This is a genomic window from Micromonospora sp. WMMD980 (assembly GCF_029626035.1).
Lineage (GTDB): Bacteria > Actinomycetota > Actinomycetes > Mycobacteriales > Micromonosporaceae > Micromonospora.
The window spans coordinates 1,487,577-1,601,898 of record NZ_JARUBE010000003.1; the positions used below are offsets into that span (position 1 = coordinate 1,487,577).

100 protein-coding genes, 4 pseudogenes and 1 riboswitch (2 of these 105 only partly in view) are annotated in these 114,322 nt (G+C 74.2%); of the genes and pseudogenes, 62 read left to right on the plus strand and 42 right to left on the minus strand.

Features of this window, described 5'->3' with window-relative positions; genetic code table 11:
• Nucleotides 1–11, minus strand: the beginning of a protein-coding gene (locus O7618_RS07220) for a response regulator transcription factor (protein WP_278105199.1). 625 nt of this gene lie to the left of the window's left edge; 11 of the gene's 636 nt are visible here — the first part of the coding sequence; the start codon lies at nt 9–11; its stop codon lies beyond the left edge, outside the window.
• Nucleotides 8–1,213 (minus strand): sensor histidine kinase, encoded by a 1,206-nt coding sequence (locus O7618_RS07225; protein WP_278105200.1) that lies wholly within the window; start codon nt 1,211–1,213, stop codon nt 8–10. The genes O7618_RS07220 and O7618_RS07225 overlap by 4 nt, the downstream gene beginning before the upstream one ends.
• A 222-nt stretch (nt 1,214–1,435) precedes the next feature.
• On the opposite strand from O7618_RS07225, the gene O7618_RS07230 reads away from it, so the two are divergent.
• Together O7618_RS07230 and O7618_RS07235 are read left to right on the plus strand one after the other, a co-directional pair.
• Nucleotides 1,436–2,443, plus strand: coding sequence for an ABC transporter permease (locus O7618_RS07230; RefSeq protein WP_278105201.1), 1,008 nt, complete (start codon nt 1,436–1,438; stop codon nt 2,441–2,443).
• Nucleotides 2,440–3,114, plus strand: a pseudogene (locus tag O7618_RS07235) (ABC transporter ATP-binding protein). The gene O7618_RS07230 and the pseudogene O7618_RS07235 overlap by 4 nt, the downstream one beginning before the upstream one ends.
• 288 nt (nt 3,115–3,402) lie before the next feature.
• Here O7618_RS07235 and O7618_RS07240 read toward each other — a convergent pair.
• Nucleotides 3,403–3,783 carry a hypothetical protein gene (locus O7618_RS07240; protein ID WP_278105202.1) on the minus strand — a complete coding sequence of 127 codons (381 nt, stop codon included), beginning with the start codon at nt 3,781–3,783 and terminating at the stop codon, nt 3,403–3,405.
• A gap of 400 nt (nt 3,784–4,183) precedes the next feature.
• Between O7618_RS07240 and O7618_RS07245 the strand changes: the two genes are divergently transcribed.
• From O7618_RS07245 to O7618_RS07275, 7 genes and pseudogenes are all read left to right on the plus strand, one after another.
• Nucleotides 4,184–5,791 (plus strand): cellulose binding domain-containing protein, encoded by a 1,608-nt coding sequence (locus O7618_RS07245; RefSeq protein WP_278105203.1) that lies wholly within the window; start codon nt 4,184–4,186, stop codon nt 5,789–5,791.
• 187 nt (nt 5,792–5,978) lie between these two features.
• Nucleotides 5,979–6,125: pseudogene (locus O7618_RS07250) on the plus strand (GntR family transcriptional regulator); the annotation flags it as partial.
• Nucleotides 6,126–6,429: 304 nt separating this feature from the next.
• Entirely contained in the window at nt 6,430–6,585 is a 156-nt protein-coding gene (locus O7618_RS07255) for a hypothetical protein (protein ID WP_278105204.1), read from the plus strand.
• Nucleotides 6,586–6,764: 179 nt separating this feature from the next.
• Nucleotides 6,765–7,565, plus strand: a complete 801-nt coding sequence (locus tag O7618_RS07260; RefSeq protein WP_278109940.1) for an ABC transporter ATP-binding protein — start codon at nt 6,765–6,767, stop codon at nt 7,563–7,565.
• 17 nt (nt 7,566–7,582) lie between these two features.
• A complete protein-coding gene (locus O7618_RS07265; RefSeq protein ID WP_278105205.1) occupies nt 7,583–8,563 on the plus strand; it encodes an iron-siderophore ABC transporter substrate-binding protein in 981 nt (326 codons plus the stop codon).
• 6 nt (nt 8,564–8,569) lie between these two features.
• Nucleotides 8,570–10,666, plus strand: coding sequence for an iron ABC transporter permease (locus O7618_RS07270; protein WP_278105206.1), 2,097 nt, complete (start codon nt 8,570–8,572; stop codon nt 10,664–10,666).
• A 19-nt stretch (nt 10,667–10,685) separates the two neighbouring features.
• On the plus strand, nt 10,686–11,591 hold the full coding sequence (locus O7618_RS07275) for a siderophore-interacting protein (protein WP_278105207.1): 906 nt from the start codon (nt 10,686–10,688) through the stop codon (nt 11,589–11,591).
• Between the two features lie 4 nt (nt 11,592–11,595).
• On the opposite strand, the gene O7618_RS07280 is transcribed toward O7618_RS07275, so the two are convergent.
• Together O7618_RS07280 and O7618_RS07285 are read right to left on the minus strand one after the other, a co-directional pair.
• Nucleotides 11,596–12,033: a helix-turn-helix domain-containing protein gene (locus O7618_RS07280; RefSeq protein ID WP_278105208.1), complete on the minus strand. Its 438-nt coding sequence runs from the start codon at nt 12,031–12,033 to the stop codon at nt 11,596–11,598.
• 119 nt (nt 12,034–12,152) lie between these two features.
• On the minus strand, nt 12,153–13,043 hold the full coding sequence (locus O7618_RS07285; RefSeq protein ID WP_278105209.1) for an SGNH/GDSL hydrolase family protein: 891 nt from the start codon (nt 13,041–13,043) through the stop codon (nt 12,153–12,155).
• Between the two features lie 101 nt (nt 13,044–13,144).
• Here O7618_RS07285 and O7618_RS07290 point away from each other — a divergent pair, with 101 nt between their 5' ends.
• The 4 genes from O7618_RS07290 to O7618_RS07305 all read left to right on the plus strand — a co-directional run bounded on the left by O7618_RS07290 (nt 13,145) and on the right by O7618_RS07305 (nt 17,318).
• Nucleotides 13,145–14,377 carry a YciI family protein gene (locus tag O7618_RS07290; protein WP_278105210.1) on the plus strand — a complete coding sequence of 411 codons (1,233 nt, stop codon included), beginning with the start codon at nt 13,145–13,147 and terminating at the stop codon, nt 14,375–14,377.
• A gap of 40 nt (nt 14,378–14,417) precedes the next feature.
• Nucleotides 14,418–15,035, plus strand: a complete 618-nt coding sequence (locus O7618_RS07295) for a hypothetical protein (RefSeq protein ID WP_278105211.1) — start codon at nt 14,418–14,420, stop codon at nt 15,033–15,035.
• A gap of 115 nt (nt 15,036–15,150) precedes the next feature.
• Nucleotides 15,151–16,071, plus strand: coding sequence for an ROK family protein (locus O7618_RS07300; RefSeq protein ID WP_278105213.1), 921 nt, complete (start codon nt 15,151–15,153; stop codon nt 16,069–16,071).
• Nucleotides 16,072–16,319: 248 nt separating this feature from the next.
• Nucleotides 16,320–17,318, plus strand: a complete 999-nt coding sequence (locus O7618_RS07305; protein WP_278105214.1) for a hypothetical protein — start codon at nt 16,320–16,322, stop codon at nt 17,316–17,318.
• Between the two features lie 55 nt (nt 17,319–17,373).
• Here the strand turns inward: O7618_RS07305 and O7618_RS07310 are convergent, their stop codons facing one another.
• The 13 genes from O7618_RS07310 to O7618_RS07370 form a co-directional block, all read right to left on the minus strand.
• The gene (locus O7618_RS07310; RefSeq protein ID WP_278105215.1) at nt 17,374–19,167 is read right to left on the minus strand and encodes an AfsR/SARP family transcriptional regulator; all 1,794 of its coding nucleotides are present in this window, start codon (nt 19,165–19,167) and stop codon (nt 17,374–17,376) included.
• A 99-nt stretch (nt 19,168–19,266) separates the two neighbouring features.
• Nucleotides 19,267–20,223 carry a Gfo/Idh/MocA family oxidoreductase gene (locus O7618_RS07315; RefSeq protein WP_278105216.1) on the minus strand — a complete coding sequence of 319 codons (957 nt, stop codon included), beginning with the start codon at nt 20,221–20,223 and terminating at the stop codon, nt 19,267–19,269.
• A complete protein-coding gene (locus O7618_RS07320; protein ID WP_278105217.1) occupies nt 20,207–21,034 on the minus strand; it encodes an inositol monophosphatase family protein in 828 nt (275 codons plus the stop codon). The genes O7618_RS07315 and O7618_RS07320 overlap by 17 nt, the downstream gene beginning before the upstream one ends.
• Nucleotides 21,031–21,564 carry a flavin reductase family protein gene (locus O7618_RS07325; RefSeq protein WP_278105218.1) on the minus strand — a complete coding sequence of 178 codons (534 nt, stop codon included), beginning with the start codon at nt 21,562–21,564 and terminating at the stop codon, nt 21,031–21,033. Before O7618_RS07325 ends, O7618_RS07320 begins: the two co-directional genes overlap by 4 nt.
• On the minus strand, nt 21,564–23,060 hold the full coding sequence (locus O7618_RS07330) for an amino acid adenylation domain-containing protein (RefSeq protein WP_278105220.1): 1,497 nt from the start codon (nt 23,058–23,060) through the stop codon (nt 21,564–21,566). The genes O7618_RS07325 and O7618_RS07330 overlap by 1 nt, the downstream gene beginning before the upstream one ends.
• A gap of 29 nt (nt 23,061–23,089) precedes the next feature.
• Complete coding sequence (locus O7618_RS07335) at nt 23,090–24,259, minus strand: acyl-CoA dehydrogenase family protein (protein WP_278105221.1); 1,170 nt, start codon at nt 24,257–24,259, stop codon at nt 23,090–23,092.
• Complete coding sequence (locus O7618_RS07340; RefSeq protein WP_278105222.1) at nt 24,252–25,412, minus strand: acyl-CoA dehydrogenase family protein; 1,161 nt, start codon at nt 25,410–25,412, stop codon at nt 24,252–24,254. Before O7618_RS07340 ends, O7618_RS07335 begins: the two co-directional genes overlap by 8 nt.
• Nucleotides 25,409–25,663, minus strand: a complete 255-nt coding sequence (locus O7618_RS07345) for a phosphopantetheine-binding protein (protein ID WP_278105223.1) — start codon at nt 25,661–25,663, stop codon at nt 25,409–25,411. The genes O7618_RS07340 and O7618_RS07345 overlap by 4 nt, the downstream gene beginning before the upstream one ends.
• A gap of 4 nt (nt 25,664–25,667) precedes the next feature.
• Nucleotides 25,668–26,915: an alanine racemase gene (locus O7618_RS07350; protein ID WP_278105224.1), complete on the minus strand. Its 1,248-nt coding sequence runs from the start codon at nt 26,913–26,915 to the stop codon at nt 25,668–25,670.
• Nucleotides 26,908–28,407 (minus strand): AMP-binding protein, encoded by a 1,500-nt coding sequence (locus O7618_RS07355; protein WP_278105225.1) that lies wholly within the window; start codon nt 28,405–28,407, stop codon nt 26,908–26,910. Before O7618_RS07355 ends, O7618_RS07350 begins: the two co-directional genes overlap by 8 nt.
• Nucleotides 28,404–29,615, minus strand: a complete 1,212-nt coding sequence (locus tag O7618_RS07360; RefSeq protein WP_278105226.1) for an acyl carrier protein — start codon at nt 29,613–29,615, stop codon at nt 28,404–28,406. Before O7618_RS07360 ends, O7618_RS07355 begins: the two co-directional genes overlap by 4 nt.
• 77 nt (nt 29,616–29,692) lie before the next feature.
• Nucleotides 29,693–30,907, minus strand: a complete 1,215-nt coding sequence (locus O7618_RS07365; RefSeq protein WP_278105227.1) for an inositol-3-phosphate synthase — start codon at nt 30,905–30,907, stop codon at nt 29,693–29,695.
• A 41-nt stretch (nt 30,908–30,948) separates the two neighbouring features.
• Complete coding sequence (locus O7618_RS07370) at nt 30,949–32,223, minus strand: DegT/DnrJ/EryC1/StrS family aminotransferase (protein ID WP_278105228.1); 1,275 nt, start codon at nt 32,221–32,223, stop codon at nt 30,949–30,951.
• A gap of 105 nt (nt 32,224–32,328) precedes the next feature.
• Here O7618_RS07370 and O7618_RS07375 point away from each other — a divergent pair, with 105 nt between their 5' ends.
• The 3 genes from O7618_RS07375 to O7618_RS07385 are packed head-to-tail and all read left to right on the plus strand — an operon-like array spanning nt 32,329 to nt 36,160.
• Nucleotides 32,329–33,444, plus strand: a complete 1,116-nt coding sequence (locus tag O7618_RS07375) for a glycosyltransferase (RefSeq protein WP_278105229.1) — start codon at nt 32,329–32,331, stop codon at nt 33,442–33,444.
• Between the two features lie 10 nt (nt 33,445–33,454).
• Nucleotides 33,455–34,894: a condensation domain-containing protein gene (locus O7618_RS07380; RefSeq protein ID WP_278105230.1), complete on the plus strand. Its 1,440-nt coding sequence runs from the start codon at nt 33,455–33,457 to the stop codon at nt 34,892–34,894.
• Nucleotides 34,895–34,933: 39 nt separating this feature from the next.
• Nucleotides 34,934–36,160: an MFS transporter gene (locus O7618_RS07385; RefSeq protein WP_278105231.1), complete on the plus strand. Its 1,227-nt coding sequence runs from the start codon at nt 34,934–34,936 to the stop codon at nt 36,158–36,160.
• A 58-nt stretch (nt 36,161–36,218) separates the two neighbouring features.
• On the opposite strand, the gene O7618_RS07390 is transcribed toward O7618_RS07385, so the two are convergent.
• On the minus strand, nt 36,219–37,214 hold the full coding sequence (locus tag O7618_RS07390; RefSeq protein ID WP_278109941.1) for a ribonucleotide-diphosphate reductase subunit beta: 996 nt from the start codon (nt 37,212–37,214) through the stop codon (nt 36,219–36,221).
• Nucleotides 37,215–37,237: 23 nt separating this feature from the next.
• A complete protein-coding gene (locus tag O7618_RS07395) occupies nt 37,238–39,592 on the minus strand; it encodes a ribonucleoside-diphosphate reductase subunit alpha (RefSeq protein WP_278105232.1) in 2,355 nt (784 codons plus the stop codon).
• Between the two features lie 122 nt (nt 39,593–39,714).
• Nucleotides 39,715–39,923, minus strand: a riboswitch (cobalamin riboswitch).
• A 106-nt stretch (nt 39,924–40,029) separates the two neighbouring features.
• On the opposite strand from O7618_RS07395, the pseudogene O7618_RS07400 reads away from it, so the two are divergent.
• Nucleotides 40,030–40,626, plus strand: a pseudogene (locus O7618_RS07400) (PrsW family glutamic-type intramembrane protease); the annotation flags it as partial.
• Nucleotides 40,627–40,715: 89 nt separating this feature from the next.
• Here O7618_RS07400 and O7618_RS07405 read toward each other — a convergent pair.
• The 9 genes from O7618_RS07405 to O7618_RS07445 all read right to left on the minus strand — a co-directional run bounded on the left by O7618_RS07405 (nt 40,716) and on the right by O7618_RS07445 (nt 54,789).
• Nucleotides 40,716–41,939, minus strand: coding sequence for a cytochrome P450 (locus O7618_RS07405; protein WP_278105233.1), 1,224 nt, complete (start codon nt 41,937–41,939; stop codon nt 40,716–40,718).
• 64 nt (nt 41,940–42,003) lie between these two features.
• On the minus strand, nt 42,004–43,467 hold the full coding sequence (locus O7618_RS07410; RefSeq protein ID WP_278105234.1) for a PepSY-associated TM helix domain-containing protein: 1,464 nt from the start codon (nt 43,465–43,467) through the stop codon (nt 42,004–42,006).
• Between the two features lie 138 nt (nt 43,468–43,605).
• Nucleotides 43,606–45,549, minus strand: coding sequence for a bifunctional copper resistance protein CopD/cytochrome c oxidase assembly protein (locus O7618_RS07415; protein WP_278105235.1), 1,944 nt, complete (start codon nt 45,547–45,549; stop codon nt 43,606–43,608).
• A gap of 281 nt (nt 45,550–45,830) precedes the next feature.
• Nucleotides 45,831–46,370, minus strand: coding sequence for a copper resistance CopC family protein (locus tag O7618_RS07420; protein WP_278109942.1), 540 nt, complete (start codon nt 46,368–46,370; stop codon nt 45,831–45,833).
• A gap of 26 nt (nt 46,371–46,396) precedes the next feature.
• A complete protein-coding gene (locus O7618_RS07425; protein WP_278105236.1) occupies nt 46,397–47,626 on the minus strand; it encodes a Dyp-type peroxidase in 1,230 nt (409 codons plus the stop codon).
• A complete protein-coding gene (locus O7618_RS07430; protein WP_278105237.1) occupies nt 47,623–48,207 on the minus strand; it encodes a copper chaperone PCu(A)C in 585 nt (194 codons plus the stop codon). The genes O7618_RS07425 and O7618_RS07430 overlap by 4 nt, the downstream gene beginning before the upstream one ends.
• Before the next feature lie 131 nt (nt 48,208–48,338).
• A complete protein-coding gene (locus O7618_RS07435; RefSeq protein ID WP_278105238.1) occupies nt 48,339–48,731 on the minus strand; it encodes an SCO5389 family protein in 393 nt (130 codons plus the stop codon).
• A gap of 145 nt (nt 48,732–48,876) precedes the next feature.
• The gene (locus tag O7618_RS07440; RefSeq protein ID WP_278105239.1) at nt 48,877–54,339 is read right to left on the minus strand and encodes a carboxyl transferase domain-containing protein; all 5,463 of its coding nucleotides are present in this window, start codon (nt 54,337–54,339) and stop codon (nt 48,877–48,879) included.
• A 219-nt stretch (nt 54,340–54,558) separates the two neighbouring features.
• Entirely contained in the window at nt 54,559–54,789 is a 231-nt protein-coding gene (locus tag O7618_RS07445; RefSeq protein WP_278105240.1) for a DUF2188 domain-containing protein, read from the minus strand.
• A gap of 291 nt (nt 54,790–55,080) precedes the next feature.
• Here O7618_RS07445 and O7618_RS07450 point away from each other — a divergent pair, with 291 nt between their 5' ends.
• Entirely contained in the window at nt 55,081–55,740 is a 660-nt protein-coding gene (locus tag O7618_RS07450) for a class I SAM-dependent methyltransferase (protein ID WP_278105241.1), read from the plus strand.
• 29 nt (nt 55,741–55,769) lie between these two features.
• On the opposite strand, the gene O7618_RS07455 is transcribed toward O7618_RS07450, so the two are convergent.
• Nucleotides 55,770–56,969 carry a sugar efflux transporter gene (locus O7618_RS07455; RefSeq protein WP_278105242.1) on the minus strand — a complete coding sequence of 400 codons (1,200 nt, stop codon included), beginning with the start codon at nt 56,967–56,969 and terminating at the stop codon, nt 55,770–55,772.
• A 121-nt stretch (nt 56,970–57,090) separates the two neighbouring features.
• The gene (locus O7618_RS07460) at nt 57,091–58,665 is read right to left on the minus strand and encodes an FMN-binding glutamate synthase family protein (protein WP_278105243.1); all 1,575 of its coding nucleotides are present in this window, start codon (nt 58,663–58,665) and stop codon (nt 57,091–57,093) included.
• Nucleotides 58,666–58,732: 67 nt separating this feature from the next.
• Here O7618_RS07460 and O7618_RS07465 point away from each other — a divergent pair, with 67 nt between their 5' ends.
• From O7618_RS07465 to O7618_RS07480, 4 genes are all read left to right on the plus strand, one after another.
• Nucleotides 58,733–59,320 carry a sigma-70 family RNA polymerase sigma factor gene (locus tag O7618_RS07465; protein ID WP_278105244.1) on the plus strand — a complete coding sequence of 196 codons (588 nt, stop codon included), beginning with the start codon at nt 58,733–58,735 and terminating at the stop codon, nt 59,318–59,320.
• Nucleotides 59,313–60,026 (plus strand): hypothetical protein, encoded by a 714-nt coding sequence (locus O7618_RS07470; protein WP_278105245.1) that lies wholly within the window; start codon nt 59,313–59,315, stop codon nt 60,024–60,026. Before O7618_RS07465 ends, O7618_RS07470 begins: the two co-directional genes overlap by 8 nt.
• A 69-nt stretch (nt 60,027–60,095) precedes the next feature.
• On the plus strand, nt 60,096–60,629 hold the full coding sequence (locus O7618_RS07475; protein ID WP_278105246.1) for a hypothetical protein: 534 nt from the start codon (nt 60,096–60,098) through the stop codon (nt 60,627–60,629).
• Nucleotides 60,630–60,668: 39 nt separating this feature from the next.
• Nucleotides 60,669–61,226 carry a DUF5872 domain-containing protein gene (locus O7618_RS07480; RefSeq protein ID WP_278105247.1) on the plus strand — a complete coding sequence of 186 codons (558 nt, stop codon included), beginning with the start codon at nt 60,669–60,671 and terminating at the stop codon, nt 61,224–61,226.
• Between the two features lie 7 nt (nt 61,227–61,233).
• Here the strand turns inward: O7618_RS07480 and O7618_RS07485 are convergent, their stop codons facing one another.
• Nucleotides 61,234–62,427, minus strand: coding sequence for an endo-1,4-beta-xylanase (locus tag O7618_RS07485; RefSeq protein ID WP_278105248.1), 1,194 nt, complete (start codon nt 62,425–62,427; stop codon nt 61,234–61,236).
• Nucleotides 62,428–62,601: 174 nt separating this feature from the next.
• On the opposite strand from O7618_RS07485, the gene O7618_RS07490 reads away from it, so the two are divergent.
• Nucleotides 62,602–64,086 carry an RICIN domain-containing protein gene (locus tag O7618_RS07490; RefSeq protein WP_278105249.1) on the plus strand — a complete coding sequence of 495 codons (1,485 nt, stop codon included), beginning with the start codon at nt 62,602–62,604 and terminating at the stop codon, nt 64,084–64,086.
• A 7-nt stretch (nt 64,087–64,093) separates the two neighbouring features.
• On the opposite strand, the gene O7618_RS07495 is transcribed toward O7618_RS07490, so the two are convergent.
• Nucleotides 64,094–65,098 carry a LacI family DNA-binding transcriptional regulator gene (locus tag O7618_RS07495; protein ID WP_278105250.1) on the minus strand — a complete coding sequence of 335 codons (1,005 nt, stop codon included), beginning with the start codon at nt 65,096–65,098 and terminating at the stop codon, nt 64,094–64,096.
• A gap of 134 nt (nt 65,099–65,232) precedes the next feature.
• On the opposite strand from O7618_RS07495, the gene O7618_RS07500 reads away from it, so the two are divergent.
• The 27 genes from O7618_RS07500 (at nt 65,233) to O7618_RS07630 (ending at nt 93,624) form a co-directional block, all read left to right on the plus strand.
• On the plus strand, nt 65,233–66,546 hold the full coding sequence (locus tag O7618_RS07500) for an extracellular solute-binding protein (RefSeq protein ID WP_278105251.1): 1,314 nt from the start codon (nt 65,233–65,235) through the stop codon (nt 66,544–66,546).
• On the plus strand, nt 66,543–67,541 hold the full coding sequence (locus O7618_RS07505) for a sugar ABC transporter permease (RefSeq protein WP_278105253.1): 999 nt from the start codon (nt 66,543–66,545) through the stop codon (nt 67,539–67,541). Before O7618_RS07500 ends, O7618_RS07505 begins: the two co-directional genes overlap by 4 nt.
• Nucleotides 67,542–67,543: 2 nt before the next feature.
• Nucleotides 67,544–68,404 (plus strand): carbohydrate ABC transporter permease, encoded by an 861-nt coding sequence (locus O7618_RS07510; protein ID WP_278105254.1) that lies wholly within the window; start codon nt 67,544–67,546, stop codon nt 68,402–68,404.
• A 39-nt stretch (nt 68,405–68,443) separates the two neighbouring features.
• Nucleotides 68,444–70,768: a glycoside hydrolase family 3 N-terminal domain-containing protein gene (locus O7618_RS07515; protein ID WP_278105255.1), complete on the plus strand. Its 2,325-nt coding sequence runs from the start codon at nt 68,444–68,446 to the stop codon at nt 70,766–70,768.
• Between the two features lie 210 nt (nt 70,769–70,978).
• On the plus strand, nt 70,979–72,127 hold the full coding sequence (locus tag O7618_RS07520; protein WP_278105256.1) for a glycosyltransferase family 39 protein: 1,149 nt from the start codon (nt 70,979–70,981) through the stop codon (nt 72,125–72,127).
• A gap of 57 nt (nt 72,128–72,184) precedes the next feature.
• Nucleotides 72,185–74,044 carry a glycosyltransferase family 2 protein gene (locus tag O7618_RS07525; protein WP_278105257.1) on the plus strand — a complete coding sequence of 620 codons (1,860 nt, stop codon included), beginning with the start codon at nt 72,185–72,187 and terminating at the stop codon, nt 74,042–74,044.
• Nucleotides 74,038–75,174, plus strand: a complete 1,137-nt coding sequence (locus O7618_RS07530) for a glycosyl hydrolase (protein WP_278105258.1) — start codon at nt 74,038–74,040, stop codon at nt 75,172–75,174. The genes O7618_RS07525 and O7618_RS07530 overlap by 7 nt, the downstream gene beginning before the upstream one ends.
• 165 nt (nt 75,175–75,339) lie before the next feature.
• A complete protein-coding gene (locus O7618_RS07535; protein ID WP_278105259.1) occupies nt 75,340–77,619 on the plus strand; it encodes an FAD-dependent oxidoreductase in 2,280 nt (759 codons plus the stop codon).
• A 23-nt stretch (nt 77,620–77,642) separates the two neighbouring features.
• The gene (locus O7618_RS07540) at nt 77,643–77,936 is read left to right on the plus strand and encodes an antibiotic biosynthesis monooxygenase family protein (RefSeq protein WP_278105260.1); all 294 of its coding nucleotides are present in this window, start codon (nt 77,643–77,645) and stop codon (nt 77,934–77,936) included.
• Nucleotides 77,933–79,159: a cytochrome P450 gene (locus O7618_RS07545; RefSeq protein ID WP_278105261.1), complete on the plus strand. Its 1,227-nt coding sequence runs from the start codon at nt 77,933–77,935 to the stop codon at nt 79,157–79,159. Before O7618_RS07540 ends, O7618_RS07545 begins: the two co-directional genes overlap by 4 nt.
• Before the next feature lie 27 nt (nt 79,160–79,186).
• Nucleotides 79,187–79,852, plus strand: a complete 666-nt coding sequence (locus O7618_RS07550) for a TcmI family type II polyketide cyclase (RefSeq protein WP_278105262.1) — start codon at nt 79,187–79,189, stop codon at nt 79,850–79,852.
• Nucleotides 79,853–79,923: 71 nt separating this feature from the next.
• The gene (locus O7618_RS07555; protein WP_278105263.1) at nt 79,924–80,343 is read left to right on the plus strand and encodes a DUF1622 domain-containing protein; all 420 of its coding nucleotides are present in this window, start codon (nt 79,924–79,926) and stop codon (nt 80,341–80,343) included.
• Nucleotides 80,344–80,438: 95 nt separating this feature from the next.
• The gene (locus O7618_RS07560) at nt 80,439–80,708 is read left to right on the plus strand and encodes a hypothetical protein (RefSeq protein WP_278105264.1); all 270 of its coding nucleotides are present in this window, start codon (nt 80,439–80,441) and stop codon (nt 80,706–80,708) included.
• 94 nt (nt 80,709–80,802) lie between these two features.
• Nucleotides 80,803–81,780, plus strand: coding sequence for a dehydrogenase (locus O7618_RS07565; RefSeq protein ID WP_278105265.1), 978 nt, complete (start codon nt 80,803–80,805; stop codon nt 81,778–81,780).
• Nucleotides 81,781–81,782: 2 nt separating this feature from the next.
• On the plus strand, nt 81,783–82,181 hold the full coding sequence (locus tag O7618_RS07570; RefSeq protein WP_278105266.1) for a 6-carboxytetrahydropterin synthase: 399 nt from the start codon (nt 81,783–81,785) through the stop codon (nt 82,179–82,181).
• A 4-nt stretch (nt 82,182–82,185) separates the two neighbouring features.
• Entirely contained in the window at nt 82,186–83,223 is a 1,038-nt protein-coding gene (locus O7618_RS07575; RefSeq protein ID WP_278105267.1) for a glycosyltransferase family 4 protein, read from the plus strand.
• On the plus strand, nt 83,220–84,026 hold the full coding sequence (locus O7618_RS07580) for an SAM-dependent methyltransferase (RefSeq protein WP_278105268.1): 807 nt from the start codon (nt 83,220–83,222) through the stop codon (nt 84,024–84,026). The genes O7618_RS07575 and O7618_RS07580 overlap by 4 nt, the downstream gene beginning before the upstream one ends.
• Nucleotides 84,027–84,172: 146 nt before the next feature.
• Nucleotides 84,173–85,123 carry a lysylphosphatidylglycerol synthase transmembrane domain-containing protein gene (locus O7618_RS07585; RefSeq protein WP_278109943.1) on the plus strand — a complete coding sequence of 317 codons (951 nt, stop codon included), beginning with the start codon at nt 84,173–84,175 and terminating at the stop codon, nt 85,121–85,123.
• Between the two features lie 67 nt (nt 85,124–85,190).
• Nucleotides 85,191–85,820 (plus strand): GTP cyclohydrolase II, encoded by a 630-nt coding sequence (gene ribA / locus O7618_RS07590; protein WP_278105269.1) that lies wholly within the window; start codon nt 85,191–85,193, stop codon nt 85,818–85,820.
• On the plus strand, nt 85,817–86,506 hold the full coding sequence (locus O7618_RS07595; RefSeq protein ID WP_278105270.1) for a dihydrofolate reductase family protein: 690 nt from the start codon (nt 85,817–85,819) through the stop codon (nt 86,504–86,506). The genes ribA and O7618_RS07595 overlap by 4 nt, the downstream gene beginning before the upstream one ends.
• A gap of 102 nt (nt 86,507–86,608) precedes the next feature.
• Nucleotides 86,609–88,288 carry an extracellular solute-binding protein gene (locus tag O7618_RS07600; RefSeq protein ID WP_278105271.1) on the plus strand — a complete coding sequence of 560 codons (1,680 nt, stop codon included), beginning with the start codon at nt 86,609–86,611 and terminating at the stop codon, nt 88,286–88,288.
• Nucleotides 88,285–89,298 (plus strand): ABC transporter permease subunit, encoded by a 1,014-nt coding sequence (locus O7618_RS07605; RefSeq protein ID WP_278105272.1) that lies wholly within the window; start codon nt 88,285–88,287, stop codon nt 89,296–89,298. Before O7618_RS07600 ends, O7618_RS07605 begins: the two co-directional genes overlap by 4 nt.
• Nucleotides 89,295–90,215, plus strand: coding sequence for a carbohydrate ABC transporter permease (locus O7618_RS07610; RefSeq protein ID WP_278105273.1), 921 nt, complete (start codon nt 89,295–89,297; stop codon nt 90,213–90,215). The genes O7618_RS07605 and O7618_RS07610 overlap by 4 nt, the downstream gene beginning before the upstream one ends.
• A gap of 73 nt (nt 90,216–90,288) precedes the next feature.
• Entirely contained in the window at nt 90,289–90,861 is a 573-nt protein-coding gene (locus O7618_RS07615) for a PadR family transcriptional regulator (protein WP_278105274.1), read from the plus strand.
• Entirely contained in the window at nt 90,858–92,579 is a 1,722-nt protein-coding gene (locus O7618_RS07620) for an acyl-CoA dehydrogenase family protein (RefSeq protein ID WP_278105275.1), read from the plus strand. The genes O7618_RS07615 and O7618_RS07620 overlap by 4 nt, the downstream gene beginning before the upstream one ends.
• A 50-nt stretch (nt 92,580–92,629) precedes the next feature.
• Nucleotides 92,630–93,172 (plus strand): GNAT family protein, encoded by a 543-nt coding sequence (locus O7618_RS07625; protein WP_278105276.1) that lies wholly within the window; start codon nt 92,630–92,632, stop codon nt 93,170–93,172.
• 38 nt (nt 93,173–93,210) lie between these two features.
• Nucleotides 93,211–93,624, plus strand: a complete 414-nt coding sequence (locus O7618_RS07630) for a type II toxin-antitoxin system Phd/YefM family antitoxin (RefSeq protein WP_278105277.1) — start codon at nt 93,211–93,213, stop codon at nt 93,622–93,624.
• Between the two features lie 204 nt (nt 93,625–93,828).
• Here the strand turns inward: O7618_RS07630 and pgi are convergent, their stop codons facing one another.
• Entirely contained in the window at nt 93,829–95,463 is a 1,635-nt protein-coding gene (gene pgi, locus O7618_RS07635; protein WP_278105278.1) for a glucose-6-phosphate isomerase, read from the minus strand.
• A 222-nt stretch (nt 95,464–95,685) separates the two neighbouring features.
• On the opposite strand from pgi, the gene O7618_RS07640 reads away from it, so the two are divergent.
• The 4 genes from O7618_RS07640 to O7618_RS07655 all read left to right on the plus strand — a co-directional run bounded on the left by O7618_RS07640 (nt 95,686) and on the right by O7618_RS07655 (nt 100,785).
• Entirely contained in the window at nt 95,686–97,626 is a 1,941-nt protein-coding gene (locus tag O7618_RS07640; RefSeq protein WP_278105279.1) for an ABC transporter ATP-binding protein, read from the plus strand.
• Between the two features lie 78 nt (nt 97,627–97,704).
• On the plus strand, nt 97,705–98,754 hold the full coding sequence (locus O7618_RS07645; RefSeq protein ID WP_278105280.1) for an aldo/keto reductase: 1,050 nt from the start codon (nt 97,705–97,707) through the stop codon (nt 98,752–98,754).
• A gap of 238 nt (nt 98,755–98,992) precedes the next feature.
• Nucleotides 98,993–100,111, plus strand: a complete 1,119-nt coding sequence (locus O7618_RS07650) for a hypothetical protein (protein WP_278105281.1) — start codon at nt 98,993–98,995, stop codon at nt 100,109–100,111.
• Between the two features lie 125 nt (nt 100,112–100,236).
• Entirely contained in the window at nt 100,237–100,785 is a 549-nt protein-coding gene (locus O7618_RS07655; RefSeq protein ID WP_278105282.1) for an RNA 2'-phosphotransferase, read from the plus strand.
• Here O7618_RS07655 and O7618_RS07660 read toward each other — a convergent pair.
• The 5 genes from O7618_RS07660 to O7618_RS07680 all read right to left on the minus strand — a co-directional run bounded on the left by O7618_RS07660 (nt 100,772) and on the right by O7618_RS07680 (nt 104,325).
• Complete coding sequence (locus O7618_RS07660) at nt 100,772–102,043, minus strand: sulfite oxidase (protein ID WP_278105283.1); 1,272 nt, start codon at nt 102,041–102,043, stop codon at nt 100,772–100,774. The genes O7618_RS07655 and O7618_RS07660 overlap by 14 nt on opposite strands.
• Before the next feature lie 80 nt (nt 102,044–102,123).
• Complete coding sequence (locus tag O7618_RS07665) at nt 102,124–102,633, minus strand: NUDIX domain-containing protein (RefSeq protein ID WP_278105284.1); 510 nt, start codon at nt 102,631–102,633, stop codon at nt 102,124–102,126.
• Nucleotides 102,634–102,643: 10 nt separating this feature from the next.
• Nucleotides 102,644–103,261, minus strand: coding sequence for an NADAR family protein (locus O7618_RS07670; RefSeq protein ID WP_278105285.1), 618 nt, complete (start codon nt 103,259–103,261; stop codon nt 102,644–102,646).
• Between the two features lie 63 nt (nt 103,262–103,324).
• A complete protein-coding gene (locus tag O7618_RS07675; RefSeq protein ID WP_278105286.1) occupies nt 103,325–103,963 on the minus strand; it encodes an SRPBCC family protein in 639 nt (212 codons plus the stop codon).
• The gene (locus tag O7618_RS07680) at nt 103,960–104,325 is read right to left on the minus strand and encodes a metalloregulator ArsR/SmtB family transcription factor (protein WP_278105288.1); all 366 of its coding nucleotides are present in this window, start codon (nt 104,323–104,325) and stop codon (nt 103,960–103,962) included. The genes O7618_RS07675 and O7618_RS07680 overlap by 4 nt, the downstream gene beginning before the upstream one ends.
• Nucleotides 104,326–104,409: 84 nt before the next feature.
• Here O7618_RS07680 and O7618_RS07685 point away from each other — a divergent pair, with 84 nt between their 5' ends.
• A complete protein-coding gene (locus O7618_RS07685) occupies nt 104,410–105,096 on the plus strand; it encodes a response regulator transcription factor (RefSeq protein WP_278105289.1) in 687 nt (228 codons plus the stop codon).
• Nucleotides 105,093–105,869: a HAMP domain-containing protein gene (locus O7618_RS07690; protein ID WP_278105290.1), complete on the plus strand. Its 777-nt coding sequence runs from the start codon at nt 105,093–105,095 to the stop codon at nt 105,867–105,869. The genes O7618_RS07685 and O7618_RS07690 overlap by 4 nt, the downstream gene beginning before the upstream one ends.
• A gap of 57 nt (nt 105,870–105,926) precedes the next feature.
• Here O7618_RS07690 and O7618_RS07695 read toward each other — a convergent pair whose 3' ends face one another.
• The 3 genes from O7618_RS07695 to O7618_RS07705 all read right to left on the minus strand — a co-directional run bounded on the left by O7618_RS07695 (nt 105,927) and on the right by O7618_RS07705 (nt 108,853).
• Nucleotides 105,927–106,598 carry a peptidoglycan recognition family protein gene (locus O7618_RS07695; RefSeq protein ID WP_278105291.1) on the minus strand — a complete coding sequence of 224 codons (672 nt, stop codon included), beginning with the start codon at nt 106,596–106,598 and terminating at the stop codon, nt 105,927–105,929.
• A 68-nt stretch (nt 106,599–106,666) separates the two neighbouring features.
• Nucleotides 106,667–107,413 (minus strand): lysozyme, encoded by a 747-nt coding sequence (locus tag O7618_RS07700; RefSeq protein ID WP_278105292.1) that lies wholly within the window; start codon nt 107,411–107,413, stop codon nt 106,667–106,669.
• Between the two features lie 87 nt (nt 107,414–107,500).
• Nucleotides 107,501–108,853, minus strand: coding sequence for an FAD-dependent oxidoreductase (locus tag O7618_RS07705; protein WP_278105293.1), 1,353 nt, complete (start codon nt 108,851–108,853; stop codon nt 107,501–107,503).
• Between the two features lie 384 nt (nt 108,854–109,237).
• Between O7618_RS07705 and O7618_RS07710 the strand changes: the two are divergent.
• The 6 genes and pseudogenes from O7618_RS07710 to O7618_RS07735 all read left to right on the plus strand — a co-directional run.
• Nucleotides 109,238–110,196 (plus strand): annotated as a pseudogene (locus tag O7618_RS07710) (sigma-70 family RNA polymerase sigma factor).
• Nucleotides 110,197–110,296: 100 nt separating this feature from the next.
• Nucleotides 110,297–111,112, plus strand: coding sequence for an ABC transporter ATP-binding protein (locus tag O7618_RS07715; protein WP_278105294.1), 816 nt, complete (start codon nt 110,297–110,299; stop codon nt 111,110–111,112).
• Complete coding sequence (locus O7618_RS07720) at nt 111,109–111,825, plus strand: ABC transporter ATP-binding protein (protein ID WP_278105295.1); 717 nt, start codon at nt 111,109–111,111, stop codon at nt 111,823–111,825. Before O7618_RS07715 ends, O7618_RS07720 begins: the two co-directional genes overlap by 4 nt.
• Nucleotides 111,826–111,847: 22 nt before the next feature.
• Nucleotides 111,848–112,726, plus strand: a complete 879-nt coding sequence (locus O7618_RS07725; RefSeq protein ID WP_278105296.1) for a branched-chain amino acid ABC transporter permease — start codon at nt 111,848–111,850, stop codon at nt 112,724–112,726.
• Entirely contained in the window at nt 112,723–113,838 is a 1,116-nt protein-coding gene (locus O7618_RS07730) for a branched-chain amino acid ABC transporter permease (RefSeq protein ID WP_278105297.1), read from the plus strand. Before O7618_RS07725 ends, O7618_RS07730 begins: the two co-directional genes overlap by 4 nt.
• Before the next feature lie 31 nt (nt 113,839–113,869).
• A protein-coding gene (locus tag O7618_RS07735) for an ABC transporter substrate-binding protein (RefSeq protein ID WP_278105298.1) crosses the window boundary here: on the plus strand, nt 113,870–114,322 show its beginning. The gene runs 822 nt beyond the window's last position; the window shows 453 of its 1,275 coding nt (coding positions 1–453); the start codon lies at nt 113,870–113,872; the stop codon falls past the right edge of the window.

The following is a 114,322-nucleotide window of genomic DNA, read 5'->3' on the forward strand; positions in this document are numbered from 1 at the left end:
GCGCCGGTCACGGGTGTCCGCCGGGCGGGGTGCGGGGGAGCCGGGCCGAGACGGTGGCGCCGTGCCCGGGCGCGGCGGCGACGGCGAGGCGGCCGCCGAGCGCGCGGGTCCGGGCACGCATCGCCGCGAGGCCGAAGCCGCCGCCGTCGGGGGCCGGTCCGGGCAGCCGCTCGGGGTCGAATCCGGCGCCGTCGTCGGTCACCTCCAGGGTGACCCGGTCGGTGAGGTAGCCGAGCGTCACCTCGACGGTGCTGGCCCGGGCGTGGCGGACCGTGTTGGCCAGCGCTGCCTGGGCGACCCGCAGCAGCGCCACCTCGGAGGCGGTGGGCAGCGGTACCGGTGACCCGGTGACCGTGAACCGGGCGGTGAGGCGGTGCCGCGCGCCGGTGGTGGCGCAGAGCCGCGCCAACGCGTCGGCGAGCGTGGTGTCGTCGAGCGCCGGCGGGGTGAGCGCGGCGACGAAGCGCCGGGCCTCGGCGAGATTGTCGGCGGCGGCCTGCCGGGCCTGCTCGACGTGGCGGGCGGCGGTGTCCGGCCGGTCCGGCAGCACCCGGCCGGCGGCGCGCAGCAGCAACTGGATGCTGGTCAGGCCCTGTGCCAGCGTGTCGTGGATCTCGGCGGCCAGGCGCTCGCGTTCCGCCGCCACCCCGGCCTCGTGCTGCGCCCGGGCCAGGTCGGCGCGGGTGGCGGTCAGCTCCTCGATCAGCCGCCGGCGGCGTTCGCTCTCCTGGTGGAGCGCCTGGTAGCCGCGGACCACGGCCACCGCGACCGCGGCGCCCAGCACCGGCCCGAGCGTGCCGGCCACGCTGACCGCGCCCCGGTGGGCGGCGAAGGCGACCACCGCCGCCGCGGCGGTCGCCGTGACGGCGACCAGGCCGGCGCGCCGGGGCAGCAGGTGCAGTTGCAGCAGGTAGAGCGGGAACGCCAGCCACAGCCCGTCGACGGTGAGCGCGGTCAGCGCCAGCCACGAGGCGCCGACCGCCGCCAGCCACCAGCCGGCCACCCGTCGGGAGCGTCGGACGCCGGGCAGGAACGCGCCGGCCGCGTACGCCGACAGGCCCGCCGCCGCGACGGCGGCGATCAGGGTCGCGTGCGGCTGCCCGGGCGCCACGGCCCGCAGGCCGGCGAGGGCGAACAGCACGCCCACCAGCAGGTGCAGGCACCAGGCCAGCACGCGGGCGGTGGGAGTCAGGGCGGGAACGGTGGTGGTCACGACCCGTCCAGCCTAGAGGAGGCGCAGGTCCGCCGGCCTCTGTCGAAAGGTGTAACCGGGCCGCCGCCGTTCCGCCCGGGAAGTGCCGTCCGGCGCCGGATGCCCGGCCCACCGCCCGGGGGCGACCGTGGGAGACGCCCCGTCAGCGTCGTGGAAAGGACCGGTCGACAAGTGTTCGTCGCGTGGCGAGATCTGAGGTTCGCCAAGGGGCGGTTCGCCCTGATGGGAACCGTCATCGTGTTGATCACCCTGCTGGTCGGCCTGTTGTCCGGCCTGACCGCCGGGCTGGGCCGGCAGAACACCTCGGCGATCACCGGGCTGCCCGCCGACCGGGTCGCCTTCGGCGGCCCGCAGCCGTCATACGCCGACTCGACGGTCACCCGGGCGCAGTGGCAGCGCTGGGCCGACACTCCCGGCGTCCGCGCCGCCGAGCCGCTCGGCATCGGCACCACCCGGGTCACCGCCGGTGGCCGCAGCGCCGCCGTCAGCGTGTTCGGCGTACGGGTCGGTTCCGGCCTCGCCCCCGGCGACCTCGACGACGACACGGCCGTGCTGTCCACCCCGGCCGCCACCGACCTCGGCCTGCGCGCCGGTGACCGCCTCACCGTGGCCGGCCGGGAGTTGACCGTGGCGGCGGTACGCGGCGACGCCTCCTACAGCCACACCCCGGTGGTGTGGACCAGCCTCGACTCGTGGCGGCGGACCGGCAACGCCCACGCGGACACCGCCACCGTGATCGCGCTGCGCACCGGCGCCGGCGTGGACGTGGCGGACGCCGATCGCGCCGCCGGCACCCGCACCGTCCGCACCGGCGACTCGCTGACCGCGATCGGCTCCTACCGCTCGGAGAACGGCTCGCTCCAGCTCATGCGGGGCTTCCTGTTCGCCATCTCGGCCCTGGTCATCGGTGCCTTCTTCACGGTGTGGACGATCCAGCGCAGCGGCGACGTGGCGGTCCTGAAGGCGCTCGGCGCCTCCACCGCCGCGCTGCTCACCGACGCGCTCGGGCAGGCCGGCGTCCTGCTGGTCGGCGGCACCGCGCTCGGCACCGCCCTGGCCGCCGGGCTCGGCGCGCTGGTCTCCGGCTCGGACGTGCCGTTCGTGCTCACGCCCGCCACCGTCGCCGTTCCGGCCGGGGTGATGATCATGCTCGGCATGCTCGGCGCCGGCCTGTCCGTGCGCCGCATCACCGCCGTCGATCCGCTGACCGCGCTGGGGAGCGCCCGATGAGCCTCGACCTGACCGACGTCACCCTCACCTACCCCGACGGCGAGACCCGGCTGACCGCGCTCGACCGCGTGACGCTCTCGGTCGGCAGGGGCGACCTGACCGCCGTGGTCGGCCCGTCCGGCTCCGGCAAGTCCAGCCTGCTCGCGGTCGCCGCCACGCTGGTCACCCCGGACGCCGGCCGGGTCGACGTGGACGGCGCCGCCACCGCCGGGATGAGCCGCGGCGCGCTCGCCGCCCTGCGCCGACGCGCGATCGGCATCGTCTTCCAGCAGCCCAACCTGCTGCCGTCGCTGACCGCCGCCGAGCAGCTCCAGGTGATGGCCGCCCTCGACGGCCGGTCGCCGGCCCGGGCCCGGGACCGCGCCCGGGACCTGCTCGACGCGGTCGGCCTCGACGCCTAGGCCGGGCGGCGGCCGCACCAGCTCTCCGGTGGCCAGCGCCAGCGGGTCAACATCGCCCGCGCGCTGGTGAACGACCCGGTCGTCCTGCTGGTCGACGAGCCGACGAGCGCGCTCGACCATGATCGGGGCGCCGCGGTCATCGACCTGATCGGTCGGCTCACCCGCGAGCGGGGCACCGCCACGGTGCTGGTCACCCACGACCGCGACCACCTCGCCGCCGCCGACCGGATCGTCGAGATGCGCGACGGTCGCCTGCACGGCGTGGCCTGACCGGCCTGGAGGAGGGCAGCAGGCGGTCGGTGGCGGGTCCGCGCCTCGGTGGACGCGTGGAGCACCTCGTCGGCGGGTCGGGCACCGCGCTGCTGCCGCTCGGCGCGGCAGGGTCGGGTCAGCGTCGCGTGCCGGTGGCAGGCCGTGTCAGGCATGGAGGCGTCGAACCGAGGGGAGCACGACGATGACCATCGTCGTCCCTTCGTCGTCACCCGATGCGTGACGGCGAGCAGACCAGGCTGGTGGCACCCGGAGCTGCGTGACACCCTGCACCGGCCGCCCTGCACCTCAGTTGAGGCCGCAGGCGGCCAGCGCGTCCAGGTTCGGCCGCTGTGCGCCGACCCGGTTGAACGCGATTTCGATCCGGTCGAGCACGGCGGTGCGCTTGTTCTTCAGCGGCCCGAGGATGGCGTTGTTGACGAAGTTCGCCCCGCCCTCGGGCTTCACCGCGAGCCGGGCCAGCCGCTCGTTCTGCCGGGCGATCTCCTGGTCCAGGTTGGCCAGTTCCCGCTCCACCTCGGCGTTCGCCGTCGCCGGCACCGCGGGCAGTTTGTCGCGTACGGTCGGGCAGTTCACGGTCTGCGCGGCCGAGGCGGCCCCGCCGCCGCTGGTGTCGGCGGACGCCAGTCGCAGCCCGCCGGCGAGCAGCAGCGCCGCGAGGGCGCCCACCCCGCCGAGTTTCAGGACCGCGTTGTTGCGCGTACCCCTGGCCGTGCACCTCTCCTTTGGTCGACCTGCAGGGCCGGCACGGCAGGTGTGCCGCGCTGCCGCTCCGCGGTGCGCAGTGAGACGCAGGGATCGCCTCGCGGGCCCGCTCCGGCATCGCGGCTCCGGACGATCTCCCGGTCGGGTATGGGCACGGGTGCGGGATCGTTCAGCGTCCGGTGGTCCGATTGACCGCATCGACGTACGTCAGTAACCTCCGGGCGAAAGCGCTTTCTGTGCGGGAGCGCGTGACGGGTCCGTCGACGCACGGACGTCCGGGGCAGGAAGGCCCGCCGACGGCACCGACCGGGCATCGGAGCCGGTACCGGTGTGGCGCCGATCCACCACCCGCAGGAGAACCCTCATGATCAATCGACAGCGCCGCACGGTGTTGTGGACGGCCGGGGCCGCGGCGGCGACGCTCGTCGCGGCCGGCCTCGCCGTCGGGGCCACCGCCGCCCAGGCGGCCGCCGGCTGCCGGGTCGACTACGCGGTCACCGCGCAGTGGTCCGGCGGCTTCACCGCCAACGTCAACCTCACCAACCTCGGCGATCCGCTCAACGGCTGGACCGTCGCCTGGAACTTCAACGACGGCCAGACCGTCAGCCAGGCATGGGGCGCCGACATCACCCAGACCGGCGCGTCGGTGCGGGCCGCCAACGTCAGCTACAACGGCAGCCTCGGCACCAACGCGAGCACCTCGTTCGGCTTCAACGGCGCCTGGAACAACAGCAACAACTCCAAGCCGTCCTCGTTCGCGGTCAACGGCGTCCTCTGCGGCGGCGCCGTCCCCACCGACCCCGGTGGGACCCTCACCCCGCCGCCGGGGCCGACGACCCCGCCGCCGTCGCCCACCACCCCGCCGCCGACGACTCCGCCGCCGACGAGCGGAGCAGTGTACGCCGCGCCGAACGGCACCGCCGGCGCTGCCGGCACCCAGGCGAACCCCACCACGATCGCCGCGGCGATCACCCGGGTCGGTGCGGGCGGCACCGTCTACCTGCGCGGGGGCACCTACAGCCTGGCCCAGACCGTCACCGTCGCCGCCGGCAACAACGGCACCGCGAGCGCCCGCAAGAACCTGTACGCCTACCCGGGCGAGACGCCGATCCTCAACTTCTCCGCGATGGGCGAGGACCCGGCCAACCGGGGCCTCGCGCTCAACGCGTCCTACTGGCACGTCCGGGGGATCGTGGTGGAACGTGCCGGCGACAACGGCATCTTCGTCGGCGGCAGCAACAACATCATCGAGCGTACGGTGACCCGGTTCAACCGCGACACCGGCCTGCAGTTGTCCCGCATCTCGTCCAGCACCCCGCGTGACCAGTGGCCGGCGAACAACCTCATGGTCAGCGTCGAGTCACACGACAACGCCGACTCCGACGGCGAGGACGCCGACGGGTTCGCCGCCAAGCTCACCGTCGGCGGCGGCAACGTCTTCCGGTACGCCGTGTCGCACCACAACATCGACGACGGCTGGGACCTCTACACCAAGACCGACACCGGCGCGATCGGCGCGGTGACCATCGAGGACTCCCTCTCCTACAACAACGGCACGCTCAGCAACGGCACCCAGGCCGGCAACGGCGACCGCAACGGCTTCAAGCTCGGCGGCGAGGACATCGCGGTCAACCACACCGTCCGGCGCACCATCGCGTACCGCAACGGCAAGCACGGCTTCACCTACAACCGGAACCCCGGCACCATGACGATCTCCAACAACCTGAGCATCGACAACACCGAGCGCAACTTCTCGTTCGACGCCGGCACCTCGGTCTTCCGCAGCAACACGTCCTGCCGCAGCGGCAGCGGGTCGAACGACAGGACGGTCGGCAACGTGGACGGCTCGAACCAGTTCTGGTCCGGCGCCAACGGCTCCCGCTGCGCCACCTACGCGGGCGCCCTCGGCTGGTCCTTCACCTCCGACGGCCGCCTGGTCGTCACCCTCGGCGGCCGCGTGGTCTCCCTGTAGCTCCGCCCCGCCCGCACCGCATCGCCGATCTTGCGGTTGCCGCCCCCACAAAACCGACAAGAGGTACGAGTCAAGGGCCGCAACCGCAAGATCGGCGTCGACGGTCGACGGACGGACGGACGGGCGGACGGACGGGCGGGTCACGGGTCGGCGGGCAGTCGGCGGGCTCGGAGGCGGTGAACTCGCGCCGCACCGGCCGATTCCGAGCGAGGCGGCCATCGTGCAGGAGTTCGGTGTGGCGCGGGGAACCGCCCGGCGCGCCGTTGCCGAATTGCGCGACCGCGGGTTGGTCTACACCGGGCCGCAACGTGGAACATATGTAGGGCAGCCCTGAGGGGCGTGGGGGATGACCGGCGCGCGGGAGCCGCGCGATCTGGTGGCCTACGAGCGGCGGGCGCGATCCGGGCGGTGCTTCGTCTGTGCCTACCTCGACGGTGACCCCGACCTCGCCCACGAGCCGCTCTACGACGACGGTGCGCACGTCGCGTTCCTCAACCGGTATCCCACACTGGTCGGCTCCACGTTGGTGGCGCCGCGCCGGCACGTCGAAGACGTGGTCGGCGGGTTGACGCCGGGGGAGTACCTGGATCTCCAGGCGGTGGTGCACCGTGTCGCCCGCGCCGTCGCGGAGGTGGTACGTGCACTGGCACGTCGCGCCGCTGCCACCGGGGGTGCCGTACGAGCGGCAGCAGTACCACGCGTTGATGGCCGAGCACGGCGTGGTGCCGCAGTCGCCGGACCGGATCGCGGCGCTCGGCGCCCGTATCCGGGCGGCGCTCGCGCACGGAGCGTAACGCGACCGGAGAAGGCATCACTTTTCAGCGGCATACCTCTGAGGCATAAATATGACCGAGAGGCATACCGCTAAAACGCGAACACTTCTTCGGCCCGGTCACCCACAGTGAAGATCCGGAGGTGGCTTGACAGCGTGATCGCTGGTTAGGTTAGCCTAACCTTTGTGACGAGCGGAACGGTGCGGGCTGACGGCCTGCGGGGCAGTGCGCTGCGGCTGGGCTACCACGGGACCACCGTGGTGCACGACGCCGGCATCACGCTGCGGCCGGCGGCGGTGACCGCGCTGGTCGGCCCGAACGGCAGCGGCAAGTCGACGCTGCTGCGTGGGCTGGCCCGCCTGCACCCGCTGGAGCACGGCGAGATCGTGCTCGCCGACGGCACGCCGGCCCGTGCGCTGTCCGCCCGCGACTTCGCCCGCCGGGTCACGTTGCTGGCGCAGAGCCGCCCCACGCCGAGCGGGGTCACCGTTCGGGACGTGGTCGGCTACGGCCGGCACCCGTACCGGCAGCGGTGGCGGGCCGGCGACCCGGACGGGCCGGCGGCGATCGACCGGGCAATGGCGGTGACCGGCGTCGACACCATGGCGGCCCGGCCGGTCGACGAGCTGTCCGGCGGGGAACTCCAACGGGTCTGGCTGGCCACCTGCCTGGCCCAGGACACCGCCGTGCTGCTGCTGGACGAGCCCACCACGTTCCTCGATCTGCGCTACCAGGTGGAGATCCTCGACCTGGTGCGGGACCTCGCCGACACCGCCGACGTCGCCGTCGGCGTGGTGCTGCACGACCTCAACCAGGCCGCCGCCGTCGCCGACGAGGTGGTGCTCCTGCACGAGGGGCGGGTGCGCGGCACCGGCGCCCCCCGTGAGGTGTTCACCGAGGCGGCGCTCACCGAGGCGTACGGCATCCGGGTCGAGGTGACCGTCGACCCGGTGACCGGCCTGCTCTCCACCCGCCCCGTGGGCAAACACACCAAGTCCTGACTACAGAAGAGAAACCGATGTTGCGTACCCGAGTCACCCTGCTCGTCGCCGCGGCGACCGCACTGCTGGTCGCCGGCTGCGGCACCACCGAGGCGCCCGCCGCCGCCCCCTCCACCTCGGCGGCCACCGGCCCGGTCACCGTCACCGACAGCCGCGGCAAGACGATCACCCTGAAGAGCCCGGCCACCAAGGTCGTCGGTCTGGAGTGGGGTGAGGTCGAGATGCTCGTCGGCCTCGGCGTGATGCCGGTCGGCGTCGCCGACCCCAAGGGGTACGCCACCTGGGTCACCGCCGCGCCGCTCGACCCGGGCGTCAAGGACGTCGGGACCCGGGGCGAGCCGAGCGTCGACGCCGTCGTGGCGCTCCAGCCGGACCTGGTGGTGATGGAGGCCGAGCGCGGCGCGGCCATCGTCACCCAGCTGGAGAAGTACGTGCCGGTGCTGGTCACCAAGGGCAGCGACGCGGCCGACAACCTCGGCCGGATGCGGTCCGACCTCACCATGATCGCCACCGCGACCGGCCGCAGCGCGCAGGCGGAGAAGCTGCTCGCCGACTTCGACGCCGCGCTCGCCGACGGGCGCAAGAAGATCGCCGACGCCGGCGCGGCCGGCCGGCAGTTCGCCGTCGCCGACGGCTGGAAGGAGGGCAGCACGGTGTCGATCCGGATGTTCGGCCAGGGCGCGCTCGTCTCCCAGCTCGGCATCCAGCTCGGCCTGCGCAACGCCTGGACCGGCAAGACCGACGCGATGTGGGGCCTGGGCCAGACCGACGTCGAGGGGATGACCGTCCTCAAGGGTCAGGACCTGCACTTCTTCTATAACGCCTCGGACGGGCAGGACGTCTTCGCCGACGGTCTCGCCGGCAACGCGATCTGGCGGTCGCTGCCGTTCGTGCGGCAGAACAAGCTGCACAAGATGCCGAACGGCATCTGGACGTTCGGCGGCACCCTGTCCGCGAAGCAGTACGTCGACCAGCTCGTCGCCGTCTACACGGCCTGACCCCCGATGATCGCCACCCTCCGACCGGAGCCGGCCACCCGGCCGGCCCCGGTCGGGCCACCCCCCGCCCGACGCCGGGTCGCCGGCGCGTTCCTGCTCGCCGCCGCGCTGCTCGTGGCGATCACCGCGGTGCACCTCACCCAGGGCACCTCCTCGGTCGGGGCGGCCGACCTGCTCCGCCTGGTCACCGGGGCAGACGACGAGACCGCCCGGGTGCTGGTCGCCTCCCGGCTGCCGCGGCTGCTCACCGGGCTGGCCGTCGGCCTCGCGCTCGGCTTCGCCGGCGCGGCCCTCCAGTCGACCACCCGCAACCCCCTCGCCTCGCCGGACACGCTCGCGGTGAACGCCGGCGCGCACCTGGCGATCGTGGCCACCGCCGCGTTCGGCATCGCGCTGCCGGCGCTGCCCGCCGGCGGGCTCGCGTTCTGCGGCGGGCTCGCCGCCGCCGGCCTGGTGATGCTGCTGTCCGCCGGTGGGCAGGCCGCGACCACCCGGCTGATCCTCGCCGGCGCGGCCACCGCGATGGCGCTCGCCTCGCTGACCATGCTGCTCCTGCTGCTCTTCGAACAGGCCACCATCGGGCTGTTCGCCTGGGGCAACGGCTCACTCGTGCAGGGCGACCTGGTCGCGTTCACCCAGCTCGCCCCCGTGATCGCGGTCGCCGCGCTGGTGCTCGTCGCGCTCGGGCACCGGCTCGACCTGCTCGCCCTCGGCGACGACACCGCCACCGTGCTGGGGTTGGACGTGCGCCGCACCCGGCTCGCCGTGGTGCTGCTCGCGGTGTTGCTCTCCGCCGCCGCCGTCACCCTGGCCGGGCCGATCGGCTTCGTCGGGCTCGGTGCGCCGGTGATCGTCCGGCTGCTCGGCCGCTGGGTGCCCGAGGTGCACCGGCACCGGGTGCTGCTGCCGCTCTCCGGCCTGGTCGGCGTGGTCGTCGTGCTCGGCTCCGACGTGCTGCTGCGGGCCGTGCTCGGTGGGCAGGCCGGCGTGGACGTCCCGACCGGCGTGGTCACCACGCTCTTCGGCGCGGTCCTGCTGGTCTGGCTGGCCCGCCGGCACCGCGACGCCGGTCCCACCCGGCAGCCGCCGGGCGGGCAGGCAGCCGTACGCTCCCGCGCCTTCCACACCGCCGTGGTCGTCGCCTGCGCGGCGGCGACCGTCGGGGCGCTGGCGCTCGGCATGCTCGCCGGGGACACGATGGTGCTGCTCGGCGACGTCGCCAACTGGGTGCAGGGGCGCACCGGGCCGGCGTACACCTTCGTGCTGGACGCGCGCTGGCCGCGCGTCGCGGCGGCGCTGCTGGCCGGCGCCGCCCTCGCCCTGGCCGGCACCACCGTGCAGGCGGTCTGCCGCAACCCGCTCGCGGAGCCGGGCATCCTGGGCATCACCGGCGGCGCCGGGATCGGCGCGGTGTCGCTGCTGACGTTCGCCCCGGCGGCCGGGGTGCTCGCGCTCTCCGGCGCGGCCGGGCTCGGCGCGGTCGCCGCGTTCGCGCTGGTGTACGGGCTGGCCCGGCGTCGCGGGCTCGACTCGGACCGGCTCGTGCTGATCGGTTTCGCGGTCTGGCAGGGCGGCGCCGCGGTGATCACCTTCATCGTCGTCTCCTCCGACCCGTGGAACACCGGCAAGGCGCTCACCTGGCTCTCCGGTTCCACCTACGGGCGTACCGCGCCACAGCTCCTGCCGGTGGCGCTGGCGCTGCTGGTCGCCGTGCCGGTGGTGATCGCGGTGCGTCGGGAACTGGACCTGCTCGCGCTCGACGACGACACGCCCCGGGTGCTCGGCGTCCGGTTGGAGCGTGCCCGGCTGGTCGCGCTCGGCCTGGCGGCGCTGCTCACCGCCACCGCCGTGTCGGCGGTCGGCGTGATCGGCTTCGTCGGCCTGGTCGCGCCGCACGCCGCTCGGGCGCTCGTCGGCGGCCGGCACACCCGGGTGCTGCCGGTCGCGGTGCTGCTCGGGGCCGTGCTGGTCAGCCTGGCCGACACCCTCGGGCGCGCCGTCATCGCCCCCGCACAGGTGCCGGCCGGGCTGGTCACCGCGCTGATCGGCACCCCCTACTTCGTCTGGCTGCTGTGGCGCTCCCGCGTCGCCGCCCACCGATGACCCCTCGAGAGGACGTCACATGACCAGCACCGTGGCCGTCACGCCGTGGCGAGTGTTCACCGTCGAGGTACGCGCGGTACGCCGGCTCGGCCCGTCGTTCCTGCGGGTCACCTTCACCGGCGCGGACCTGGACCGGTTCGCCGACAACGGCTACGACCAGCGGATCAAGCTGGCGTTGCCGGTGGTCGACGGGGTGCCGGGGGAACTGCCCGACGGGCCGGAGTGGTATCAGCGGTGGCGGGACCTGCCGGCGGAGCGGCGCAGCCCGATCCGCACCTACACGGTCCGGGCGGCGCGGCCGGAGGAGTCCGAGGTGGACGTGGACATGGCGTTGCACGGTGACGGCGGCCCGGCGACCCGATGGGCGCGGCGCGCCCGCCCGGGCGATCGGTTGGCGCTGGTCGGGCCGGACGCGGGCTGGCCGGGCGAGCACGGCGGCGTGGAGTTCCGGCCCCCGGCCGGGGCGGTGCTGCTGCTGGCCGGCGACGAGACGGCCGCGCCGGCCATCTGCGCGATCCTGGATCGGCTGCCGGCCGGCGCGCGCGGCCACGCGCTGGTCGAGGTGCCGGAGGCGGGTGACGTGCTGCCGTGCCGGGTGCCGGCCGGGGTCACCGTGACCTGGCTACCCCGGGCCGGCGCCCCGCACGGCGCCCGCCTCTCCCCGGCGGTGACGGACCTCGCCGCCCGGCTGCTGCCCGCCCCGGCCCGCTCGCCGGCCGGCGAGGCGCCGGCCGAGGTGGACGTGGACCGGGACGTCCTCTGGGAGGTGCCGGAGCGGCCGGACGGCGCGGCGCTCTACGCCTGGCTGGCCGGCGAGGCGGCGGTGATCCGGGGACTGCGCCGGCACCTGGTCACCGAGCGCGGGATGGACCGGCGGGCGGTGGCGTTCATGGGCTACTGGCGGGCCGGCCGCGCCGAGAGCTGAACCGTCACTCCCGTAGCGTCTCGTGGGGTGGCCTCCCGTATGTCTCCCGGTAGGCGGCCGCGAAGCGGCCGGGGCTGGTCCAGCCCCACCGTCGGGCGATGCCGGCGATGGTCGCGCCGGAGGCCGGGTCGGCGGCGGCGAGATCGCGGTGGGCGCGGGCGAGGCGGACCTGACGCAGGTAGGTCAGCGGACTGTGGCCGACATGTCGCTGGAACGCGGCCTGCAGGCCGCGTGGCCCGACGCCGCAGGCGGCGGCGACCTGCGCCACGGCGACCGGTTCGGCGGCGTGCTCCTCCAGATATGCCTGCGCGCGACGGATCACCGGCGGCGCCATCCGGCGGGGCTCCGGCACGTACGCGGCGGTCATCGTGGTGTTGGGGAGGACCGCGAGCGCGGTGGTCGCCGTCAGAGCGCGGTGGTGCGCCGACCGAGCCCGCGACACCCGCCGCCTCCCGTGGCCGACACCCCTGCGGCGAGATCCTGGTACGGAACGGTCGCTGCGCGGAGACCGGCCGGAAGCCGGCCCCGCCGGGTGGCGGGACCGGCTCGGGTGGAGCGGGATCAGCTCAGGTGCGCGCGCAGCGCGTCGGCCATGCCCTGCTCACCCCGGGCGTTCGGGTGGAACGGCGCGGCCGCGTTCTGCGGCACCAGCCCCTCGACCCAGCGGGTGCCGCTGCCCTTGCACGCGTCGCGGCCGATCGACGGGGTGTAGACGTCGGCGTAGCTCGCGCCGTTCGCCGCCGCGGTGTCGGCCAGCATCGTGTTCAACGCCTTCTCGACGCCCCGCAGGTAGGGCACGTCCTGGTAGGCGATCGGCACCACCGGCCAGCAGCCGTACCCGCTGTCCGGCAGGATCGCCGGGTAGCCGAGCACCACGACCCGCGCGCCCGGCGCGGCCTGCGTGACCGAGCGCAGCACCGTTGTCACCTTTGGCACGGTGGCGGCGATCCGGGCCCGGAGCTGGTCGGTGCCGCCGGCGGTGAACCGGTCCTTGCACGGCGAGCCGAGCGGGCTGCTGACGCTGGCCTGCGCGCAGTCGCTGATGATCCCGGAGAAACCGATGTCGTTGCCGCCGATCTGCACCGTCACCAGCGCCGTGTTCGGGGTGACCGAGTTGAGCTGCGGCGGCACGTTGATGCCGAGTTGGCCGTCGCCGCCGTACAGGATGTCGTCGGTGGTGGCCCCGGAGCAGCTCACGTCCGCGAACGACGACGAGCCGGACGCGGCCGCGACCAACGACGGGTAGTTGCGGTTGGAGCGCAGGCAGTTCAGGTCGGTCTGGGTGGGGATGAGCGGGCCGGCGGTGTACGAGTCGCCGAGCGCCACGTAGCGCCCGGAGGGCACGGCGGCGTTGGCGGGTGCGACGACGGCGAGCAGCAGGCCGGCGGTGGCCGCGGCGAGCGTGGCCAGGCGTGCGGCAGTACGCGGCAGCGACAGGCGGGGACGGATCATGGCGCCCTCCCGGAGCGGGATCATGGGGTGGTGGTCCCGGAAGTCTGTCCGTGCCTGTGATGCCGGTCAATATAGACCAACCTCATTAAGGGGGAGCAGGGGTGTGCGATGCGTCGAGACTGTCCGGCATGGAATTTCCGTGCTTCCACCGCTACCGGCCGCACTCCGTTCCGCTGCGGGACGGGTTGCGAGAAGATCACTGGTCCTACATGGACCGGCTCGGGACCGGGATGATCGCCCGCGGGCCGACCCTCGCCGACGACGGCGCGACGCCCACCGGCAGCCTGCACATCGTCGACCTGCCCGATTCCGCCGCCGCCCGCGCGTTCGCGTTCGACGAGCCCAACTACCAGGCCGGCGTGTATCGCGACGTGTTGCTCCGGCGCTGGCGCAACACGCTGCGACGACGCATGGGGGATTTTCCCGGCGGCCCGGTCGGTGGCAACCGTTACCTGGTGCTGGCCCTCGGCGCGGGAGAGGCCGCCGACCTGGCCGTGCCCGGCGATCCGGATCGGCTGATCGCCTACGGCCCGCTGCTGTCCGACGACCGCGCGGCCTGGTTGGGCACCGCGCTGCTCGTGCAGGCGTCGGATCCGGACGCGGCCCAGGGCCTCCTGACCGCGCGTCGATACGCCGACGTCGAGGTGCTCGCCGATGCCGCGCATCAGCGGGTTGTCCGCCGAGTGCGTCAGGAAGACCAGGGACAGGACGAGCGCCCACCCGCGCGACCGCTCCCAGGTCGCGTCGTCCGCGCGGCCGTACGCCTCCCGAAGAGCGGCACGCTGCTCCGCCGTGAACAGCATCCAGGCCACGGACAGGTCGGCGGCGGAATCGCCCGAGGTCAGGTCACCGAAGTCGATCACGGCGCTGATGCGACCGTGGTCGACCAGGATGTTGGCCGGGTGCAGGTCCCCGTGCAGCCACAGCGGCGGACCGTCCCAGGCGGGCGTAGCGGCGGCCGCCTCCCAGACCGGCCGGGCGGCGGCGCGGTCGGCCGGATCGACGTGCGCCAGCCCGGTCAGGACCCCCTCGGCACGCCCGGCCAGTGGAATCCCGCGAAACAGGTTGACGGGCGCCTCCGAAGGAGCCGGGACATGCAGCGCGCCCAGGAATCCGCCGAGCGTCGCCGCGGCCGACCAGTGATCGTCGGGCTCCGCCCACGCTGCGATCCGGCCCGGGAAGAACGGCACGACACTCCACGACCACGGATACTCTGCCGTCGGCCGGCCGACACGCAGCGGCGCTGGCACCGGCAACGGCAGGCGGTCGGCCAACTCCGGCAGCCACCGCTGCTCGTGCGCGACGAGTTCGGCGGCGATGGCTCGTCGTGGTAGCCGGACCAGGAGCTCCGCACCGAGCCGACACACAAGCCCGGTGGTGCTGGAACACCTCGTCTCGTACGCCGGTCAGGCGGCGGCGGACGCCGCCTCGGTGCTCAACAACGTCGGCGCCGCCTGGTGGGAGGACTCCAACAACCCCACCACCGACGTGCAGGTGCGGCTCTGGGAGAGCAACGACCGGGCTGAGCGGTTCTTCGCCCTGGTCGGCGGCTTCCTCGCCGAGATCGCGCCGCTGAACCCGCCCAGCCGGGAGGAGATCGTCGCCTCCGGCGCCACCACCACCGCCGCCGCGGACGCGCTGACCCGCCACGGGGTGCCGTTCCGCGCCGCGCACTCGGTGGTCGGTCGGCTGGTGCGCGCCGGCGGGCCGGACACCTGGACCCCCGAGGGCGTCCGGGCCGCCGCCGCCGACGTCGCCGGCGAGCTGGACGACGCGGCGGTGGCCGACCTGATCGCCGCCGCCGTCCGCCCGGAGCTGGTCCTCCAGCGGGCCCAGGCCGACGGGCCGGGTGCCGCCGCGGTCCGCGCCCAGGTGGGCGTGCTGCGCGCCGCGCTCGACCCGGTCGCCGAGCGGCTGGACGCGGTGCGCGGCCTGCTGCGCCGCGCCGACGAGGCGCTGGACGCCGTGGCCGCCGAGCTGGGGGCCCCGTGAGCGCGAGGAGTGAGCCGGGTTTGCGAGCCCCGCAGTCGCGAACAGAGGGTGGCCCCGTGAGCGCGAGGTGTGAGCCGGGTTTGCGAGCCCCGCAGTCGCGAACAGAGGTCAAACCGTGAGCGTGCGGCTGTCCGGCCCGCCCGCCGCCGGCACGCGCGGCGCGGGGTTGTTGCTCGGCATCGACTTCGGCGGCACGAAGATGGCGGTGGGGGTGTCCGACGCCGACGGCCGGCTGCTGGTCCGCCGGCGGGTGCCCACCCACGCCGAGCGGGGCGCGCCGCAGGCGCTGGCCCGGGCGCTGGCGCTCGCCGGTGACCTCGTCGGCGAGGTCGGCGGTCCGCTCGCCGCGGCCGGGGTGGCCTCGCCCGGCGTGGTCCGGCCGGACGGCATCGACCTGGCGCCCAACGTGCCCGGCTGGGATCGGCTGCGCCTGGCCGACGCGGTCCGCGACGCGCTGGACGTGCCCCGGGTCGCGGTGGACAACGACCTGAACGCCGCCGCCCTGGCCGAGTTGCGCCACGGCGCGCTGCGCGGCGTCGACCCCGGCCTGGTGGTCGGGATCGGCACCGGCGTCGCGGCGGCGGTCACGGTCGGCGGCGCGGTGCTGCCGGGTCACCGCGGCGCGGCCGGCGAGATCGGGTACGCGGTGGCCGGCGGCCCCTGGCCGGGGACCATGCTGGAGTTGGACTTCTCCGGCCGGGCGCTGGACCGGCTCGCCGCCGACCTCGACGTGCCGGGCGGGACGGCGGGTCTCGCCGCCGCCGCCGAGGCGCCGGGCGCGCCGCGTGACGCGCTGGCCGCCCGGGTCGACGAGGCGGCCCACGCGCTGGCGACCTGCTGCCTGCTGCTCGATCCACAGCGGATCGTGCTGGTCGGCGGCGTCACCCGCAGCGCGTTGATCCGGCGGATGCTCGTCGACCGGCTGACCGAGGTGCTGCCGCACCCGCCCGACGTGGTGCGCTCCGGCTTCGCCGACGACGCCGCGCTGTACGGCGCGCTGGCCCTGGCCCGGGACACGGTGCCCGCGTCGCTGTAGCGTGCGTCACATTTTCCGGCTCGCTCGGCGGCTCGGGCGGATCTCGGGATCCGTTGCCGTGCAACGGATCCCACCAGGTGGAGTGCGGTGACACGGCACCCGCCTGGCTCACCCGGGCACGCACCGGAACGGCGTCGGCACCGATGGTGAAGACCGACCAGACGTCGGCGATCGTGGATTTGCAGCCGTCATTACGCTGCGGGGTGGTTGATCGCCGGAACCACGGACGACAGGTGGAAGAACCTCAGATGAGTGACAATCACCCTCCCTACGGAGGCTATCCGGACCCGAACGCCGGAGCGTGGGGCAACCAGCCCGACCCCAACGCGCCGTACGGTCAGCAGCCGGCCTCCGGTGCGCCCTACGGTGTGCAGCCCGGCTCGGGCGCGCCGTACGGTCAGCAGCCCGCGTCCGGCGCGCCCTACGGCGCCCAGCCGGGTTCCGGTGCGCCGTACGGCGCGCAGCCCGGCGCGCCGTACCCGGGCCAGCCCGGGTACCCGGGGCAGCCGGCGCCGTTCGCGCCGGCCCCGCCGCCCGGCGGCCGGTCGAAGAAGGGCCTGATCGTGGGCCTCGCCGCCGGCGCGGTGACGTTGACGCTGCTGTGCTGCGGCGGTGGCCTCGCCTACGTCGCGTTCGGCGGCGACGACAAGGACGACCCGACGCCGGTCGCGTCCGGCAGCTCCACCCCGGGGCCGACCGCGACTCCGTCGCAGGCCGGGCCGGAGACGACCGGGCCGGAGGAGCCGACCAACAACGACGCGACGACCGCCCGCTACGCCAGCGACCTGTCCGCGGTCTGCGAGGGCGGCGCGATCCTCAACGCCACCCCGTACACCGGGCCGTCGAACGCCAAGGCGTACGTCTTCTCCAACGCCCCGGACCGGCCGACGTTCTGGTCGCAGAAGTCGTTCAGCTCGGACAAGCCCTACTACGCGAAGTCGGCGGACTTCGCCACCGCGTCGGTCGTCGGCTGCCTCAAGATGGTGGACGGCAGCGAGGGCACGCCGAAGAAGTGCCAGTACAAGGCGACCGACGGCAAGATCGTCACGGTCGACTACATCTCCTCGCGCTACACGCTGACGTTCCACGCGGCCAAGACCGGCGAGAAGATCGGCGACGGCGGCACCGTCACCGCGCCGGCCGCCCGCTGCCCGAGCTTCATCTCCTACAACAAGGTGACGATGAAGTCCTACGCGGCGCCGGACAGCGGCACCATCGAGGCGGCGCTGGACCGGTTCCTCAAGTAGGTAGGTGGTGACCGGGGGCCCCGCTCAGCAGAACGCGTTGAGCGGGGCCCCCGCCTCACGGGCATTCGTTGGCGAAGATGCGCAGCAACTCGGGCAGGTGGAAGCGTTGGCCGAGGCCGCCGGCGTCGACCGGCACCAGCATGTTGTGCTGGACCAGGTGCTCGACCAGCCGGCTGGCCTGCTGCCGGGGCAGGCGCAGGATCTCCACCGCGCTGGTCGGGGTGATCAGTGAGTTGGCGGCGGCCAGTTCGCGCAAGGCCCGGCGGGCGTCGACGTCGAGCCCTCGGTAGCTGACCGAGAGCGTGTGCCGCACCGAGATGTCCCCGACGACCAACTCGGCGAGCCGGTTCTCCTCGATCTCCAGATGCTCGGCGAAGCCGGGCAGCGCGCCGTCCGGCTGGGTGACCAGCCGGCTGCCGACGATCCGCAGGGCCAGCGGCAACTGGTCGCAGGCGTCGGCGATCCGGCCGAAGACCTCCGGCTGCTCGCGGACCCGGTCCTCGCCCGCGATCGTCGCCAGCAGTTCCACCGCCTCGTCGCGGTCCAGCGCGCCGAGCGTGAGCCGCCAGCCGACGTCCAGGTCCAGCAGGCGCTGCCGGCTGTTGACCAGCACCAGGCTGCGGCCCGCGCCCGGCAGCAGCGGGCGGACCTGCTGCGCGCACTCCACGTCGTCGATGATGAGCAGCAGTCGCCGGCCGGCGAGCGCGCACCGCAGCACCGCGGCCCGCTCCCGGATGTCCTCCGACACGTCGGTCAGCGGCACCCCCAGCTCGACGAGCAGTTCCCGGATCAGCTCCCCGCTGCCGCGTGGCGGCTCGTCGCCGCTGTCGAAGCTCACGAAGAGCTGCCCGTCGGGGAAGAGGTCGGCCAGGTCGTAGCCGCTGGAGATTGAGAAGGAGGACTTGCCGACCCCGGGCGCGCCGGAGACCAGCACGACGGCGGCGTGCTCGTCCGCGCCGGTCGAGTCCGCGATGCCCTCGGCGATGGCGCGCAACTGACCGGCGGTGGTGTCCCGGCCGACCAGGACCGGCGGCTTCATCGGCAGCGCCTGCCTTCCGGCCGGCGCCGCGGCGGGCCGGCCGGCGGGCGGTCGGGCCTCGGTCGAGTCCGCGTCCAGCGCGGCCTGCAGGGCGCCCTGCAGGGCCGGGCCGGGGTCGACCCCGAGTTCGTCGACGATGCCGCGTCGGGCCTGCTGGTAGGCGACCAGCGCCTCGCCGACGCGTCCCTCGAGCGTCAACGCGGTCACCAACTGTGCCTGGTGGCGTTCGTCGAGCGGCTCCTCCGCCACCATCCGGCGCAGCGCCGGGATGACCCGCGCCGGCTGGCCCAGGCGCAGGCGCAGGTCGGTCAGCTCGACCGTCATCTCCCGGTGCTGCTCCCGCAGCGCGGTGACGGTCGCGCCCAGCTCGGCGCCGAGGTCCGGCAGGTCCTCCAGCGGCTGGCCCCGCCACAGCCCGACCGCCCGGTCGAACAGGTCGGCGGCGGCGTCCGGCCGGTCCGCGCGCGCGGACCGGCGCGCGTCCTCGGCGAGTCGCCGGAACCGGAGCAGGTCCAGCTCGTGCTCGTCGACCCGCAGGTGGTAGCCGGTGCCGTCGTGGACCAGGCGGTCGGCCGAGTCGCCGCCGCGGTCCAGCGCCTGCCGCAGCCGGTGCACGTAGGTGCGCAGGTTGCGCACCGCCGACGCCGGCGGCGCGTCGGGCCAGAGGCCGTCGACCAGCCGGGCGGTGGAGACGGTACGGCCCGGGTTCAGCAGCAGCAGGGCGAGCAGGAGTCGCGGCTTGGTGCCGGTCAGCGTGATCGCGTGGTCGTCCGCGGACAGCGCCAACGGACCGAGAACACTGAACTGCATGGATGTAGTCCCTCGCTCCGCAGTGCGTCCACCGTGTTGTGGCGCCTGAATTTCCCACCTTCGGCTAGGGAATAACCCGCTCCCAGATGATGAAAGGACTCACCGATCGGGTTGTTCTTCGTGACCCAGCGTGAGTTGCGCCGTCGCCAGGTGCGCCGCGTCCAGCACGGCGACCGCGTCCGCCACCTGAGCGCCCTCGGCGCGTCCGGTGCGGGCCAGCTCGGCGAAGTCCTCCGCCTGGCGGGCCAGCGCGGCGTACATGGTGGCGTCGCCGTCGGCCGGGTCGAGGAACGTCAGCCGGACGTGGTCCCGGGTGCCGAAGACCTCCACCGCCGCCATGTCCCCGCCCGGATGGTGCCGGCCGAGCGAGACCAGCGCGGTGCCGCCGCGGGAGAGACCGAGCAACGCCTGAGCGCTGTCCACGTCCCGCCCGCGCACCGCCGGGTCGGTGACGTGCCCGGCCGGCTGGGCGCAGACACGGATGACGTCCTGCCCGGTCAGCCACCGGATCTGGTCGAACTCGTGCACCCCCATGTCCACGAAGATCCCGCCGCTGCCGGTGCGGAACGCCGCCGGCGGCGGCTCCCCGTCCCACTGCGACGCGGCCACGAACAGCACCTCACCCAGCTCGCCGCCGGCGATCCGCTCGCGCAGCCGCCGCAGCTCGGGCACGTACCGGCGCCAGTAGGCGACCTGGAAGCCGACGCCGGCGGCCGCGGCCACCCGGCCGGCCTCCGCGGCCTCGGCCGCGTCCAGCCCGGCCGGCTTCTCGCACAGCACCGGCAGCCCGGCCTTCGCGGCGTCGGCGACCAGCGCGCCGTGCCGGCCGGTCGGCGCGGTCACCAGCAGACCGTCCGGCGCGGCGTCCGCGAGCAGGTCCGCCACGCTCGGGTACGCCGGCAGCCCGGCGGCGACGACCGCCGCCCGGGCGTCCGGCACGGGGTCGACCACGTGGCTGATCCGGACCTTCCGGTTGCCCGCCAGCGCGCGCAGGTGGTGGTGGCCCATCCGCCCCGCGCCCACCAGCGCCAGCCGGAACTCATCGCTGCTCGTCATCGTCGTCCCCCTCGTCGTGGTCCGTGCCCAGCCAGGCCGCCAGCGCCGCCACCACGGCCGGAGCGCCGGTGGCGAAGACGGTCCGTCCGTCCCGGCGCCAGCGGCGGGTCACCCCGCCACCGGCCTCCACCAGGGCGGCGCCGGCGGCGACATCCCACTCCGCCGGGTCGAAACTGAGGAACGCGTCCAGTTCCCCGGTGGCCACCGCCGCCAGGTCGCAGACCGTGGATCCGGAGTTGCGCAGGTCCGCGACGCGCGGCGCGAGGCCGACGAGCGCCTGGTAGGCGCGCCGCCGCGGGCCGGGCGCGTTCGGCACCGCGAACGCCACCAGCGCGTGTGCCGGCACCGCGTCGCGGTTGACCGCCACCCGGGCGTCGCCGTCGTGCGCGCCGTCGGCGTCGAGCACCAGGCAGGCGCCGGAGGCCGGTTGCAGGATGGTGGCCGCGACCACCCGACCCTCGCCCACGTCGCAGCCGGCCGCCACGGCGATGCTGACCGCGTAGCGGCTCGCCCCGTGGCTGAAGTTGAGCGTGCCGTCGAGCGGGTCGACGATCCAGCGCAGCCCGGAGCAGCCGGCGCTCAGCCCGGACTCCTCGGCCAGCACCGCGTCCTGCGGACGGTCGCGGGCGAGCAGGTCGAGGATCGCCCGTTCGCTGGCGTGATCGGCGGTGGTCACCGGGTCCTGCGCCGCCCCTCCCTTGTGGACGGTCTGGAAGCCCCGGTGGCGGGCCTGGCGGATGGCGTCCGCCCCGGCCCGCGCGGCGCGCAGGCTGAGGTGGCGCAGGTCGGCCGGAGCGGCGCCGATGCTCATCGCGCCACCTCCGGCTCCCGCAGGTCGGCGACCTGCGCGTAGTGCCCGTCCACGAAGAGCAGCGGAGGTGTCGACCGGAGCAGGCCGGCGGCGCGGACGGTCCCCATCAGCACCGCGTGGTCACCGGCCGGCTCGGCCGACACCGCCTCGCACCCGAAGTACGCCACCCCGTCGGTCAGCCGTGGGCAGCCGGTCTCGGTCTCCGCGTCGTACGCGACGCCGGCGAAGCCCTCCGCGCCGGTGGGCCGGCCCCGGCTGGCGAACCAGGCCGCGTCGTCGCGCTGGTCGTCGGCGAGCACGGTGACCGCGAACCGGCCGTCGCGCCGGACCGCGTCCAGCAGGCGGCAGTCCCGCCGCAGGCAGACCAGCAGCATCCGGGGGGACAACGACACGGTGGTGAACGAGTTGACAGTCATGCCGAGCGGTCCGTCCGGCCCGAGCGCGGTCGCCACCGCCACCCCGGTGGCGAAGCGCCCGGCCACGGAACGGAACGCCCGCTCCTGCTCGTACGCGTTGCTGATCCCGGTCATCACCGTTCTCCTCTCGTCCCGCCGACGTCGCCGACCAGGGCGGCGGTCCGGCGTCGGTCGGTCTTGCCGTTGCCGTTGGTGGGCAGCGCGGCGACGTGGTGGATCCGGGCCGGCACCATGTAGCCGGGCAGCCCGTCCGCGCAGCGGCGGGACAGCTCGGCGTCGATCCCGGCGGCGCCGGTGTAGACCGCCTCCAGCGTCACGCCGTCGCCGGTGCCGAGCGCCAGCACCACCGCGTCCTGCACGCCGGGGTGCCCGCGCAGCACCATCTCGACCTCGCCCAGCTCGATCCGATAGCCGCGCAGCTTCACCTGGTCGTCGAGGCGGCCGTGGTGCACGAGCGTGCCGTGCTCGCGGCGGACCCGGTCGCCGGTGCGGTAGTAGCGCCGGCCGGCGTGCTCGACGAACCGGCCCTCGTCGTCGGCCGGGTCGAGGTAGCCGGCGAAGCACTGCGCTCCCCGCACACACAGCTCACCGTCGTCGCCACCGGTCGTGCCGTCCCCGCCCCGCACGATCGCGTCCAGGTCCTCGTGCACGTCACCGATCGGCACCGTGCCGTTCGACGTCGCCGGCCAGTCCGCCGGATCGGCCGGCAGCCGGTGCGCGGTGCAGGTCACGGTCAGTTCGGTGGGGCCGTACAGGTTCTCCACCACGCTGCCCGGCGCCGCCGCCGCCCAGGCCCGCGCCTGCTCGACGGTGAGCTGCTCACCGGCGAAGAGGCTGTGCCGCAGGCCGGGCATGGCGCCGGGAGAGAGCATCCGCATCCGGCGGGCCAGCGACACCACCGACGGCACCGAGAACCAGTGCGTGATCCGCCGCTCGTTGACGAACCGCACCGGGGTGAGCACCTCGTCCGGCTGCGGCACCACGAGGGTGGCGCCGCCGCCCCAGGCGACGAACATGTCGAACACCGACGGGTCGAACGTCAGGTCGAAGGTCTGCGACAGCCGGTCGCCCGGGCCGACCCGGTAGACGTCGAGGCAGTGGGCGAGATAGGCGTCCACGTTGCGGTGCCGGATCGGCACGCCCTTGGGCCGGCCGGTCGACCCGGACGTGAACAGCAGGTACGCCACGTCGTCCGGGCGCACCGCCGGCTCCGGCGGGGCCGCGCCCGGCGGCTCGTCGAGCCGTACCGTGGCGGCGTCGCCCGCGACCTCGGCCGCCACCGCCGCGCCGGCGGCGTCGACCACCAGGGCGTCCACCCCGGCGTCGCGGCACAACCGGGCGTTGCGGGCGGCGGGGAAGGCCGGGTTGAGCGGCACCACGACCGCGCCGGCCCGCAACGCGCCCAGATAACCGGCGTACGCCGGCAGGCTGCGGGCCGCCAACAGGCCGACCGCCCGCGGACGCCGGCCCACCCGGGCATGCATCCGCCCGGCGAGACCGCCGGCCAGCTCGTGCAGCCGGCGGTAGGTCACCGACTCCCCGCCGACCTCCAGCGCGACCGCCTCGGGCAGGCGCTCCGCGCTGCGCTGGAACCACTGGTAGAGACTCACGGCGTTGCTCCCTTCCGTGCTGTTTCGGGTCAGATCCCGGTGCCGACCAGTTCGTCGGCGTGGTCGGCGATGCCGGCGAGCATCGCGCCGGTGGCGCCGCCGGCGATGCCGAACATGGCCACCTCGCCACGCAGGTGCGCCTCGCCGCCGTCGCGGAACGCGTCCGCGCCGCGCAGGCGCACCGCCTCGGCGGCGACCCGGTCCACCGTCTCGGCGGCGGCGACCTTGAGCACCATGCCGTCGACCGGGGACACCACGGGCTCCGTCGCGGCCAGCGGCGGCGCGCACAGCGCGTCGAGCTGGCGGACGGCGACCAGGCAGCGGGCGTACCGTTCCCGGATCGCCGGGCGGTCCCAGAGCGTGCCCTCGGCGGCCGGTCGCCGCCGCAGCCAGTCGCGCAGGTCGGCCAGCAGCCGGTGGCACATCGCCCGCGCCCACAACGCGCCGGCCAGCCGTTCGACGCCGACCTGCCGGGCGAACCCGGCCAGCGCCCGGCCGGGACGACCGACCACGGTGTCCGGGTCGAGCGCGACGCCGTCGAGGCGCAGGTGCCCGACGCCCGCGCCGGCGAACGCCCGGCCGGCGGAGGAGACCGTCACGCCCGGCGCGGCGGCCGGCGCGAGCACCCAGCAGAAGCTGGTGAAGTGCCGCGCCGCGCGGTGCCGGGCCAGCACCAGCGCCGCGTCGCAGGTCGTCGCGTTGGTGATCCAGGTCTTCGCGCCGTCCACCGTCGCCGCGTCGTCGCCCAGCTTCACCCTCGTGGTGGCGTCGAGCAGGTCCGAGCCGGACCCGGCCGCGTCGGTGACGGCCAGCGCCACCACCGTCTCGCCGCGCAGCATGTCGCGCCGGGCGCGCTCCGCCGGTCCGGCCGCGCCGGCCAGCAGCGGCAGCACGGTGGCGACCTGCACGCAGACCGACAGCGTCACGCCCAGCGGGCAGCGGGCGTCCAGCTCGGTGAGCAGCGCCGACAGCCGCACCGGGTCCGGCTGGTCGCCGCTTGGGTAGAGGGCCGCGACGACCCCGCCGGCACCCAGCGCGCGCCACACGGCGCGGGCGTCGGTGGGGTCCACCCCGGACAGGGCAGCGCGCACCTCGGCGCGGCCCCCACCCGGCGCGGTGTCGTCCCCGCGCGGCGTGTCGTCGTGCCCACCCGCCCCGGTGTCGTCCCCGCTCGGCGCGGGGGAGGTCGACTCAGGCAAGACGCACCCCCGGGTCGCGCAGCGACAGCGCCCCGTTGGCCAGGCGCAGCCGGTCGTTGGCGTAGTTCAGCGACGCCGACCGCAGGTCCCGGAAGGTGCGCTCCAGCGCCAGCGGCGAGTCGGTCAGGTAGCCGTGGCGCAGGCCGGCCAGCTCGACCAGCTCGTGCGCGGCGGCGAACGACTCCTCCGCGGCCCGGATCTTCAGCGTGTTGAGCAGCAACTGCACCGGCGTCGCGGACATGTCCGGCGCGTCGTCGACCACCGAGACGGTGTGCCGCAGCAGCGCGTGGGTCGCGTCCAGCCGGGCCCGGATCCCGGCCAGCCGCAGCAGCACCAGCTCCGACGAGGGGGCGAACTGTCGCCGTCCCGCCTCGCTGCGCGCGTGCCGCAGCACCCGCGCGTACGCCCCGGCCGCCGCGCCCAGCCAGGCCGCGGCCCAGCCGACGTGCGCCAGCGGCGCGAAGACGGTGGTGGCGATCTCCCGGAACGCGCCGTGCTCGCCGACGACCTGCCACTGCGGCACCGCGCCGCGCAGCCGCATCGGCACACTGTGGGTGGCCCGCATGCCCAGCGGGCGCCACCCGCCGGTCACCTCGACCTCCACCTGGTCCCGGGCGGCGTAGACCAGGTCCACCTGCGCGGCCGACCCGGCGTCCGGGGCCCGGGTGGTGATCAGGAACGCGTCCGCGTAGGGGCCGCCGGTGACGATCGGCGCGGCCCGGTCGATGCCGAGCATCTCGCCGTCGTGCGTCAGCGCCGACTCGGCGGTCAGCAGGTGTCCGCCCTTGCCGGCCTCGGTGGTGACCGAGCCGAGGTAGCGCTCGCCCCGGGCCACCGCGGGCAGCACGTCGGCCCGCAGCTTCTCCCCGCCGTACGCGGTGATCGCGGCGACCTGCTGGCAGTGCATGGCGAAGACCATCGCCACCGACATGTCCACCCGGCCCAGCGCCAGCGTGACGTCGACCAGGTCGGTCAGCGTGCCGTCGGCGCCGCCCTCGGCGGCCGGGACGAGCAGCCCCAGCAGCCCGGTCCGCCGCATCGCGGCCAGCGCCTCGGTCGGGAACGTGGCGGTCTCGTCGGCCCGGCCGGCGTGCGCCGCCGCCACCTCGGCGACGGTCTCGACGGCCGGGGCGTACCCGGCGTCGGCGGTCATCGGGAACCACCGCCGACCGGGGTGCGCAGGTCCTCGACCACGCCCCACAGCCCGCCGGCGGTGGCGAACGTGGAGTCGACCAGCTTGTCGTCGGGCACGGAGACCCCGAACGTCTCCTCGATGGCGAAGAGCAGCTCGATCTCGCGCATCGAGTCCAGGCCGAGGTCGCGCAGGCGCGACTCCTCGGTGATCTCGCCGGCGCCGGCGAACTTGAGGAACGGCCGGAGCAGCTCGGTGAATTCGGCGTTCATGACGTCACCTCTCATCTCGTGGTTCGTCGTCGGCGGCCGGCGGTTCGGCCGGGCGCCGGGTCAGCGTCAGCCGGGACGTCTCGACGACCCGGTCGCCGTCGCAGACCACCTCGACCGGTGCCGGGTGGCCGAGGAAGGCCAGCAGGCTGGCCGACAGCCCGTACGCGCCGACGTTCGGCACGGCCAGCACGTCCCCGGGGCGTACGTCGGGCAGGTTCGCGGCGCGGGCCCAGGTGTCCAGCGGTGTGCACAGCGGCCCGGCCACGATGGCGGCGCGCAGCGGCTCGCCGTCGCGGTCGTCGGCCGGGTGCAGGGCGGGTACGAGCGGCGGCAGCCGGCGCAGGCCGGACATCCCGCCCAGGTGGTTGATGCCGGACTCCAGCACCACCACCGGGGTGCCCTGCGACCGCTTCACGTCCAGCACCCGGGTCAGCAGCGTGCCGGCGGTGGCGGTGAGGAACCGGCCCGACTCGAACGCCACCGTCGGCCCGTCGTCGCGCCAGCCGGGAAACAGCCCGTCCAGCGCCGCCCCGACGCGCTCGGCGAGCCCGGACAGGTCCGCGTTGCCGCCGGGGCGGGCGAACGGTGCGCCGAAGCCGCCGCCCAGGTCGAGCACGTCCAGTTCGACGCCGAGCAGGTCGCGCAGCGTGCCGGCGGTGGTCGCGGCGGCGGTGAACTGCGCGACGAGCGCGTCCACCGAGTCGACGTTGCTGCCGGTGTAGAGGTGGAACCCGCGCACCGCCGCCGACGGACGGGAGGCGAACCGCTCCGGTTCCCGCTCGATCCAGTCGACGTCCGCGCCGAACTGGGACGCGACGCCGGTCATGGTCAGCCCCTGGCCGGGGTTCGGCACCCGGTCGTTGACCCGCAGCAGGCACCGGACCTCGACGCCGTGCGCGGCGGCGATCCGGTCGGCCTGGTCCAGCGCGACCGGCGAGTCGACGGAGAACCAGCGGACCCCGGCGCGGATGGCGCCGGCCACCTCGGCGTCGCGCTTGCCGGGCCCGGTGTAGAGCATCCGGTCGCCGGGCACCCCGGCCCGCAGCGCCGCCGCCAGCTCGCCGGGGGAGCAGATCTCCGCGTCGCAGCCGGCCTCGTGCAGCGCGGCCACCACGGCGGGGTGCGGGTTGGCCTTGAGTGAGTAGTAGAGCCGGCTCGGGGTGGGCAGCGCCGCGCGCAGCGTGGCGTGGTTGGCGCGCACCTGCGCCAGGTCGTAGCGGTAGGCGGGCGTCTCGAAGGGCAGGTCAGCCACGGCGCTCACCCGCCAGCCGGGCCAGCGCCCGCCGGTCCACCTTGCCGTTGCCGGTCAGTGGGAGGGCGGGCAGCACGACGCAGCGCGCCGGCACCTTCATCTCCTCCAGTTGGCCGCGCAGCCGGCTCAGCACGTCGCCGGGCGCCAGCGCGGCCACCACGAACAGCGTCGCGCCGTCGTGGCCGTCGACCGGGGGCAGCACGCCGGCCGCGTCCACGCCGTCGACCCGGTACGCGGCGGCCTCCACCTCGGTGGCGCTGACCCGGGTGCCCTTCTCCTTGTAGACGTCGTCGCGCCGGCCGGTGAAGTGGACGTAGCCGTCGGGGTCGACCAGGCCGTGGTCGCCGGTGTGCAACTGCGGGAACAGCCCGTGCGCGCGCCGGAACCGCTCGGCGGTCAGCTCGGGGCGCCGCCAGTAGCCGGCCATCACGTGCGGGCCGCGGACCACCAGCTCGCCGGTGACCCCGGCCGGTTGGCGCCGGCCGTCGGCGTCCACCGTGAAGATCTCGGTGCCGGGGAGCGCCCGGCCGCAGGCGCCGGGGCGACGCAGGTCCTCGTCCGGCGGCATGATCGCGGCGCGCTTGCACTCGGTGAGGCCGAACATCAACTGCACGATCAGGTCGGGCAGCAGCCGGCGCAGGCCGGCCAGCACCTCCGGCGGCATGGCCGCGCCGGTGTTGGTGACCAGCCGCAGTGGCGGGCGCGGCGCGCCGGGCCGGCCGAGCAGCCGCAGCAGGTTGATGGCGAGCGACGGCACGCAGGGCAGCACCGTAGCCCCGGACTCGACCAGGCTGACCAGCAGCCGGCCGCCGGTCTCGGCGGGGTCGCCCAGGCGCAGCCGGGCGCCGGCCACCGTGCTCAGGAAGATCTGGTAGAGGCCGTAGTCGAACGAGGTGGGCAGCACGTCGTGCACCACGTCGTCGGGCCGGTAGCGCAGCTCCGACTGGATCGCCCGGACCGCGAACGTGACCTGCGCGTGCGTGGAGACCACCGCCTTCGGCATGCCGGTGCTGCCGGAGGTGTAGATCAGGCAGACCGGGTCGACCGCCAGCGGTCCCGCGCCGGCCGGCGGGTCACCGTCCGCGCCGTTCGCCGCCGCGCGGGCCAGCTCGGCGGCGCCGCGCACCGGAACGTGCCGGGCGCGGGCCAGGTCGCCGAGCGCGGCGTCGTCGGTGAGCACCAGGGTCGGTTCCGCATCGTCGAGCACGTGCGCCAGGGCCACGTCCGGGGCCGGCGTCCGGACCACCACGAAGACCGCGCCGGCGCGGGCGACCGCGTACAGCAGCGCCGGCAGCGCCGCGTCGGCGGGCAGCGCGACCAGCACCCGGTCGCCGCGCCGTACACCGTCGGCACGCAGCCGGCCGGCCAGGCGCACGCTGGCGTCCCGGACCTGGTGGTACGTGCGGCAGGTGGTCCCGTCGTCGACGGCGGACGCGTCCGGGCGCGCGGCGGCGGTGGCGTCCAGCAGGTCGTGCAGCAGCGTGGCATTCATCGGGCACCCCCGGCGGCGGCGCCGAACATGGCGCACAGCGAGCCGACGTCGCGCAGGTCGGCGGCGGAGAGCGCGGTCGCCGGGACCTCGACGCCGAGCCGCCGCTCCACCCGGTCGATCACGTCGACCAGCCGGAACGAGTCGAAGCCCGGCAGTTCCCGCAGCACGTCCGTGGTGCGCAGCGCGGCCCCGTCCAGGTGCAGCGTGTCGCCGAGCGCGCCGAGCACGGCCGCGCGTACGCCGTCCCCGCCGGCCGGTGCGGCGGCGGTCGGCGTGGCCATCGACTCCAGCGCGTCCAGGTGCTCGGCGAGCAGCGCGGCGAGCGCGTCCACCAGCTCCGGCGCGGCCGGGCGGCCCGCCTGGGCCCGGCGCAGCGCCACGTAGCTGCGCGCGGAGAACTGCTGCCAGCGCGCGCCCTGCCCGGCCAGCGCGGCGGCGGCGTCCGGCCGGGCCGCGGTGAGCCAGTGCTCGTGCAGGTCGCGGGCGCGTCCGAGCAGCCAGACGTCGAGCACGAGGCGGTGCACGCCGGCGACCGTGTCCAGCGCGGCGCCGATGCGGGCCAGGTAGTCGGTGATCTTCGGGCGGGCCCGGCGGGCGCGCTCGGCGTTGCCGGCGAGCATGGCCGGCACGTCGATCGCCGGTGCCGGGTGCGCCGCCACGGCCAGCGTGTGCGCGCCACCGGCCAGCGCCGCGTCGAAGTCGGCGGTGGGCAGCCGCCACACGCCCGGCCGCGCGGCGCCCCAGGCGGTGTCGTTGTGGTAGCCGTCCACCACCGTCACCTCGTCGTCGGCGGCGTCGGTGACCAGGAAGCTGTGTCGCATGCGTTCGTGCCCGTGGTAGGGACACCAGGGCAGGTCGTAGGCGTCGGCGGTGACGTATAGCGGCTGACCCGGGCCGCACAGCCGGCGGACCTGCGGCCCGTCGAGCTGCATCCACCGGCCCTCGACCCGCAGGCCGAGCAGGTCGACCGCCTCGGCGGCCCGGTCGTCCGAGGTGGCCTCGACGGTGACCAGGCCGTCGCGCTCGCGGGTGCGGAACCCGTAGCGGGCGCCGAGGGCGAGGTGGCTGCCGGCTCCGTGGGCATGGTCGGCGAGCAGGGCGAAGCTCGTCTGGAGGCAGTCCAGCGCGGTCGCGCGCAGACCGGTCAGGATCGGGGTCCACACCGGGTCCGTGGCCGGCGGGTCGGGTGCGTTCCGGACGTGTGACATGGGGGGGCTCCTCGAAGCGGATACACGGGGCGGGGCCGCCGGCGCGGGACGTGCCGCGCCGGCGGCCGGGACGACGGTCAGTCGGCGGAACGGCCGTCCAGCCCGCCGGCCCAGGTGGAGAGCGTCTGCGCCTGCTCGGCCAGCGCGTGCTCGTCGGTGCCGATCGGATCCTTGAAGAAGAACCCCAGCTCCTCGATCGCGCCCACGTGCCCGGCCCGGTGCGCCGCGGCGGTGAGCCGGGCCAGGTCGAGCACCAGCGGGGCGGCCAGCGTGGAGTCGACGCCGCTCCAGGTCAGCTGCATCGACATCCGGACGCCGAGGAAGCCCTCGAACGAGACGTGGTCCCAGGCGGTCTTGTGGTCGCCGAGGTCCGGCACGTTGTCGATGTGCAGCGGGGCGGTCACGTCCTCCCCGAGCAGCGCCGGGAGCACGCCGGACTTGGAGCTGAGCTTGCTGCGGGCGTTGCGCGGGTCCTCCAGCGTGGCGCCGTCGCCGCCGCCGAGCAGGTTGACCCCGGCCCAGGAGAGCACGTGCAGGGCGCGGCAGGTGAACATCGGTGCCAGCGCGGTGCGCAGCAGCGTCTCGCCGGTCTTGCCGTCCGAGCCGGCGAAGGGCACCCGCTCGCGCTGCGCCATCATCTCCAGCGCGGGCAGCCGGGCGCCGGTCGACGGGGTGAAGTCGACGAAGCCGCACCCGGCGCGGAACGCCGCGTACGCGACCACCGAGCTGGCCGGCAGCACCTTGTCGTCCGGGTCGGCCAGGCTGCGGGTGAGCGCGTCCAGGTCGTCGTGCTCGGGGCGGTGGTCGACCGGCGGTTCGGTCGACGACACGTTGATCACGACCACCCGGGACAGCCCGTGGCGGTCGCGGAACTCCTCGATGTCGCCGGCCAGCCGGTCGATCACGTCGGCCAGCGGGCCGGTCTCGGTACGCGCGTCGTAGCCGGTACGCAGGTCGCGCTCGACCTCGGGCAGGCTGCCCCGCACCGCGGCGAGCACCGGCGCCGGGATGACCCCGGAGTCGACGAGCGACTCGGCCTTCTTCTCCAGCGGCGTGTCGACGATGTCGTGCCCGCCGATGACCATGTCGGTCCAGTCGGCGAGCGGCGCGTCGCGCAGCATGCCGGTGTCGGTGACGCAGCCGGTCGAGGCGGTCATGCCGGCGCGCAGCGCCAGCAGGCCGGTGATCGCGGTGGTGGCGACCGAGCCGCGGGCGCCGTTGAGCCACACGCCTACGGCTCCGTCGGCATCGGGGGTCGAGTTGTGCGAGGTCTCACGCTGGGTGACGGTCACGGGATGGTCCCTTCTGGTGGGTGCGCCGGCGGTGGCGCGGATCAGCGGGCGAGCACCTTGGCCACGGCGGTGGCGACGTCGTGCATGTCCCGCTCGGTGCCGAGGAAGGTGCTGTGGTGCGTCTGGACCGTGTGCGCGGCGAGCCACTCGGTGTTCGGGTAGGCGCGGTCGGCGTGGATCGCGGCGAAGCGCTCGGCCAGCGGCGCGAGCAGCGGCTTGGTCCAGGGCTGGAGCAGCCGGCTTCGGTGCAGCGGCTCGTCGGTGCAGTAGAACCGCTTGCCCAGCTCGGCGGTGAGCGCCGCGGCCACCGCGGCGTTGTCCATCCCGGTGGGCAGCTCGTCGAGGACGATCGTCCCCTCGTAGATCGAGATCCGGGTCTGCGCCGGCGCCGGTTGCAGCAGCCGGACGCCGTCGACGTCGGCCAGCAGTTCGCTGAGCAGTCGGTAGTTGCGGTTGCGCACGTCGTGCTGCGCGTCCAGCGTGGCCAGTTGGGCACACACCACCGCGGCGGAGAACTCGCCCAGGCAGAAGTTCGCGCCCTGCACGCCGGCGCTCTCCTCCAGGTCCAGCTCGCCCGGCGGCGTCCGGTCGCCGCGGTAGCGGCGCGAGTCGGCCCGCAGCTCCTCCAGCACCGGCGCGAGGGTGTCGTCGTCGGTGACCACGGCCCCGCCCTCCCCGCAGGTGAGGACCTTGCCGTGCTGGAAGCTGAAGCAGCCGAGCCGGCCGAACGAGCCGGCCTGGCGGCCCTGCCAGGTGGCGCCGTGCGCCTGCGCGCAGTCCTCCACGAGGGAGATGCCGCGCGGCCCGGTGACCGCGTCGAGCGCCGGCATGTCGGCCATGTTCGAGGCCCAGTGCACGGCCACCACGGCCCGCGGGTCCACCGACAGGTCGAGGTCGTCCGGCCCGACGCAGCCGGTGTCGCGGTCGACGTCGACCAGCACCGGCACCAGTCCGGCGCGCAGCGCGGCGGTGGCGGAGGCGGTCCAGGTCAGCGCCGGCACGAGCACGGTCTCGCCGTAGCCGAGGCCGAGCGACTCCAGTGCCACCACCAGGGCGCTGGACCCGTGGTCGACGGGTACGCAGTGGCGGGTGCCGACGTAGCGGGCGAAGTCGGCGGCGAAGCGGCGTTCGAACAGGCCGCCGTCGCCGACGGCGGGGCTGCTGATCGCCCACCGCCCGCCGTGCAGCACGGCGGCGAGGTTGCGGGCGGCGTCCGGTGCGGGGATCGGCCAGCGCGGCCACGGGCGGTCCGGCGGACGGACCGGCCGGCCGCCGTCGACGGCGAGCCGCCGGTCGAGCGGGATGGAGGTCGTCATGTCTCCGACCTTGATGGCCGTCGATACATTGCCGATACATGCCGGATATCTGCGCAAGAGGTTTCCGTGTATCAATCCTGTATCGATGTGGCCGACGCTTCGGACATGAGCCGATCCCCATCGCCCGTGGGCGAACCGACCGAAACCCGCGCCGTCACGCGCGGCGTCTCCGTCGTCATCCCGGTCAAGGACCGGGTGCCGGAGATGCGCCGCCAGCTCCGCAGCCTGCGCGCCGCCGCACCGCACTGTCCCGAACCGGTCGAGGTGGTGGTGGTGGACGACTCGGCCCCCGCCGTGGCCGCCGCGCACCGCGCCGCCTGCGCCGAGTACGGCGCCCGCTACGTGCGCGGGCCCCGGCACGTCGGCGCCAAGCGGAACCTGGGCGTCCGGCACGCCCGGCACGACCTGCTGCTCTTCACCGACTCCGACTGCCGGGTCCCGGCCGATCTGATCACCCGGTACGCGGCCCGGCTGCGGGCCAGCGGCGAGGAGGTCGCCGGCGTCACCGGTCCGGTGCTCGTGGAGCCCGGCGACGGCGTCTTCTTCCGCGTGATGAGCCGCTCCTACCTGCTGCTCGGCGACCTGACCCGGCCGCTGCACTTCGCCCGGGTGTCCTGGGGCGCCGGGGCGAACACCGCGCTGAAGCGCGCCGCGTTCGAGGCGGTCGGCGGGTTCCCGGAGGACTCGCCGATGCCGATCGGCGGCGAGGACCTGCACCTCGGGCTGCTGCTGACCGACGCCGGGTACGTGCTGCTCGCCGAGCCGGACGGGGTGGTCACCCACGACACCGGCGTCGCCGACACGTTCCGCGCGGCCGCCTACCGGTTCACCACGTACGGCCGCTCCGAACAGTGGCTCTGCCTGGCCCACCCGCACCGACGCCGGTTCGTGCTGAACACCGTCAGCACGCTCGCCGTCACCGCACTGGCCGGGCTGCTCACCGCCCGGCGCAGCGGCGGACGCAGCCTGCTCGCGGTGCCGGCCGTCGCGGCGGCGGTGATCGCCGCGAAGACACCCGGCCGGCTCGGCGGCGACCGCGGCCCCCGGGCGGTGGCCGAGTCGGTCGCCTGCGCGGCGGTCGAGACGCTCTTCGACGGCGCCGCGTTCGTCACCGCGCTCCGGCTGGGCCGGCCCGACCTGCTCTTCACCGGTTTCCGCGCGCCGGACGAGGCCGACTACCAACCCGTCGACCCGGCGCCGGCGCAGCCGGTGGCGGCCTGAGGAGGCGACCGTGCCGACGACGCTGCCGCTGGCGCCCAGCCAGCAGATGATGTGGGAGTTCATGACCGCGCTCGACCCGGACCACCCGGGCGACGCCCGGCTCGTGGTGGTGGAGTTCCGCCGCCTGATCGGCACGCTGCGGGTCGACGTGCTGCGCCGGGCGGTGCAGGACGTGGTGGACCGGCACGACGCGCTGCGGATGCGGTTCGACCGGATCGGCGCCGACCCGGCGGTCACCATCCTGCCGCACGTCGACTCGCCGCTGGAGTACGTCGACCTGACCGGCCGCCCGCCGGCCGAGCAGCGGGCCCGCGTCGAGCAGATCGCGTACGCGCACCGCAACGTGGCGTTCGACCCGGCGCGGGCGCCGCTGTGGCGGGCCGCTCTGGTGCGGCTCTCCGCGACCGAGCACGTGCTCGCGCTCTGCTTCTTCCACATGGTCTCCGACGGCTGGTCCTGCCGGGTGTTCGTGGAGGACGTGTGCCACGCGTACGCGGCCCGGCTCGGCGCGGTCGAACCGCAGCCGCCGCTGGGCGTGGACTTCGCCGGACTCGCCGCGCTCCAGGATACGGAACTTGCCGGCGGCGGCATCGACGCCGCCACCCGGGCCGGCTGGTGGGCCGACCGGCTGCGGCCGGTGGAGCCGTACCAGCTCTTCCCGGCGCCCGCCCCCGGGCCGGACGTGGCGCTCAGCGCGGAGGTGGCCACCCGGTTCGCGTTCCCGCCGGAGATCACCGCGTGGCTGCGCCCGGCCGCCCGGGCGGAGCGGACCAGCCCGTACGTGCTGCTGCTCGCCGCCTACCTGGTGTTGCTCTCGCTGCGGGCCGGGCGGCGTCGGGTGGTGCTCGGCACCACCACGCTGGGCCGGGAGAGCCCGCTGTCGCGGCAGCTCATCGGGCAGTTCACCAACAACGTCTACCTGCCGGCGACGATCGACCCGCACGAGCCGATGCGGGCGGTGGTCGCCGCCGCGCACGCCGCGCTGGCCGGGGCGATCGACCACGCGGCCCCGTTCCACCGGGTGGCCCGCGCGGTCCGGCCGGACTTCCCCCGGATGCGTCCATGGCCCGACAACCACCTCTTCGACGCCTGGTTCCAGTCCGCCGCGTCGGCCTCACCGGTGCTGGCCGTCCCCGGGCTGCGGGTGGAGCCGATCGATGTGACGGCCCGCCCGGCGCCCGGCACCCCGCCGCCGGTGCTCGCCGCCGACGTGCCGCCGGACAGCCTGCCGGTCTGGGTGAAGCGCGGCTCGCCGATCGTGGTGGTCGACGACGACCGGTCCGGCGGCGTGCTCATCCGCAACCGTGGCGTCTTCGGCGACGACCTGGTCCGCGGCCTGATCGACGACTACGTGGCGGTGGTCTCGGCGCTGGTCACCGACGCCGACCTGACCCCGGCGCGGCTGCGCCTGCCTGACGGTGCGTGCTTCCTCGACCACGCGACGGGGTAGGACACTCACCGGCACCGATCCGAGAGAGGTACGACGACCATGACGGACACCTCGACGCAGCAGGACGCGACGACGTCGCCCGCGCCGCCGCCGACCCGGTCGGCCGTACGGGCCCGCTGGTCGGTGGTGCTGCTCTTCGTCATCATGGGCCTGGCCATCGGCGGCTGGTCCGCCCGCGTGCCGGAGGTCCGCGACGCGGTCGGCGTCGGCAACACCGGCTGGGGCCTGGCCAACATCGCCACCAACGCGGGGGAACTGGTCTCCCTGGTCGTGGTGGCGGTGCTGATCAGCCGGATCAACACCCGCCGGCTGGCGTTGGCCGGGGCCGCGCTGATCCTGGTCAACGCGCCGCTGCTGGCGGCCTCGACCACTGTGGTGGCGCTCGTCGCCGGGCTGGCGGTCTGGGGCTTCGCGGCCAACCTGCTGGCCACCCCGATGAACGCCCAGTCGGTGGAGGTGCAGAAACGCTACGGGCGACCGATCCTGTCCACCTTCCACGCCGGTTTCAGCATCGGCATGCTGGCCGGCGGGCTCTGCGGCACCGGCGCCGCCGCGGTCGGGCTCTCCCCGTCCGCGCAGATGGCGGTCACCAGCGTGCTGCTCGGCGCGCTGCTCATCGGCACCCAGCGGTGGCTGCCGGACACGCCCCGGCAGGAGACGAAGGAGGGCGAGGCCCGGCGCGGGCTGCGCGAGCGGTTCACCCCGCAGCTGCTGCTGCTCGCGGTGATCGCCTTCCTCGCCTCGTTCGTCGAGATGGCCGGCGCGCAGTGGAGCGCGCTCTACGCCACCGAGGTGGCCGGCGCCGCGGCGGTGCTCGCCGCCGCCACGTACACCTGTCTCTCGCTGGCCGCCACCGTGGCCCGGTTGTTCGGCGACCGGCTGGCCGGCCGGATCGGCCGGATCCGATTCGTCCGGGCGTCCGCGCTGGTCGCCGCCGTCGGCGTGGCGCTGCCGGTGGCGTACCCCCATCCGGCCGCGGTGATGGCCGGCTTCGCGCTGCTCGGCTTCGGGCTGGCCTGCGTGACCCCGACGGTGCTCGGCTTCGCCGGTGAGCAGCCCGGCCTGACCTCGGGCGAGGGCGTCTCGGTGGTGGCGATGGGACAGTGGCCCGGCGCGCTGCTCGCGGCGCCGGTGATCGGGCTGCTCGCCGGCGCGTTGAACCTGCGGACCGCGTTCCTGGTGGTGGCCGTGCTGGCGTTGGCCATCGTGGCGCTGATGGGTCCGGTCCGGGCCCGCGCGCTGCCGGGCGAGGGCGCGGTGACCTGACCGGCACGTGCCCGCGCCCCGGCCCCGCTCGCGACGGCCGGGACGCGGGCGACGACCGTCAGAAGTCGTCGTCGAAGGTGACCCGGCCGGTCACGCCGACCTGGTAGGCGGACACCCGCCGCTCGAAGAAGTTGGACAGCTCCTGCACGTCCTGCAACTCCATGAACGCGAACGGGTTGCCGCTGCCGAACATCGGCGCCATGCCCAGCGCGGCCAGCCGGCGGTCGGCCACGTGTTGCAGGTAGCGCCGCATGTCGGCCGGCGACATGCCGGAGACGCCCTGCTCCAGCAGGTCCTCGGCGAACTGCGCCTCGCACTCCACCGCCTCGGCCAGCATCTCCCGCACCTGCCGTTCCATCTCGGCGTCGAACAGCTCCGGCTCCTCGGCGCGCACGGTGTCCACCACGTCGAACGCGAACGCCATGTGCATCGACTCGTCCCGGAACACCCAGTTGGTGCCGGACGCCAGCCCGTTGAGCAGCCCCCGGGACCGCAGGAAGTAGACGTAGGCGAACGCGCCGTAGAAGAACAGCCCCTCGATGCAGGCGGCGAAGCAGATCAGGTTGAGCAGGAACGCCCGCCGGTCGTCGCGGGTGCGCAGCTCCCGCAGCGCGAAGATCGAGTCGATCCACCGGAAGCAGAACTCGGCCTTGCGGGCGATCGACGGGATGTTCTCCACCGCCGCGAACGCGGCGAACCGTTCGGTCTCGTCCGGCACGTAGGTGTCCAGCAGGTTCAGGTAGAACTGGACGTGCACCGCCTCCTCGAACAGTTGCCGGGACAGGTAGAGCCGCCCCTCCGGGGAGTTGACGTGCTGATAGAGGTTGAGCACCAGGTTGTTGGCGACGATGGTGTCGCCGGTGGCGAAGAACGCCACCAGCCTCGACACCAGGTGCCGCTCGGCCGGGGAGAGCCGGTTCAGGTCGGCCAGGTCGGCGTGCAGGTCCACCTCCTCCACGGTCCAGGTGTTCCTGATCGCGTCCCGGTAGCGGTCGAAGAAGTGCGGGTAGCGCATCGGGCGCAGGGTGAGGTTCATGCCCGGGTCGAGCAGCATCGGTCGGTCCTCGGCGGTCGTGGTCACTGGCAGGCCTCGCAGCTCTCGGGGTTCTCCAGGGAGCAGGCCGTCGCCGCGTCGACGACCGGCGCGAGCACCGGTGCGACGGTGGCCTGCTGGATCCGGGTGGCGGGTCGGGACCGCAGGTAGTAGGTGGTCTTCAGGCCGGCCCTCCAGGCGTACCGGTACATCGAGGAGAGCTTGCCGATGGTCGGCGCGCTCAGGAACAGGTTCAGCGACTGCGACTGGTCGACGAAGGGCGCCCGGGCGGCGGCCAGGTCGATCAGGGCCCGCTGCGGCAGCTCCCACGCGGTGCGGAACAGCTCCCGCACGTCGGCGGGCAGCTCGTCGAGGTCCTGCACCGAGCCCTCCGCGCGGCGGATCCGGTCCCGGACCTGCGGCGTCCACATGCCCCGGGCCTTCAGCTCCCGGACCAGGTACGTGTTGACCTGGAGGAACTCGCCGGACATGGTCTCGCGTTTGAACAGGTTGGACACCTGCGGCTCGACGCACTCGTAGCAGCCGGCGATCGAGGCGATGGTGGCGGTCGGCGCGATCGCCACCAGCAGCGAATTGCGCAGCCCGTGCGCGGCGACCCGCGCCCGCAGCGCGGCCCACCGCTCGCGCTGCGTGGGCTCCGCCCCCCACAGGTCCGGGTGCAGATCTCCCTTCGCGGCCCGGGTGTGGAGGTACGCCGGATGCGGCCCGAACCGTTCGGCCAGCCCGGCGGACGTCTCCAGCGCGGTCAGCAGGATCTCCTCCTGCACCCGGGTGGACAGCTCCCGCGCCGCCGCCGAGTCGAACGGAAGGCGCAGCGTGAAGAACGCGTCCTGCAGGCCCATCAGCCCCAGCCCGACCGGCCGCCAGCGCGGGTTCGACGCCGCCGCCTGCGCGGCCGGGTAGTAGTTGATGTCGATCACCCGGTCGAGGAAGACCACCGCGGTGCGCACCGTGGCCCGCAGCTTCTCCCAGTCGACGCCGTCGGCGGTGACGTGCGCGCCCAGGTTGACCGAGCCGAGGTTGCACACCGCCGTCTCGGCGTCGTCGTTGACCTCCAGGATCTCGGTGCACAGGTTGGACAGGTGGATGACGTTCCCCGGCTCGCCGGTCTGGTTGGACAACCGGTTCGCCGCGTCCTTGAACGTCATCCAGCCGTTGCCGGTCTGCGCGAGCGTGCGCATCATCCGCCCGTACAGGTCCCGGGCCTTGACCACGCGGACCGCCTTCTTCTCCGCCGCCCGGTACGCGGCGTCGAACGCCTCGCCGTACAGGTCGGGCAGCTCCGGCGCATCCGACGGGTCGATCAGTGACCAGTCCTCGTCGGCCTCGACCCGGCGCATGAACTCGTCCGGGATCCAGTTGGCCAGGTTGAGGTTGTGGGTACGCCGGGACTCCTCGCCGGTGTTGTCCCGCAGCTCCAGGAACTCCTCCACGTCCGGGTGCCACGGCTCCAGGTAGACGCAGGCCGCGCCCTTGCGCCGGCCGCCCTGGTTGACCGCGGCCACCCCGGCGTCGAGCGTCTTGAGGAACGGCACGATGCCGTTGGACCGGCCGTTCGTGCCCCGGATCAGCGCCCCCCGGCCCCGCACCCGGGACCAGGAGATGCCGATGCCGCCGGAGAACTTCGACAGCTTCGCCACCTGGTGGTAGCGCTCGTAGATCGAGTCCAACTCGTCGCGCGGGGAGTCCACCAGGAAGCACGACGACATCTGGGTGTGCCGGGTGCCCGAGTTGAACAGCGTCGGGGAGCTGGGCAGGTAGGCCAGCCGGGACATCAACCGGTAGAAGCCGATCGCCTCGGCCGGCGTGTGCGACAGCCCGCAGGCCACCCGCAGCAACCAGTACTGCGGCGTCTCCACCACCAGCCGTGACTCCGGGTGCCGCAGCAGGTAGCGGTCCGCCACCGTGCGCAGTCCGAAGTACTCGAACCGCAGGTCGCCGTCCGGGTCCACGGCGTCGTCCAGCTCGCCGGCGTGGCGGGCGACGAACGCGGCGGTGTCGGCACCGATCAACCCCAGCCCGTGCGCGTACGCGATCGACTCGCTGAACCGCGTCACCTGCTGCCCACGGACCTCCTCGGCCACGTACGCGGCCAGCAGGCGGGCGGCCAGCTTCGAGTACTGCGGCTCCTCGCCGATCAGCTCCGCCGCCGTCTGGATCGACAACCGGTCCAGCTCCGACGTGGTCGCCCCGTCGTAGAGCCCGCTGATCGTCCTGGTGGCCACCCGCAGCGGGTCCACCTCGTCCAGGTCGGTGACCCACCGTTCGACCGCCCGCACGATCCGGTTGACGTCGACCGGCTCGGTGTCGCCGTCCCGCTTGCGGACCCGCATCGCCAGCCGGCGCTGCTCCGGGGGGCTCTCCCGTACGACCGTCATGACCTCTCCTCGCTGTCACTCCGATGGCCTCGGACGGCGGGAGAACGCCAACGGACGCGGCACGCACGGCCGGCCCGGCTGCTGGCGTCGGTCGTCCCGCGCGACCGTCGACCGCCGCGCGCGGCAGCGCACGGCGCGCTGGCAGGTCTTCGGACTCGCGGGCGTCGTGCTCGTTCCTACTGGCCGTCGCTTCCCGGACCTCGCGGTCCAGTGCTTCATGACGGCGGTCGTTCCCACTCACCGCTGCGGGGCAGTCCCGGACTTCCACCGGGTTCCCTCTTGCCTCGACCGCGCCGTGGAGCGCGGCCGAACCAGCTGCGGAAGACACCATATATGGCGGTGACGACGGGTGGGCAACACCAGATGTCGGGTCCGCGTGTCGGCTACGTCTCAGTTCAGGAATGGCGCCGAGCGGGGCGGCGACGATACTCGGCGGCATGGCGAATCCGGGGCGCCGTTGGGCGTGGGTCGTGGTCCTGCTGGTCGGTGTCGGGCTGTTCCTGCTGGTGCTGGAGACACTCGTCGGCACCCGGAACATCAACTTCGTGCCCGCGCTGATCGTGCTCGGCGCCGCCGTCGCCCCGGCCACGTTCCTGACCTTCGCCGAGGGCCGGTCGGGCCGGTGGCGGCTCCCCGGCGCGGTCGTCGGCGTCGCCGCGTTCCTCGGCGGGGTGATCGGCGTGGTCGCCGCCGGTTGGCTGGAGTTCGACACGCTGCGCCGGCTGGGGGTGCTGCCGATGGTCTTCGTCGGCCTGATCGAGGAGACCGCGAAGCTGATCGTGCCGGTCGGCATCCTGCTGCTGTGGCGGCGGCACCGCACGCCGGGCGAGGGGCTGGTGGTCGGGGTGGCGTCCGGCGCCGGCTTCGCCGCGCTGGAGACGATGGGTTACGCGTTCACCGCGCTGGTCGGGTCGCAGGGCAACCTCGGCGCGGTCGAGCGGACGCTGCTGATCCGCGGCCTCACCGCTCCCGCCGCCCACCTGGCCTGGACGGGCCTGACCGCCGGCGCGTTGTTCGCGTTCGCCGCCGCGCCCGCACCTCGACCGCGACCCGAAGGAGGGGGCCCCGGTTAACGCCTCCGGTATAGGCGGGGCCCCCGCTTGACACCTGTCGCCCGCCGCAGCTACCAGGTGACCGGCAGGCCGACCGGGCCGAGGATGGCGTGCCCCGCCTTCCACGCGACGTCGCCCGGCGGCACCGCGAGGCGCAGCCCGGGCAGCTCCCGCAGCAGCAGGCCGAGGGCGGTGCGGACCTCCAGCGCGCCCAGGTGCGCCCCGATGCAGTAGTGCGGGCCGTGCCCGAAGGACAGGTGCGGGGTGGGCGGCCGGTCGAAGTCCATCCGTTCCGGGTCCTCGAACACGTCCGGGTCGCGGTTGGCCGCGTCGTGCGACGGGACGACGATGTCGCCCTCGGCCAGCCGGGCGCCGCTGGGCAGCGTCACGTCCGCCATCGCCCGCCGTGGCATCTCGTCCCCGTTGGACGTGGAGTGCAGCCGTTCCAGCTCGGCGACCGCGGCGTCCAGCCGGTCGGGGTGCGCCACCAGGTAGGCCCAGGCCGTCCCGTCCGGCCCGTACGACTCGGTCTGGAGCACGTGCACGAACGTGGCGATCGAGCTGGCCGTGGTCTCCCAACCGCCCACGACGAGCGAGATGGGCAGCTTGATCTGCACGTCCGCCGGCTGGTCGGCGGCGGCGGTCGCGATCCGGCCGAGCAGGTCGTCGCCGGGCCGCCCGCGTCGCCGCTCCAGCTCGCCCCACAGGTAGCCGCCCATCTCCTCGGCCGCCCGGGTGGCGTCGTCGCGGCTCGGGTCGCCGGCCCCGAGGAACATGTCGCCCCAGCGCCGGAACCGCATCCGATCGTCGGCGGGCAGGCCGAGCAGGTCACAGATCACGTCCAGCGCGAACGGGACGGCGAAGTCCCGGACCAGGTCCGCCGGCGCGCCGGAGTCCACCATCGACGCCAGCCTCGCCACCGCCGCGGCCCGCACGGCGTCGCGCAGCTCGTCGACCGCCGGCCGGGTGAACGCGTCCTTCACCGTGCCCCGCACCCGGGCGTGCGCGTCGCCGTCCATACCGAGCATGGTGCCCGCCACGTCGACCTCGTCGGCGTGCGCCGCGGCGGCACGGGAGAAGACGTCCTGTCGGCGCAGCACCTCCCGGACGTCGGCGTAGCGGCAGATCAGCAGCGCCGGGACCGGCTCGCCGCCGACGCGGCGCACGATCGGCGCCAGGCCGGAGCCGGCGGCGAGGCGGGCGTAGTCCGGGTGCTTGCGCGGGCCGGGTGGCCGGTTGACGCCGTCGGCGTCCTGGTAGAAGGGGTGGGGCCGGCGGGCGTCGATGTCCATCATCCGTCCACAGTGCCAGCTCCGGGCCGGTGGTGGGGCCCGAGACGCGGCCCCACCACCCGACCGGTCAGTCGCCGACCGGGGCCGGCGAGACCGGGACGGCCGGGCGTCGACGCCGGTGCAGCAGTCCCGCCACGGCGTCGACCACGAGGAAAGCGAGCAGCGTGCCGCCGAACCAGGGCAGCGCCCAGCCGAGCGCCACCAGCACCGGTACCCCGATCAGCAGTGTCCACCGTCGTATCCCACGTACCGCCCCACGGGCCGGCGGCGCGCCCAGCGGGGCCCGGCGGTCGGCGCGGGTGGGGCGGCGCTGCCACCACATCCGGTATCCCCAGACGACGACGCAGAGCAGGCCGAGCGCGAGCGCCGCGAGCAGGACCTGGTTGACCGGCCCGAAGAGCCGGCTCATGTGGGCCTGGATGCCGAGCTTGCTGAGCTTCGCCAGCACCGGCCAGTCGGCGAAGTCGCTGCGCGCGGTCACCGTGCCGGCGACCGGGTCGACGGCGACCCGGTCGTACCGGACCGGCCAGCGGTCGTCGGCCTGCGCGACCGTCCACGCGGTGCCGTCCGCGGCCGCCGGGGTGATCGCGACCGGTCCGGACAGGCCGGCGGCGCGTGCGCTCTCCAGCACCCGGTCGTAGGTCACCGGGTCCGCCGCCGGCGCGACGGCCGTGCCGCCGTGCTGGTGGCCACCGGCGGCAGCGGGCGGCGCGCCGGCGAGGGCGGTGGAGATCTCCGGGGTGCCGGCGCGCAGCGCGTCCAGACCGGCGCCGAAGTTCGCCCCGGCGTAGCGGGACCAGGTCAGGCCGGTGACGGAGAGGAAGAGCAGGCCGACGGCGAGCCAGACACCGGTGGTCGCGTGCCAGCCCCGGGTCCGCCGCACGCCCCGGCCGGCGGACAGGTCGGGCACGAGCAGGTGCCGGACGTGGGCCCGGCCGGCGGCGCGCCGGCGCCACCACAGCACCACGCCGCCCAGCACCAGCACCCACAGCCAGCTCGCCGCGATCTCCGAGTAGTGCCGGCCCACCGCACCCAGGTGCAGGTTGCGGTGCAGGTCGTCCAGCCAGGTGGTGGTCGGCGTCGAACCGAACCAGGTGGTCAACCGCCCGGTGACCCGTGCGGTGTACGGGTCGACGTAGACGGTGTGCTGCCGGTCGCCGAGGTCGTCCCGGGCGAACACTACCCGGGTGGTCCGGTCGCCGTCGCCGGGCTGCACGCCGGTGAGCGTGCCGTCGGGGTGCGCGGCGCGGGCGGCGGCGATCTGCTCGGCGAGTGGCCGGGCCCGCTCCCCGACGGAGGAGACGGTGAGCGTGTCGCCGTAGAGCGCCTCGTCGAGCTGCGGGGTGGCCGTGTAGGCCAGCCCGGTGAGCGCGGCGACCAGCAGGAACGGTGCGACGAGGATACCGGCGTAGAAGTGCAGGCGGGTCAGTAGCGCGGTCAGCGGCGCGGGCCGGCGTGCCGGCCGGGTCGGCTCCGTCGGGGTGGCGGGGGAGTCCGGCGCGCGATCGCCGGGCAGTTCGGTCACGGACATCTGGGCAACTCCGATCGGGAACGAGGAATTGGGGTGTGGCCGGCCCGCTGCCCGTCGAGCCGTGCCGTGGTGCGCGGTTGCCGCCTCCCGGGTGAATGGTCGGGCCGGACCGCGCGGAAGTTCCCGCCGAGATGCCGATCAGTTCCGGTCGCGCGCGGCAGCGGCCAGGAACGCGTTGTAGCGGGCCAGGTCGTCGTCCTCGCCGGTGGCCTCGGCCCGGTCCGCGGCCCGGTCGAGGCGGCGCTGCTCCCGCTGGTCGGCCCGGATCCACTGCCGGACCAGCAGGACCATCACGACGGCGGCGGGGATCTCGCCGAACGCCCAGGCGATGCCGGCGCCCAGCTTCTGGTCGTCGAGCAGGGACGACGCCCAGTCGGGGTGGACGCCGAGATACCAGTCGGGGGCGATGACCGTGGTGGTCTGCATGAGCGCGAGCCCGAAGAAGCCGTGCGCCATCATCGAGGCCAGGTGGATGAGCACCAGGATCGGGTGGGGGAGCCGGGGCCGGCCCGGGTCGATGCCGATGAGCACCCAGAACAGCAGGTAGCCGGAGGCCACGAAGTGCCCCAGCATGGCCAGGTGCCCGAGATGGGAGCGCATCAGCGTGCCGAGCAGATCACTGAAGTAGAGGCCGAACAGGCCGGCGGTGTAGATGCCGAGCGCCACCAGCGGATGGGTGAGCAGCCGGGCGGGGCGGCTGTGCAGGGCGCGCAGCAGCCACTCCCGGGTGCCGCGCACCCCCGGCTCGGTGGGGCGGCGCAGCGCCCGCAGCGCGAGCGTGACCGGGGCGCCGCCGACCAGCAGGATCGGCACCACCATGGACAGCACCATGTGCTGGGCCATGTGCGCGCTGAACAGCACGTAGGCGTAGCGGGCGAAGCCGAGGCCGGTGGCGGCGGCCAGCACCAGCAGGCCACCGATCCAGCTCGCGGTCCGGGCCGGCGGCCAGCGGTGCCCGCTCCGGCGGAGCCGGCGCACCCCGGCCAGGTAGCCGCCGATGCCGACAGCGGTCACGGTGAGGAAGAACAGGTCGGGCAGTGGCTGGCCGAGCAGGTGCGCGGCGGTGGGTGCGGCCGGCATCGGAAAGCCGAGCACCTCGGTCACCGGGTCGGCGTCGGCCGGCGCGGTGACCGGCGTCGGGCTGCGCGACAGCGCCACGGCCAGGCCGACCGTGGCGCCGAAGACCACCATCTCCCCGGCGGCGAGCCGGGCGAACGCGCGGCGTCGCCCGTCCGCCAGACCCGGCAGCGTACGCGCCCGGTGCGCCGCGCCGAGCAGGCCGAGCACCACCAGCGCGGCCAGCTTGCCGAGCACCAGCCACCCGTAGCGGGACCGCCAGAGCTGGTCGACGTCGCCGAGGCGGACCGCCGCGTTGGCCAGTCCGCTCACCGTGACGGCCACGAGGCAGGCGAGCGCGAGCCGACTGTAGCGTGCGGCCGCCCCGGGCAGGTGCCGGCTGCGCCGGACGGTCAGCAGCGCGGCCAGGCCACCGGCCCACAGCGCGGCGGCGAGCACGTGCAGGGCCAGGCTGGACACCGCGATCTGGTGGTTGCCGGCCCCGGCGGCGTGGCCGGTCAACGCCGGCGGCAGCAGGCCGAGGAGCGCCAGCCCCGCCGCGACCGCGGCCGTGCCGCGGGACAGGCCGACCCGGGCCGCCACCGCCACCACCGCCGCCAGTCCGGCCTGCGTCAGCAGCGACCGCCCCTGCGAGATGTCGACACCGAAACTGACCACGCTCGCCGCGCCGAGCCGGCCGAGCGGCACGCCGAGCAGGTCGGAGACGGTCAGCACCAGCAGCGTCAGGGCCGCCACGGCCCAGCCGGCCGCCGCCAGGCCGGCGCGGCGCAGCAACAGCCAGCCGTGCGCGGAGACGCTCGCGCCGTCGCCGGGGAGCAGGAACGCGGCGGTCACCGCGAACCCGACCGTGAGTGTGGCCAGCCCGTCCGCGAGCAGCCGCACCACCGGCAGCGCCCAGGCGGTGACCGGGCCGGGATCGGGCAGGCCGGGAATCGTGGCGGCGAGCGCGCCGCCGGCCCGCAGCGCGAGCAGGAGTACGGCCACCGCCGCGCCGACCGTCGCCACCCCGACCAGCCAACCGGCCGGGCCCGTCGCACCGCCGACGCCCGGCCCGGCCGCCGGCGGCCGGGCGGTGAACGGTCCGGTTGGCGACCCGCCGGCCCCCGGCACGCTCGCCGTCGATCCGGCCGCGACCGGTCCGGCCGCGTCAGGCCGTTCCGTGGTGGACGGTTCGGCCGGAGCGGGCTGCCGGTGGGCCGGGGATTGCGGTGCCGGTGAGGCGGGCTGGTGCACGGTGCGGAACCTGGTTTCGGATCGGCGCGCCGGGATGACCCCGGCCGCGTGGGTCAGGAGGTGCGGCGGCGCCGGAGCAGCAACACGGCCGCGCCCGCCGCGGCCAGGGCGACGACCACGCCGCCGGCGACCAGGGCGAGCGGCGGTCCGTCGTGGGCGCCGGCGGCGGAGACCGGGGTGGCCGGCGTCGACGTGCCGGCCACCCCGGCCGCCGCGGGTGCGGCCGGGTCGGCCACGGTGAAGCGGTACGACCCCTGCACCGGGTGCCCGTCGGCGGAGACCACCCGGTAGGCGACCGTGTAGGTGCCGTTTGCCAGCGGCTGGTCCACGGTCACGGTGCCTGCCGTGCCGTCGACGGCCGGTACGCCGGTCGGCACCTTCCGCCGCTCGGCGTCGCTGAGCACGATGGTGGTGAACTCCGGGTTGAGCCGTTGCAGGAAGCGCAGCGTCACCGAGGTAGGCGCGGCGGTGAGCCGGGCGTCCTGCGCCGGGGCGGCCGACTGCAACGCGTTGTGCGCCGCGGCGGGCGCGGCCGGGGCCAGCAGCAACGCGGTGAGCGCCGCGGCGAGCGCGGGAACGGCACGGGTACGCATCCTGCGAACGGCCTTCCTGGTCGTGGTCATGTGAGCACCTGCTGGCCGATCCAGCCGCCGTCCGGGCAGCCGGGCGGTACGGCGAAGACGGCGGAGCCGATCGGGGTGGTCCACTCGTTGAGCAGGTCCCGTTCGGCGAGCCGCCGCTGGATGGGCAGGAACTGCCGGGCGACGTCGGCCTGGTAGGCGGCGAAGACCAGACCGCTGTCCGCGTGCCCCTCGGCGGTGGGCACCCCGTCGTAGTTGTAGGGCCGGCGCAGGATCTTCTGCCGGTCGTCGGTGACGTGGGCGCGGGTGAGGTGGGAGAAGTCCGGGATGACGGTGAGCCCGTCCGGCCCGAGCGCGGCGAAGTCGGGTTCGTCGTGTTCGGCGGTGCCGGTCAGCGGCGCGCCGGTGTCGAGGCGCCGCCCGACGGCGACCTCCCGGTCGGCGCGGCCGAGCAGGTCCCAGGTCTCCAGGTTCATGCTGATCCGCCGCACCACGAGGGTGGTGGAGTCGCGTAGCCAGACCGGTCCGTCGGTCACCCAGACGGCGGTGTCGGCGGGGGCACCGGGTCTCGGGTTGGCGGTGCCGTCGAGCTGCCCGAACAGGTTGCGCTGGGTGCGCCCCGGCTCGGCGCCGGCGGCCCGCCGGAAGCCCTGCTGCACCCAGCGCACGGCGGCGAAGGGCCGGCTGTCCTTGACCAGGACGCGTTGGGCGTGGGCGACGGTGAGCGGGTCGTCGGCGCAGATCTGCAGCAGCAGGTCCCCGCCGGTCCAGCGGGGTTGCAGCCGGTCGACGCGGAACGCGGGCAGGTCGGCCACCGACGCGGGCCGGCGGTCGGCGCGCCCGGCGGCGGCGTAGAGGCCGGGGCCGAAGCCGAACGTGACGGTGAGCCGGGCGGGCAGCAGGCCGAGTTCCGGTTCGGTGTCGGCGAGCGCCGGCCGGCCCTGGGTGAGCCGGGCGGCGTCGTCGGAGAGCAGCCGCAGCATCCGCCCGAGCGCGGCCCGGTCGACGCCGGGTTTCAGGGTGAACGCGACGAACGCGGCGTGCGCCTGTGGCTCGGTGGTCACGCCGGACTGCCGGGCGCCGTGGAACGGCTCGACCGCGTCGCCGACCCGCGCGACCGGGACCGGCTCGGGGCGTACCGCCGGGTCGTCGGGGCGGGCCGCGGCGATCGCGGCGCCGCCGGCGAGCGTGCCCCCGACGGCGACGGCGCCGCCGGTGAGCAGGCCACGCCGGCTCACCTGACGGCCCGTGGCGGGACGGTCGGTCATGAGGCCGGGCTCATGCTCATCTCCGGCATCGGGGATTCGCCGTGGCCCGGGGCGTAGGACTCCTGGGCGCCGGTGAACGGCTTGGCGACCGCGGTGAACGTCTGGGTGCGGCCGTCGGCGAAGGTGAGCGTGAAGCTCAACTCGTCGCCGGCCCGCACCGGCTTGGCGATGTTCATCAGCATCAGGTGGTCGCCGCCGGGCTCCAGCGTGGCGCGGGAGTGCGCCTTGACCACGATGCCGCCCTCCTTGGGCTGCATGACCATCTTCCCGTCCTTCATGGTCATCTCGTGCAGCTCCATCGGGGAGACCTCGGTGGCGGCCCTGGTGATCGTCACGTCGGCGTCGCCGTCGTTGACCAGGGTGCCGAACGCCGCGGTCATGCCCTTGTCGGCGGCCTTCACCCACGGGTCGTCGATGCCGAGCACGCCGGCCGCCGCGCTCGCGGAGGCGGTCGCCGACGCCGACGGCGTCGTGGTGCTCGATCCGTCGGCGGATCCGCAGGCGGCGACGGACGCGGCCAGCAGGGCGGCGCCGATCAGGGCCGCTGGGCGCCGGAGTCGGCCGGTGGTGGTGCTGGGCATGACGGTGTCCCCTCGACGGTCGGTGTTCGTACCGTTGGTCGGGGCCGAGGGGCAGTTGGTTCCGAACGGTGCGATCGGTCACGCCGGTCCGCGGCGAGCCGGCCGGACACGCCGGCCCGCCGCGGCCGAACTCAGCAGTTGCGCAGCGCGGGGGACTGGTTGAGCAACTGCCCGCGGCTGGAGGTGAACCGGCGGTACGCCGCGGAACCGGCGGTGGACGGCCGGAACGCGGCCACCCGGTGACAGTTCTGGAACGCCAGCCGCACCCCGAAGTGGCGTTCCAGGCCGGCGCGGATCGCGTCGCTGGCCAGCGCGCGCAGCAGTTGACCGCGCTCGGCGTCGCCGGGTGGCGGGACGACGTTGTCGGCGAAGTCGGCGTCGGAGCCGGCCAGGTCGGCGGCTACCCGGCTGACGGTGTCCCAGGCGTACGGCAGGGAGTCGCGGACGCAGGCGACGAACGCCGCCTCGTCGACCTCTCCGGCCTCGGCGGCGTGCAGCAGGTCAGGCGGAACGGTGAGCGACATGGTCTCCTCCATTTTTCGGAAACGACAACCGTTTCCATTAATGTGACGAGGTGAGCAGACCACGGACCCCGGACCCGGTCAAGCACCGGCACACGCAAACGGCGGACGAGCCCGCAGGCCCGTCCGCCGCCCCGCCTCGCGGCGGTCAGTTCGGATGCGTCCCGATCGCCTCGATGACGCGGGGACGCAGCTCGGCGGCGCGGATCACCGCGTCCACCGAGCCGACCTCGACCGCGCGCTGGATGCTGTGCACCCGGTCGAACTCGGTGGCCACCTCGCCCAGCTTCTCCGCGCGCACCGACGAGCGCAGCTCGTCCAGTTCCGCGGTCAGCGTGGCGCGGTCGGTGACCGCGGCGGCCGAGATCCGGCCCTCCAGCTCGCGTACCCGGGGATCGGTCGCGGTGCGCGCGGCGACCTCGCCGGCGAAGACCACGGCGGCGGCCGGCGCGCCGCCGAGCACCGAGGCGTACGAGCCCTCGATCGCCAGCACGGTCATGGCCGGGTTGAGCGCCTTGGAGAACACCACGAACGCGCCGCCGTGGTAGCGCGAGATCACGCAGAACACGATCGGGCCGCGGAAGTTGACGATCGCCCGGCCGATCTCGGCGCCGTACTCCAGTTGCAGCTTGCGCATCGACTCCGGCGAGCCGTCGAAGCCGGACAGGTTGGCCAGCACCACGAGCGGCCGGTTGCCGCTGGCCGCGTTGATCGCCCGCGCCGCCTTCTTCGAGGAGCGGGGGAACAGCGTGCCGGCGGTGTAGGTGTCCGGGCCGTCGGTGGGCGGGAAGCCGTGCCGGGGCACCGACCGGGACTCGATGCCGAGCAGGCACACCGGGATGCCGCCGAGGTGCACGTCCTGCACCACCGCGGTCTCCGCGTCGGCCATGCCGGCCCACCGCTCCAGCACCGGATGGTCCTGGTCGGCGAGGGCCCGCATCACGGTACGGATGTCGAACGGCTTCTTCCGGTCCGGGTTCGCGGTGGCCGAGAAGATCTCCCCGACCGTGGTGAAGTCGCTGCCGGCCACCGTGTGCGGGAACGTGGTCACGTCCCGGTCCACCGGGTCGGTGGTGGCCGCCCGCCGCGGCGCGTCCTCGCCCGGCGCCACGTACGTGTGGTCGTAGTGCGCCATCAGCACGTCGCGCGCGGCCGGCAGATCCGGCGCCCAGTACTGCGCCTGCCCGTTCGGGCCCATCACCCGGTCGTAGCCGCCGATGCCGAAGTTGTCCTCGGCGGACACGCCGCCGGAGAAGTCCAGTGACTGCTTGCCGGTGAGCACCATGGCCGAGTCCGGCGTCATGACCAGCACACCCTTGGTGTGCATGAGCATCGTGGCCTCGGCGTTCCAGTAGGGCTGGGCGCCCACGGTGATGCCCGCCACCACGATGTTGATCTCACCGCCGGCCTGGGTGAACTCGACGATCCGCTTGAGCGCGGCGGCGACCCAGTCCATGTTCTCGGTGCCCGAGGTCATCGAGATGCGGGCGCCGGCGGAGAGCGCGTACCACTCCAGCGGCACGCCCAGCCGCTCGGCCAGGTCGAGCGCGGCGATCACCCGCCGGCACTCCGGCTCGGAGAGTGCGCCGAGCGACTTGGTCGGGTCGCCGAGAAGCACCACCCGGGTGACGCCCTGCGGGTGCCGAGGCGTCGGTGTGGTCACCACGCCGGCCACGATCGCCGCGGAGTTGCGGCCCTTGGGCCGGTCCACCGGCACCAGCTCGTGCGCGGCGTCCAGGTCGTGCTCGGTGAAGTCGCCGAGCAGGCCGGTCAGCTCGTACGGGTAGACCGTGTTGCGGCTGGCCGCGCGCAGCACCTTGAGGCGGTAGTCGTCCAGCGGCTGGACCGCCTCGGTCGGCGGCTCGCCGACGGTGAGCCGCCCGTGCCCGGTGACGTCGAAGGTGATCCGCACGCCGACCTTGACCAGCTCGCCGGTGCGACGGTCGCGCTGCCGCCCGATGAACAGGATCTCCTCCAGATCGGCGCCGACCGTCGTCGGGGCCACCCGGGCGGCGATCAGCTCCATCTCCTCGCGGGTCAGCTCGCTCGGCGGCCAGACGTAGATGACGATCCGGTTGGTCGGGAACCGGACCTTCGACGGCCGCCGGGACTGCGCCCGGCGGATCGAGTCGATGCAGGCGGCCACCGTGTCCTCGGTGGTCGGCAGCGCGACCAGCCGACCGTCCTGCTCCCGCAGCTCGGTCAGGTCGCGTACCTGCGCGAACGCCACCAGCCGCTGGTCGGACGGGTTCTCCCGGGCCGCCGCCTGGAAGAGGTAGACCTCCTCGTCCAGCGAGGGCAGCCGGGTCAGGTCGAACCCGTGCAACCGCTCCAACTGCATCCGCTGCGCGATGTACGGGTGCAGGCCGCGGATCAGCCGTGCCTCGGCCATCGCGGTGCTGTCCGGGCGGAACGTGAAGTGGTGGTGCATCACCGCGCCGCTGCGCCCGGCAACGGTGGTGGTGAGCCGGCGGACCCGCTCGGGCAGCGGGTGCGCGTTGATCACGTCGAGCAGCGCGGCGGCGGTGGCGTCCTGGTCCTCCGGCTGGCTCTCCCAGGCCAGGTAGATGTCGGCGTCGACCGCCTCCTCGCCCTGGGACACCTCGGCCAGCCCGCGCAGCGCGTCGCCGAGCGCGTCGAACCGGACCGCGGCGGAGACGACGCTCGACGAGGCGCGGCCGGCCACCACGAACACGCAGCCTCCGGCCGTGCGGGTGCGCACGCCGGTGAGTGCCTTGTTGCCGTAGTAGCGGCGGGTCAGCACCTCCAGCATGGTGGCGTTGTCGAGGTTGTCGCGGACCAGTCGCTGACCGAGCAGCCGGACCAGCGGCTCGGTGCTGCGCACCATGTCGGCCACCCGCTCGGCGCGGTCCGGCGCGTCCGGGTGGGCGTCGAGGTGCCGCAGGTGGGCGCGGACCCGCGCGTACACCCGGGCCCGGTTGCGGCGCAGCAGCGGCTGGGCGAACCAGGCGAAGACCACGCCCCGGGCCAGGTCGGCGACGACCGGGAAACGGACCTGGGTGGCCGCGATCAGCCGTTCCAGGGCCAGGCCCGCCGGCTCGCGCAGCGCCTCGTCCGGCGGCGGCTCCCGCAGCCACGAGCGCAGCAGCGCGGCGATCGCGGTGGCGTCGGCGGTGGCCCGCTGCTGAGCCAGGAAGATCCGGAACACCGCGGCCTCGAGCGCCGGGGAGCGGTCCAGCTCGGTGACGCCGTAGTGGCCGAGCGCCTTGGCCAGGCGGGCCCGGAACGGCTCCGGCGACCCGGCCCGCTCCACGTCGAGGCTCTGCAGGTAGGTGTGGAAGTGCTCGCGGGCGCTGTGCAGGTGACCGCCCGGGGCGTCCTCGCCGGAGGGCCGGTTGCGGCTCAGCTCGGCCAGGTCGGCGAAGACGTCGACCAACTCCAACTCCTCGGCCAGCGGCCGGTGCCCGGCGTCGGTGGCGGCCCGCCGCGCGTCGAGGTAGTCGTCGAGCACCCGGCGCTCGTCGTGCGGGTCGACGTCGAAGCCGAGCAGCAGGCCGCGCAGATCCTCCCGGCCACGCTCGGCCCGGCTGCGCGCCGGCGCGTCGGCGGGCGCGGCCGGCAGGTCCAGCTCCACGGCCGGCTCGTCCGGTGCGGCGGCGGTCTCGTCGTCGGTGTCGGCGAGCGGCTCCAGGCGCAGCAGCGGCGCGCCGGCCTCCACCTGGGTGCCGACCGCGACGGCGGACTCCTTGAGGCGGGCCCGGAACGGCGCGCGCAGCACCGTCTCCATCTTCATCGCCTCCAGCACCAGCACCGGCGCGCCGGCCTCGACCTCCGCGCCGATCTCCAGCGGGGTGGCGACGACGAGCGCCGGCATCGGGGAGCGGACCACGCCGCCCTCGTCCCGGCTGATCCGATGCGTGACGCCGTCCACCTCGACCAGGTGGACCGGCCCGTGGACGCCGGTGAGCAGCCGGTAGCGGACCCCGTTGACGACGATCTGCCCCGTGTGCCGGTCGAAGCGGTCCAGCTCGACGTCCGCGGTGCGGGCGTCGCCGCCGACCTCGACACCGACCCGGAACCGGTGCGCGCCGACCCGGGCCACCCGCATCCGGTAGCTCACCCCGCGCAGCTTCAGGTCCAGCGGCCGGCCGCTGCGGTGCTGCACCTGCGGGCGGCCGCCGGCGGCGGTGGACAGCAGCCGTTGCCGTTCGGCGGTCTCGTCCTCCTCGTACGCCTCGATCGCGGCGGCGGCCAGCGCCACCGCGGAGTGCCGGTGCGCGACGAGCCGGCCCTCGCCCCGGACCCGGTCGATCCAGCCGGTGTCCGCGCTGGCGTCGATCACCTCGGGTTGGTCGAGCAGGTCGAGCACGAAGCTCTTGTTGGTGGCGCCGCCCTCGATCACCACGATGGTGTTCGCCATCGCCCGGCGCAGCCGGCCGAGCGCCTCGTCCCGGTCCCGCCCGTACGCGATGATCTTGGCGATCATGGAGTCGAAGTCGGCCGGGATGGTGTCGCCCTCGCTGACCCCGGTGTCCACCCGGATGCCCGGCCCGGCGGGCAGGTCCAGCCGGGTGATCCGGCCGGGGGAGGGGGCGAAGTCCCGGTCCGGGTCCTCGGCGTTGAGCCGTGCCTCGATCGCGTGCCCGCGTTCGACCGGCGGCGTGCCCTCCAGCCGGCCGCCGCCGGCGACGTGCAACTGCGCCTTGACCAGGTCGAAGCCGGTGGTCGACTCGGTGATGGGGTGCTCGACCTGGAGCCGGGTGTTGACCTCCAGGAAAGCGAACAGCCGGTCGCCGGGGTGGTAGAGGAACTCCACCGTCGCCGCTCCCCGGTAGCCGACCGCCACGGCCAGCCGTTCCGCGGACGCCTTCAGCTCGGCGGTCTGCTCCGGGCTCAGCACCGGCGACGCGGACTCCTCGATCACCTTCTGGTTGCGCCGCTGCACCGAGCAGTCCCGGACGCCGAGCGCCCACGCGGTGCCCTGCCCGTCCGCGATCACCTGCACCTCGACGTGCCGGGCGCCGGTGACCAGGCGCTCCAGGAACACCACGCCGCTGCCGAACGCCCGGGCGGCCTCCTGGCTGGTGCGCTCGTAGGCGTCGACCAGGTCGGCGTCGCTGCGGACCACCCGGATGCCGCGCCCGCCGCCGCCCGCGGTGGCCTTCAGCATCAGCGGGTAGCCGATCTGCTTCGCGGCGGCCACCGCCGCCTCCAGGCTCTCCACGGCGCCGCGGCTCCACGGTGCGACCGGCACACCGACCTCCTCGGCGATCAGCTTCGCGCCGATCTTGTCGCCGAGCTTGCGCATGGCGTCCGGGCTCGGCCCGACGAACGTGACGCCGACCTTCTCGCACAGCTCGGCGAAGGCCGGGTCCTCGGCCACGAAGCCCCAGCCGACCCACGCGGCGTCCGCGCCGGTCTCCACCAGCGCGCGTTCCAGCACCTTCAGGTCGAGGTACGGGCGGGCGGAGGCGGGCCCGAGGTCGTAGGCGACGTCCGCCTCGCGGACGAACGTGGCGGTGCGGTCGACGTCGGTGTGGAGCGCGACGGTCTCGATCCGGCTGCCGGTCTCCGCGGCCAGTTCCCGGACCGCGTGGATGAGCCGCATGGCGGCCTCACCACGGTTGACGATGGCGACACGGGTGAACACGTGACCGTCCCCTTCGGTTGACCCACGGTGTAGCGCCGGGCGGCGGCGGTGCCCCCGGCCTGCCTCACCCTTCCGTCTGCCAGCGAGTGGCGCCATATCGTAATCACCGAACCCTGACCGGGAGCCGTTGTAGGAACCCAACAAAAGTTTTTAGCGGAAATGCGGACGGCGCCGGGCCCTCGCGGGTCCGGCGCCGTCCGGCGTTCGTGGGGCTGTGGCTCAGCCCGGGATCTCGCGGGGGTCGCGGCTGCGCGGGTACGTGTTCTTCTCGCCGATCGTGCCGTCCTGCTTCTTGATCACGTGCTCGGTGCCGCGCTCGGCCGCCATGTCCCGGCCGGCCGCCTCCGCCTCCGCCTTGGTGTCGTGGCGGCTGGTCGCCCGGTCGTTGCCCTCGGGGCGGTTCTTCCACTGCCCGTCCTGCTGGTAGGTGTCGATGTCGCCCTTGGCCATGCCGTCGCTCCCTCGGATCCGTGGTCGATGACGAATGTCTGCCCCGGGGAGCCGTGGGCTAATCCTGCCGCGTTCCGGGCCGACGCGGGTGGGCGCGTGTCGGTTGCTCGATATCTTGCCGGGTTCCGTCATCCGGGCGGTGGGGTCGACCCGGGGTCCCGCAGGGGTGACCCCGATCGCGTTACCCGTCAGCAATTTGCCGGTCCGGCAAGGATCCTTGCCGAACCGGCGGCCCGGGCGCACGATGGCGGGACCGGGCCGCCGACGTGCCCGGTGGCGAAGGAGGCAGGCATGACCGGACACCACCACCCGCACCGCCAGGACCCGCCGGCGGACACCGACCCGGCCGAGTTCTGGGACGGGCGCTACGGGCAGTCCGACCGGATCTGGAGCGGCCGGGTGAACCCGGTGCTCGCCGAGGTGGCCGGCGCGCTGCCGCCCGGCACCGCGCTCGACCTGGGCTGCGGCGAGGGCGGTGACGCCATCTGGCTGGCCCGGCAGGGCTGGCAGGTCACCGCCGTGGACATCTCCGCCGTCGCGTTGGAGCGGCTCGCGGTCGAGGCGGAGCGGGCCGGCGTGGCGGACCGGATCACCGCCGTGCGCCGCGACCTGCTGGCCGACGGCTTCCCGACCGGCTCCTTCGACCTGGTGTCGGCGCAGTTCTTCCAGTCCCCGCTGGCCCTGCCCCGGGAGAAGGTGCTGCCCCCGGCGGCCGAGGTGGTGGCGTCCGGCGGCCGGCTGCTCGTCGTCGAGCACGGCGCCCCGCCGCCCTGGTCCGGCCTCGACCCCGACGACCCGCGGTTCGCCAGTCCGGCCGAGATCATCGCCGCGATCGACCTCGACCCGGACGGCTGGGAGACCGAGCGGCTCGGCGAGTCCCGCCGCACCGCCACCCACGACGGCCACACCGGTGAACTGGTCGACCACGTGGTCCTGGTCCGCCGCCGCTGAGCCGCGCGGCGACGGACCGCGTCACACCGTCACGCCCGCACCGGCGGGTGGGGCCGGGTCAGCAGCAGGACCAGCAGGCCGGCGCCGCACAGCGCGGTGCTCATGACGTACGCCCAGCGGAAACCCGCCTGCGCGGCGATCCCGAGCAGCGGACCGGCGAGCATGGCGCCGATCGGGAACGAGTTGGTGAACAGCGTGGTCGCCCGCCCGGGTTGGCCGGGCAGCAGGTCCTGCACGTAGGTGATGGCGACGCCCGACACCGCCGCGATGAACGTGGCGTTGACCGGCTGCGCCAGCAACAGCACCGCGACGGACGGCGCCGCGGCGGCGACCGCGTAGTAGACGACGCCGCATCCGGCGCCGAACAGGATCAGCGGGCGCAGTGGGACCCGCGCGGTCAACGCCCCCAACCCGAGCATCAGGGGGATCTCCAACGCCGCGCACAACCCCAGCACGAGCCCCGCGTCGGCCGGCTCGCCACCCAGGTCCCGGCCGATGAACAGTGGCAACGCCTGCACGCCGAGCGTCATCGGGCACTGCACCAGGACGAACGCGGCCACGGTGAACACCAGCCGCCACCGCGGGGCCCCGGGCAGCTCGGCGCCCGGGGCGTCGACGGCCGGCCGAGCCGCGAGCGGCAACTCCTCCAGTCGGAGGGCGGCCACCAGCGCCGCCGTCGCGTACATGCCGGCCGCCACGCCGTAGACCAGCCGGAAGCCGCCGACCGAGAGCAGCACGGCGGCCAGCGCCGGGCCGGCCACCCAGGCCAGCGAGAACACGGTACGCATGACGCTGATCCCCAGGGCGGCCCGGCCCGGACTGTCCCGGTCGAGGAGTTGGCGCGCGTAGGCGAACGACTGCGGGAACAGCGAGTTGGCCAGCGCGACGGCGGTCACGGTCAGCGCCAGCAGGACCCAGTAGTCGCGGACGAAGGCGGTCAGGCCCGCCCCCACCATCCCGGCCAGCGCCGCGCCGACGAGCAGCCGGCGACGGATCGGCCACCGGTCCGACAGGCGGCCGACCAGCGTGGAGACCGCGACGCCGGACAGCGGCGCGACGACCAGGAACACGGTCACCCGCACCGGCCCCGCGCCGACCGCGCTGTCCAGGAACAGCGACAGGAACGGCAGCACCACGGCGACGGACAGGCCGACGCTGAGGAACATCAGCGCAAGGGGGAGCAGGCGAAGGCGGCCGGCGCGCGCCGCCGGCCTGGTGTCCACAGCCATGCGGCGCACGCTACGCCCTACCCCCGACCGGCCCGAAGCGGTTTAGCGCCCGCAAGGACCGGATGTTGAGAAGGGGCCCCGCCGATGCGGAATGCGTCAATCGGGGGCCCCGCCTCACACCTCAGCCGACGGCGGTGGCCGAGGGGGGCGCGCTGCCGCCGCGCGGGGCCTCCGGCGTCATCAGTCGGACGATCTCCGCCCGGTCGGCGGCGGACGGCAGCCCCCACTCCGGCCGGTAGCCGTACACCTGGTCCAGCGGGGTGGCGCTGGTCCGGCCGTCGACGATCTCGACGGAGTCGGTGCCGATCAGGCCGGGATGCTCGACGCCGCACGCCTCGGCGACCTTGACCAGGTCGCGGCGGAGCGTGCGGAGGTAGTTGGCCGCGCGCACCGACTTGCGGGCCGGTTCCAGGCCGCGGGCCAGCCACGCGTTCTGGGTGGCGACGCCGGTCGGGCAGGTGTCCGTGTGGCACTTCTGCGCCTGGATGCAGCCGATCGCCAGCATCGCCTCCCGGCCCACGTTCACCATGTCGGCGCCGAGCGCGAACGCGACCACCGCGTTGTCCGGCAGGCCGAGCTTGCCGGCGCCGACGAACACCACCTGCTCGTGCAGGCCGCGTTCGGCGAACGTCCGGTAGACCCGGGAGAAGCCCTGCTGGAACGGCAGCGACACCGAGTCGCTGAAGATCAGCGGGGCGGCGCCGGTGCCGCCCTCGCCGCCGTCGACGGTGACGAAGTCCACGCCCCGGCCGGTGTCGCGCATCAGCGTGGTCAGCTCCGCCCAGAAGCCCAGGTCACCCACGGCGGACTTGATGCCGACCGGCAGGCCGGTCTCGGCGGCGAGCAGCTCCACCCAGTCCAGCAGGCTGTCGCAGTCGGAGAACTCGGCGTGCCGCGACGGGCTGACGCAGTCCTGCCCCGCCGGGATGCCCCGGGTGGCGGCGATCTCGGCGGAGACCTTCGCGGCCGGCAGCAGGCCGCCGAGGCTCGGCTTGGCGCCCTGACTGAGCTTGATCTCCAACGCCCGCACCGGCGCGCCGGCCACCAGGTCCTTGAGCCGGTCCAGGCTGAACCGGCCGCGCTCGTCCCGACAGCCGAAGTAGGCGGTGCCGAGCTGGAAGACCAGCTCACCGCCGTTGCGATGGTATGGCGACAGCCCGCCCTCGCCGGTGTTGTGCAGGCAGCCGGCGAGCGCGGCGCCCCGGTTCAGCGCCTCGACCGCGTTGCCGGAGAGCGAGCCGAAGCTCATCCCGGAGATGTTGACCACCGACTCCGGCCGGAACGCCCGCGCCCGCCCACGGGCCGCGCCCAGCACCTTGGCGCACGGCAGCGCCACGTCGTGCCCGGCGGCCGGGGTCGACGGGGGCACGGCCCGGCCGAACGTACGGTGCTTGATGATCGGGTAGCCGCGGGTGTGCTCGATGTCGTTGTCGGTGCCGAACCCGAAGTAGTTGTTCTCCTGCTTCGCCGACGCGTACACCCAGCGTCGCTGGTCACGGGTGAAGGGCCGTTCCTCGTCGTTGCCGGCCACGATGTACTGGCGCAGCTCGGGCCCGATCGACTCGATCAGGTAGCGGGCGCGGCCCAGGACGGGGAAGTTGCGCCGCAGCGCGTGGTCGCGTTGCAGCAGGTCCCGCGCGGCCATGGCGGCGACGGCGGCGACGGCGGTGGGTACGGCTCTCCTGGCCCAGCTCATCCCGGCACTCTTTCCGCTGCGGCGACCGGTCAAACTCCGGTGGAACCTCTGCCGCCCGGGCGGTGTCATGTCAGGGAAGTGGACCGAGGCGGAGGTTGCCCTGGACGACGAGGAGATCGTCACCCGCGTACGCGCCGGTGACCGGGAGGCGTACGACCTCCTGGTCGCCCGGCACACCGCGTCCGCGTACCGGACGGCGGTGCTGCTGGGCGCCGGTCCGGACGCGGAGGACGTCATCCAGGAGGCGTTCGTGAAGGCGTACCGGAAGTTGTCCCGCTACCGGGGTGACGCGTCGTTCCGGTCCTGGCTGCTCGCGATCGTGGCCAACGAGAGCCGCAACCTGCACCGCTCGCGCGGGCGGCGGGACGGGCTGGTGCTGCGGGCCGCGGCGGCGGAACCGGCGACCGGGGCCACCGAGGCGGACGGGCTCGGCGCGGTCCTCGCCGCCGAACGCCGGACGGCGCTGGTGGCGGCGCTGCGCCGGCTGCCCGCCCGGGACCGCGAGGTGATCACCTGCCGGTACCTGCTCGACCTCACCGAGGAGGAGACCGTGACCGTGCTGGGGCTGCCCCGGGGCACGGTGAAGTCGCGCACCCACCGCGCCCTGGCGAAGCTGCGTGGCCTGCTCGACCGCGAGGTGGCGCACCGTGGATGAGCTGGAGCGGGAACTGCGGGCCCTGTCCGCCTGGCTGGAACCGGCCGCGCCGCCGGACGTGGCCGCCCGGGTCCACGCCCGCGTCGCCGCGCCACCGCGCCGGCGCTGGCGGTACTGGTTGTCCGCCGCGCTCGCCGCGCTGCTCGTGGCGGCGCTGCCGCCGGGGCGCGCCGCCGTCGCCGACGCGGTGTCCGGGTTGCTGCGGTTCGCCGGCGTCGTCGTGGACACCTCGGCCACCCCGGCGCCACCCACCGGTACGCCGTCGCCGCTGCCGGGGCAGCGTCCGGTCGGCCTGGTCGAGGCGCAGCGGCAGGTCCACTTCCCGATCCGGGTGCCGGCCCGGCTCGGCGCCCCCGAGCGGGTGCTGGTGGCCGACCCGGACGGCGCGGGCGCCCACCGGGTGGCGAGCCTGCTCTGGCGGGGCGGGGCGTTGCGCCTGGACGCGTTCGACGGTTCGCTCGACGTCGCGTTCCACAAGCGGGCCGCCGGCGCGGACGTGACGTTCACCCAGTTGCACGGCGACTTCGCGATCTGGGTCGGTGGCCCGCACGCGCTGGCGTACGTCGATCGGCGCGGGACGGTGCGGGTGGCCACCGCGCGCCTGTCCGCCGCGACGCTGATCTGGCAGGACGCCGGGGTGAGCTATCGCCTGGAGGGCGACCTCACCGAGGGCGAGGCGCTGGACATCGCGGGCTCGCTGGGCTGAGCGGGGAACCTCCCGGGCGTGGCCGGTGTCCTGCTGACAGGTTCGTCGTCGATAGATCGGGGGTGCCGGATGTCCCGTCCGGGCAGGATCTCGCTGGTGTCGGTGCTGCTGCTGGGCGGCTGCGCGAGCGCCGGATCGCCGACTCGGCCACCGGCCGCGTCGGATGCCGCGCCGGCCGGGTCGAGCGCCGCCGCACCGGCCGCGTCGACCGGCTGTCACTCCCCGGTGGCGACCGGTCGGCTGCCGGACTGGGCGGACGCCGGGTTCAGCGGCGACACCCGGATGCCGCACGTGTTCGGTGACCGGGGCGAGATCGTCGCGATCCTGTTCGGGCACCCGCTCACCGTCAGCCGGAGCGAGGGGCCGACCAACAAGATCCTCTGGGTGTGGCGTCCGGCGTCCGCCTCGCCCGACCCGGCGGCGTCCACCACGCTGGTGATCACCGCGACGCTCGACGGCGACGGCACCCGGGTCACCCGGGAGGTGGCCGGCGGCCCCGGACCGTCCATCGTCGACCTGCCCGCGCCCGGGTGCTGGCACCTGCGGCTGGCCTGGTCCGGCCGGGTCGACACGATGGACCTCGCCTACGCCGCCGCCTCGTGAGGCGGGCATGGCCGCGCCCGCTCCGGGTAACGCCGGGTCATGGCGAAGTACACGAAGCCGGAACTCCGGGAGCAGCTCAAGGAGGAGATCAAGGCCTCCGACAAGGGGGGCCGGCCGGGGCAGTGGTCGGCCCGCAAGTCGCAGCTGCTGACGAACGAGTACAAGAAGCGTGGCGGGGGCTTCGCGGGTCCGAAGGACGCACGGCAGCGCTCGTTGCAGCGCTGGGGCGGCGAGCAGTGGCAGACCCGCTCCGGTGACACGCGGGCGCGGCACGACGGCGAAACCGAGCGCTACCTGCCGAAACAGGCATGGGAGGAGCTGTCGGAGAAGGACCGGCGGGCGACCGACACCCGCAAGCGGCGCGCCTCGCGCTCCGGCCGGCAGTACGTCCCGAACACCGGCCCGGCGAAGCGGGCCCGGCGGGACGCGACAGCCGCCGAGCAGGTCAACGAACTGCCGGTGGCCGAGGCGGTCAAGCTGGTGCGCGACCTCGGCCGGCGCCAGCTCGACGCGGCGCTGCGCCGGGAGCGCCGTGGCCAGGCCCGCAGCACGCTGATCCGGCGGCTGGAGTCGGAACTCCGCCGCCGGACAGCGTGAGCGTGACCTACCGGCGCGGCTGTTGCGGTATGCGGGGCAGCACGAACGGCGGCCCGGAGTAGATGAGGTCCGCCTTCAACTCCTGGTACGACCGCTTCGGCCGGTAGTTCTCGTCGTAGACGGTGGCCAGGCCCTCCGGCGGGTCCGAGAACGCGCCCGGCACCCAGGAGTGCTTGTCGGTGAAGCCCCAGAGCGTGAACGACAGGCAGTGCCGCTCGGCCAGGCAGGCCCGCAGCAGCGTGCTGAAGTTGGCCGCGGAGGCCTGCAACCGGGGGTTGATCTCGGCGGAGTCGCCCGCCTGCACCCCGGCGGTCATCTGGCTGCGCACGTCCACCTCGGTGAACGCCGTCGCCAGTCCCAGGCCGGCGAACTTCCGCAGCGCGGCGACGACCTGGAGGGTGTCGTAGTTGCCGTACTGGGTGCCCAGGTGCCCCTGGCTGCCGACGCCGTCGATCGGCACGCCACGGGCCCGCAGGTCACGAGCCATCTCATAGACGAACTGCGTCTTGTCGTCGGCCGGGTTGCCGGAGCCGAACGCCTCGATGTTGTAGTCGTTGTAGAACAGCAGCGCCTTCGGGTCGGCGGCGCGGGCCCAGCGGAACGCGTCGGCGACGTAGCCGGGGCCGAGGTGCTGCGCCCAGAAGCCCTTGTAGTGCAGGGTGGACGGGGTGTCCCAGGGGTCGCTGACCGCCTCGTTGACCACGTCCCACTGCCAGATCTGGCCCTTGAAGTGGCGGACCACGGCGGTGATGTGGTCGCGCAGGATCTGCCGCAGCTCGGCGGTGTCGATCGAGCCGTCCGCGACCCCCTCGGTGAGCCAGGTCGGCAACTGGTTGTGCCAGACCAGCACGTGGCCGCGGACCCGCTGCTGGTGCTGGCGGGCGAAGGCGGCCAGCTCGTCGGCCGGGCCCCAGTCGTAGGTGCCCCGGGTGGGCTCCAGGCTCTCCCACTTCATCACGTTCTCGGCGGTGACGGTGGAGAACTCGGAGCCGGCCAACTCCCGGTAGCGGGGCTCGGCGGCGTTGTCGAGGGTGGCCATGTCGACAGCGGTGCCGACGTACAGGCCGTGGCGCTTGGCCAGGTCGCGCAGGCTCTGCGTGGTCGGGTCGTAGGGGCGCCCGGCGGTGGCGGGCACGACGTTGAGGGCGGCGGCGGTCGCGACGGCGACGAGGCCGGCGGCGAGCCAGCGGCTCGGTTTCATGGTGGTCCTTCCGGCGAGCGCGAACGTCCGAAACTTCCGGGAACATTTCCGAGACTCGGCCGGAACGTTACGGCGGTCGATGCGGCCCCGTCAATCGCCCGCGGCACCCGTCGATGCCTTGACGTGCGGAGGTGTTAACGTGAACATAGACAAACATCGCTAGAGGGAGGCGTCATGGCGCGAGGTCGATCGGTTCGTCGTACGCTGATCGCGCTGGTGGCGGCCCTGACCGCGACGGTCGGCGGCGTGGTCGTCGCGTCGCCGCCGGCCACCGCCGCGACCAACGGGTTCCGGGGCATGAACTGGGCCGTGCTGGGCGACAACTTCAGCACCGGTCCGCTCGTCGTGCAGGGGCTCAGCGCCTCCGACAGCAACGCCACGGTGCGCGCCAAGGCCAACGCCCTCTACGACGCCATGGCGGCCAGCATGGGGGTCAACACCGTCCGGCTGCCGATCAACACCCACACGGTGGGCACGGCCTGGTGGGAGGCCTACCGGGGCGCCGTCGACGCCGCCACCGCCCGCGGCTTCAAGGTCATCCTCGCCTACTGGGAGGACGGCGCCGCCTCCGGCGGCCGGATCACGAACCTCGCCGCCTGGAACGCGATGTGGTCCACGGTGACGAACACCTACGGCGCGAACCCGAACGTCTACTTCGAGCCGATGAACGAGCCGCACGGCTACAGCTCGGCGGAGTGGCGCGACGTCGCGGCCGAGTGGCTCCGCTACCACTACTCGGCGGTGCCCGCCCGGGTGCTCGTCGGCGGCACCGGGTTCAGCCAGGACCTGCGCGACGTCTGCAACGACCCGCGCTTCGCCTCGACCCTGTTCTCCGTCCACCACTACGCGTTCTTCTACGAGCCGATGAGCTACGACGCCTTCCGGAGCCACGTGCAGACCCGCCTGGGCGCCTGCGCCCCCCGTGCGGTGGTCACCGAGTTCGGCGCGCCCATGAACGACGGCCGCGACTACGCCGACGCGAACAGCACCGACAACTTCGTGCGGCACATCCGGGCCGTGGCCCAGGTGATGCGCGACAACCGGATGGGCGGCACCTACTGGCCCGCCCTCGGCGGCAAGCCCGGCAACATCGGCTACGACTGGTACTCGATGTTCTCGCTCGGCGGCAGCGGCACCGACCTGCGCCTGACCGTCCGCAACCCCGCGGGCGCGGACCGGATCCGCTACGGCTGGGGCGACACCGTCGGCGGCGGCCCCACCACGCCTCCGCCGTCGACCGGAACGTTCTACCGGATCACCGTGCGGCACAGCGGCAAGGCCATGGACGTCCAGGCGCCGAACACCGACAACGGCGCCCGCGTCGGCCAGTACACCTACGGCGGCAACGCGTGGCAGCAGTGGCAGTTCGCCGACGCCGGCGGCGGCTTCTGGCGCATCGTCAGCCGGCACAGCGGGAAGTGCCTCGACGTGGTGGGTGCCTCCACCGCCGACGGCGCCGAGCTGATCCAGTACACCTGCGGCAGCGGCACGAACCAGCAGTTCCAGATGGTCGCCGACGGCACCTGGTTCCAGCTCCGGGCCCGCCACAGCGGCAAGTGTGTGGACGTGCCGGCCGTCTCGACCGCGGACGGCGTGGTCCTCAAGCAGTATCCGTGCAACACCGGCGCCAACCAGCGGTGGTCGCGCACGGCCGTCTGACCGCCGGCTAGCCGAGCGGCCGGCAGGAGGCCCGCACCACCAGCTCGGTGGGGAGCCGGATGTGCGCGTCGCGCTCCACGCCGGCGATCAGGTCGATCAGCAGGCGCAGCGACTCGGCGCCCATCCGTTGCAGCGGTTGCCGGATCGTGGTCAGCGGCGGGTCGACCAGCGCCGATTCGGGAACGTTGTCGAAGCCGATCACCGACAGCTCGTTCGGCACCGGGATGCCCATGCCGCGGGCGACGTCGAGCGTGGAGATCGCGGACAGGTCGTTTCCGGCGAAGATCGCGGTCGGCCGGTCGGGGAGCGCGAGCAGTTCCGCGGCGGTGCCGGCGGCGCCCTCGATCCGGAAGCCGCCGACCCGGACCAGCCGTTCGTCCACCGCCACGCCCGCGTCGGCCATGGCCTGCCGGAAGCCGGCCTCGCGCAGGCGCGCCGACTCGAGGTCGCGGCGACCGCTGATGTGCCCGATCCGGCGGTGGCCGAGCGAGAGCAGGTAGTTGGTCGCGAGCACCGCGCCGGCGAAGTTGTCCGAGTCGACGGTGGGCAGGCCGGACGGGCCGGTGTGCGGGTCGACGGCCACCACGTGGAAGCCGTGCTTGGTCTCGACCACGGTCGGCGTCACGATGACCGCGCCGTCGATGAGCGTGCCGGAGAGCCGGGCCAGGGACCGTCGTTCCCAGCCGATGGCGGCGCCCTCGCCGTCGCCGCTGGAGTAGGCGAGCAGTTGGTAGCCGCTGCCGGCGACCTCCCGGGAGGCGCCCTTCAGCAACTCGGTCGAGAACGGCTCGAACTCGGCGACCAGGATGCCCAGCACGTTCGTGCGGTGGCTGCGCAGGCTCTGCGCGCCCAGGTCGGCCTCGTAGCCGAGGTCGTGGATGACCTGTTGCACCCGCTCGACGGTGGCCTGGGCGACGCCGTACCGACCATTGACAACCTTTGATACGGTCGCCACCGAGACGCCGGCGGTACGTGCCACGTCGGACATCTTGACGCGCTGCGGGAAGGCCACGCCGACGATGATAGAGGGCGCACCGGGCCGCGTCGCGACAGTTCGAAAACGTTATCGATACCGATTGACATCAAGTTACGTGACTGTAAAACTCCCCGACAGGTAACCCGACTGAGCGGTCGAGGAGACATCTAATGGCGATGAAGCGCCGCGCCGGTGCCGTCCTGGCACTGTTGATGACAAGCGCCCTCGTCGCCGCCGGATGCAGCGGCGGTGGCGACGACGAAGCAGCAGACACGGGAAGTGAGCTGTACAAGAACCCGGTGACGTTGACCTGGTGGCACAACGCCTCCCAGGACGGCCCCGGCAAGACGTACTGGGAGAAGGTCGCCAAGGACTTCTCCACCGCCCACCCGACCGTCAAGATCGAGATCGAGGCGATCGAGACGAACCAGCTCCAGCGCACCCGGCTTCCCGCCGCGCTGCTGAGCAACGACCCGCCGGACATCTTCCAGGCGTGGGGCGGCGGCGAGATGCGCGAGCAGGTCGAGGCCGACTACCTCAAGGACATCACCGACCAGGTCAAGGGTGAGGTCGCCGACATCGGCAGCGCCTCCGAGATCTGGCAGGTCAACGGCAAGCAGTACGGCCTGCCGTTCCGGATGGGCATCGAGGGCATCTGGTACAACAAGGACATGTTCGCCAAGGCGGGCATCACGGCGCCGCCGACCACGTTCGAGGAGCTGAACGCGGCGGTCACCAAGCTCAAGGCGATCAACGTCGTCCCGATCGCCCTCGGCGCGGGCGACAAGTGGCCGGCCGCCCACTGGTGGTACAACTTCGCGCTGCGGGCCTGCTCGGTCGACACGCTGAAGAAGGCGACCACCGACCGGAGCTTCGACGACCCGTGCTTCGTCAAGGCCGGTCAGGACCTCAAGGCATTCATCGACACCAAGCCGTTCCAGAACAACTTCATCGCCACGCCCGGTCAGAACGACCCGACCAGCGCGAACGGCCTGCTGGCCAACGGCAAGGCCGCGATGGAGCTGATGGGCGACTGGAACCGGGGCACGCTGGACACGGTCGCCACCGACAAGGCGAAGCTCGCGAAGTTCCTGGGCTGGTTCCCGGTGCCGGCGATCTCCGGATCGGCGGGTGACCCGAAGGCGGCCCTCGGCGGCGGCGACGGGTTCGCCTGTGCCAAGCAGGCCCCGGCGGAGTGTGTCGAGTTCCTCAAGTACATCGTCAGCCCCGAGGTGCAGAAGGGCTACGCGGCCACCGGCACCGGCCTCCCGGTCGCCAAGGGCGCCGCGGACGGCGTGACCGACCCGGCGCTGAAGTCCATCCTGACCGCCACCTCCGACGCCACCTACGTGCAGCTCTGGCTGGACACCGCCTACGGCAGCACGGTCGGCAACGCGATGAACGACGCCATCGTCGCCATCTTCGCCGGCAACGGCAGCCCGGAGAAGGTCGTCGCGGCCATGAAGGCGGCCGCGAGCAAGTGACCTCCACCGACCAGACCCGGTTCCCCGCCGGCGGCGTCCCCACGCCGCCGGCGGGCCTCCGGCCCGCCGCGCGCCCGTCCGCCCGCCGGGCCCAGACCCGTCGCAAGTGGTACGAGATCGTCGGGCTCACCACGCCGGCGCTCGTCGTCTACGTGACCTTCGTGCTGGTGCCGATGGGCTTCGCGTTCTACTACAGCCTGTTCCGGTGGCGCGGGGTGGGTCCGCCCACCGAGTACGTCGGCTTCAAGAACTACGTCCTGGCCTTCCAGGACCCGATCTTCCTGGACGCGCTGCGCAACAACGCCATCGTCGTGTTCGGGTCGCTGCTGATCCAGGGCCCGATCGCACTGGGCGTCGCGTTGCTGCTCAACCGCCGCTTCCGCGGGCGCTCCACGTTCCGCCTGCTGGCGTTCGTGCCGTACGTGCTCGCCGAGGTCACCGTCGGCATCATGTGGAAGCTGATCCTGACCGGCGACGGCACCGTCGACGTGCTGCTGCGAGCGGTCGGCCTGGGCGGCTTCGTGCAGGCGTGGCTCGCCGACCTCGACGTGGTCATCTGGACCCTGCTCTTCGTCCTCACCTGGAAGTACGTCGGCTTCGCCATCATCCTGCTGCTCGCCGGCCTGTCCAACGTCCCGGACGAGCTGACCGAGGCCGCCGCGATCGACGGCGCGAGCTGGTGGCAGATCCAGCGCCACATCACGCTGCCGCTGCTGGGCCCGACGATCCGGATCTGGATGTTCCTGTCGATGATCGGTTCGTTGCAGGTCTTCGACGTGGTCTGGGTGACCTCGGTGCCCGCGGTCCGCTCCCTGGGCGCGTCGGCCACCATGGCGACCTACATGGTGGACAACGGCTTCTTCGCCCGGCTCTGGGGCTACGGCAACGCGGTTGCCGTGATCCTGTTCGTCATCTCCTTCGTCGCGGCGCTGCTGTTCCAGCGTTTCCTGCTCCGCCGGGACATCGAGGGCGCCATCACGAGAAGGGCGAACTGACCGTGACCGCGAACCCCGTCCTCTCCCGCCCCGCGAGCCGTCGGCCGATCTCCTGGGGCTCGCCGCTGACCTACGCGCTCGCGCTCGCGGTCGCGGCGGTGTCGATCGCCCCGATCGTCTACGTGATCGTCGGCGGCTTCCGCACCACCCCGCAGATCGTCGCGGACCCGGCCGGGCTGCCCGACCCGTGGGTCTGGGACAACTACGCCCGGGTGCTGACCCAGAGCGACTTCTGGCGGCAGGCGTTCAACAGCGCGGTGATCGCGCTCGGCACCACGCTCGGTGTGGTGGTGCTCGGTCTCTGCGCCGCGTTCGTGATCGCCCGCTACACCTTCCGTGGGCGGGAGGCGCTGCACACCTTCTTCACGCTCGGGCTGCTCTTTCCGGCCGGTGCGGCGATCCTGCCGCTCTACCTGATGCTGCGCGACCTGAACCTGATCAACTCCTACTACGCGGTGATCCTGCCGCAGGTCGCCTTCTCGCTGCCGATCACGATCGTCATCCTGCGGCCGTTCCTGTCCGCCATCCCCCGGGAGTTGGAGGACGCCGCCGCGATCGACGGCGCGGACCGGCTCGGTTTCCTCTGGCGCATCGTGCTGCCGCTGTCGCGACCCGCGCTGGTCACCGTCGGGATCCTCGCGTTCGTGGCGAGCTGGAACGCGTTCCTGCTGCCGCTGCTGGTCCTCGGTGACGCCAGCCTGCACACCCTGCCGCTGGGCGTGCAGAACTTCTCCAGCCAGTACAGCACCGACACGGCGGGCGTTCTCGCCTTCACCTCGCTGGCGATGTTGCCGGCACTGCTCTTCTTCACGCTCGCCGAGAAGCAGATCGTCGGCGGCCTGCAAGGCGCCGTCAAGGGCTGAGCGGCAGCGGCGCGAGCACAACCAAGGGAAAGGCACACCATGACAGAGGTCCACGCGGTGGTGGGCGGGCCGACACCGGTCCAGGCAGTTCCGGACCACGACCGGCCCGACGGGCGCGCCGGCGAGGCGCGGGTGCGCGAGCTGCTCGGCCGGATGACGCTCGACGAGAAGATCGCGCAGCTCGTCGGGTTCTGGGAGAAGGAGGACGGCGAGGCGGTGGCGCCACTGCAGGGCGAGTTCACCGACGCCGTCCGGCTGGAGGACTTCTCCCGGCACGGGCTGGGTCACCTCACCCGCGTCTACGGCACCCGCCCGGTCGACGAGGCGGAGCGCGCGGCGTGGCTGTGGGCGTTCCAGCGCAACCTGGTCACCGGCACCCGGCTGGGCATCCCGGCGATCGTCCACGAGGAGTGCCTGACCGGCCTGTCGGCGTGGCGGGCGGCCACCTTCCCCACGCCGCTGGCCTGGGGCGCCGCGTTCGACCCCGACCTGGTGACCGAGATGGCGGCGGCGATCGGGTCGTCGATGCGGGCGCTCGGCATCCACCAGGGGCTCTCCCCGGTGCTCGACGTGATCCGGGACCCGCGCTGGGGCCGGGTCGACGAGTGCGTCGCCGAGGACCCCTACCTGGTCGGCACCATCGGCACGTCCTACGTGCGCGGCCTCCAGTCGCAGGGGGTGCACGCGACGTTGAAGCACTTCGCGGGCTATTCCGCGTCGCGGGCCGGGCGCAACTTCGGCCCGGTGCACGCCGGCCCCCGGGAACTCGCGGACGTGCTCTTCGTGCCGTTCGAGATGGCGATCCTGGACGGCGAGGCCCGCAGCGTCATGCACTCGTACGCCGAGATCGACGGCGTGCCGGTGGCCGCCGACCCGACGATGCTGACCGGCGTGCTGCGGGACCGGTGGGGCTTCGACGGCACGGTGGTGGCCGACTACTACGGGGTCGCGTTCCTGAACCTGCTGCACCACGTCGCGGCCGACAACGCGGGCGCGGCCGTGCAGGCGCTCGCCGCGGGCCTCGACATCGAGCTGCCGACCGGCGACGCCTTCCTGACCCTGGCCGAGTCGGTGCGGGCCGGCGCGGTCGACGAGGCGCTCGTCGACCGGGCGGTGCTGCGGGTGCTACGCCAGAAGCAGGAGCTGGGGCTGCTCGACGCCACCTTCGCCGAGGAGCCGCCCGGGACGGTCGACCTGGACCCGCCGGAGCACCGGGCGATCGCCCGCCGCCTCGCCGAGGAGTCGATCGTGCTGGTCGCCAACCAGGGCGTGCTTCCGCTGCCGGCGGGCCGCCGGGTGGCGGTCGTCGGCCCGAACGCGGACCGGCCGGGCGCGCTCTTCGGGTGCTACTCCTTCCTCAACCACGTGCTGGTCCAGCACCCGGGTGTGGAGAACGGGTTCGAGGCGCCGAGCGTCCTGGCGGCGATGCGCGCCGAACTCGGCGCCGACCTCGTCACCTGGGCCGGCGGCTGTGACGTGGACAGCGACGACCGGTCCGGCTTCGACGAGGCGGTCGCCACCGCGTCCGCCGCCGACGTCGCCGTCCTGGTCGTCGGCGACCACGCGGGCCTCTTCGGGCGGGGCACTGTCGGTGAGGGGTGCGACCGGGACGACCTGGAGCTTCCGGGCGTCCAGCGGGAACTGGTCGAGGCGGTGCTGGCGACCGGCACCCCGGTCGTGCTGGTGCTGCTCACCGGCCGTCCCTACGCGATCGACTGGGCGCTGACCCGGTGCGCGGCCGTGGTGCAGTCGTTCTTCCCCGGCGAGGAGGGCGCGGGCGCGATCGCGGGCGTGCTGTCCGGGCGGGTCAACCCGTCGGGCCGGCTGCCGGTCACCCTGCCCGGCTCGGCCGGCGCGCAGCCGTACTCGTATCTGCACCCGACGCTCGGGGCGGGCAGCAACGGCACCAACCTGTCGGCGGCGCCCGCGGCGCCGTTCGGCCACGGGCTGTCCTACACCACGTTCACCCACACCGACCTGACCGTGCCGGCCACCGTGCCCACCGACGGCGCGCTGTCGGTGACGGTACGCGTCACCAACACCGGCGCGGTCGCCGGTGACGACGTGGTCCAGCTCTACGGCCACGACGTGGTGGCGCCGGTGACCCGGCCGGTGGCGCAGTTGCTCGGCTACCGGCGGGTGCGCCTGGAGCCCGGGGAGTCGGTGACCGTCCGGCTGTCGGTGCCCACGACCCGGCTGGCCTTCTCCGACCGCACGCTGACCCGGGTCGTGGAGCCCGGCGAGGTCGAGGTGTGGGTCGGCACCAGCGCGCGGCGGGACACCGAGGCGTCGACCACGCTCGTCGGCGGCACCGTCCCGGTCACCAACGCGTCCGCGCGTTGGACCGCCACCGAGTTGAGCTGAGCGCCCCTCCGCCGGCCGTCCACGGGGGCGGCCGGCGGACCGGCGGCGTCCTCGCGCGATCGTCGACGCACCCCCCCCGGCCCGGCCGGCCCGGGTGCTTTAACCGCATATGGGGTTTATGCCGGTCTCCGGCTCCGTAGGCTCCGGGATGTCATCAGCCCCCGAACCGGGGCGCCCGGTGCCGGCCCGACAGGGATGCGTGAGTCGACGATGATGGACGCGGACACCATGGTCCTGCCCCGGCTGGGGCCGGCCGAGCCCGGTGTCGAGGATCCGTGGGGCGAGGACCGGCCGCCGCGCCGTGGCCGTGTCGCCGCGCGATCCGCCAGCGGTGCGCGCGGCTGGCGTGCGGTCCCGTGGCTGCCGCCGGCGCTGCTGGCCGGTGGCCTCGGCGGCGCCGGGCTCGGCGCGCCCGGCCCCCGCGCCGGGGAACTGGCGACCTGGCACGCCGCCACCGCCGGTTGGCGCGACGCGCTGACCGGCGGCGAGGCCGCGTCGGTGCCGTACCACCTGCTGGTGCGCGGGTCGGCGGAGCTGTTCGGCACCTCCGACGTCGCCCTGCGCCTGCCCTCGCTGCTGGCGGTCGTGGCCGCCGCGGCGCTCGTCGGCGGGCTCGCCACCCGGTTGTTCGCGCCGGGCGTCGGGGTGCTGGCCGGCCTGCTTCTCGCGGTGCTGCCGACCACGATCCGCCTCGCGCAGGAGGCCCAGCCGCACGCGGTGGCGTTGTGCGCCGCCGTGCTCGCCACCCGGCTGCTGCTGCCGGTCCTCGACCGGCCGACCGCGCGCCGACTCGCGGCGTACGCCGGCGCGGTGCTCCTGCTCGGGCTCTGTGCGCCCGGCGCGCTGCTGCTGCTCGCCGGGCACGGTTGGGTCGTGCTGGCCTTCCGGCGTCGATCGGCCGGTCGCTGGGTGGCCGCGGTGGCGCCCGCGGTGCTGCTGGTGGCCGCGGCGCTCCGGTTCGGCGGGCCCGGCGGCGGGTTCCTCCCGGCCGGTGTCCGCCCCGATCCGGCCGCGCTGGCGGCGGCGCCCCGGGAGTTGTTCGGCGTCGCCGCGCTCGGCGCGGTGCTGGCCGGCCTGGCCCTGTTCAGCCTCCCACTGCGCTACGCGCCCGCGATCTGCACGGCATGGGCGGTGGTGCCGGCGTCGGCCATGCTGCTCGCCGCGTGGGCCGTCCCGGTCTGGTCGCCGGCGGCCCTGTTCTTCACGCTGCCGGCCTGGGCGGTGCTCGGCGCGGTCGCGTTGTCCCGGCTGGGCGCCCGCTGGGCGCTGGTCGGGCTGGCGGCGATCGCCCTGCTCGGCGTGCCGGCGCGGGCGACCGGGGTGCCGGCAATCCACCTTATTCATGCTCTTTTTGGTTGATTGTCGGCTTAGGATCGGTCACGTTCGGGCGAGCCCGATGCAGACCATGGGGGAAATGTGGCCGTCGCCGCCGATACACGCCTGTCCCGCGCCACCCGGCCGGGAACTCCGGGCGACCGCCCGCCGTCGGTCACGCCACCCGGTCGGCCCACCCACCCGGGGCCGGACCGTCGGCAGCGCAACATCCGGGCCCGCCTGGCGTACGCCCGCTGCGGCTCGACCACCGGGCCGCTGCGCCCGCCCCGACGGCCCGACGCGCCCGTCGAACTCCGGCCCGCCGCCTCGGTCGCCGCGCGGCTGGTGCTCACCCTGCTGGTGCTCGTCAACAGCGCTGCCGGCCTGATCTTCGTCGGCTGGCTGCTGCTGCCGCAGCACGTCCCCGGCCCGGGCGTGGTCGGGCTCGGCGGCTGGCAGACCGCCGCCGCCCGGCTCGCGTTCTGCGTGGTCGTCGGCATCGAGCTGATCCGGCTGGCACAGAACGCGGTGGTGTGGGTGTTCGCCTTCCACGCCAAGGACCCGGTGCCCGTCGACCCGCCGGTCGGCCTGCGGGTCGCCCTGCTCACCACCATCGTGCCGAGCAAGGAGCCGCTCGACGTCGCCGAACGCACCCTGCGCCGGCTGCGCGAGATCGTCTACTGCGGACGCGTCGACGTGTGGATCCTCGACGAGGGCGACGATCCCACGGTGCGGGCCATGGCGGCGCGGCTGGGCGTGCGCCACTTCACCCGCCGGGGCCGCCCGGAGTACAACCAGGTCCGCGGCGAGTTCCGGGCCCGCACCAAGTCCGGCAACCACAACGCCTGGCGCGCCGAGCACGAGCACCGCTACGACGTGGTGGCCAACGTCGACCCGGACCACGTGCCGCTGCCGAACTTCCTGGAACGCACGCTCGGCTACTTCCGCGACCCCGACGTCGCGTTCGTGGTGACCCCCCAGGTGTACGGCAACATGCACCAGAACTTCGTCGCCCACGGCGCGTCGGCGCAGCAGTACCTCTACAACGGGCTGATCGCGCGCGGCGGCAACGGCCTGGACGCGCCGCTGCTCACCGGCACCGGTCACCTCTACCGGCCGGCGGCCTGGCGGACCGTCGGTGGCTACCAGGACTCGATCATCGAGGACCATCTCACCAGCATCCGCATCCACGCCGCCGTCAACCCGGCCACCGGCCGGCGGTGGAAGGGCGTCTACACCCCGGACGTGGTGGCGCTGGGCGAGGGGCCGACCTCCTGGGCCGACTACTTCAACCAGCAGAGGCGCTGGGCGGCCGGCATCTGCGAGATCCTGCTCCGGCGCGAGCTGCGCGCGCCGCGCGAGCTGCCCTCCCGCCGCCGCTGGCAGTACCGCCTGCTCCAGTTCTACTACCCGAGCGTGGCGGTCAGCCTGCTGCTGGGCAACGCCGCCACCGCGCTGTACCTGCTCACCGGCGTCGCCGCCGGCCGGCTCGACCCGCAGGTCTGGGCGACGTTGTGGGGCGCCACGATCGGCACCTGGTTCCTGCTGTGGCTCTGGTTGCGCCGGTTCAACATCGCCCCGCACGAACGGGAGGAGATCGGCATGGTGGGCATGGCGCTCGCCCTGTTCGCCGGCCCGGTCTACCTGGCCGCCGCGGCCGGCGCGCTGCTGCGCCGCCGGCTCGGCTTCGTGGTCACCGCCAAGGGGACGCTGCGCACCGCCGAGTCGCCGCGCACCTTCCGGCTGCACCTGTGCTGGGCGGGGGCGGCCGCCGGCCTGCTCGCGGCGAGCTTCGCGCTGGACCACGACCACCCGTTGCTGCGGGTCTGGCCGACGCTGACGCTGCTCACCGGGCTCGCGCCGCCGGTGATCGCCTGGGTGGAGAACGCGCGCGCCCGCCGGGACGAGCCGGCGCCCGCGCCCGAGCGGCCGCGACCGGTCCGGGAGGAGGCGCCGTGTTGAGGCTGAGCGTGCCCCGGGTCGGCCTGGCGCTGGCCGGCGCGCTGCTGCTGGCGTACGCGTTCGTGGTGGCGCCGGGCGCGTGGCGCGCTCCGGACCCGGGCCGGCCGGTGCGGCCGGCGGCGCCGGGTGCGCTGGCGACCGCGGACGCCCCCGCCGTCGCCGCCGTCGCGTTTCCGCCGGCCGGTCGGGCGTTCGTCGGGGTGATGACCGACACGGGCCCCTACGACCTGGGCGCCGTGGACCGGTTCGCCGCCGCCGCCGGTCGGGCGCCGCAGGTGATGCTCTTCGGCGCCTCCTGGGCGTCGGCCACCTTCGACCGCGCCCTGTTCGACCGGATCGCCGACCGGGGCATGATGCCCATGCTGGGCTGGGAGCCCTGGGACCACGCCGTCGACGAGGCGGCCCGAGACACCGGCCTGCCGGCCCGTCAGGTCGACCGGCTGCGGTCCACCCAGCCGGAGTACCGGCTGGCCCGCATCACCGCCGGCGACTTCGACGGCTACCTGCGCTCCTGGGCCGAGGGCGTCCGGTCGCTGGGCTACCCGGTGGCCGTCCGGTTCGCGCACGAGATGAACGGCGACTGGTATCCGTGGTGCGAGCGGGCCAACGGCAACCGCCCCGGTGACTACGTGCGGGCCTGGCGGCACGTGCACGACGTCTTCGCCGCGGCCGGCGCCACGAACGTCACCTGGGTGTGGAGCCCGAACGCCAGGTGGGACAAGACGACCGCCGGGCTGACCGGGCTCTACCCCGGCGACGACTACGTCGACTGGGTGGGCGTCACCGGCTACTACGGCATGGGCGCCTTCACGAAGACCTACTCGTCCTTCGACCAGATCTTCGGGCCGACCGTCGCGGAGATCCGCGCGCTGACCCGCAAGCCGCTCGTCGTCACCGAGACCGCGGCCGCCGAGAGCAGCGGGCACAAGGCCCGGTGGATCCGGGAGACGTTCGCCTCGCTGCCGCGCTACCCGAACCTGATCGGGCTGATCTGGTTCGAGGTGGACAAGGAACAGGACTGGCGGATCGCCGGTTCACCGGACGCGGCGGCGGCGTTCGCCGAGGCGGTCGCCACCGACCGGTACGACGTGACCTGGTCGCCCGCGGCGCGGCCACGCGCCGGGCCCTGAGCCCGCCTGTCGAGGCTTGTCGCCACGGTCCTGCGACGAGCCGTGAGCGGTGGCGTCCCGAGGGCGTCACCGCGCGGCGACACCGCCCGGTGCGCCGGTGACGACCGGGTGACGCGGGCTCGGGCAGGGTCGCGGCACGAGGACGGCACGGCGCGAGGGGGCGGCATGATCAGGACGATGCTCCGGCTGCGCGCGCGTCCGGGATGCGAGCCCGCCGTGGGGTCGGCCTGGGAGGCGGTCGCCGGGCAGCTCGGTACGTTCCCCGGCGGCCTCCGGCACGAACTGCTGCGCGACGCGCTGGACCCGTACGGCTTCGTGGTGGTCACCGAGTGGGCCGACGAGGCGGCGCTGCGCGCGTACCGGGACGGGCCGGTGGCCGCCCGTCTGGCCGCGGCGCTCCGGCCCCTGACCGACCCGGCCGGTCCGCCCGACTACCCACCCATGCGGGAGGACGGCGACGGCGACGGTCCGGTCTACGTGGACGTCGAGCTGACCGTGCCACGGGACCGGCTCGCCGAGTTCCACCGGGGCTACCCCGAGGTGGTGCGGCGGATGGCCGCGATACCGGGCTACCGGCGCGAGCGGCTGCTCCGCGAACCCGACTCGGACACGCACCACATCTTCGCCGAGTGGGACGGCGCGGCCGAGTTCCTCGACTGGATCGCCGACCCGGCGCACGCCTCGGCGCAGGCCGGGCCGATCGCGCCGTTCCTTCTCGACATCCGCCGCCGCCTGTTCCACGTCGTGCCCGGTGGGGACGGCCGGCGACGCCACACCACCGGCAGGGAGGCCGACGTGCAGAGGACAACTGACGTACTGGTCGTCGGGGCGGGGCCCACCGGGCTGACCGCCGCCGTCGAGCTGGCCCGCCGCGGCGTCGACTGCCGGGTGATCGACAAGCGGGCGACCCCGGCCGGGCAGGCCGACAAGGCGATCGGCGTGCACTGCCGCACCATGGAGATCTGGGAGGAGCAGGGCGTCGTCCGGGAGGCGATGGACGCCGGCATCTGGCTCACCGGGAACATGGTCTTCGTCAACGGGGCGCAGACCCACCGGATGAGCTGGGAGCTGCCCGGCCTGCCGTACGCCCACCTCGGGCTGCCGCAGTACGAGACCGAACGCATCCTCACCGCCCGGCTGGCCACGCTCGGGGTGCGCCCGCGGCTCGGCGCCGAACTCGTCGACTTCACCCAGGACGCGGACGGGGTGACCGCCACCGTGCGCACCGCCGACGGCGCCACCGAGACGGTACGCGCCGCGTACCTCGTCGGCTGCGACGGCGCGCACAGCCGGGTGCGGGACCGGCTCGGCCTCACCTTCACCGGCGGGCTGGGCCGCTTCCCGCAGTTGTTCATGCTCGTCGACGTGGACGTGGACTGGGACATGCCCGACGGGCACCTGCTGCGCTTCCTGCACACCACCGACGGGCGGATGGACGGGATGCTGGTCTGCGTGCCGCTGCGCGGCGAGCACCGCTACCGCATCGCCACCCTGGCGCCACCGCGGTTCTTCGCCCGCACCGGCGGGCAGGACGCCCCGCCCGGGTTCAGCGAGGAGCTCGGCGAGCCGACCCTCGACGACGTGCAGGCCGCCCTCGACCGCCTCGCCCCGCCCGGCACCCGGGCGACGAACCTGCGCTGGTCGTCGGTGTTCCGGATCAGCCACGGCATCGTCGACCGATACCGCCAGGGCCGGGTCTTCGTCGCCGGCGACGCCGCCCACCTGCACCCGCCGGCCGGCGGCCAGGGCATGAACACCGGCATCCAGGACGCCTGGAACCTGGCCTGGAAGCTGGCCCTGGCGGTACGCGGGCAGGCCGCCCCCGGCCTGCTGGACAGCTACGAGGCGGAGCGGCGTCCGGAGGGCGAGGAGATCGTCGGCCGCGCGGTGCGGATGGCCGGCACCGAGGAGTTGGACCGGGCCGACCTGGAACGGCAGTTCCTCCAGGAGATGTCGTTGCTGCTCAGCTATGCCGGCAGCCCGTTGGTCGGGGAGACCGTCTCCGACCCGGCCGCGCTCGGCGACGCGCCCCGCCCCGGCGACCGCGCGCCGGACGTCGAGGGGCTGCGTCGGCGCGGCGTCGGGCACCCGCTGCGACTGCGGGACCTGACCCGGGGCACCCGGCACACGCTGCTGCTCTACGCCGACGCCACGGCCGACCCGGGGGAGCTGGCCGGGTTCGCCGACCTCTGCGCCGACGCCCGGCGGCAGGCCGCCGGCGAGCTGGACGCGTACCTGCTGCTCGATCCGGACGTCGCCGAGCCGCGCCGGCCCGACCCGCCGGTGCTGCGCGACGGCGACCGGCGCTTCCGGGCCGGGTACGGCCTGGCCGGCACCGGGCTCTACCTGATCCGACCGGACGGGCACGTCGGGTTCCGGGGCGCCCCGGTCGACGCCGACGCGTTGCGCAAGCACCTGCACCTGGTCTTCGGGGGCGCGCGGTGAGCCGGGTGCGCACGGTCCTGGCGATGCGAACCCGGGAGGGCTGCGAGGACCGGTTCGAGGCGGAGTGGCGCGCCGCCGCCGAGGAGATCCGCACCCTGGACGGCTGCCTGCACCAGGACCTGGTCCGTGACGCCGAGGACCCGCGCGTCTATCTGGTGATCAGCGACTGGGCGGACCGGGAGCGGTTGGACGCCTTCGGCCGCAGCGCGCACCGCGACCGGCTGCTGCGGGTGATCCGGGAGCTGCGCGAGTCCGCGGAGCGACACACCTACCAGGTGCTGCACAGCGTGACCGGCGAAGCGGGGGAGGCCCGATGACCGAGGACGTCATGCCGGCGACCGAGCTCTACACGGACGCGTTCGCGGCCGACCCCTATCCCACCTTCGCCCGGCTCCGCGCGCAGCGTCCGGTCTGCCCGGTCGGCTCGCCGCGCTTCGACTCGTGGCTGATCACCCGCTTCGACGACGCGCGTACGGCGCTGACCGACCCGCGCCTGTCCAAGGACCTCTACGGACCCGACCAGCACTACCTGCGGATCTTCGGCCCGAACTCGGAGGGCCTGAACCGCAACATGCTCAACTCCGACCCGCCCGAGCACACCCGCCTGCGCCGGGTCGTGTCGCAGGCGTTCGCGCCGCGACGGATCGAGGCGCTGCGCCCCCGGGTGGCCACGATCGTCGACCAGTTGATCGACAAGATGGTCCCGCAGGGCGAGGCGGACCTGATGCGGGACTTCGCCATCCCGCTGCCGATGACCGTCATCTGCGAGCTGCTCGGCGTGCCGCCGGCCGACCACGACCGGGTGCTCGACTGGACCCAGGTCATCCGCACCTCCGGGTCGACCAGCCGACCCCCGGCCGAGGAACGGGCCGCGGTGCAGGAGGCGCAGCTCCGGCTGCACCACTATCTGGCCGACCTGGTCCGGGCCAAGCGCGACGACCCGGCCGACGACATCATCGGCGCGCTCGTGGACGCGGTCGACCGGGACCGGACGCTGTCCGAGGCGGAGCTGGTCACCACCACGTTCCTGCTGCTGTTCGCCGGGCACCAGACCACCGCCGACTTCCTCGGCAACGCGGTGCTCGCCCTGCTCACCCATCCGGAGCAGTTGGAGCTGCTGCGGACCACGCCGCGCCTGCTGCCGACCGCGATCGAGGAGCTGCTGCGCTTCGACGGCCCGCTCCCGGTGGCCAGCCCGCGCATCGCCACCGAGGACGTGCAATACCAGGGGGTACGCATCCCGCGCGGCGCGATCGTCGGGGTGGCGATCAACGCGGCGAACCACGACCCCGCCCACTTCACCGACCCGGACCGGCTCGACCTGCGCCGGGTCCGTGGCCCGCACCTCGGTTTCGGCCACGGCGTGCACTACTGCCTGGGCGTGTCGCTGGCCCGGATGGAGGCGCTGCTCGCGCTCTCCGCGCTGCTGCGCCGGCTGCCCGGGCTGCGGCTCGCCGTCCCCGTCGCCGAGGTGCGCCGGCTGCCCGCCGCGTCGCCCTTCCGCGGCCTGCTGGAACTGCCGGTCACCTTCACCGTCTAGTCCACCCACCAGCCAAGGAGCACACCCATGGTCTTCCGGAACGTGATCGTCTGCCACATGGTCCCCGGCAGCGACGAGGTCGTCGGCAACGTCTTCGGCCACTACGACCAGGTCACCCGGCCACAGGACCTCGGGGTGATCGGCCGCTACCTGCTGTCGCACCACGACCTCTACCTGCACGTGATCGAGCGCGAGCAGGACCCGAGGATTTCCGGGCAGACCCGTGGCCTGCCCGCCTTCCAGAAGATCGCCGAGGAGATTGGCCCGTACGTGACGCCGTACCCGCGCTACTGGAAGAACCCGTCGGACTCGGTGGCGAAGGAGTTCTACCACTGGGCCCCGGAGGGCGAGTCGCCCGCGGACACCACGCTGACCGTGAGCGTGGGGCGGATCAAGCCGGGGGCCGAGCCGGACGTGGCCCGGGTGTTCGGCGAGTCCGACGCCGGGTCGCTCCCGCGGGACCTGGGCGTCACCGGGCGTTGGCTCTACTCCATCGACGACGTCTACGTGCACCTGCTGGAGCAGGAGTCGTCGGCGGCCGAGCCGACCCGCTACCAGCACGCCGAGAAGCCGGCCTTCGGCAAGGTGATGCAGGACCTCGGACCGTACGTCGAGCCGTACCGGCCGGAGGACTGCCACGGCCCGCAGGACCAGGTGGCGAAGGTCTTCTACCGCTGGCGCGCGCAGGACTGAGCCGCGCGGGAAACCGCTCCCCGCCGCACCCCCGTAGGCCAGGCTGAGACCGAGGCGTACGGGGGTGTCGGGTGCCGACCAAGCAGATCATCCAGCACGTCGGCGCGTTGCTGGACCTGGCCGGGGTGCTGGTCATCGCGGTGGGCGTGGCGGTCGCCACCGTGGTGTTCGCGCTGCGCTGCGGCCGGACCCGGGAGGTGGTGACGCACTACCGGGCGTTCCGGCAGGGCGTGGGGCGGGCCATCCTGCTCGGCCTGGAGTTCCTGGTGGGCGGCGACATCATCCGTACCGTCGCGGTGTCGCCCACGTTCACCAGCGTCGGCGTGCTGGCGTTGATCGTGCTGGTCCGGACGTTCCTCAGCTTCTCGCTGGAGGTGGAGCTGGACGGTCGCTGGCCCTGGCAGGGCAAGCCGCCGAACACCACGCCGGGCCCGGCCCGGAGCGGCGCCGTCGCCGGGTCCGGCTCGCCCGACCGGTCGACGGGAACGTGAGATGTATTGCTGGCGGCACGTGTCCGCAGGTGGGAGGTTTGATCTCGACTCACCGGGTCACTGATACCGGGAGTGACGACGGAAGGGGAACGCCGGTGCCCGAGACGAACCGGACCAGGTCCAGTCAGGACGCCGCGCTGCCTCGCGGCGTCACCGACCCGCTGCTGTGGCGGGCCGCCTACGACGTGGCGGCCGCGCACCGGCCGGACGCCGCCGGCCGCTGCTCCAGCCTGCTCTGCGCCGGCCGACCGGCGCCCTGCGAGCCGCTGGACGCCGCCCGCCGGGCGATGCGGCTCGCCGGTGACGCCGGCCGCCGGGCCGAGCCGGACACCCGGGTCGGCGCGCAGCGGCGACGGGCCGCCTGATCGGCCCCGATGCCGGGCGGTTCGAACCATGCCCGCCCCACTTCCGTGTTTATGATCGACAACTCGGTCGGAATGCGGGAAATGAGGAGGGTTCGTGACCGTCGACGCCCACGCCTTCTGGCTCCGCGCCCCCGGCGAGGGTGAGATCCGGCCGGTCCGCCTCGACCCGCCGGGCCCCGGCGAGGTGCTGGTCCGCACCCGGTTCTCCGGGGTCAGCCGGGGCACCGAGACGCTCGTCTACACCGGCCGGGTCCCCGCCGACCAGCACGCCGCGATGCGTGCCCCGTTCCAGTCCGGCGACTTCCCGGCCCCGGTCAAGTACGGCTACCTCAGCGTCGGCACGGTCGAGGCCGGCCCGGCGCGGCTGCGCGGGCGGACCGTGTTCTGTCTCCACCCGCACCAGAGCGCGTACGTGGTCCCGGCCGACGCCGTGGTGGTCGTGCCGGACGGCGTGCCCGCGGAACGCGCGGTGCTGGCCGGCACCGTGGAGACCGCGGTGAACGCGCTCTGGGACGCCCCGCCGCTGGTCGGCGACCGGGTCACCGTGATCGGCGGCGGGATGGTCGGATGCGCGGTGACCGCCCTGCTGGCCCGGTTCCCCGGCGTGCGGGTCGAGTTGGTCGACGCCGACGTGGCCCGGGCCGGGACCGCCGAGGCGCTCGGCGTCGACTTCGCCCGGCCCGCCGACGCGGCGGGCGACCGCGACCTGGTGGTGCATGCCAGCGCCAGCGCGGACGGGCTGCAACGCGGCCTGGAGCTGCTCCGCCCGGAGGGCACCGTGCTGGAGCTGAGCTGGTACGGCGACCGTCCGGTCACCCTCGCGCTCGGCGGCGCGTTCCACTCCCGACGACTCGGCATCCGCAGCAGCCAGGTCGGCACCGTGTCGCCCCGGCGCGCCGACCGCAGCTACGCCGACCGGCTCGCCCTCGCCCTGGACCTGCTGGCCGACCCGGCGTACGACGCGCTGCTCACCGGCCGGTCCCGCTTCACCGACCTGCCCGACGTGCTGGACCGGCTCGCCTCGGGCGAGTTGCCGGCGCTCTGTCATCTCATCACCTACGGCGAGGAGTGAACGTGTTCAGCGTGACCGTCCGGGACCACATGATGGTCGCCCACAGTTTCCGCGGCGAGGTCTTCGGCCCGGCCCAGAAGCTGCACGGCGCGACCTTCGTCGTCGACGCCACGTTCCGCCGGCCGGAGCTGGACGCCGACGGGATCGTGGTGGACATCGGGTTGGCGACCGAGCAGCTCAAGGCCGTGCTCGGCGAGCTGACCTATCGCAACCTGGACGACGAGCCGGCCTTCGCCGGGGTGAACACCACCACCGAGGTTCTGGCCCGCACGGTCGCCGACCGGATCGCGGACGCGGTGCGCGCCGGCCGGCTGGGGGAGGGGGCGCGGGGCCTGGCCGGGATCACCGTCACCCTGCACGAGTCGCACGTCGCGTGGGCGAGCTACGAGCGGTCGCTGTGACCGGATGACCGCCGTCCACGTGGTGCTGCCGGGCGACATCGACGACCCGGCGAACCCCAGCGGCGGCAACGCCTACGACCGGCACGTCTGCGACGGGCTGGCCGCGCTCGGCTGGACCGTGCGCGAGCACCAGGTGCCGGGCTCCTGGCCGGACCCGGGCGACCGGGAGCGGGCGGCGCTGGGTGCGCTGCTCGGCGGGCTGCCCGACGGCGCGACGGCGCTGCTCGACGGCCTGGTCGCCTCCACCGTGCCGGAGGTGCTGGCCGCGCACGCCGCGCGGCTACGCCTGGTGGTGCTGGTGCACCTGCCGATCGAGGGCGAGGCCGAGCGGCGGGCCCTCGCCACGGCGACCGTGGTGGTCGCCACCAGCGAGTGGACCCGGCGGCGGCTGCTGGAGCGCTATCCGCTCGACCCGGACCGGGTGGCGGTCGCCCCGCCCGGCGTCGAGCCGGCGCCGGTCGCTCCCGCCACGCCCGGCGGCACCCGGCTGCTCTGCGTCGCGGCGGTCACCGCGGTCAAGGGCCACGACGTGCTGGCCACCGCGCTCGCCGAGGTCGCGGACCTGGGCTGGACCTGCGACTGGGTCGGCCCGCTCGACCGGGACCCGGCGTTCGTCGACCGGGTGCGCCGACGGCTCACCGGCGCCGGCCTGGCGGACCGGGTCCGGCTGAGCGGTCCGCGCGCCGGCGCGGCGGTCGCCGCCGCGTACGCCGGGGCCGATCTGCTCGTCCTGCCCTCCCGGCGGGAGACGTACGGCATGGTGGTCACCGAGGCGCTGGCCCGGGGCGTACCGGTGCTGGCCGCCGACACCGGCGGCCTGCCGGCCACGCTCGGGCGCGCCCCTGGTGGTGACCGGCCGGGCCTGCTGGTGCCGCCGGAGGACGCGGGTGCGACCGCCGCCGCGCTGCGCCGCTGGCTCACCGATCCCGGCCTACGGGGGCGGCTGCGCCGCGCCGCCCGACAGCGGCGGGACACCCTCACCGGCTGGTCGGTCACCGTGGACCGGCTGGCCACGGCGTTGAAGGAGGCGACCCCGGCATGACCACCTCACTCCCACCCGGTTTCGCGGACTGGCTGCGGCTGCGTGAGCCGGCCGACGCGGCGGCCCGCTCGGTGGAGCTGGCCGACGCGGTCCGCGACCGGCTGCCCGGCGACCGTCCGCTGGTCGTGCACGACCTGGGCAGCGGCACCGGTTCGATGGCCCGCTGGCTCGCCCCCCGGCTGCCCGGCCCGCAGCGCTGGGTGCTGCACGAGCGCGACCGGGCGTTGCTGGCGCTGGCCGGGGGCGGGCTCACCGCCGCCGACGGCGCCGAGGTCACGGTGACCACCCGCGACTCGGACATCACCCGGCTGACCGCCGCCGACCTGGCCGACGCCCACCTGGTCACCGCGTCGGCGCTGCTGGACATGCTCACCGCCGACGAGATCGACCGGATCGTGGCGGCGTGCGCCGGCCACCCGACGCTGTTCGCGCTCACCGTGTCCGGCCGGGCCGAGTTCACCCCGGCGGACCCGCTCGACGCCGACCTGGCCGACGCGTTCAACGCCCACCAGCGGCGGACCGTCGGCGGGCGGGCCCTGCTGGGGCCGGACGCGGTGGCGGCCGCCGTGGCCGCCTTCGGCCGCCACGGCGTCGAGGTGGCCGTGCGGCCCACCCCGTGGCGGCTCGGCCCGGAGCGGTCGGCGCTGACCGCCGAGTGGCTGACCGGCTGGGTCGAGGCGGCCGTCGAGGAACGTCCGCATCTGGCCGACCCCTCCCGGACGTATATCCAGTGGCGGCTCGTCGAGGCCGCCGCCGGCCGGGTCGAGGTGACGCTGCACCACGCGGACCTGCTCGCCGGCTGAACCGTACGGCCCGCCGACACGTGACATCCGGTGGGAACGAGGAGGACCGCTTGTCACACGTCGCCGTCGCCGTACCCGTGCCGCCCAGGCCGGTGCCCACCGCCGTGGCGCCGGTCGTGCCGCCCGGACCGGTGCCGGCCGCCGCGGTGGCGCCGGTCGGGCCGGGGCGGGCCCGGCGCGGCGCGGCCTGGGTACGCCCGGTCGCCGGGCTGGCCGTGCTCGCGGCGCTGGTCGCCTCCGTGGGTACCGGCCCGTTCCTGGCCGGACTGCGGCTGATCGACGTGCCGGCGCTCGCCGCCGCGCTCGGCATCGGCGTGGTCACCACCGTGTGCTGCGCCTGGCGCTGGTCGCTGGTCGCCGGCGGGCTGGGGGTACGGCTGCCGATGCGGGCCGCCGTGGCCCACTGCTACCGGGCGGTGTTCCTCAACTCCACCCTGCCCGGTGGGGTGCTCGGCGACGTGCACCGCGCGGTGCGGCACGGGCGTGACGCCGGCGACCTGGCCCGGGGCGTACGCGCCGTGGTGTGGGAGCGCGCCGCGGGGCAGGTGGTGCAACTGGTCATCGCGGTGGCGGTGCTGGCCGCGTTCCCGTCACCGGTCCGCCCGTACCTGCCGGTGCTGGCCGTCGTGTTCGCGGTGGCCGCCGTGGCGCTGGTGCTGGCCGCCCGCGCCGTGCCCCGCTCCGGCGCGTCCCGGCTCGCCCGCGCGGCCCGCACCGCGGTCGCCGACGTCCGCTGCGGGCTGCTGGCCCGCCGGACCTGGGCCGGTGTGGTGATCGCCTCAGCCGTGGTGTTCGCCGGCCACCTGGCCACCTTCATGGTGGCGGCGCGCACCGCGGGCGCCGACGCCCCGCTGTCCCGCCTGCTGCCGCTCACCCTGCTCGCCCTGCTGGCCATGGCCCTGCCGCTCAACGTGGGCGGCTTCGGACCGCGTGAGGGGGTGGCCGCCTGGGCGTTCGCGGCGGCCGGCCTGACCGCCGCGCAGGGTGTGGCCACCGGCACGGTCTACGGCGCATTGGTGCTGGTGGCCAGCCTGCCCGGCGCGGTGGTGCTGCTGGCGCGCCGGCTGCCCCGGCGGGAGCCCGGCAACTGTCGGTGATCCCGCATACGGTGAGGGTGCGAGGTGTGAGTCGTCGGTCAGCCCGGCGACCGGACGGAGGAGAACCATGGACGAAACCCTGCCCGCCGCGACGGTCCGGACCCGGGTCACGGTCCCGCTTCGGTTCCCCGACGGATACGTGACCACCGCCCTCGTGCACACCTTCCACGGCCTGGTGGACGGCCGCGAGCACCTGGCGTTCGGCCTGGGTGAGCACGGCCGGGCCGACCCGCCGCTGGTGCGCCCGCACAGCGAGTGCCTCACCGGCGACGTGTTCGGCAGCCAGCGCTGCGACTGCGGCCCGCAGTTGCGCGAGGCGGTCGAGCGGATCGCCGACGCCGGGGGCTACCTGCTCTACCTGCGTCAGGAGGGCCGGGGCATCGGCCTCTACGCCAAGCTCGACGCGTACGCGTTGCAGGACGGCGGCCTCGACACCTACGAGGCGAACCTGGCATTGGGCCGGGGCGCCGACGAGCGGGACTACACCGTCGCCGCGCAGATGCTCGCCGCACTGGGCGTGGACCGGGTGGCCCTGCTCAGCAACAACCCCGACAAGGCGGCCCAGCTGGAGCGGCTGGGCGTCACGGTGGCCGACCGGGTGGTCACCGGCGTGCACCTGTCCCCGGCGAACGCCGACTACCTGGCGGCCAAGGTCAGCCGGGCCGACCACGCCCTCGACCTGCCGTTCGTGCCGTGACGTCCCGCCCGTACGTGCTGCTCAGCTGCGCGATGTCGATCGACGGATACATCGACGACGCGACCACCGAACGGCTGCTGCTCTCCAACGACGACGACCTGGACCGGGTCGACGCGACGCGGGCCGGGTGCGACGCGATCATGGTGGGCGCGGCCACGGTCCGCCGTGACGATCCCCGGCTGCTGGTGCGCAGCGAGCGGCGGCGGGCCGACCGGGTGGCCCGGGGGCTGCCCCCGTCACCGGTGAAGGTGACGGTCACCGGCAGCGGCGACCTCGACCCGGCGGCGCGGTTCTTCAGCCTCGGTGACGGGCTGAAGCTCGTCTACTGCCCGACCGGGGTGGTGGACAAGGCCCGCGAGCAGGTGGGCGCGGTGGCGACCGTGGTCGACGCCGGTGAGCCGGTCACCCCGGAGGCGGTGGTGGCCGACCTCGCCGGGCGCGGGATCGGCCAGTTGATGGTCGAGGGCGGCGGCTCGATGCACCGCCAGTTCCTCACCGCCGGCCTCGCCGACGAGCTGCACCTGGTGGTCGCCCCGTTCTTCGTGGGGGACGGCCGGGCGCCCCGGTTCGTGGGGGAGGGCCGCTTCCCCTGGCATCCGGGCCGCCGCGCCCGGGTCGTCGAGGTGCGCCAGATCGGTGACGTGGTGCTGACCCGTTACGCGCTCTCCGACCGCTGCCAGGCCTGACCGACGCTGCCCGGTTCGCTCTTGTGCAAGCTCACGGTCGAGATTAGTTTGTTGACCATCCATACGAACACTCCACCGTGCATCCCTCCGAAAGGGGGACCGATGAGCGTGCACCACCCCGAGCCGGGCTCCTCCCGCCGCCACTTTCTCGGCCTGGTTGGCCTCGGCGTGGCCGCCACCACCGCCGGCCCGCTGCTCGCCGGCTGTTCCGAGAAGCCGGCCGGCTCCGGCGGCGCCCAGCAGCTCGACGCCGTCTCCGGCGTGCTGCCGACGCACCGGGATCTGACCGGCGCCATCAAGCCCGACATCGTCGGCACCCGCCCGGTGCCGGACGGCTACACCAGCTACCCGGCCACCCTCGTCGACGCCGTCACCGAGAAGCCTGGCACCAGCGGCAAGCAGGTCACCGCGATGACGCCCGCCTGGGGCCCGGCGCCGACCGGCATCGCGCAGAGCGCCTACCTCCAGGCCGTCAACGCCGAGCTGGGCACGCCGGTCAACTTCACCGTCCAGGACGGCAACACCTACGCCGACAAGCTCAACGCGATGCTCGGCGCCCGCGACGTGCCGGAGCTGCTGTGCGTGCCGAGCTGGGAGGTGGAGAAGATCCCGCGCTTCGCCGAGGCGATCAAGGTGCTCTTCGAGGACCTCACCGACCACCTCAGGGGCGACGCCGTGAACGCGTACCCGATGCTGGCGAGCTTCCCGACCGGGGCCTGGCGCCAGGCGGTGTGGAACGAGCGGCTGGTGTCCGTGCCGAACCCCACCGACGGGCCCTTCCCCTGGGCGCTGTTCGCCCGCAAGGATCTGCTCGACGCGCGCGGCCTGGCGCTGCCGGCCAACCTGGACGATCTGCTCTCCGCCGCCAAGCAGGTCACCGACCCGGCCCGCAAGGTGTGGGCGTTCGACGACGTCTTCGCCATGATCCAGATGTTCCACCGGGTGCCCGGCGCCAACCAGGGGTGGCGGCTGCGCTCCGACGGCACGCCCGAGTTCAAGTACGAGACCCCGGAGTTCCGCCAGGCGCTCGAGGTGATGGCCAAGATCTACAAGGACGGTCTCGTCCACCCGGACATCCTGGCCAGCCGGGGCGCGGACGCCAAGCAACTGTTCGCCAAGAACGGCGCGATCGTCTTCAAGCAGGACGGCGTCGGCTTCTGGCAGGGCGCCCAGGCCGAGCACCAGAAGACCAACCCGGCGTTGAACATCCAGCCGGTGCCGATCTTCTCCGCCACCGGTGGCGACCCGCTGGTCTGGGGCGAGGACAAGCCGATCTCCTACACCTTCGTCAAGAAGGGCCTCGGCAAGGATCGGGTCCGGGAGCTGCTGCGGATCATCAACTGGTGCTCCGCGCCGCTCGGCAGCCAGGAGGCACAGCTCCGCGACTTCGGCGTCGAGGGCAAGCACCACACCAGGTCGCCGAACGGGCCGGTGAAGACCGACCTGGCGTTCAAGGAGATCGCGAACCAGTACTTCTTCATCAGCGGCCGTAACCCCACGATCGGGCCGTTCCCGGAGACGCCCCGCTACGTGCCGGACGTGCTGACCTACTCCAACCGGATGGTCACGTTCCTGGAGAAGAACCCCTGGGCCGGGGTCAAGCTGGAGATGCCCGCCGCCTTCAAGGCCAACCAGGTGCCCACGGAGGACAAGTTCACCGACGTCCTGCGGGGCCGGCGTCCGCTCGGCGACGTGGACGCCATCGTCGCCGAGTGGAAGTCCAACGGCGGGGAGGAAGCCCGCAAGCTGCTCGCCGACTCGCTGCCCAAGGCGGCCAAGTGAGCGAGCCGGCCGTCGTGGTCGGGCCCGAGCGGGCCCGACCCGACGCCCCGGCCCCACCGGTACGCGCCCCCCGCCGTCGCCGGGTGCCGCTGGGCAGCCGGTTGCGCCGCGACTGGCAACTGCTGGCCATGGTGACGCCCGGGTTCGCCATCCTGCTGGTCTTCAGCTACCTGCCGATCGCCGGCAACGTCATCGCGTTCCAGGACTACAACCCCTACCTTGGTGACAACCCGTGGCAGGCGTTCACGCACAGCAACTGGATCGGCTTCGGCCAGTTCCAGCTCCTCTTCGACGACCCGGCCTTCTGGGACGCGTTCCGCAACACGCTCGCCATCACCGCCTTCCAGCTCGTGTTCTTCTTCCCGTTGCCGATCCTGCTCGCGGTCATGCTGCACAACCTGCTCTCCAGCCGCCTGCGTGGCATCGTCCAGACCGTCGTCTACCTGCCGCACTTCTTCAGCTGGGTGCTGGTGGTCACCTTCTTCGTCGCCATGCTCGGCGGCGCCGGGTTACTGGCGCAGACCATGCGCGACGCCGGGATGCAGCCGTGGCACGTGATGACCAACCCGGACACGTTCATCGTCCTGGTCACCGCCGAAGCGGTGTGGAAGGACGTCGGCTGGGGCACCATCGTCTTCCTGGCCGCGTTGTCCAGCATCGACCAGAACCTCTACGAGGCAGCCGCCGCGGACGGCGCCGGACGGTGGCGGCGGCTGTGGCACATCACGCTGCCCGGCCTGCGTCCGGTGATCGTCCTGCTGCTCATCCTGCGCCTGGGCGACGCGCTCTCGGTCGGCTTCGAGCAGTTCCTGCTGCAACGCGACGCGGTCGGCCGGCAGGCGGCAGAGGTGCTCGACACCTTCGTCTACCACTTCTCCATCGCCACCGGAAACTACGGCTACGGCGCGGCGGCCGGGCTGTTCAAAGCCGTCATCGGCCTGGTGCTGATCCTGGCCGCGAACCGGGTGGCGCACCTGCTCGGCGAACGAGGGATCTACTCGAAGTCATGACCGTGACCATCCGCCGGCCGCCCGGCGCCCGCGCCCGCCGCCCGGCCTGGGAGGAGCCCCCGACCCCGGTCGGTCAGGGACTCAAGGCCGTCCTGCTCACGCTGCTGGTGCTCGGGGTGCTCTTCCCGCTCTGGGTGGTGCTGGTGACCAGCCTCTCCTCCCGGCAGACCATCGCCGACGCCGGCGGCCTGGTGGTCGTGCCGAGGAGCATCGACACCTCGGCCTACCAGACCATCCTCGCCGGCGGCGCGGTCACCAGGGCGCTGTGGATCAGCACGCTCGTCACCGTCTTCGGCACCGTGGTCGCGCTGACCGTCACCGTGCTGGCCGCGTACGGGCTGTCCCGGCCGGGGTCGTTCGGGCATCGCTGGCTGCTTGCCTACTTCCTCCTCCCGTTCCTGGTCTATCCCCCGCTGGTGCCCCGCTACCTGGTGGTCACCGGGCTGGGCCTCAAGGACACCATCTGGGCGCTGGTCCTGCCGCCGGCGATCAGCGTGTTCAACCTCGTCGTGGTGCGCGGCTTCTTCCAGGGCATCCCGCAGGAGCTGCTGGACAGCGCCCGCATCGACGGGGCGAGCGACTTCCGTACCCTGGCTCGGATCGTGCTGCCGCTGTCGCGCGCGGTCATCGCCGTGGTCGGCCTCTTCTATGCGGTCAGCTACTGGAACGTCTGGTTCGACGCGCTGCTGTTCATGGACCGCAACGACATGTACCCGATCCAGCGGGTGCTCCAGAGCTACCTGCTGGCCGGGCAGGAGCCGCACACCGCCGGCGGCACCACCGGGGTGAACATGCCGCCGACCGAGGCGGTCAAGATGGCGGTGGTGGTGCTGACCGTCGCGCCGATCGTCGCGGTCTATCCGTTCGTCCAGCGGCACTTCATCAAGGGCGTGCTGATCGGCGCGGTCAAGGGCTGATCAGGGCACCGGCTCTCACCTCGATCGGAATCGAGTCTTGCTATGCAACAAGTTGCATAGCAAGATGGCCGGCATGTCGCTGGAGCACGCCATCCTCGTCTCGCTCCTGGAGCAACCCGCCTCCGGCTACGAGCTGGCCCGGCGCTTCGACCGCTCGATCGGCCGCTTCTGGACCGCCACCCACCAGCAGATCTACCGCGTGTTGCGGCAGATGGCCGGGGACGACCGGATCACCGGCGTCGAGATCGGCCAGGACGGCCTGCCGGACAAGACGATCTGGTCGGTCACCCCGGCCGGCCGGGCCGCGCTCGTCGACTGGCTGCACGCCCCGGTGCGCCCGGAGGCGGTCCGGCACGAACTCGCCGTCAAGATCCGCGGCGCCGCCTTCGACGGCCCGGCCGGCCGCGCCACCCTGGTCGCCGAGGTCGAGCGCTACCGCGCCGACCACGAGACCGTCCTCGCCGGCTACCTGGCCGGCGAGCGCCGCGACTTCGGCGACCCCGCCCCGTCCGACGCCCGGGCGGCGCTGCAGCACGTCGTGCTGCGCGGCGGCATCGCGTACGAGCGGATGGTGCTGGCCTGGCTGGACGACGTCCTGGCCACCCTCCGCGCCCTCGACCCCGACCCGGAAAGGCCACCCGCGTGAGCGACCCGCTGCTGTTCCACCCGCACCACCACGACCCCGCCGACCTGGACGAGACCTCGCGGCGACTGCTGCGCGCCACGATCGACTGGTTCGAGGACCGCGGCAAGCGCGCCCTGGTCGACAGCTACCACGCCCGCGAGTGGTACGCCGACTTCCTCGACTTCGCCGCCCGGGAACGCCTCTTCGCCACCTTCCTCACCCCGTCCGCCGACGGCGCGGACGACAAGGACAAGCGCTGGGACACCGCCCGCAACGCGGCGCTCAGCGAGATCCTCGGGTTCTACGGCCTCGGCTACTGGTACACCTGGCAGGTCACCGTGCTCGGCCTCGGGCCGGTCTGGCAGAGCGGCAACGCCGCCGCCCGGGCCCGCGCCGCCGAGCTGCTCGACCAGGGGCACGTGATGGCGTTCGGCCTCTCCGAACGCGCGCACGGCGCCGACATCTACGCCACCGACATGCTGCTCACCCCGGACGGCGAGGGCGGCTTCCGGGCCACCGGCGGCAAGTACTACATCGGCAACGGCAACGTCGCCGGCCTGGTCTCCGTCTTCGGCCGGCGCGCCGACGTCGAGGGCCCCGAGGGCTACGTGTTCTTCGCCGCCGACAGCCGGCACCCGGCGTACCGGCTGGTCCGCAACGTGGTCAACGCCCAGATGTACGTCTCGGAGTTCCGGCTGGCGGACTACCCGGTGCGGGCCGAGGACGTGCTGCACACCGGTCCGGCCGCCTTCGACGCCGCGCTGAACACCGTCAACGTCGGCAAGTTCAACCTCTGCACCGCGTCCATCGGCATCTGCGAGCACGCCATGTACGAGGCGGTCACCCACGCCCACGGCCGGGTGCTCTACGGCCGGCGGGTCACCGACTTCCCGCACGTGCGCCGCGAGCTGACCGACGCGTACGCCCGCCTGGTGGCGATGAAGCTGTTCAGCGACCGGGCGGTGGACTACTTCCGCTCGGCCGGCCCGGACGACCGCCGCTACCTGCTGTTCAACCCGATGACCAAGATGAAGGTCACCACCGAGGGCGAGAAGGTGATCGACCTGCTCTGGGACGTCATCGCCGCCAAGGGCTTCGAGGCCGACACCTACTTCGACAAGGCCGCCAAGGACATCCGCGGGCTGCCGAAGCTGGAGGGCACGGTGCACGTCAACCTGGCGCTGATCCTCAAGTTCATGCCGAACTACCTGTTCCGGCCGCAGCCGCACCCGGCGGTGCCGACCCGCCGCGACGCGGCCGACGACGAGTTCCTGTTCCGGCAGGGCCCGGCCCGCGGCCTCGGCGCGATCCGCTTCCACGACTGGCGCGCCGCCTACGACGCGTACGCCCGGGTGCCCAACGTGGCCCGGTTCCGGGAGCAGGCCGACGGCCTGGTCGCGCTGCTCGCCGCGCACGCGCCGGACGAGACGCAGCAGCGTGACCTGGACTTCCTGCTCACCATCGGCCAGCTCTTCGCGCTGGTGGTCTACGGCCAGCTCATCCTGGAGCAGGCCGAGCCGGCCGGCCTCGACACGGACCTGCTGGACGAGATCTTCGACCTGCTGGTCCGGGACTTCTCCGGCTACGCCACCGAGCTGCACGGCAAGCCGGCCAGCACCGACGAGCAGGCCGCCTGGGCGCTCGCCCACCTGCGACGCCCGGTCGTCGACGCCGACCGCACGGCCCGGGTGTGGCAGCGGGTGGCCGACCTGGCCGGGGCGTACGAGATGCGGCAGTGACCGGCGAAATCGGCAGGCGGGGCGGCAGGCCCGGCCGGTAGGTTGCACGGATGTTCGCGATCGCCCTGACCGACGACGCCGAGCTGCGGCCGTTGCAGCCCTGGCACGCCGACGAGTTCCTCGCCAACCTCGACCGCTGCCGGGAGCACATCGCGCCCTGGGTCGGCGCGTCGTTCGTGGCCACCGACGCCGAGTCGGCCCGCCGGGTCCTCCAGGCGTACGCCGACCGGTGGGCCCGCGACGACGGCGGGATCTGGGGCATCTGGCAGCGCGGCACGCTCGTCGGGGGAGTGCTGCTGGTGTCGCTGAGCACCGCCCGCGGGGTGTGCGAGGCCGGCTGCTGGCTGGAGGCGGAGGCCCAGGGCCAGGGCCTGGTCACCCGGGCCGCCCGGATCGTCGTCGACTGGGCGGTCCGGGAGCGCGGCATCCACCGGGTCGAGTGGGTGACGCGGGCCGGCAACGAACGCAGCATCGCGGTCGCCAGGCGCCTCGGCATGCGCCGCGACGGGGTGCTCCGGGGCGCCGCGCCGGTGCCGGAGGGCCGGGCCGACATGGAGGTCTGGTCGGTGCTGGCGCCGGAGTGGACGGCCTGAGCGACTTTCTTGTCGTACCCGGACGTCAACATGTGTCCATGGCTGTCCCCGCACTGGCCGACCGGTCCCCCCAGCCGCGCGCCCTGCCGCTGCGCGAGGTCCGCACCCGGCTCACCCAGCTCGTCTCCCTGGCCGAGCTGACCGACACCGTCACCGTCGTCACCCGCGACGGCGACCCCCGCCCGATCGCCGCGATCGTGCCCGCGCCGGCCGCCCGCACCGGCGCGCAGGCCCGGGCCGACGCGGAGCGGGTGGCCGCGGTCAGCGCAGGCTGGGCCCGTCGCCTGGAGGAGCTGCACCGCCAGTCCGGCCGGCGACACGCCGCCGAGCTGCGCGCGCTGACCGACGCGCTCGCCGAGGCGTGGGCCGAGCTGGATCGCCGTGCCCCCGCCGGCGACCCGGCGCTCACCCGCCTCAGGGCCGCCCACGCCGACCTCCTACGCCGCCCCTGACAGTGAGCTCCCTCCGGCGCGGCCCCGCCGGGGCGCTCGGCCGCTCGGGCGCGGCGGATTGTCGAGCTGGTGGCGGGTGGTGATCACGAAGCAGCGGAATTGTGCGCCGTGGAACGGCGCACGGAACCCCGGGTTGGCCGGGCCGACGCGGTGGTGCTGCCGCGACGCCCGGGCGGTCGGGCCGCCCGGGCGTCGCCGGTCGGGTCAGCTCCGGCCGCGCTCGGCGCGGTAGCGGCGGATCAGCTCGGCCGTGGAGGTGTCCACCTCGGCGAGGTCCGGGTCCGGCCCGGTGAGCTTCGGGGCGAGTTGGTTGGCCATCACCTTTCCCAACTCCACGCCCCACTGGTCGAAGGCGTTGATGTCCCAGACCGCGGCCTCGGTGAAGACGATGTGCTCGTAGAGCGCGATCAACTGGCCCAGCGTCGACGGGGTGAGCTTCGGCGCCAGGATCGACGTGGTCGGGTGGTTGCCGGCCATCACCCGGTGCGGCACCACCTCGGCCGCGGTGCCCTCGGCCTCCACCTGCTCCCGGGTCCGCCCGAACGCCAGCGCGGCGGTCTGCGCGAAGAAGTTCGACATGAACAGGTCGTGCATGTCGCCCAGGTCGTGGTTGGGCCGGCTGAACGCGATGAAGTCCGCCGGGATCAGCCGGGTGCCCTGGTGGATGAGCTGGTAGAACGCGTGTTGACCGTTGGTGCCGGGCTCACCCCAGAAGATCTCCCCGGTGGGGCACGTGACCGGCGCGCCGTCGACGCGTACCGACTTGCCGTTGCTCTCCATGGTGAGCTGCTGGAGATAGGCCGGGAACCGGTGCAGATACTGCGCGTAGGGGAGCACGGCGTGCGTCTCCGCGTTGAGGAAGTCGGTGTACCAGACGTTGAGCAGGCCGAGCAGCGCGGGCACGTTGCGCTCGACGGGCGTCGAGCGGAAGTGTTCGTCGACGGCGTGGTAGCCGGCCAGCATCTCGCGGAACCGGTCCGGGCCGACCGCCAGCATCACCGACAGCCCGACCGCGGACGGCAGCGAGTAGCGCCCGCCCACCCAGTCCCAGAAGCCGAACATGTTCTCCGGGTCGATGCCGAAGTCGCGGACCCGCTGCTCGTTGGTGCTGACCGCGACGAAGTGCCGGGCGACGGCGTCGTCGTCGGCGTCCAGCCCGGCGAGCAGCCAGCGCCGCGCCTGGTCGGCGTTGGCCAGCGTCTCCTGGGTGGAGAACGTCTTCGAGACCACCACGAAAAGCGTGGACGCCGGGTCCAGGTCGGTGGTCTTGTCGTGGATGTCGGTCGGGTCGATGTTGGACACGAACCGGCAGGCGATCCCGGCGTCGCGGTAGGCCTTCAGCGCCTCGTACGCCATCACCGGGCCCAGGTCGGAGCCGCCGATGCCGATGTTGACCACGGTGGTGATCCGCTCGCCGGTGTGACCGCGCCACGCGCCGGAGCGCACCCGCTCGGCGAACGCCGCCATCCGGTCGAGCACGGCGTGCACGTCGGCGACGACGTCCTGGCCGTCGACCGTGAGGGAGGCGTCGCGGGGCAGGCGCAGCGCGGTGTGCAGCACCGCGCGGTCCTCGGTGACGTTGATGTGCCGCCCGGCGAACATGGCGGCGATCTTCCTGGTCAGGCCGACCCGCTCGGCGAGCGCGGTGAGCAGCGCGACGGTCTCGTCGGTGACGAGGTTCTTGCTGTAGTCCACGTGCAGGTCGGCGACCTCGCCGGTGAGCCGTTCGCCCCGCTGCCCGTCGGCGGCGAAGAGTTCACGCAGGTGGGTGCCGCGCATCGCCTCGGCGTGCTTGCGCAGCGCCTGCCATTCGTCCGTGGTGGTGACGTCCACAGCCATCGGGTCGATCTTCTCCTTCACGACGGGCGGTCGGCGTTCGCCGGCGACCCCACCAGCCTGCCACCCGTGGCCGGTCGCCGCGACGCGACCCGGCGTCGCCCACCCGTGTGCGCGTCCGGCGCGACACGCGGTTCAGACACGTGTTCGACACGCCGGTCACTGGCTGACACGCTTCGATTGCCGAAAGTAATATTCTGCTGCCCGAGCGTCGCAGGAGGTGCCATGGCCGGGGTGATCCAACCGCGTTCCGCGGCCGATCCGTCGGAGCCGGCCGGCGAGTCGGCGCTGCCGGAGCTGGTCGATCCGCACTGGATGCACCGCGCGACCGAGTTGGCCGGCACCGGCTTCTGGTCGGTGGCGCGGCGGCTGCCCGAGCTGGTCCGCGAGGCGACCAGCCTGGCCTGGTCGAGCAGTCGCCGGGACACCGCGGCGTCGCTCGGCCTCAACGTCGCCGCCGGCGTGCTCACCACGCTGGGCCTGCTCGCCACCACCGGCGTGCTCCAGCAGCTCTTCGCGGCCGGTCCGACGCCGACCCGGATCCGCGCGGCGCTACCGGCCCTGGCGTTGGCCGCAGCGGCCGTCACCGCGCGCGGCGCGCTCACCGTCGCCGCCGGGTGGGCGCAGGCCCGCCTCATCCCGCAGATCAACTACACGGTCGAGCGGCGCCTGTTCGAGACGACCTCCGAGGTCGAGCTGGCCGCCTTCGACGACGCGGGCTTCGCCGAGGAGATGGACCGAGCCCGCGACCGGGGGGTGGCGGAGGCGGGATCCCTGGTCAACGACACGGTCAACCTGGTCACCGGCGTGGTCGGCGTGGCGGCCACCGCGGCTGCGGTGACCATCATCCACCCGCTGCTGCTGCCCTGCCTCCTGGTCGCCGCGGCCCCGGAGGCGGTGACGGCGGTGCGGATGGCCCGTCGGCAACGTGTCGACTGGCTCGCCCGGATCACCCGCCGCCGCCGCAAGTGGATGCTGGGCGACCTGATGGCCAACCGACACACCGCCGCGGAGATCCGCGCCTACCAGATGCGCGACTTCCTGCTCTCGGAATACCGGCTGATGACGCGCCTGGAGACCCGCGCGGAGCTGAGCCTGGCCCGCGCCCAGACGATCACCCGAGGGGTCGGCCTCTCCGTCACCGGGGTCGCCACGTTCGGGCTCTACCTGGTGCTCGGTGGGCTGCTGCTGACCGGCGTGGTCGCGCTCGCGGCGGCGGCGACCGCGCTGCTCGCCCTGCAGTCCGCGCGCGGCAGCCTGCGTACCGCGATCTTCGCCACCAACTCGCTCTACGAGGACGCCCTCTACTACCAGGACTACCGGGACTTCCTCGACCGCGCCGGCCGGCGCATCCCGACCGGCGGCGACCGCCCGGTCGACGGGTTCGACCGGATCGACCTCGACCGGGTCAGCCTGCGCTACCCGGACACCGAGGCCGCCGCCGTGGACGAGGTCAGCCTCAGCTTCCGGCGCGGTGAGGTGGTCGCGCTGGTGGGGGAGAACGGCTCCGGCAAGACGACGCTGGCCAAGCTGATCGCCGGCCTCTACCGGCCCACCGGCGGCAGCATCCGCTGGGACGGGGTGGACGCCGCCGACCTCGACCCCCGGCAGCTCGCCGCCCAGGTCGCGGTGATGAGCCAGGACTGGTGGAAGTTCCCGTTCACCGCCGGGCAGAACATCCGGGTCGGCCGCCACGACCGGACCGGCCGGGACGGACCCACCGTGGAGGCCGCCGCGCGGGACGCCGCCGCGCACGACATGATCAGCGAGCTGCCGTTCGGGTACGACACGTTGCTGGACCGGCAGTTCAAGAACGGCCAGGACCTGTCCGGCGGGCAGTGGCAGCGGCTGGTGGCCGCGCGTGGCCTCTACCGCGACGCCCGGCTGCTGATCTGCGACGAGCCCTCCGCCGCGTTGGACGCCCGCGCCGAGCACGCCCTCTTCGCGCACCTGCGCCGGCACCCGGACCGGACCGTCGTGCTGATCACCCACCGGCTGGCGAACGTCCGGCACGCCGACCGGATCTTCGTGATGGACCACGGCCGGCTGGTGCAGTCCGGCGACCACGACACGCTGATGGCCGCCGACGGGCTCTACCGGGAGCTGTTCGAGTTGCAGGCCGCCGGCTACCTGGCCGGGGCGCACGGCTCCGCCGGCGACCGTTGACCTCCAGCGCACTCGAACTCCTAGGTTGACCGGACCGGCCGCCGCCCGGTCAGCGCGGCGTCACATCCTGGAGTTCCCATGCGCTACCGCGTTCTCGGCGGCACCGGCATCGAGGTCAGCGTCCACTGCCTCGGCACGATGATGTTCGGCGCGGTCGGCAACCCCGACCACGACGACTGCGTCCGGATCGTGCACGCCGCGCTGGACCGTGGCATCAACATGGTGGACACCGCCGACATGTACTCGGCGGGCGAGTCCGAGGTGATCGTCGGCACGGCGCTGCGCGGCCGGCGCGACGACGTGGTGCTCGCCACCAAGGTGCACTTCCCGATGGGCGAGGGCCCCAACCGGGGCGGCAACTCGCGGCGCTGGATCGTCCGCGCGGTCGAGGAGAGCCTGCGCCGGTTGGGCACCGAATGGATCGACCTCTACCAGATCCACCGGCCCGACCACACCACCGACGTCGAGGAGACCCTCGGCGCGCTCACCGACCTGGTCCGGGCCGGCAAGATCCGCGCGTTCGGCTGCTCGACCTTTCCGGCCGACGAGATCGTGGAAGCCCAGCACGTCGCCGAACGACGGGCGCTCGGCCGGTTCCGCACCGAGCAGCCCCCGTACTCGATCCTGGCGCGCGGGATCGAGACGTCGGTGCTGCCGGCGTGCCGCCGTCACCGGATGGGCGTGCTGGTGTGGAGCCCGTTGGCCTCCGGCTTCCTGTCCGGCCGCTACCGCCGTGACCGGCCGGTCGACCTCACCGCCGGCCGGCCCGCGCTCACGCCGGCCCGCTTCGACCCGGCGCTGCCCGGCAACGCCGCCAAGTACGCCGCCGTCGAGGACCTGGCGGCGCTCGCCGACGAGGTCGGCTGCACGCTGCCGCACCTGGCGGTGGCGTTCACCGCGGCGCACCCGGCGGTCACCTCCACGATCATCGGACCGCGCACCATGGAGCAACTGGATGCGCTGCTCGCCGGCGCGGCGCTGACGCTCGACGACGCGGTGCTCGACCGGATCGACGAGATCGTGCCGCCGGGGGTGAACCTCTACCAGCCCGACGGGGCATGGTCCCCGCCGACGCTCACCGATCCCGCGCTGCGCCGCCGCCCACTGCCGGAGCGCGCCGCCGCCTGACCCGCGGTGCTCGTCCTGGCGGCACCGTGCTCGCGGTGCTGACGGTTCGTGTGCTCGTACTCGGGATGCCCGCTTCGTCGGGCCAGCCGGCAAGCCCGACGGCGCCCATCGGCGCGGCGCTGGAACCGCCGTCCGGAGATCTTGGTATGAAATGGCCCTCATAGGGGCGCTTTCGTACCAAGATCTTCCTCGCGCTGGCTGGTTGCTGGGGGCGGCGGGTTGGGGCAGGATCGCCGGAATGCTCCGTCCCCGACCTCGCCGCGTCGCCGCCGTCGCCGTGCTGGCGCTGCTCACCGCCGGCTGTTCCCCGTCCGGGGCCGACCCCGTCGCGTCCGGGGCCACCGCCGGACCCGACCTGGCCGCCACCGCTCGTGGCGCCTCGTCCGGTACGCCGGCCGGGTCCGCGAGCGCCACGCCGGGGGCGCCGTCTGCCTCGAGCGCGCCGGCGCCGGCCGTCCGGGTCGGGATCGGCACCCGGCCGAACGCCCCGGCCCGGGCCTGCACCGTCTTCCCGGCCGACAACGTCTGGCACGCCGACGTCTCCCGGTTGCCGGTGCACGCCCGCTCCGCCGCGATGGTCGGCGCGATCGGGGCGGGCGCGACAGTGCACGCCGACTTCGGCTCCGGGCAGTGGGAGGGCGCGCCGATCGGCATCCCGGTCACCGTCGTCCCGGCCGAGCAGCGGAAGGTGCCGGTCACCTTCGGGTACGCCGACGAGAGCGACCCCGGGCCCTACCCGATCCCGCCCGACGCGAAGGTCGAGGGCGGCCCGTCCGGCACCGGTGACCGGCACGTGATCGTCTGGGACCGGGCCGGCTGCCGGGCGTACGAGCTGTTCGACGCGCACCGGTCCGGCGCCGGCTGGCGGGCCGGCTCGGGTGCGGTCTTCGACCTGCGGTCGAACCGGATGCGCCGGTCGGGTTGGACCTCCGCCGACGCGGCCGGGTTGTCCGTGCTGGCCGGGCTGGTCCGCTACGACGAGGTGGCCGCCGGCCGGATCGACCACGCGATCCGGGTGACCGTGCCGCGTACCCGCACCGGGTGGACGTGGCCGGCCAGCCACTCCGCCTCGTCGGCCACCGACCCGGCGCTGCCGCAGCTCGGCCAGCGGCTGCGGCTCAAGCGCTCGGTCGACCTGTCCGGGCTGCCCCGGCAGGCCCGGATCGTGGCCCAGGCGATGCGGACCCATGGGCTGATCGTGGCCGATCACGGCTCGGCCTGGTACCTCTCCGGCGCGCCGGACCCGCGTTGGGACAACGACGCGTTGCACGCGCTGGACCGCCTGCGCGGCAGCGACTTCGAGGTGGTGGACGCCGCCGGCCTGACGGCCGATCCGAGGTCCGCTGCCGTCCGGTGAACCGGCCGCCGTCCGGTGGGCGGGCCGGCAGTCTGCGCTGCTCGACGTCGGTCCGGGCGCCTGGCCGGGCGGCGTGCCGCGACAACCCGGTCGACGTCGTCCGGCCGAGCGCCCACACTGTCCGGGTGGAACAGCGTGACCTGGTGCGGGTGAGCAGGCGGATGTCGCTGGCGTTGCGCCACCGACCCGACCGGTTCGGCCTGACCCTCGACCGCGCCGGCTGGGTGCCGGTCGCCGACCTGCTCGCTGCGATGCGGATCGGCCGTGCCGAACTGGACGCCGTGGTGGCCGGCAACGACAAGCAGCGCTTCGCGGTCGAGCCCGGCCCGGACGGGATCGACCGGATCCGCGCCAGCCAGGGGCACTCCGTCGCCGTCGACCTCGGCCTCGGCCCGGCCGACCCGCCGGGCCGGCTCTTCCACGGCACCGGCGAGGACGTGCTGGCCGCCATCCGGGCGCAGGGGCTGCGCCGGGGGCGGCGACACCACGTACACCTGTCGGCGGACGTGCCGACGGCCCGGCGGGTCGGCGCGCGCCGGGGTGGCGCGGTGGTGGTGCTGGCGGTCGACGCCGCGGCGATGGCCGCGGACGGCTACGCCTTCTACCGGTCCGCGAACGGGGTGTGGCTGACCGACACCGTGCCGCCGGCCTACCTGCGTGTCAGCACGCCGTGACCGGGTGCGCCACCACCGCGTCGAAGAGGTAGGCGAGCGTGTTCGGCGCGGCCCGATCGGGCTGACCGGCGCCGGTGCGGTCGGTGGCGCGGGCGCGCAGCGTGTGCCGACCGGCGGCCGGGGGACTCCAGCGGGCGGTCCAGCGCTGCCAGGGGCCGCCCCGGTCGGCGGCGACCAGATCAGCCGGGCGCCACCCGTCGCCGGTGTCCACCTCGACCCGCTCGATCGGGCCGCTGCCGGACCAGGAGCGGCCGCGCAGCAGCACCTCCTCGCCGGCCGTCACCCGGGCGTCCCAGGCCAGCTCGAACGCGCTCTTCACCGGCTGCGCGCCGAGCACCGTGCCGTCGGTCGGGTGGTCGGGGCCGAACAGCCGGTAGAACTGGGTGTTCCACGGCGAGAACAGCGGTGTGGTGGAGACCTCGACCGGGCCCACCCACTTGATCGAGGAGATGCCGATCCAGCCCGGCACCACCACCCGCACCGGGAAGCCGTGGTCGGCGGGCAGCGGCTCGCCGTTCATCTCGTACGCCAGCAGCACGTCGTCGAGCGCCTTGGCGATCGGCAGCGGCCGGCGGACCCGGCCCAGGTCGACCCCGCCGGTGACGTAGTGCGGGTCGAGGCCCTCGGGCATCACGTCGACCGCGTCGTCGCGCAGGCCGGCCCGGCGCAGCACGGCGCCCAGCCGCACGCCGCGCCAGCGGGCCACGCCGACGCCGCCCAACCCCCAGGCCACGCCCGGCGTCGGGTCGCCCTGCTGCTCGGCGAAGAACCGTCGACCGTTGCCGGCGCACTCGACGAGCGCGGTGCTCTCCTCGGCCGGCAGCCGGCGCAGGTCGTCGAGGCTGAACTCGACGGGTGCGGAGCGGGTGGGCGCGCCGTGCAGCCCGTCGCCGGACAACGACAGTCGCCAGGCGGCCGGGTCGAGGCGCGGGGTGACGGTGTGGTTGCGGACGAAGAAGCGGTCGGTCGGCACCACGTGGCCCTGTCCGGCCATCGCCGACCAACGCATCTCGGCGTTACTGCCCAGTGGGCGCAGCAGCTCCGGCGGCAGTGGCTTGACGATCGGCGGGTCCACGCCGACCGGGGCGGACTCCACCGCGACCGGCTCGCGTTCGGCCGCCGCGGCGGTGACCGCGGCCATCGCCGCGCCCAGCTCCCACAGGGCGTCGCGGTCGACGCCGGACCCGCGCGCCTCGCCGGCGAGCCACTGCCGGCTCCGCTCGGCGTCGTGCACTGCTTCGGCGGGGGAACGGTTCACGGGGGACCTCCGGTGCTCGGCGACGCTGCCTTTCCCTATTCAATCAATAGGACTTGGCGTCGCGTCGACCAAGGTCGGGGTCACTCCCGGCGCTGCCCGGCCAGGAAGTCGGCGAGCACCCGGGTGTGCGTGGAGAACGCCAGCTCGACCGGCTCGGTGAGCACCAGCCACTCGGTGGCCTCCTCGGTCGGCGCGGACGGCGGCAGGTCACCGGCCGGTCGCTCGGGCAGCACCCCGAAGACCATCATCGTGCCGCCGGCCGGGGCTCCGTGCACCGCGAACAGCCGCGCCTCGCCGGCGTCGGCGCGCAGCCCGGTCTCCTCCCACAGCTCACGCACCAGCGCCTCGGACCACTCCTCGCCGTATTCGATGAAGCCGCCCGGCAGTGCCAGCTCGCCGCGGGCCGGCTCGATGTCGCGGCGGACGGCCACCACGCCGAGGCCCTCCGGCGTGCGGACCGGCAGCACCGCCACCGCGACGGGCAGCGGGTTGCGCCACACCGTCTCGCCGCAGGTGGTGCAGACGCGCGGCCACCCGGCGCTCGCCGGGTAGGCCGCGCCGCAGAAGGAGCAGTGCGAGTACGCGGTCACGCCGCGCACGTTACCCGCCCCACCCCGGCCCGTCGTCGGTCGAGCCGTGCCGGCCGGGCGGGGGCGCCCGCCACGATTGCCCCGCCAACCGGGCGCGTGCCTCCGTCAGGGCGAAGCCGAGCAGGTTCTCGCCCTGCCAGGTCGCCGGGTCGGCGGCGCGCGGATCGTCGGCGGTGAGGCCGATGCCCCAGATGCGGTCGGTCGGGCTCGCCTCGACAAGCACCCGGTCGCCGGTGCCGAGCAGGAAACGCCGCAACGGCTCGTGCTGGCCGAACTTGGCCACGCTGCCGGCCACCACGATGTCCCAGCGGCGGGCCGCCCAGATCGCCTCGTCGAAGCCGCGCACCTGCCGCCCGAGCGCCTTGGCCCGGTGCGGATGCGACGCGCCGAGCACCCGCTCGGCGATCGCGTGGTCGTCGAAGAGGGTGGCCTTGTGCCACATCATCCAGTGCTCGGCGGTGGCGAACTTCCGGCCGTCCACGGTGAACGGCGCCGGCCACCACTGGCTGAGGCAGCCGGCGCCGACGCTGCCGTCGCGCTGCGGGCGGTGCCCCCAGAAGTGCAGGTATCTGATCGGTCGGCCGGCGTCGAGGGCGGCGGTCAGGTCGGCGACGGATCGGATCAGCACACCGGCATTCTGCCCGTCCCCACCGACACGCCCCCAACCGAATGCATCAACCGGGGCCCCGCCTCACACCTCGGCGCCGGTGTAGAAGGCGGCCACCCGCTCGCCGGCGGCGTGGGCCTGGGCGGCGGGGGTGCCGGCGTCGACGCTGGCCTCCGTCCACCGGTCGCCGGACGCGGTGACGAACCGGCGGCCCTCGTCGGAGCCCATCCACTCGGCCGCCGAGGCCGGGTCCACGCCCTCGCCGGCGGCGCCGAAGTGGGAGGCGAGGCCGAGCAGCGCGAGGTCCCAGCCGATGCCGACCGCGCCCGGACCGTACTCGGCCCACCGCTGGTCGTCGACGTGCGCGACATGCTCCAGCGCGAAGCGGGTACGCCCGGCGCCGGCGTCGCTCAGGCGGACCTCGATCCAGCTCACCTCGCCGCCGAACTCCCAGGTGGCGGCGAAGCCGTGCGGCGGGTCGCACCGCTGCACGGTGCCCTCGGCGTTGCCCTCGATCCGGTAGCGGCCGCCGACGCCCAGGTCGCCGGAGACCGGCAGGAACCAGCGCGGAATCCGTTCCGGGTTGGTGCAGGCGTCGAAGACGTCCTCCGCCGGCGCGTCGTACGTCTGGCTGACGGTCAGCACCCGCGCCTGCCCGGCGGGCAGCAAACGGTCGCCGATCCGGCGCTCGACGGCGCTGATCTGGCCGGTCACGTCGATCATGGGTCGGTCCTCTCGTCGTCGGGGTCGTTCTCGCGCAGCCTCCGTTCGCGGCGGCCCCGGGCCAGCTCGGTGGCGAGCGCGGCCAGCGGCGGCGCCCAGAAGCGGCGGAAGCCGGCCAGCCACGCGTCGATCTCGCGCAGCGGGCCGGGGTCGACCGCGTAGAGCCGGCGGGTGCCGTCGGCGCGCACGGTGGTGAAGCCGTGCTCGCGCAGCACCTTGAGGTGCTGCGAGACGGCGGGCTGGCTGATGCCGAACTCGCGCCGCACGGTCTCGCCGAGCTCGCCGGCGGGCTGCTCGCCGTCGGCGAGCAGCTCCAGGATCCGCCGTCGGACCGGGTCGCCGAGGACGTCGAAGGCGTGCACGACCTCTTTATATCATGACTGGCTTATATAAGTCAGCACTGTATTCTCATCGGATTCTCATCGAACTGTGCTCTGCTGGCCCCGATGGGTACGACAGTCCTGGTGGTCGACGACGAGCCGAACATCGTCGACATGGTGGCGACGGTGCTGCGGTTCCACGGCTTCGAGGTGGTCACCGCCGGCACCGCGCGCGACGCGGAGCGGTTGTCCGGCGAGAAGCCGCCGCACCTGGTGGTGCTGGACGTGCTGCTGCCCGACGGCGACGGGTTCGCGCTCTGCCGCCGCCTGCGTGCCGCGGGGCACCGGTTCGGCATCGTCTTCCTCACCGCCCGGGACGCGCCGCGCGACAAGATCGCTGGGCTGACCTGGGGCGGTGACGACTACGTGACCAAGCCCTTCTCGGTCGACGAACTGGTCGCCCGGGTGCGGGCCGTGCTGCGCCGGATCGGCCCGGACGCCGAGACCGGCGTCGGCCTGCTCCGCTACGCCGATCTGGAGTTGGACGAGGAAACCTGCCAGGCCCGCCGCGCCGGGCAGTTGCTCGCCCTCTCGCCCACGGAGTTCAAGCTGTTGCGCTACCTGATGCTCAATCCCGGCCGGGTGCTCAGCCGTACCCAGATCCTCGAGGCGGTGTGGAGCTACGACTTCGGCGGCGCGTCCAACGTGGTGGACACCTACGTCGGCTACCTGCGGCGCAAGCTCGAGCCGCTCGGGCCACCCCTGATCGTCACCCAGCGCGGGTTCGGATACGCGCTCCGGGCCGGCGGATGAGCCGCCTGCCGCTGCGGCGCAGCCTGCTCGCCGGCATGGTGGCGCTGACCGCGGTGGCGCTGCTGGTGGCCGGCGTGGTCAGCGTCGCCGGGCTGCGGTCGTACCTGCTGGACCGGACCGACGACCAGCTCCGCGCCGGTGCGGCGCTGGCCACCCAGCGGGTCGGGACGCTGCTGCGCGAACCCGGCGGGACGGCCCGCGCGGTCGTCGCGCCGTCCGACTACCTGGTGGAGATCCGGCACCCGGACGGCACGCTGACCCGGATCGGCGGCTCGCCGCCGGCCGTGCCGCTGCTGGACCGGGCGCCCGCGCCGCCCGCCGGCGGCGCTCCCGGCCCGGCGACCACGCTCGACGACGGGGCCTGGCGGGCGATCACCGTCCGGGCCGGCGCGGCGGTCGTGCTCATCGCGCTTCCGCTGGCCCCGGTACGCGAGACGGTGCGCCGCCTGGTGCGGGTCGAGGTGGCCGGCGGCGTGACCGTGCTGGTGCTGCTCGCCGCATTCGCCCGGGTGCTGCTGGTGCGGGGCCTGCGTCCGCTGGACCGGATCACCGAGACGGCGACCGCGATCGCCGGGGGAGACCTGGACCGCCGGGTCCCTCGGCATGGCGGTGGCGGTCGCGGTCGACGCCACGGTGGTCCGCGCGCTCCTGGTGCCGGCCACCATGGCCCTGCTCGGCCGGGCCAACTGGTGGCGGCCCGGCCGGCGGAGCCGGGCCACCGAGCGGCAGCCGCCGGTGCCGGTGGGCTGACGGCGCGCTGCCCGGTCCGTTGAGTTGAGCGGGGCCCCTTCCTCTACCGAATGCGTTAAGCAGGGGCCCCGCCTTACACCTCAGCCGCCGAGGCGGGCGGCGACCGTGCGGCGCAGCTCGGGCAGCCGGTCGTGCAGCAGCCCGGGGCACTGGGTGGAGTTGAAGTCCTTGTGCCCGTAGATCTCGGTGGGCGCGATGCCGTACTGCTGGCAGGTGAACGCGCAGAACCAGACCAGGCTGTCCCAGAGCGCCTGCGGCGGCTGCACGTCGAGGTAGATGCCGTCGTTCTCGATGCCGATGGCCTGGCTGTTCTGCCCGACGCAGTGCGCGCCCTGCACCATGCTCTGCCCGTGCAGCAGGCCGTAGAGGCTGCCGTGCCGGCCCTCGGTCAGGTAGCCGCCCCGGCTGTTGGTGAAGTGCTGGCCGGAGTCGAGCCAGCCGTTCGAGTCCATGTGCAGGTTCTGGATGTCGCGGGAGTTCCGGTAGGCCTGGGCGAGGCTGTAGTCGGTGGTGTTCGGGAACGCGGTGTGGTGAATGATGATCTTGTTGGGTCGGCTCTGCACCACGCTGACCGGCGACGAGGGCGGCCGGGCGCCCCAGGTCGCGCAGTTGGCGATGGTCGGCTGGTCGACCCGGGTCGCGGCGGCCCGCGCGTCATCGGCGCCGACCTGGGTCAGCGCGCCGACGCCGGCGGCGGCGCCGAGCAGGACCGCGCCGCGCAGCACGGCCCGCCGGGGGAGAGGAACGGACATCGGGGCCTCCTCGTGGGGTACGGGCGCCGCGGCGGGACGGGCCGTCGAGGCCCGCCCCGCCGCGTGGGTCAGCAGGTGCCGTTGCAGGCCAGCACCCGGAGCCGGTCCAGGGTGCCGTTCCAGACGTTCTGGTCGCCGGGGAAGGTGCCGGAGGAGGACCACTGCCAGAACGAGTACGTGCCCCAGCCGGCCGGCAGCGTGCCGACGCTGGACGAGTAGCGCGCGATCCACAGGGGGTTGTTGGCGGCGAACTGCGAGGTGTTGCCGGTGCAGGTGCTCCACCAGTCGGTGGTGGTGTAGATGGTGGCCCACCGGCCGGTGCGGGCGTGGTACTGGTTGACGAACGAGGCGATCCAGCTGCGCATCGACGCCTGGCTCAGCCCGTAGCAGGTGGCGCCGTACGGGTTGTATTCGATGTCGAGCGCGCCGGGCAGCGTCTTGCCGTCCCGCGACCAGCCGCCGCCGTGGTCGACGAAGTAGTTGGCCTGGGTGGCGCCGCTCGTGGTGTCCGGACGGGCGAAGTGGTACGCCCCGCGGATCATCCCGACGTTGTAGGAGCCGTTGTACTGCTGGGCGAAGTAGGCGTTGGTGTAGTAGGTGCCCTCGGTCGCCTTGACGTAGGCGAACCGGGCGCCGTTGGCCCAGGCGGTCGACCAGTTCACGTTGCCCTGGTAGCTGGAGACGTCCATGCCGGGTAGACCGGCCGGTGCGGCGTGGGCGGGGGCCGCGCCGATCAGGGCCACCGCGGCGGCGGTGACGGTGGCGAGGACGGCGGCGCCGGTGGTGCGCAGCGCCGTGCGCAGGAGACGGTGCATCTTTCCTCCCGGGGGGGTTGCCGCTCGTGGCGGCGGGAGTGGAACGAAAGGAACTGTCAACATTAGGTCACATGACGGAGAAACTTTTCAATAGACGTATCGAAGATTTTCTTTGAACTCGGCTCGGTCCAGGGCCTCGGCGGCGGCGCGTTCGCCGGCGGTCACCGCACCCTCCAGATAGCCGCTCCACCGGGTCGCGGTCTCCGTCCCGGCCCAGTGCACCCGCCCCACCGGCGCCCGCAACTCGGGGCCGTAGTCGCACCACGAGCCGGGCGTGAGCAGCCCGCAGAAGCAGCCGCGGGTCCACGGGTCGGCCGACCAGTCGTACTCGATCAGCTCCTCGGGCTCGGCGGCGGCCGGGCCGAAGAGCGCGACCAGCGCGTCGCGCAGCGCGGCACGGCGGGTGGCGTCCGGCAGCCGGCGTAGCGCGCGGGCCTGGGCGCCGTAGCTGAACCCGGTGAGCACCCCGCCCGGTCGCCCGGGCAACGAGTTGTCCACCGTCTCGGTGAGCGGGCCGGTGTCCGTGGTCGCCACCCCGGACCGCCCGGCGGCCCGCCAGAACGGCGCCGGGTAGCGCGCGTGCACCTTCAGCGCCGCGCCCATCGGCATCCGCTGGGTCAACCCGTCGCGCAGCGCCGGCAGCGGCGGGTCGTAGCGGATCCGACCGGCCAGCGCCGGGGCCAGCGCGACCACCACCGCGTCGCCGGCGTGCACCTCGTCGCCGGCGCGGACCCGCACGCCGCCGGCGTCCTGGGCGATCGCGTCCACCGGCGTGCCCAGGCGCAGCCGCCCCGGCGGCAGCGCGTCCGCCATCCGCCGCGCCAGCGCGGCCGGCCCGCCGACGATCCGGTCCTGCTGCGCGCCACCGGCCATGCCCAGCAGCGAGCCGGCGCCGCCGCCGCTGCGCAGGTAGAACAGCATCTGCAACAGCGACACCTCGTCCGGCGAGGCGGCCAGCAGGCCACCGGCGAGCAGCCGGCCGGCGTGGCGGGCGGTGACCGGGTCTCCCGCGGTGGCGTCGAGCCAGCCGCCGAGCGTGGTCCGGTCCCACTCCGCCGCCCGCTCGGCCCGCCACGGCGCGGCCGGGTCGACCCCGACCGCCATCTCGTCGAGCGTGCCGAGCAGCCGGGCCAGCCCGGCCGGCTCCCCGTCCGCCGGTCGCCCGGCCAGCAGGAGCGTCGGCGCGCCGTGCGCCGGAGACGGAAAGGTCTCCAGGCCGTACGCGGCGACGAGCGCGTACATCCGGTCCTGGGTGGGGCCGATCCACTGCGCGCCGAGGTCGAGCCACCCGCCGCCGGGCAGCGGGCGGCTCAGGGTCCGGCCGCCCACCCGGTCCCGGGCCTCCAGCACGAGCGGCTCGGCGCCGGCCCGGGCCAGGGCGAGGGCACAGGCCAGCCCGGAGAACCCCGCCCCCACCACGATCACCCGGCCGTCGCGCATGCGCCGGCATACCCCGATCCCGGGGAGAATCCCGCCCGCGCGGCGTGTCGAAACCGGTGTCCGCCGTTCGTGTGAAGGGTGGAGGGCGGCACCGGGCCGCCGCAGGGCACGAGGAGGAACCCGTGAAGCAGTACCTGATCAGCATGTACCAGCCGACCGGCGCGGACCGGCCGGACCCGGAGTTCCTGGCCGGGGTGATGCGGGAGGTCGAGGCCGTCGGCCGGGACCTGCGGGCGGCCGGGAGCTGGGTGTTCGGCAACGGCCTGCACGCGCCGGAGACGGCCACCGTGCTGCGCCCGACCTGGACGCGGCGCTGGACTGGGGTCGCCGCTACGCCCGCGCCACCGGCCTGCCGATCGAGGTCCGCCCGTTCCAGGGCGAGGGATGACCGCTGTCGAACGGGTCTTCCGGGCGGAGTACGGCCGCGCGGTGGCCGTCCTGGTCCGCCTCCTCGGCGACATCGACCTCGCCGAGGAGGCGGTCCAGGAGGCGTTCACGATCGCGGTCCGGCGCTGGGCCGTGGACGGCCCGCCGCCCAGCCCGGCCGGCTGGATCGTCACCACCGCCCGCAACCGGGCGATCGACCGGCTGCGCCGCGAGTCCACCCGGGCCGCCCGGCACGCCGAGGCCGCCCTGCTGCACGCCGCCGACCCGCCCGCCGAGGAGGGACCCGTGCCCGACGACCGGCTGCGCCTGATCTTCACCTGCTGACACCCGGCGCTCGGCCCGGCGGCCCGGGTGGCGTTGACGCTGCGCCTGCTCGGCGGCCTGAGCACCGCCGAGATCGCCCGGGCCTTCCTGGTGCCCGAGCCGACCATGGCGCAACGCCTGGTCCGGGCCAAGGCCAAGATCCGCGATGCCGGGATCCCGTACCGGGTGCCCCGCGACGCCGACCTGCCCGACCGGGTGCGCGGGGTGCTGGCGGTGATCTACCTGATCTTCAACGAGGGGCACACCGCCTGCGGCGGGACCGGCTCGGCCCCTACCAGATCCAGGCCGCGATCAACGCGGTGCACGCGGACGCGACCACCGCCGCGGCCACCGACTGGACCCAGATCCTCGCGCTCTACGACCAGTTGGCGGCGTGCGCGCCGGGGCCGGTGGTGGCGCTGAACCGGGCGGTCGCGCTGGCCGAGGTGCGCGGGCCCGCGGTCGGACTGGTCGAGGTGGACCGGCTCGACCTGTCCACTTATCACGTCTGGCACGCCGTCCGGGCCGACCTGCTGCGCCGGCTCGACCGACCGGCCGAGGCCCGGGCCGCGTACGACGCGGCGATCGCCGGCACCGCGAACGGGGCCGAACGCACGTTCCTCGCCCGCGCCCGGCACCGGCTGCCGGCGTGACCGCGGGTGGGACATCGAGGCATTGACGAACCTGAGGAGAAACGTACACTCCCGGTGTAAATAGTTTTCCCGCGCTCCGCCGAAACCGCGCGAGGTGACGATGACCCCACCGGACACCCCCGCGGACGGCCCCGGCCTGGCGCTGCACCACGTCGGCGTGCGCTTCGGTGGACTGGTCGCCCTCGACGACGTCTCGCTGCGGGTGCCGCCCGGCCGGGTGATCGGCGTGATCGGCCCCAACGGCGCCGGGAAGACCACGCTGTTCAACGTGGTCTGCGGCTTCGTGCGGCCGAGCGAGGGCACGCTCACCCTGGACGGACGGCCGTTCCGACCCCGCCCGCACCGGCTCACCCGGCTCGGCGTCGCCCGCACGCTCCAGGGCATCGGCCTCTTCCCCGGGCTCACCGTGCTGGAGAACGTGGTGGCCGGCGCGACCCACACGGCCCGCGCCGGCTTCGCCGCCGCGCTGTTCGGGCTGCCCCGCAGCGACCGCGACGAGCGGCGGCTGCGCGCCCGCGCCCTCGACCTGCTCGGCGAGCTCGGCGTCGACAGGCACGCCGACGCCGCCCCGGCCACCCTGCCCTACCCGGTGCGCAAACGGGTCGCCCTGGCCCGCGCGCTGATCGCCCGACCCCGGCTGCTGCTGCTCGACGAGCCGGCCGGCGGGCTCGGCGGCGACGACCTGGCCGAGCTGGCCGACCTGGTCCGGGCCCTGCCGGAGCGCGGCGACGGCTGCGCCGTGCTGCTCGTCGAGCACCACATGGACCTGGTCATGTCCGTCTGCCACGAACTGGTGGTGCTCGACTTCGGCCGGGTGATCGCCGCCGGCGAGCCGGCGCGGATCCGCGACGATCCCCGGGTCACCGAGGCGTACCTCGGCGCCGACGTGCCCGCCGAGACCGGCGGCGCCACGTGACCGGGGTGCTGGAGGTCGAGGCGCTCAGCGCCGGCTACGGCCCGGTGCCGGTGCTGCGGGACGTGGCGTTCACCGTGCCGGCCGCCACCGTCACCGCCGTGCTCGGCGCCAACGGCGCCGGGAAGACCACGCTGCTGCGTACCCTCTCCGGCCTGCTGCGGCCCACCGGCGGCCGGATCCGGTACGCGGGGGAGGACCTGCGCGGCGTTCGGGTGGAGCACCTGGTCCGGCGGGGCCTGGCGCACGTGCCGGAAGGGCGCGGCGTGGTGACCGAGCTGACCGTGGCGGAGAACCTGCGCCTGGGCGGGCTGTGGCGCCGGGACCGGGCCGACGCCCGGCGCGCCCAGGACGAGGTGTACGCGCTCTTCCCGGCGCTGGCCCGCCGCCGCGACCACCTCGGCCATCAGCTCTCCGGCGGCGAGCGGCAGATGCTCGCGGTCGGCCGGGCGCTGATCGCCCGCCCCCGGCTGCTGCTGCTGGACGAGCCGTCGCTCGGGCTGGCGCCCCGGGTGGCCGCGCAGATCATGGCGCTGCTGCGGCGGCTGCGCGACGAGCAGGGGCTGACCGTGCTGCTGGTCGAGCAGAACGTGCGCGCCGCGCTCGCCGTCGCCGACCAGGGGATCGTCATGTCGCTCGGCCGGGTGGTGACCGCCGCGCCGGCCGCCCGGCTGCGCGACGACGAGCAGTTGCGGCACGCGTACCTCGGGTTCTGACCGCGAGCGGGAAGGGGCACGGATGGAACGGTTCTGGTTCCTCACCTTCGACGGGCTGGCCGCCGGCGCGGTCTACGCCGCGTTCGCGCTCGCGCTGGTGCTCATCTGGCGGGCCGCCCGGGTGATCAACTTCGCCCAGGGCGCGATGGCGGTCGGCACCGCCTACGTCGGCTACGCGGTCGCCGCCGCCACCGGCTCCTACTGGCTGGGCCTCGCCGCCGCGGTGCTCTCCGGCCTCGCGCTGGGCGCGCTGGTGGAGCGGGTGCTGATGCGCTTCGTCGGGCCGGCCGGCCCGCTCAACCAGGTGATCGTCGCGCTCGGCCTGGTGCTGCTCATCCAGGCGGTGCTCGGGATGGTCTTCGGCAACGGCTACCGACCGGCCCCGGCGCCGTTCGACACCGACGCGCTCACCATCGGCGGGGTCGCCGCGCTGTCCCCGTACGACCTCTGGGTGCTCGGCGCGGCGCTGACGGTCGTGGTGCTGCTCGCGCTGCTGTTCACCCGTACCCCGGTCGGCCTGCGGATGCGGGCCGCCGCGTTCGCCCCCGAGGTCTCCCGGCTGCTCGGCGTGCGCGTCGGCCGGATGCTCACGCTGGGTTGGGCGCTGGCCGCCGGGGTCGGCGCGCTCGCCGGCATGCTCGTCGTCCCCACCGGTCTGGGCCTGCACCCGCACGCCATGGACCTGGTCTTCGTGGTCGCGTTCACCGCCGCCGTGGTCGGCGGCCTGGACAGCCCGGTCGGCGCGGTGGTCGGCGGCCTGCTGGTCGGGCTGATCCTGTCGTACGTCACCGGCTACCTGGGGCCGGACACCACGCCACTGGCCGTGCTGGTGCTGCTGCTGGCCGTCCTGCTGGTCCGGCCCGGCGGGCTCTTCTCCGCGGCGAGAGCGAGGCACGTGTGACCACCACCCGCACCGAACCGGCCCCGCCGTCGCCGCTGCGCCGGCTGCTGCCCGGGGCGCCCGCCGGCACCGGTCCGCGCGGGTCGACGCTGCTGCGCCACCTGGCCGTTGCGGTGCTCGCCGGCACGCTCGTCGTGCTGCTGACCAACCAGCTCCCGCCCTACCAGAACCTCCAGGTGGCGCGGGTCTGCGCGATCCTCTGCGTCACCGCCGGGCACACCGTGCTGGTCGGGCTCAACGGCCAGCTCTCGCTCGGCCACGGTGCGCTGATGGCCACCGGCGCCTACACCGTGGCCCTGGTGCAGCAGGGTCTCGACGAGCGGGCCGTACGCGGATGGTGGGTGCTGCCGGCGTCACTGCTGGCGGCGGTCGCGGTGACCGCGCTGGGCGGGCTGGTCGTCGGCCTGGCCGCGGCCCGGCTGCGCGGGCCCTACCTGGCCGGCGTGACGCTGGCGGTGGCGACGCTGGTGCCGGCCGTCACCACCATCTTCACCGGGGTGTTCAACGGCGAGCAGGGGCTGCGCTTCCCGGCGCAGAACCCGCCGGCGGCGCTCGGGGCGTACTTCCAGCCGGAGCGCTGGCTGGCCTGGATCGCGCTGGCCGCCGCGCTGCTCACCATGCTGTTCCTGGCCAACTTGGTACGCAGCCGGTTCGGCCGGTCCCTGCGGGCGGTCCGCGACGACGAGGTGGCGGCCCGGCTCGCCGGCATCCCGGTGGCCCGCACCCAGGTGCTCGCGTTCGTGGTCAGCGCCGCCTGCGCCGGCCTCGGCGGCGGCGTGTACGCGGTGCTCACCGCCACCGTCGCGCCCGGCAAGTTCCCGCTCGACCTGTCGCTGTTCCTGCTCATGGCCATCGTGATCGGCGGGTTGGGCAGCCTGGCCGGCGCGGTCTGGGGCGCGCTGCTGCTGGTCGCGTTGCAGGACCTGCCCGGCCTGCTCACCGAGCACCTCGACCTGCCCGGCGGGCTCGCCCAGCGGCTGGAGGGCAACCTCGCGCTGGCCGTGTTCGGCCTGATCCTCATCGTCGTCATGCTCGCCGCCCCGGGGGGCGTGCAGGGCGGCGTACGCGCGCTCGCCGCCCGGCTGCGCGCCGCCGTCCGCCGTGACCGCTGACCGCACCCGTACCGCACCGGATTGGAGAACCATGCGCCTCACCACCACCGGCCGCGTGCTCGCCGCCGCCGCCGGCCTGGCCCTGCTGGCCGCGTTGCCGGCCTGCGCCGACGACGAGAGACAGGCCGCCGAGAACGTTCCCGGGGTCACCGACGGCGAGGTCGTCATCGGCACCCACCAGCCGCTGACCGGCCCCGCCGCGCCCGGCTACTCGAAGATCTCCGCCGCCACCAAGGCGTACTTCGAGCACATCAACAGCAAGGGTGGCGTGCACGGCCGGAAGATCGTCTACAAGGTCATGGACGACGGCTACAACCCCGCCAACACCGAGAACGTGGTCCGTAAGCTGGTCCTCGACGACAAGGTCTTCGCGCTGCTCGGCGGCCTGGGCACGCCGACGCACACGAACGTGCTGGAGTTCGTGAAGACGCAGAAGGTGCCGGACCTCTTCGTCGCCTCCGGCAGCCGCAACTGGAACCAGCCG

What these genes read in the sequence shown, in the direction of transcription:
- O7618_RS07625 (WP_278105276.1), top strand. Translation starts at nt 92,630, where the DNA reads ATGTTCGCGATCGCCCTGACCGACGACGCCGAGCTGCGGCCGTTGCAG.
- O7618_RS07685 (WP_278105289.1), top strand. Translation starts at nt 104,410, where the DNA reads ATGGGTACGACAGTCCTGGTGGTCGACGACGAGCCGAACATCGTCGAC.
- O7618_RS07715 (WP_278105294.1), top strand. Translation starts at nt 110,297, where the DNA reads ATGACCCCACCGGACACCCCCGCGGACGGCCCCGGCCTGGCGCTGCAC.
- O7618_RS07345 (WP_278105223.1), bottom strand. Translation starts at nt 25,663, where the DNA reads ATGAACGCCGAATTCACCGAGCTGCTCCGGCCGTTCCTCAAGTTCGCC.
- O7618_RS07320 (WP_278105217.1), bottom strand. Translation starts at nt 21,034, where the DNA reads ATGAGCATCGGCGCCGCTCCGGCCGACCTGCGCCACCTCAGCCTGCGC.
- O7618_RS07420 (WP_278109942.1), bottom strand. Translation starts at nt 46,370, where the DNA reads ATGCGTACCCGTGCCGTTCCCGCGCTCGCCGCGGCGCTCACCGCGTTG.
- O7618_RS07725 (WP_278105296.1), top strand. Translation starts at nt 111,848, where the DNA reads ATGGAACGGTTCTGGTTCCTCACCTTCGACGGGCTGGCCGCCGGCGCG.
- O7618_RS07425 (WP_278105236.1), bottom strand. Translation starts at nt 47,626, where the DNA reads ATGACCGACCGTCCCGCCACGGGCCGTCAGGTGAGCCGGCGTGGCCTG.
- O7618_RS07405 (WP_278105233.1), bottom strand. Translation starts at nt 41,939, where the DNA reads ATGATGGACATCGACGCCCGCCGGCCCCACCCCTTCTACCAGGACGCC.
- O7618_RS07445 (WP_278105240.1), bottom strand. Translation starts at nt 54,789, where the DNA reads ATGGCCAAGGGCGACATCGACACCTACCAGCAGGACGGGCAGTGGAAG.
- O7618_RS07695 (WP_278105291.1), bottom strand. Translation starts at nt 106,598, where the DNA reads ATGTCCGTTCCTCTCCCCCGGCGGGCCGTGCTGCGCGGCGCGGTCCTG.
- O7618_RS07630 (WP_278105277.1), top strand. Translation starts at nt 93,211, where the DNA reads ATGGCTGTCCCCGCACTGGCCGACCGGTCCCCCCAGCCGCGCGCCCTG.
- O7618_RS07575 (WP_278105267.1), top strand. Translation starts at nt 82,186, where the DNA reads ATGACCGCCGTCCACGTGGTGCTGCCGGGCGACATCGACGACCCGGCG.
- O7618_RS07700 (WP_278105292.1), bottom strand. Translation starts at nt 107,413, where the DNA reads ATGCACCGTCTCCTGCGCACGGCGCTGCGCACCACCGGCGCCGCCGTC.
- O7618_RS07500 (WP_278105251.1), top strand. Translation starts at nt 65,233, where the DNA reads ATGGCGATGAAGCGCCGCGCCGGTGCCGTCCTGGCACTGTTGATGACA.
- O7618_RS07460 (WP_278105243.1), bottom strand. Translation starts at nt 58,665, where the DNA reads ATGAGCTGGGCCAGGAGAGCCGTACCCACCGCCGTCGCCGCCGTCGCC.
- O7618_RS07675 (WP_278105286.1), bottom strand. Translation starts at nt 103,963, where the DNA reads ATGATCGACGTGACCGGCCAGATCAGCGCCGTCGAGCGCCGGATCGGC.
- O7618_RS07615 (WP_278105274.1), top strand. Translation starts at nt 90,289, where the DNA reads ATGTCGCTGGAGCACGCCATCCTCGTCTCGCTCCTGGAGCAACCCGCC.
- pgi (WP_278105278.1), bottom strand. Translation starts at nt 95,463, where the DNA reads ATGGCTGTGGACGTCACCACCACGGACGAATGGCAGGCGCTGCGCAAG.
- O7618_RS07385 (WP_278105231.1), top strand. Translation starts at nt 34,934, where the DNA reads ATGACGGACACCTCGACGCAGCAGGACGCGACGACGTCGCCCGCGCCG.
- O7618_RS07340 (WP_278105222.1), bottom strand. Translation starts at nt 25,412, where the DNA reads ATGACCGCCGACGCCGGGTACGCCCCGGCCGTCGAGACCGTCGCCGAG.
- O7618_RS07325 (WP_278105218.1), bottom strand. Translation starts at nt 21,564, where the DNA reads ATGACCGGGATCAGCAACGCGTACGAGCAGGAGCGGGCGTTCCGTTCC.
- O7618_RS07535 (WP_278105259.1), top strand. Translation starts at nt 75,340, where the DNA reads ATGATCAGGACGATGCTCCGGCTGCGCGCGCGTCCGGGATGCGAGCCC.
- O7618_RS07410 (WP_278105234.1), bottom strand. Translation starts at nt 43,467, where the DNA reads ATGTCCGTGACCGAACTGCCCGGCGATCGCGCGCCGGACTCCCCCGCC.
- O7618_RS07455 (WP_278105242.1), bottom strand. Translation starts at nt 56,969, where the DNA reads ATGGCTGTGGACACCAGGCCGGCGGCGCGCGCCGGCCGCCTTCGCCTG.
- O7618_RS07540 (WP_278105260.1), top strand. Translation starts at nt 77,643, where the DNA reads ATGCGAACCCGGGAGGGCTGCGAGGACCGGTTCGAGGCGGAGTGGCGC.
- O7618_RS07375 (WP_278105229.1), top strand. Translation starts at nt 32,329, where the DNA reads ATGAGCCGATCCCCATCGCCCGTGGGCGAACCGACCGAAACCCGCGCC.
- O7618_RS07490 (WP_278105249.1), top strand. Translation starts at nt 62,602, where the DNA reads ATGGCGCGAGGTCGATCGGTTCGTCGTACGCTGATCGCGCTGGTGGCG.
- O7618_RS07310 (WP_278105215.1), bottom strand. Translation starts at nt 19,167, where the DNA reads ATGCAGTTCAGTGTTCTCGGTCCGTTGGCGCTGTCCGCGGACGACCAC.
- O7618_RS07450 (WP_278105241.1), top strand. Translation starts at nt 55,081, where the DNA reads ATGACCGGACACCACCACCCGCACCGCCAGGACCCGCCGGCGGACACC.
- O7618_RS07545 (WP_278105261.1), top strand. Translation starts at nt 77,933, where the DNA reads ATGACCGAGGACGTCATGCCGGCGACCGAGCTCTACACGGACGCGTTC.
- O7618_RS07230 (WP_278105201.1), top strand. Translation starts at nt 1,436, where the DNA reads ATGGGAACCGTCATCGTGTTGATCACCCTGCTGGTCGGCCTGTTGTCC.
- O7618_RS07650 (WP_278105281.1), top strand. Translation starts at nt 98,993, where the DNA reads ATGCTCCGTCCCCGACCTCGCCGCGTCGCCGCCGTCGCCGTGCTGGCG.
- O7618_RS07610 (WP_278105273.1), top strand. Translation starts at nt 89,295, where the DNA reads ATGACCGTGACCATCCGCCGGCCGCCCGGCGCCCGCGCCCGCCGCCCG.
- O7618_RS07485 (WP_278105248.1), bottom strand. Translation starts at nt 62,427, where the DNA reads ATGAAACCGAGCCGCTGGCTCGCCGCCGGCCTCGTCGCCGTCGCGACC.
- O7618_RS07705 (WP_278105293.1), bottom strand. Translation starts at nt 108,853, where the DNA reads ATGCGCGACGGCCGGGTGATCGTGGTGGGGGCGGGGTTCTCCGGGCTG.
- O7618_RS07645 (WP_278105280.1), top strand. Translation starts at nt 97,705, where the DNA reads ATGCGCTACCGCGTTCTCGGCGGCACCGGCATCGAGGTCAGCGTCCAC.
- O7618_RS07285 (WP_278105209.1), bottom strand. Translation starts at nt 13,043, where the DNA reads ATGATCCGTCCCCGCCTGTCGCTGCCGCGTACTGCCGCACGCCTGGCC.
- O7618_RS07395 (WP_278105232.1), bottom strand. Translation starts at nt 39,592, where the DNA reads ATGACGGTCGTACGGGAGAGCCCCCCGGAGCAGCGCCGGCTGGCGATG.
- O7618_RS07315 (WP_278105216.1), bottom strand. Translation starts at nt 20,223, where the DNA reads ATGACGAGCAGCGATGAGTTCCGGCTGGCGCTGGTGGGCGCGGGGCGG.
- O7618_RS07355 (WP_278105225.1), bottom strand. Translation starts at nt 28,407, where the DNA reads ATGAATGCCACGCTGCTGCACGACCTGCTGGACGCCACCGCCGCCGCG.
- O7618_RS07245 (WP_278105203.1), top strand. Translation starts at nt 4,184, where the DNA reads ATGATCAATCGACAGCGCCGCACGGTGTTGTGGACGGCCGGGGCCGCG.
- O7618_RS07515 (WP_278105255.1), top strand. Translation starts at nt 68,444, where the DNA reads ATGACAGAGGTCCACGCGGTGGTGGGCGGGCCGACACCGGTCCAGGCA.
- O7618_RS07690 (WP_278105290.1), top strand. Translation starts at nt 105,093, where the DNA reads ATGAGCCGCCTGCCGCTGCGGCGCAGCCTGCTCGCCGGCATGGTGGCG.
- O7618_RS07480 (WP_278105247.1), top strand. Translation starts at nt 60,669, where the DNA reads ATGGCGAAGTACACGAAGCCGGAACTCCGGGAGCAGCTCAAGGAGGAG.
- O7618_RS07360 (WP_278105226.1), bottom strand. Translation starts at nt 29,615, where the DNA reads ATGTCACACGTCCGGAACGCACCCGACCCGCCGGCCACGGACCCGGTG.
- O7618_RS07305 (WP_278105214.1), top strand. Translation starts at nt 16,320, where the DNA reads ATGAGTGACAATCACCCTCCCTACGGAGGCTATCCGGACCCGAACGCC.
- O7618_RS07600 (WP_278105271.1), top strand. Translation starts at nt 86,609, where the DNA reads ATGAGCGTGCACCACCCCGAGCCGGGCTCCTCCCGCCGCCACTTTCTC.
- O7618_RS07475 (WP_278105246.1), top strand. Translation starts at nt 60,096, where the DNA reads ATGTCCCGTCCGGGCAGGATCTCGCTGGTGTCGGTGCTGCTGCTGGGC.
- O7618_RS07640 (WP_278105279.1), top strand. Translation starts at nt 95,686, where the DNA reads ATGGCCGGGGTGATCCAACCGCGTTCCGCGGCCGATCCGTCGGAGCCG.
- O7618_RS07520 (WP_278105256.1), top strand. Translation starts at nt 70,979, where the DNA reads ATGATGGACGCGGACACCATGGTCCTGCCCCGGCTGGGGCCGGCCGAG.
- O7618_RS07465 (WP_278105244.1), top strand. Translation starts at nt 58,733, where the DNA reads ATGTCAGGGAAGTGGACCGAGGCGGAGGTTGCCCTGGACGACGAGGAG.
- O7618_RS07275 (WP_278105207.1), top strand. Translation starts at nt 10,686, where the DNA reads ATGACCAGCACCGTGGCCGTCACGCCGTGGCGAGTGTTCACCGTCGAG.
- ribA (WP_278105269.1), top strand. Translation starts at nt 85,191, where the DNA reads ATGGACGAAACCCTGCCCGCCGCGACGGTCCGGACCCGGGTCACGGTC.
- O7618_RS07270 (WP_278105206.1), top strand. Translation starts at nt 8,570, where the DNA reads ATGATCGCCACCCTCCGACCGGAGCCGGCCACCCGGCCGGCCCCGGTC.
- O7618_RS07370 (WP_278105228.1), bottom strand. Translation starts at nt 32,223, where the DNA reads ATGACGACCTCCATCCCGCTCGACCGGCGGCTCGCCGTCGACGGCGGC.
- O7618_RS07580 (WP_278105268.1), top strand. Translation starts at nt 83,220, where the DNA reads ATGACCACCTCACTCCCACCCGGTTTCGCGGACTGGCTGCGGCTGCGT.
- O7618_RS07550 (WP_278105262.1), top strand. Translation starts at nt 79,187, where the DNA reads ATGGTCTTCCGGAACGTGATCGTCTGCCACATGGTCCCCGGCAGCGAC.
- O7618_RS07265 (WP_278105205.1), top strand. Translation starts at nt 7,583, where the DNA reads ATGTTGCGTACCCGAGTCACCCTGCTCGTCGCCGCGGCGACCGCACTG.
- O7618_RS07430 (WP_278105237.1), bottom strand. Translation starts at nt 48,207, where the DNA reads ATGCCCAGCACCACCACCGGCCGACTCCGGCGCCCAGCGGCCCTGATC.
- O7618_RS07390 (WP_278109941.1), bottom strand. Translation starts at nt 37,214, where the DNA reads ATGCTGCTCGACCCGGGCATGAACCTCACCCTGCGCCCGATGCGCTAC.
- O7618_RS07435 (WP_278105238.1), bottom strand. Translation starts at nt 48,731, where the DNA reads ATGTCGCTCACCGTTCCGCCTGACCTGCTGCACGCCGCCGAGGCCGGA.